The organism is Kitasatospora terrestris (genome assembly GCF_039542905.1).
In the GTDB taxonomy this organism is placed as follows: domain Bacteria; phylum Actinomycetota; class Actinomycetes; order Streptomycetales; family Streptomycetaceae; genus Kitasatospora; species Kitasatospora terrestris.
The window spans coordinates 5,646,932-5,762,274 of the sequence record NZ_BAABIS010000001.1 but is presented as its reverse complement, the minus strand read 5'-3'; the positions used below and the strand labels follow the sequence as shown (position 1 = coordinate 5,762,274).

95 protein-coding genes, 1 tRNA gene, 3 rRNA genes and 1 pseudogene (2 of these 100 running past the window's edge) are annotated in these 115,343 nt (G+C 73.0%); 57 read left to right on the top strand and 43 right to left on the bottom strand.

Going from position 1 to position 115,343, the window contains the following annotated elements; genetic code table 11:
• Window positions 1–137, top strand: partial view of a peptide-methionine (R)-S-oxide reductase MsrB gene (msrB, locus tag ABEB06_RS26455; protein ID WP_345699387.1) — the end only. Its footprint begins 268 nt before the window's first position; 137 of the gene's 405 nt are visible here — the last part of the coding sequence; its start codon lies beyond the left edge, outside the window; its stop codon occupies window positions 135–137.
• A 51-nt stretch (window positions 138–188) separates the two neighbouring features.
• Window positions 189–2,327, top strand: a complete 2,139-nt coding sequence (locus ABEB06_RS26450) for a restriction endonuclease (protein WP_345699386.1) — start codon at window positions 189–191, stop codon at window positions 2,325–2,327.
• A gap of 322 nt (window positions 2,328–2,649) precedes the next feature.
• Here the strand turns inward: ABEB06_RS26450 and ABEB06_RS26445 are convergent, their stop codons facing one another.
• Window positions 2,650–3,552 (bottom strand): GNAT family N-acetyltransferase, encoded by a 903-nt coding sequence (locus ABEB06_RS26445; protein ID WP_345699385.1) that lies wholly within the window; start codon window positions 3,550–3,552, stop codon window positions 2,650–2,652.
• Window positions 3,553–3,735: 183 nt separating this feature from the next.
• On the opposite strand from ABEB06_RS26445, the pseudogene ABEB06_RS26440 reads away from it, so the two are divergent.
• The 3 genes and pseudogenes from ABEB06_RS26440 (at window position 3,736) to ABEB06_RS26430 (ending at window position 7,009) form a co-directional block, all read left to right on the top strand.
• Window positions 3,736–5,014 (top strand): annotated as a pseudogene (locus tag ABEB06_RS26440) (MbnB/TglH/ChrH family RiPP precursor modification enzyme).
• 101 nt (window positions 5,015–5,115) lie between these two features.
• The gene (locus tag ABEB06_RS26435) at window positions 5,116–6,156 is read left to right on the top strand and encodes a TIGR04222 domain-containing membrane protein (RefSeq protein WP_345699384.1); all 1,041 of its coding nucleotides are present in this window, start codon (window positions 5,116–5,118) and stop codon (window positions 6,154–6,156) included.
• Window positions 6,157–6,235: 79 nt separating this feature from the next.
• The gene (locus tag ABEB06_RS26430) at window positions 6,236–7,009 is read left to right on the top strand and encodes a TIGR04222 domain-containing membrane protein (RefSeq protein ID WP_345699383.1); all 774 of its coding nucleotides are present in this window, start codon (window positions 6,236–6,238) and stop codon (window positions 7,007–7,009) included.
• 59 nt (window positions 7,010–7,068) lie between these two features.
• On the opposite strand, the gene hemQ is transcribed toward ABEB06_RS26430, so the two are convergent.
• Window positions 7,069–7,779 carry a hydrogen peroxide-dependent heme synthase gene (gene hemQ / locus ABEB06_RS26425; protein ID WP_345699382.1) on the bottom strand — a complete coding sequence of 237 codons (711 nt, stop codon included), beginning with the start codon at window positions 7,777–7,779 and terminating at the stop codon, window positions 7,069–7,071.
• Complete coding sequence (gene hemG, locus ABEB06_RS26420) at window positions 7,776–9,185, bottom strand: protoporphyrinogen oxidase (RefSeq protein ID WP_345699381.1); 1,410 nt, start codon at window positions 9,183–9,185, stop codon at window positions 7,776–7,778. Before hemG ends, hemQ begins: the two co-directional genes overlap by 4 nt.
• 193 nt (window positions 9,186–9,378) lie before the next feature.
• Here hemG and ABEB06_RS26415 point away from each other — a divergent pair, with 193 nt between their 5' ends.
• Window positions 9,379–10,374: a DUF4349 domain-containing protein gene (locus ABEB06_RS26415; protein WP_345699380.1), complete on the top strand. Its 996-nt coding sequence runs from the start codon at window positions 9,379–9,381 to the stop codon at window positions 10,372–10,374.
• A gap of 42 nt (window positions 10,375–10,416) precedes the next feature.
• Here the strand turns inward: ABEB06_RS26415 and hemE are convergent, their stop codons facing one another.
• Complete coding sequence (hemE, locus tag ABEB06_RS26410; RefSeq protein ID WP_345699379.1) at window positions 10,417–11,511, bottom strand: uroporphyrinogen decarboxylase; 1,095 nt, start codon at window positions 11,509–11,511, stop codon at window positions 10,417–10,419.
• 155 nt (window positions 11,512–11,666) lie between these two features.
• On the opposite strand from hemE, the gene ABEB06_RS26405 reads away from it, so the two are divergent.
• The 6 genes from ABEB06_RS26405 to ABEB06_RS26380 all read left to right on the top strand — a co-directional run bounded on the left by ABEB06_RS26405 (window position 11,667) and on the right by ABEB06_RS26380 (window position 18,939).
• Window positions 11,667–12,317 (top strand): DUF3000 domain-containing protein, encoded by a 651-nt coding sequence (locus tag ABEB06_RS26405; protein ID WP_345699378.1) that lies wholly within the window; start codon window positions 11,667–11,669, stop codon window positions 12,315–12,317.
• Between the two features lie 327 nt (window positions 12,318–12,644).
• Window positions 12,645–13,361: a LuxR C-terminal-related transcriptional regulator gene (locus tag ABEB06_RS26400; protein WP_345699377.1), complete on the top strand. Its 717-nt coding sequence runs from the start codon at window positions 12,645–12,647 to the stop codon at window positions 13,359–13,361.
• A gap of 176 nt (window positions 13,362–13,537) precedes the next feature.
• Window positions 13,538–14,770 carry an HRDC domain-containing protein gene (locus ABEB06_RS26395; protein WP_345699376.1) on the top strand — a complete coding sequence of 411 codons (1,233 nt, stop codon included), beginning with the start codon at window positions 13,538–13,540 and terminating at the stop codon, window positions 14,768–14,770.
• 150 nt (window positions 14,771–14,920) lie between these two features.
• Entirely contained in the window at window positions 14,921–16,138 is a 1,218-nt protein-coding gene (locus ABEB06_RS26390) for a thiolase family protein (protein WP_345699375.1), read from the top strand.
• Window positions 16,139–16,140: 2 nt separating this feature from the next.
• Entirely contained in the window at window positions 16,141–18,267 is a 2,127-nt protein-coding gene (locus tag ABEB06_RS26385) for a 3-hydroxyacyl-CoA dehydrogenase NAD-binding domain-containing protein (protein ID WP_345699374.1), read from the top strand.
• A gap of 84 nt (window positions 18,268–18,351) precedes the next feature.
• On the top strand, window positions 18,352–18,939 hold the full coding sequence (locus tag ABEB06_RS26380) for a hypothetical protein (protein WP_345699373.1): 588 nt from the start codon (window positions 18,352–18,354) through the stop codon (window positions 18,937–18,939).
• Window positions 18,940–18,945: 6 nt separating this feature from the next.
• Here the strand turns inward: ABEB06_RS26380 and ABEB06_RS26375 are convergent, their stop codons facing one another.
• Window positions 18,946–19,917, bottom strand: coding sequence for an ArsR/SmtB family transcription factor (locus ABEB06_RS26375; RefSeq protein WP_345699372.1), 972 nt, complete (start codon window positions 19,915–19,917; stop codon window positions 18,946–18,948).
• Between the two features lie 59 nt (window positions 19,918–19,976).
• Between ABEB06_RS26375 and ABEB06_RS26370 the strand changes: the two genes are divergently transcribed.
• Entirely contained in the window at window positions 19,977–21,200 is a 1,224-nt protein-coding gene (locus ABEB06_RS26370) for an MFS transporter (RefSeq protein ID WP_345699371.1), read from the top strand.
• Here ABEB06_RS26370 and ABEB06_RS26365 read toward each other — a convergent pair.
• The 7 genes from ABEB06_RS26365 to ABEB06_RS26335 all read right to left on the bottom strand — a co-directional run bounded on the left by ABEB06_RS26365 (window position 21,190) and on the right by ABEB06_RS26335 (window position 29,884).
• A complete protein-coding gene (locus tag ABEB06_RS26365) occupies window positions 21,190–21,534 on the bottom strand; it encodes a hypothetical protein (RefSeq protein WP_345699370.1) in 345 nt (114 codons plus the stop codon). The two genes, ABEB06_RS26370 and ABEB06_RS26365, sit on opposite strands and share 11 nt — an antisense overlap.
• A 26-nt stretch (window positions 21,535–21,560) precedes the next feature.
• Window positions 21,561–23,075: a glycosyltransferase family 39 protein gene (locus tag ABEB06_RS26360; protein WP_345699369.1), complete on the bottom strand. Its 1,515-nt coding sequence runs from the start codon at window positions 23,073–23,075 to the stop codon at window positions 21,561–21,563.
• 152 nt (window positions 23,076–23,227) lie between these two features.
• On the bottom strand, window positions 23,228–25,114 hold the full coding sequence (gene dxs, locus ABEB06_RS26355; RefSeq protein ID WP_345699368.1) for a 1-deoxy-D-xylulose-5-phosphate synthase: 1,887 nt from the start codon (window positions 25,112–25,114) through the stop codon (window positions 23,228–23,230).
• 141 nt (window positions 25,115–25,255) lie between these two features.
• The gene (locus tag ABEB06_RS26350; RefSeq protein WP_345699367.1) at window positions 25,256–26,515 is read right to left on the bottom strand and encodes a sugar ABC transporter permease; all 1,260 of its coding nucleotides are present in this window, start codon (window positions 26,513–26,515) and stop codon (window positions 25,256–25,258) included.
• Window positions 26,512–27,300, bottom strand: a complete 789-nt coding sequence (locus ABEB06_RS26345; protein ID WP_345699366.1) for an ATP-binding cassette domain-containing protein — start codon at window positions 27,298–27,300, stop codon at window positions 26,512–26,514. The genes ABEB06_RS26350 and ABEB06_RS26345 overlap by 4 nt, the downstream gene beginning before the upstream one ends.
• Window positions 27,301–27,445: 145 nt before the next feature.
• Window positions 27,446–28,540: a sugar ABC transporter substrate-binding protein gene (locus ABEB06_RS26340; RefSeq protein ID WP_345699365.1), complete on the bottom strand. Its 1,095-nt coding sequence runs from the start codon at window positions 28,538–28,540 to the stop codon at window positions 27,446–27,448.
• Between the two features lie 156 nt (window positions 28,541–28,696).
• Window positions 28,697–29,884, bottom strand: a complete 1,188-nt coding sequence (locus tag ABEB06_RS26335; protein ID WP_345701995.1) for an ROK family transcriptional regulator — start codon at window positions 29,882–29,884, stop codon at window positions 28,697–28,699.
• A 216-nt stretch (window positions 29,885–30,100) separates the two neighbouring features.
• Here ABEB06_RS26335 and pepN point away from each other — a divergent pair, with 216 nt between their 5' ends.
• The 4 genes from pepN (at window position 30,101) to ABEB06_RS26315 (ending at window position 35,904) form a co-directional block, all read left to right on the top strand.
• Window positions 30,101–32,680, top strand: a complete 2,580-nt coding sequence (gene pepN / locus ABEB06_RS26330; protein WP_345699364.1) for an aminopeptidase N — start codon at window positions 30,101–30,103, stop codon at window positions 32,678–32,680.
• 134 nt (window positions 32,681–32,814) lie between these two features.
• Window positions 32,815–33,987: a S8 family peptidase gene (locus ABEB06_RS26325; RefSeq protein ID WP_345699363.1), complete on the top strand. Its 1,173-nt coding sequence runs from the start codon at window positions 32,815–32,817 to the stop codon at window positions 33,985–33,987.
• 159 nt (window positions 33,988–34,146) lie between these two features.
• Window positions 34,147–35,463 (top strand): ferredoxin reductase family protein, encoded by a 1,317-nt coding sequence (locus ABEB06_RS26320; protein WP_345699362.1) that lies wholly within the window; start codon window positions 34,147–34,149, stop codon window positions 35,461–35,463.
• Between the two features lie 12 nt (window positions 35,464–35,475).
• Window positions 35,476–35,904, top strand: coding sequence for an FMN-binding protein (locus tag ABEB06_RS26315; protein WP_345699361.1), 429 nt, complete (start codon window positions 35,476–35,478; stop codon window positions 35,902–35,904).
• A gap of 116 nt (window positions 35,905–36,020) precedes the next feature.
• Here the strand turns inward: ABEB06_RS26315 and ABEB06_RS26310 are convergent, their stop codons facing one another.
• Complete coding sequence (locus ABEB06_RS26310) at window positions 36,021–36,242, bottom strand: hypothetical protein (RefSeq protein WP_345699360.1); 222 nt, start codon at window positions 36,240–36,242, stop codon at window positions 36,021–36,023.
• A gap of 21 nt (window positions 36,243–36,263) precedes the next feature.
• Window positions 36,264–38,390 (bottom strand): 4-alpha-glucanotransferase, encoded by a 2,127-nt coding sequence (gene malQ, locus ABEB06_RS26305; protein ID WP_425559704.1) that lies wholly within the window; start codon window positions 38,388–38,390, stop codon window positions 36,264–36,266.
• 255 nt (window positions 38,391–38,645) lie between these two features.
• Between malQ and ABEB06_RS26300 the strand changes: the two genes are divergently transcribed.
• Entirely contained in the window at window positions 38,646–42,443 is a 3,798-nt protein-coding gene (locus tag ABEB06_RS26300) for a beta-N-acetylglucosaminidase domain-containing protein (RefSeq protein ID WP_345699359.1), read from the top strand.
• A gap of 19 nt (window positions 42,444–42,462) precedes the next feature.
• Here the strand turns inward: ABEB06_RS26300 and ABEB06_RS26295 are convergent, their stop codons facing one another.
• Window positions 42,463–43,128: an HAD family hydrolase gene (locus tag ABEB06_RS26295; protein ID WP_345699358.1), complete on the bottom strand. Its 666-nt coding sequence runs from the start codon at window positions 43,126–43,128 to the stop codon at window positions 42,463–42,465.
• Window positions 43,129–43,234: 106 nt separating this feature from the next.
• Window positions 43,235–43,855 (bottom strand): HNH endonuclease, encoded by a 621-nt coding sequence (locus ABEB06_RS26290; protein ID WP_345699357.1) that lies wholly within the window; start codon window positions 43,853–43,855, stop codon window positions 43,235–43,237.
• A gap of 292 nt (window positions 43,856–44,147) precedes the next feature.
• On the opposite strand from ABEB06_RS26290, the gene ABEB06_RS26285 reads away from it, so the two are divergent.
• The 10 genes from ABEB06_RS26285 (at window position 44,148) to ABEB06_RS26240 (ending at window position 54,063) form a co-directional block, all read left to right on the top strand.
• Window positions 44,148–45,224 (top strand): mechanosensitive ion channel family protein, encoded by a 1,077-nt coding sequence (locus ABEB06_RS26285; RefSeq protein WP_345699356.1) that lies wholly within the window; start codon window positions 44,148–44,150, stop codon window positions 45,222–45,224.
• A 126-nt stretch (window positions 45,225–45,350) separates the two neighbouring features.
• A complete protein-coding gene (locus ABEB06_RS26280) occupies window positions 45,351–46,544 on the top strand; it encodes an ROK family transcriptional regulator (RefSeq protein ID WP_345699355.1) in 1,194 nt (397 codons plus the stop codon).
• Between the two features lie 103 nt (window positions 46,545–46,647).
• Window positions 46,648–47,994, top strand: coding sequence for an ABC transporter substrate-binding protein (locus ABEB06_RS26275; RefSeq protein WP_345699354.1), 1,347 nt, complete (start codon window positions 46,648–46,650; stop codon window positions 47,992–47,994).
• A gap of 4 nt (window positions 47,995–47,998) precedes the next feature.
• The gene (locus ABEB06_RS26270; RefSeq protein ID WP_345699353.1) at window positions 47,999–48,955 is read left to right on the top strand and encodes a carbohydrate ABC transporter permease; all 957 of its coding nucleotides are present in this window, start codon (window positions 47,999–48,001) and stop codon (window positions 48,953–48,955) included.
• A 5-nt stretch (window positions 48,956–48,960) separates the two neighbouring features.
• A complete protein-coding gene (locus tag ABEB06_RS26265; protein WP_345699352.1) occupies window positions 48,961–49,845 on the top strand; it encodes a carbohydrate ABC transporter permease in 885 nt (294 codons plus the stop codon).
• Between the two features lie 8 nt (window positions 49,846–49,853).
• Entirely contained in the window at window positions 49,854–51,134 is a 1,281-nt protein-coding gene (locus ABEB06_RS26260; protein ID WP_486334168.1) for a 6-phospho-beta-glucosidase, read from the top strand.
• 43 nt (window positions 51,135–51,177) lie between these two features.
• Window positions 51,178–52,194, top strand: coding sequence for an N-acetylglucosamine kinase (locus tag ABEB06_RS26255; RefSeq protein WP_345699350.1), 1,017 nt, complete (start codon window positions 51,178–51,180; stop codon window positions 52,192–52,194).
• Window positions 52,195–52,289: 95 nt separating this feature from the next.
• Window positions 52,290–52,892, top strand: a complete 603-nt coding sequence (locus ABEB06_RS26250; RefSeq protein WP_345699349.1) for a hypothetical protein — start codon at window positions 52,290–52,292, stop codon at window positions 52,890–52,892.
• The gene (locus ABEB06_RS26245) at window positions 52,889–53,482 is read left to right on the top strand and encodes a hypothetical protein (RefSeq protein ID WP_345699348.1); all 594 of its coding nucleotides are present in this window, start codon (window positions 52,889–52,891) and stop codon (window positions 53,480–53,482) included. The genes ABEB06_RS26250 and ABEB06_RS26245 overlap by 4 nt, the downstream gene beginning before the upstream one ends.
• Window positions 53,479–54,063 carry a hypothetical protein gene (locus ABEB06_RS26240; protein ID WP_345699347.1) on the top strand — a complete coding sequence of 195 codons (585 nt, stop codon included), beginning with the start codon at window positions 53,479–53,481 and terminating at the stop codon, window positions 54,061–54,063. Before ABEB06_RS26245 ends, ABEB06_RS26240 begins: the two co-directional genes overlap by 4 nt.
• Here ABEB06_RS26240 and ABEB06_RS26235 read toward each other — a convergent pair.
• Window positions 54,060–55,034 (bottom strand): GlxA family transcriptional regulator, encoded by a 975-nt coding sequence (locus ABEB06_RS26235; protein ID WP_345699346.1) that lies wholly within the window; start codon window positions 55,032–55,034, stop codon window positions 54,060–54,062. The genes ABEB06_RS26240 and ABEB06_RS26235 overlap by 4 nt on opposite strands.
• Window positions 55,035–55,105: 71 nt before the next feature.
• On the opposite strand from ABEB06_RS26235, the gene ABEB06_RS26230 reads away from it, so the two are divergent.
• Window positions 55,106–55,702, top strand: coding sequence for a cysteine hydrolase family protein (locus ABEB06_RS26230; RefSeq protein ID WP_345699345.1), 597 nt, complete (start codon window positions 55,106–55,108; stop codon window positions 55,700–55,702).
• Between the two features lie 126 nt (window positions 55,703–55,828).
• Here ABEB06_RS26230 and ABEB06_RS26225 read toward each other — a convergent pair whose 3' ends face one another.
• Window positions 55,829–56,404, bottom strand: coding sequence for a nucleosidase (locus ABEB06_RS26225; protein ID WP_345699344.1), 576 nt, complete (start codon window positions 56,402–56,404; stop codon window positions 55,829–55,831).
• Between the two features lie 230 nt (window positions 56,405–56,634).
• On the opposite strand from ABEB06_RS26225, the gene ABEB06_RS26220 reads away from it, so the two are divergent.
• The 10 genes from ABEB06_RS26220 (at window position 56,635) to ABEB06_RS26175 (ending at window position 69,355) form a co-directional block, all read left to right on the top strand.
• Entirely contained in the window at window positions 56,635–58,014 is a 1,380-nt protein-coding gene (locus ABEB06_RS26220) for a hypothetical protein (RefSeq protein ID WP_345699343.1), read from the top strand.
• A gap of 14 nt (window positions 58,015–58,028) precedes the next feature.
• Window positions 58,029–58,970, top strand: a complete 942-nt coding sequence (locus ABEB06_RS26215; RefSeq protein ID WP_345699342.1) for a glutamate ABC transporter substrate-binding protein — start codon at window positions 58,029–58,031, stop codon at window positions 58,968–58,970.
• A 138-nt stretch (window positions 58,971–59,108) separates the two neighbouring features.
• A complete protein-coding gene (locus tag ABEB06_RS26210) occupies window positions 59,109–60,425 on the top strand; it encodes a hypothetical protein (RefSeq protein WP_345701993.1) in 1,317 nt (438 codons plus the stop codon).
• A gap of 5 nt (window positions 60,426–60,430) precedes the next feature.
• Entirely contained in the window at window positions 60,431–62,899 is a 2,469-nt protein-coding gene (locus ABEB06_RS26205; RefSeq protein ID WP_345699341.1) for a tetratricopeptide repeat protein, read from the top strand.
• A 3-nt stretch (window positions 62,900–62,902) separates the two neighbouring features.
• Complete coding sequence (locus ABEB06_RS26200; protein WP_345699340.1) at window positions 62,903–64,165, top strand: PP2C family protein-serine/threonine phosphatase; 1,263 nt, start codon at window positions 62,903–62,905, stop codon at window positions 64,163–64,165.
• A 15-nt stretch (window positions 64,166–64,180) separates the two neighbouring features.
• Entirely contained in the window at window positions 64,181–65,536 is a 1,356-nt protein-coding gene (locus ABEB06_RS26195) for a vWA domain-containing protein (protein ID WP_345699339.1), read from the top strand.
• Window positions 65,537–65,585: 49 nt separating this feature from the next.
• Window positions 65,586–66,692: an FHA domain-containing protein gene (locus ABEB06_RS26190; protein ID WP_345699338.1), complete on the top strand. Its 1,107-nt coding sequence runs from the start codon at window positions 65,586–65,588 to the stop codon at window positions 66,690–66,692.
• Between the two features lie 128 nt (window positions 66,693–66,820).
• Window positions 66,821–67,738, top strand: a complete 918-nt coding sequence (locus ABEB06_RS26185) for an ABC transporter ATP-binding protein (RefSeq protein ID WP_345699337.1) — start codon at window positions 66,821–66,823, stop codon at window positions 67,736–67,738.
• Window positions 67,735–68,865: an ABC transporter permease gene (locus ABEB06_RS26180; protein ID WP_345699336.1), complete on the top strand. Its 1,131-nt coding sequence runs from the start codon at window positions 67,735–67,737 to the stop codon at window positions 68,863–68,865. Before ABEB06_RS26185 ends, ABEB06_RS26180 begins: the two co-directional genes overlap by 4 nt.
• Before the next feature lie 88 nt (window positions 68,866–68,953).
• Window positions 68,954–69,355, top strand: a complete 402-nt coding sequence (locus ABEB06_RS26175; protein ID WP_345699335.1) for a globin — start codon at window positions 68,954–68,956, stop codon at window positions 69,353–69,355.
• A 58-nt stretch (window positions 69,356–69,413) separates the two neighbouring features.
• Here ABEB06_RS26175 and ABEB06_RS26170 read toward each other — a convergent pair whose 3' ends face one another.
• From ABEB06_RS26170 to ABEB06_RS26150, 5 genes are all read right to left on the bottom strand, one after another.
• Window positions 69,414–70,103 carry a DUF8185 domain-containing protein gene (locus ABEB06_RS26170; protein WP_345699334.1) on the bottom strand — a complete coding sequence of 230 codons (690 nt, stop codon included), beginning with the start codon at window positions 70,101–70,103 and terminating at the stop codon, window positions 69,414–69,416.
• An 87-nt stretch (window positions 70,104–70,190) separates the two neighbouring features.
• A complete protein-coding gene (locus ABEB06_RS26165; RefSeq protein WP_345699333.1) occupies window positions 70,191–70,634 on the bottom strand; it encodes an acyl-CoA thioesterase in 444 nt (147 codons plus the stop codon).
• 103 nt (window positions 70,635–70,737) lie between these two features.
• Window positions 70,738–72,402, bottom strand: a complete 1,665-nt coding sequence (gene ettA / locus ABEB06_RS26160; protein ID WP_345699332.1) for an energy-dependent translational throttle protein EttA — start codon at window positions 72,400–72,402, stop codon at window positions 70,738–70,740.
• Window positions 72,403–72,638: 236 nt separating this feature from the next.
• Window positions 72,639–74,036 (bottom strand): Cys-Gln thioester bond-forming surface protein, encoded by a 1,398-nt coding sequence (locus ABEB06_RS26155; protein WP_345699331.1) that lies wholly within the window; start codon window positions 74,034–74,036, stop codon window positions 72,639–72,641.
• A gap of 269 nt (window positions 74,037–74,305) precedes the next feature.
• The gene (locus ABEB06_RS26150) at window positions 74,306–74,887 is read right to left on the bottom strand and encodes a single-stranded DNA-binding protein (protein ID WP_345699330.1); all 582 of its coding nucleotides are present in this window, start codon (window positions 74,885–74,887) and stop codon (window positions 74,306–74,308) included.
• A gap of 582 nt (window positions 74,888–75,469) precedes the next feature.
• Here ABEB06_RS26150 and ABEB06_RS26145 point away from each other — a divergent pair.
• Window positions 75,470–75,545 (top strand) — tRNA-Arg (locus ABEB06_RS26145).
• A gap of 54 nt (window positions 75,546–75,599) precedes the next feature.
• On the opposite strand, the gene ABEB06_RS26140 is transcribed toward ABEB06_RS26145, so the two are convergent.
• Window positions 75,600–76,205, bottom strand: a complete 606-nt coding sequence (locus ABEB06_RS26140; RefSeq protein WP_345699329.1) for a TetR/AcrR family transcriptional regulator — start codon at window positions 76,203–76,205, stop codon at window positions 75,600–75,602.
• 63 nt (window positions 76,206–76,268) lie between these two features.
• Between ABEB06_RS26140 and ABEB06_RS26135 the strand changes: the two genes are divergently transcribed.
• The 4 genes from ABEB06_RS26135 to ABEB06_RS26120 all read left to right on the top strand — a co-directional run bounded on the left by ABEB06_RS26135 (window position 76,269) and on the right by ABEB06_RS26120 (window position 78,869).
• A complete protein-coding gene (locus ABEB06_RS26135) occupies window positions 76,269–76,832 on the top strand; it encodes a GNAT family N-acetyltransferase (RefSeq protein WP_345699328.1) in 564 nt (187 codons plus the stop codon).
• A gap of 103 nt (window positions 76,833–76,935) precedes the next feature.
• A complete protein-coding gene (locus tag ABEB06_RS26130) occupies window positions 76,936–77,355 on the top strand; it encodes a RidA family protein (protein ID WP_345699327.1) in 420 nt (139 codons plus the stop codon).
• A 40-nt stretch (window positions 77,356–77,395) separates the two neighbouring features.
• Entirely contained in the window at window positions 77,396–78,169 is a 774-nt protein-coding gene (locus ABEB06_RS26125; RefSeq protein ID WP_425559802.1) for an enoyl-CoA hydratase/isomerase family protein, read from the top strand.
• Window positions 78,170–78,197: 28 nt separating this feature from the next.
• Entirely contained in the window at window positions 78,198–78,869 is a 672-nt protein-coding gene (locus tag ABEB06_RS26120; protein WP_345699326.1) for a phosphatase PAP2 family protein, read from the top strand.
• Between the two features lie 18 nt (window positions 78,870–78,887).
• On the opposite strand, the gene ABEB06_RS26115 is transcribed toward ABEB06_RS26120, so the two are convergent.
• On the bottom strand, window positions 78,888–80,105 hold the full coding sequence (locus tag ABEB06_RS26115; RefSeq protein WP_345699325.1) for an acyl-CoA dehydrogenase family protein: 1,218 nt from the start codon (window positions 80,103–80,105) through the stop codon (window positions 78,888–78,890).
• A 149-nt stretch (window positions 80,106–80,254) separates the two neighbouring features.
• On the opposite strand from ABEB06_RS26115, the gene ABEB06_RS26110 reads away from it, so the two are divergent.
• Together ABEB06_RS26110 and ABEB06_RS26105 are read left to right on the top strand one after the other, a co-directional pair.
• Complete coding sequence (locus ABEB06_RS26110) at window positions 80,255–80,863, top strand: TetR/AcrR family transcriptional regulator (protein ID WP_345699324.1); 609 nt, start codon at window positions 80,255–80,257, stop codon at window positions 80,861–80,863.
• A gap of 82 nt (window positions 80,864–80,945) precedes the next feature.
• A complete protein-coding gene (locus ABEB06_RS26105) occupies window positions 80,946–82,382 on the top strand; it encodes a cellulase family glycosylhydrolase (RefSeq protein WP_345699323.1) in 1,437 nt (478 codons plus the stop codon).
• Window positions 82,383–82,422: 40 nt separating this feature from the next.
• On the opposite strand, the gene ABEB06_RS26100 is transcribed toward ABEB06_RS26105, so the two are convergent.
• A complete protein-coding gene (locus ABEB06_RS26100) occupies window positions 82,423–84,453 on the bottom strand; it encodes a M3 family metallopeptidase (protein WP_345699322.1) in 2,031 nt (676 codons plus the stop codon).
• A 188-nt stretch (window positions 84,454–84,641) separates the two neighbouring features.
• Here ABEB06_RS26100 and ABEB06_RS26095 point away from each other — a divergent pair, with 188 nt between their 5' ends.
• Window positions 84,642–86,330 (top strand): bifunctional 3'-5' exonuclease/DNA polymerase, encoded by a 1,689-nt coding sequence (locus tag ABEB06_RS26095; protein ID WP_345699321.1) that lies wholly within the window; start codon window positions 84,642–84,644, stop codon window positions 86,328–86,330.
• Window positions 86,331–86,372: 42 nt separating this feature from the next.
• On the opposite strand, the gene dhaM is transcribed toward ABEB06_RS26095, so the two are convergent.
• On the bottom strand, window positions 86,373–86,771 hold the full coding sequence (gene dhaM / locus ABEB06_RS26090) for a dihydroxyacetone kinase phosphoryl donor subunit DhaM (protein ID WP_345699320.1): 399 nt from the start codon (window positions 86,769–86,771) through the stop codon (window positions 86,373–86,375).
• A 98-nt stretch (window positions 86,772–86,869) separates the two neighbouring features.
• On the opposite strand from dhaM, the gene dhaK reads away from it, so the two are divergent.
• Window positions 86,870–87,865: a dihydroxyacetone kinase subunit DhaK gene (gene dhaK / locus ABEB06_RS26085; protein ID WP_345699319.1), complete on the top strand. Its 996-nt coding sequence runs from the start codon at window positions 86,870–86,872 to the stop codon at window positions 87,863–87,865.
• Between the two features lie 14 nt (window positions 87,866–87,879).
• Complete coding sequence (gene dhaL / locus ABEB06_RS26080) at window positions 87,880–88,581, top strand: dihydroxyacetone kinase subunit DhaL (protein WP_345699318.1); 702 nt, start codon at window positions 87,880–87,882, stop codon at window positions 88,579–88,581.
• On the opposite strand, the gene ABEB06_RS26075 is transcribed toward dhaL, so the two are convergent.
• On the bottom strand, window positions 88,562–89,731 hold the full coding sequence (locus tag ABEB06_RS26075; RefSeq protein ID WP_345699317.1) for a PP2C family protein-serine/threonine phosphatase: 1,170 nt from the start codon (window positions 89,729–89,731) through the stop codon (window positions 88,562–88,564). The two genes, dhaL and ABEB06_RS26075, sit on opposite strands and share 20 nt — an antisense overlap.
• A 429-nt stretch (window positions 89,732–90,160) precedes the next feature.
• Here ABEB06_RS26075 and ABEB06_RS26070 point away from each other — a divergent pair, with 429 nt between their 5' ends.
• Window positions 90,161–90,418 (top strand): heavy-metal-associated domain-containing protein, encoded by a 258-nt coding sequence (locus tag ABEB06_RS26070; RefSeq protein WP_345699316.1) that lies wholly within the window; start codon window positions 90,161–90,163, stop codon window positions 90,416–90,418.
• An 82-nt stretch (window positions 90,419–90,500) separates the two neighbouring features.
• Complete coding sequence (locus tag ABEB06_RS26065) at window positions 90,501–92,771, top strand: heavy metal translocating P-type ATPase (protein ID WP_345699315.1); 2,271 nt, start codon at window positions 90,501–90,503, stop codon at window positions 92,769–92,771.
• A 4-nt stretch (window positions 92,772–92,775) separates the two neighbouring features.
• Here the strand turns inward: ABEB06_RS26065 and ABEB06_RS26060 are convergent, their stop codons facing one another.
• From ABEB06_RS26060 to recD2, 3 genes are all read right to left on the bottom strand, one after another.
• The gene (locus ABEB06_RS26060) at window positions 92,776–93,495 is read right to left on the bottom strand and encodes an SDR family NAD(P)-dependent oxidoreductase (protein ID WP_345699314.1); all 720 of its coding nucleotides are present in this window, start codon (window positions 93,493–93,495) and stop codon (window positions 92,776–92,778) included.
• 490 nt (window positions 93,496–93,985) lie between these two features.
• On the bottom strand, window positions 93,986–95,275 hold the full coding sequence (locus tag ABEB06_RS26055; protein ID WP_345699313.1) for a citrate synthase: 1,290 nt from the start codon (window positions 95,273–95,275) through the stop codon (window positions 93,986–93,988).
• A 240-nt stretch (window positions 95,276–95,515) separates the two neighbouring features.
• The gene (gene recD2 / locus ABEB06_RS26050; RefSeq protein WP_345699312.1) at window positions 95,516–97,759 is read right to left on the bottom strand and encodes an SF1B family DNA helicase RecD2; all 2,244 of its coding nucleotides are present in this window, start codon (window positions 97,757–97,759) and stop codon (window positions 95,516–95,518) included.
• A gap of 81 nt (window positions 97,760–97,840) precedes the next feature.
• On the opposite strand from recD2, the gene ABEB06_RS26045 reads away from it, so the two are divergent.
• Both ABEB06_RS26045 and ABEB06_RS26040 read left to right on the top strand, forming a co-directional pair.
• The gene (locus tag ABEB06_RS26045; RefSeq protein ID WP_345699311.1) at window positions 97,841–98,302 is read left to right on the top strand and encodes a GNAT family N-acetyltransferase; all 462 of its coding nucleotides are present in this window, start codon (window positions 97,841–97,843) and stop codon (window positions 98,300–98,302) included.
• Between the two features lie 75 nt (window positions 98,303–98,377).
• Window positions 98,378–98,752, top strand: coding sequence for a hypothetical protein (locus tag ABEB06_RS26040; protein ID WP_345699310.1), 375 nt, complete (start codon window positions 98,378–98,380; stop codon window positions 98,750–98,752).
• A gap of 67 nt (window positions 98,753–98,819) precedes the next feature.
• On the opposite strand, the gene rrf is transcribed toward ABEB06_RS26040, so the two are convergent.
• From rrf to ABEB06_RS26010, 6 genes are all read right to left on the bottom strand, one after another.
• Window positions 98,820–98,936, bottom strand: a 5S ribosomal RNA gene (rrf, locus tag ABEB06_RS26035).
• Between the two features lie 66 nt (window positions 98,937–99,002).
• A 23S ribosomal RNA gene (locus ABEB06_RS26030) occupies window positions 99,003–102,108 on the bottom strand.
• A 261-nt stretch (window positions 102,109–102,369) separates the two neighbouring features.
• A 16S ribosomal RNA gene (locus ABEB06_RS26025) occupies window positions 102,370–103,891 on the bottom strand.
• The 16S, 23S and 5S rRNA genes sit together here, the layout of an rRNA operon.
• Window positions 103,892–104,277: 386 nt before the next feature.
• Window positions 104,278–105,072 carry a DUF3710 domain-containing protein gene (locus tag ABEB06_RS26020; protein WP_345699309.1) on the bottom strand — a complete coding sequence of 265 codons (795 nt, stop codon included), beginning with the start codon at window positions 105,070–105,072 and terminating at the stop codon, window positions 104,278–104,280.
• Window positions 105,073–105,200: 128 nt separating this feature from the next.
• On the bottom strand, window positions 105,201–105,662 hold the full coding sequence (gene dut, locus ABEB06_RS26015) for a dUTP diphosphatase (RefSeq protein WP_425559801.1): 462 nt from the start codon (window positions 105,660–105,662) through the stop codon (window positions 105,201–105,203).
• A gap of 2 nt (window positions 105,663–105,664) precedes the next feature.
• Complete coding sequence (locus ABEB06_RS26010; protein ID WP_345699307.1) at window positions 105,665–106,282, bottom strand: PaaI family thioesterase; 618 nt, start codon at window positions 106,280–106,282, stop codon at window positions 105,665–105,667.
• 161 nt (window positions 106,283–106,443) lie between these two features.
• On the opposite strand from ABEB06_RS26010, the gene ABEB06_RS26005 reads away from it, so the two are divergent.
• On the top strand, window positions 106,444–106,896 hold the full coding sequence (locus tag ABEB06_RS26005; RefSeq protein WP_345699306.1) for a DUF3093 domain-containing protein: 453 nt from the start codon (window positions 106,444–106,446) through the stop codon (window positions 106,894–106,896).
• A 207-nt stretch (window positions 106,897–107,103) separates the two neighbouring features.
• On the opposite strand, the gene ABEB06_RS26000 is transcribed toward ABEB06_RS26005, so the two are convergent.
• From ABEB06_RS26000 to ABEB06_RS25985, 4 genes are all read right to left on the bottom strand, one after another.
• Window positions 107,104–107,403 (bottom strand): DUF4193 domain-containing protein, encoded by a 300-nt coding sequence (locus ABEB06_RS26000; RefSeq protein WP_345699305.1) that lies wholly within the window; start codon window positions 107,401–107,403, stop codon window positions 107,104–107,106.
• A gap of 442 nt (window positions 107,404–107,845) precedes the next feature.
• Window positions 107,846–108,820 (bottom strand): acyl-ACP desaturase, encoded by a 975-nt coding sequence (locus ABEB06_RS25995; protein ID WP_345699304.1) that lies wholly within the window; start codon window positions 108,818–108,820, stop codon window positions 107,846–107,848.
• A gap of 175 nt (window positions 108,821–108,995) precedes the next feature.
• On the bottom strand, window positions 108,996–110,330 hold the full coding sequence (locus ABEB06_RS25990; protein WP_345699303.1) for a sensor histidine kinase: 1,335 nt from the start codon (window positions 110,328–110,330) through the stop codon (window positions 108,996–108,998).
• A 31-nt stretch (window positions 110,331–110,361) separates the two neighbouring features.
• Window positions 110,362–111,015, bottom strand: coding sequence for a response regulator transcription factor (locus ABEB06_RS25985; protein ID WP_345699302.1), 654 nt, complete (start codon window positions 111,013–111,015; stop codon window positions 110,362–110,364).
• 347 nt (window positions 111,016–111,362) lie between these two features.
• Between ABEB06_RS25985 and ABEB06_RS25980 the strand changes: the two genes are divergently transcribed.
• The gene (locus ABEB06_RS25980; RefSeq protein ID WP_345699301.1) at window positions 111,363–111,542 is read left to right on the top strand and encodes a hypothetical protein; all 180 of its coding nucleotides are present in this window, start codon (window positions 111,363–111,365) and stop codon (window positions 111,540–111,542) included.
• Between the two features lie 79 nt (window positions 111,543–111,621).
• Here the strand turns inward: ABEB06_RS25980 and ABEB06_RS25975 are convergent, their stop codons facing one another.
• Both ABEB06_RS25975 and ABEB06_RS25970 read right to left on the bottom strand, forming a co-directional pair.
• Complete coding sequence (locus ABEB06_RS25975; RefSeq protein WP_345699300.1) at window positions 111,622–112,413, bottom strand: inositol monophosphatase family protein; 792 nt, start codon at window positions 112,411–112,413, stop codon at window positions 111,622–111,624.
• A 26-nt stretch (window positions 112,414–112,439) separates the two neighbouring features.
• Window positions 112,440–113,576: a ferrochelatase gene (locus tag ABEB06_RS25970; protein ID WP_345699299.1), complete on the bottom strand. Its 1,137-nt coding sequence runs from the start codon at window positions 113,574–113,576 to the stop codon at window positions 112,440–112,442.
• Between the two features lie 124 nt (window positions 113,577–113,700).
• Here ABEB06_RS25970 and ABEB06_RS25965 point away from each other — a divergent pair, with 124 nt between their 5' ends.
• Window positions 113,701–114,948 (top strand): MFS transporter, encoded by a 1,248-nt coding sequence (locus tag ABEB06_RS25965; RefSeq protein WP_345699298.1) that lies wholly within the window; start codon window positions 113,701–113,703, stop codon window positions 114,946–114,948.
• Between the two features lie 95 nt (window positions 114,949–115,043).
• Window positions 115,044–115,343: the 5' end (the start) of a D-arabinono-1,4-lactone oxidase gene (locus ABEB06_RS25960; protein WP_345699297.1), read on the top strand. Its footprint extends 1,017 nt past the window's final position; 300 of the gene's 1,317 nt are visible here — the first part of the coding sequence; the start codon lies at window positions 115,044–115,046; the stop codon falls past the right edge of the window.

Here is a 115,343-nt window from a genome sequence, read left to right as displayed (position 1 = left end):
TGCGACGGGTCGAGGTGCGCTGCGCCACCTGCGGCAGCCACCTCGGGCACGTCTTCGAGGGCGAGGGCTACGGGACGCCCACCGACCAGCGGTACTGCATCAACTCGATCTCGCTCACCCTGAAGCCCGCTCCCTGAACCCCCGACTTCGCCTCATACTGATCATCTGACCGTATGAGGAGGACCGGGGTGGCGCGGCGTCAGGGTTCGGCGGGGTTGCTGGGCATGCTCGCGGAGGCGCAGCGGCAGCAGCACCGGCGCGAGGAGGAACAGCGCCGGGCGGCCGCCGAACAGCGCCGCCAGTACGAGCGGGCCCAGCGCGAGGCGCAGCGCGCCGCCGCGCGCGGCGAGAAGGAGGCGCTGCGGGCGTACCAGCAGGGGCGCGAGGCCGACCTCGCCGCGCGCACCGCCGAGCTGGACGCCCGCGTCGCCGAACTGCGCGGCGTCCTCGCCGCCGGGCTGTCCGGCCCCGCCTTCCGGCTCTCCGAGACCTCCGGACGGGTCGAGGTGCCGCCCTTCGACCCCGGCCCGCTCGGCACGCCCGTCCCGATGCCGGACCAGAACCGGTACCTCGTCCCGCCGCTCACCGGCGCCCAGGCCTACGACCCCGCGGCCCGCCGCTGGTGGGACGAGCAGGCCGCACAGGCCCGGGCCCGCTTCGAGCACGACTGGTACGCGGCCCAGGCCGCCGAGCAGGACCGGCAACGGCGGCTCGCCGAGTACCGGGCCGGCTACGAGGCCTGGGCCGCCGAACGCCGGCAGCTCGCGGCCGGACAGGTCGGGCAGGCCGCGCAACTCGCCGAACAGGTCCGGGCCGGCGCCGCCGAGGCCGTCGTCGAGCTGTTCGAGGCCGCGCTGCGCTGGCGCGACGACTGGCCCGAGGGCTTCCCCGTCGAATGCGAACTGGCCTGGGACGCCGGCGCCCGCCAGCTGGTCGTCGAATGGGAGCTGCCGCCGTACGAGGTGGTGCCGGCCGTCGCCCGCTACCGCTACGTGAAGACCGACGACAGCGAGGCCGAAGTGGCCCGCCCGGCCACCGAACGCAAGGCGCTGTACCGCGCGGTGCTCGCGCAGTGCGCGCTGCGGGTGCTGGACGTGCTGTTCCGGGCCGACGAGACCGGGCTGCTCGACTCCGTCGCCCTCAACGGCGTACTCACCGCGGTCGACCCGGCGACCGGCCGGGAACAGCGGCGCTGCCTGGTGTCGGTCGCCGTGGAGCGGGCCGAGCTGCTCGCCGTCGCGCTGGACCGGGTCGAGCCGGTGGACTGCCTGGTCGACGGGCTCCGCGGGCGGCTCTCCGCCCGCCCCGAGAAGGCCGAGCCGGTCAAGGTCGAACGCTCCACCGCCTCCGTCGGCTCCGTCGCCCCGGCCCCCGCGGCCGCGCCCGCCGGATCCCCCGGCACCGCGGACGGCTCGGACGAGCCGGACCTGTTCACCATGGACCCGATCGCCTTCGAGGAACTGATCGCCGAACTCTTCCGGCGGCGCGGCCTGGTCACCCGCACCACCGCGCGCAGCGGCGACGAGGGCGTCGACGTCCTCGCCGAGGACCCCGACCCGATCACCGGCGGGCGGATCGTCATCCAGGCCAAGCGCTACCGCAAGACCGTGCCGCCGACCGCCGTCCGCGACCTGGACGCGACCATGTCCCGGCAGGGCGCCAACCGCGGCATCCTGGTCACCACCTCGGGCTTCGGACCCGGCTCCCGACGCTGGGTCGACGGCAAGCCGCTCACCCTCGTCGACGGGCCGATGCTGGTCGCCCTGCTGCAGGAACACGGCCTGCGCGGCCGGCTGGGCTCCCCCGTCCCGCCCGCGGAGCGCCGGGCCGAACCGGCCGTCCTCTCCCCCGGCGAGAACGCGCCGCTGCCCGCCGAGGAGGTCGCCGTCGCCTTCCGCACCACCGGCGCGGAGGCCGACCTCACCCTGCTCCTGCTCACCGCCGACGGCGTGGTCCGCGACGACGGCGACTTCGTCTTCTACCACCAGCCGACCGCGGCGGACGGTGCGGTGCGGCTGCGTCCGCTGGACGGCACCGCGAACGTCCGCCTCGGCGACCTCCCGGACGCCGTCCGGCGGGTCGCCGTCTCCGTCAACATGGACACCGACACCGGGCTGACCTGCGCCGACCTCGGCGACGCCGAGCTGGAGATCCAGTCCGGCCCCGCCGCCTGGCGCTTCCGGCCCCCGGCCGACCCTGCGATCTCCGCGATGCTCGTCGCCGAGCTCTACCGGCACAACGGCACCTGGAAGCTCCGCGCCGTCGGCCAGGGCTGGTCCGACGGCCTCGCCGGCCTCGCCCGCACCCACGGCGTGGACGTGGCCTGAGCCTCGCACCGGGCCCACCGAACACCGACCCACCCCCCGCCGAAGGCACCCGGGCCGGCTTCCCGCGAAGGCGTGCAACCCGCCCGCAAGGCAACCGCCATCGGCGCACCTCGGCCGGCCTCCCGCCGAAGGCGCGACGCACCGCCGGAGGCACCTCGGCGACGCGAGCAACGGCCACGGCTCGGCCGGCTTCCCGCCGCAGGCGGGGGAACCGGCCCGCAGGGCAGCCGCCGGAGGTGGGGGAGCTGTTCCCGGGTCTACGGCCAGGTGGGTGCGGCTCGGCGGGGTTCCCGCCGGGGGCGGGGGGGTGGCTCGGCGGGGGCTACAGCTCGCGGGCGTGGCGGCGTTCGCCGGCGCAGATGTGGTAGCCGAGCCAGGCGTTGATGGCGAGCATCGGGGCGTTGGTGGCGTCGTTGGCGGTGTAGGCCGCGGTGAGGCCGGCCGCGCGGGCGCGGTGGAGGGAGTCGGTCTTGGCGATCTTGGCGAGGCCTCGGCCGCGGTGCGACTCGCAGGTGGCGGTGAAGGCGGACCAGTAGCGGCCGCCGTCGGTCTGGGCGGCGCTGAACGCGACCGGTTCGCCGTCGGCGAGGACGACGGTGGTGAGCTCGTGGGAGAGGTCGGGGCGCCGCCAGATGGTGGCGAGCCACTCCTCGTAGGGCTGGTCCCCGGTCTCCAGGTCGCCGGGCTCGGCGCGGGTGCCGTCGATGTCGACCAGGTAGATCGGGTACGGGTCGTCGAGGTAGTCCGCGGCGGTGCGCAGTTCGGTGCCGGCGGGGAGCGCGGGGACGGGCGGCAGCCCGGTGGTGAGGTCGCGCGCGGAGAAGTGGCCCTGCCGGCCGGCCGTGTAGCCGCGGGCGGCGGCGAAGGCGAGGGCGTCGGGTTCGTCGTCGGCCCAGCAGCTGATCCGGGTGGCGCCGGCGGTGGCGAGGAGTTCCTCGCCGGCGGCGACCAGGCGGCCGCCGACGCCGCGGCGGCGGTGCGCGGGGAGCACGGAGACGTTGAGGACGGCCTCGCCGGGGGTGGCGGCTTCGGGCACGAGGGCGTGCCGGGCGGTGCCGACGATCTCGCCGTCGACCTCGGCGACCAGGATGCCGTAGTCGGGCGTGTGGAGGACCTGCCAGGCGACGACCTCGGGGGTGATCACGAGGTAGGGGCGGCCGGCGCTGTAGGCTGCGGCGGCTCCGGCGGCATCTGCGGGGCGGAATTCACGAATCGTCAGAGACATAGGCATGTCACGTTAACCAGCGGCGCACTGAATCGCCTCTGAATTTGGGTTCTCTGCACGGAAAGCTCAAGTTCAGCTCTGAGTTTCGCCGTGACGGCTTGGCACCGGGGCGCCGGGGCGCCACTCTCGGCAACGGGGGGGCAGGAGCGTACGGCGGGGCCCACTGGAGAGGGGGAGTTTCCGATGGACGTACCGCCGGCGTTCCGACTCGGTGTCGGTCTCGGATGGCGAGCCGAGATCGACACCGTGGTCGAGCGGCTGAACGGTGTGGACTGGGTCGAGGTGGTGGCGGAGAACGTCTGCGCCGGCCACCTGCCGGAGTCGCTGGGGCTGTTGCGGGAGCGGGGCGTCACGGTCGTCCCGCACGGGGTCTCGCTCGGTCTCGGCGGCGCCGAGGTGCCGGACGCGGGGCGGCTGGCGCGACTCGCGGAGACCGCGCTGGCGCTGGGGGCGCCGCTGGTCACCGAGCACCTGGCGTTCGTCCGGGCGGGCGGGCTGGAGGCGGGTCACCTGCTGCCGGTGCCGCGGACCCGGGAGTCGCTGGCGGTGGTGGCGGCGAACGTCCGGATCGCGCAGCGTGAGCTGCCGGTGCCGCTGGCGCTGGAGAACATCGCCGCCCACCTGGCCTGGCCGGACGACGAGCTGACCGAGGCCCAGTTCCTCGCCGAGCTGGTCGAGCGGACCGGGGTGAAGCTGCTGGTCGACGTCGCCAACCTGCACACCAACCGGGTCAACCTGGGGGTGGACGTCGCCGCCGAGCTGGACCGGCTGCCGCTGGAGGCGATCGCGTACGTGCACGTGGCGGGCGGGGTGGAGCGGGACGGGGTGTGGCACGACACGCACGCCCACCCGGTGACCGAGCCGGTGCTGGAGGTGCTCGCCGAGCTGTGCCGGCGGACCACCCCGGCCGGGGTGCTGCTGGAGCGGGACGACCGCTTCCCGCCGCCGGCCGAGCTGGCCGGCGAACTGGCCGCCGTCCGACGGGTCTACGAAGGGCAGGGGGTGCCCCAGCATGTCTGATCACATCGCGTCCCAGCACGACGGACGCTTCGAGTACCTGGTGCGCGAGCGGGAGGACGCCGAGCTGCTGCTGGCCCGGGCCTCGCTGGCCCGTCGGCAGACCGAGCTGCTGGCGGCGCTGACCGCCGGCGGCCCGGTGCCGGCCGGCTTCGACGCGGAGCAGGTGCGCGTCCAGACGGAGGGCCTTGCCGCCAAGCGCCGGGACACCGTCGCGCACCTCGCGCCGGAGCTCGCCGCGATCCTGGGCGCGGACTACGGCCCGCTGTTCCTGCGGTACGCGGCGGGCCACCCGCAGACCGGCGGTTACCGGGCCGACGCCCGGGCCTTCGCCGAGTGGGCGCTGGGCACCGACCCGGCCGCCGACCGGCGCCGGGCGCTGCGGCACTGGCTGCGGCCCGGCGGCAGCCGCTGGAACCGGCTGCTGGCCGGCCGCCGTCACTGACCTCGCCGCGCCCGTACCCGGCGGGGCTCCGGAACCGCCGGATACCCGCCTGAACGCACCTACGAGCACTGTGCACCACTGAACGACACGGGGGACTGACGATGTGGCACGTTGAGTTCGCCATCGCCTGCGCGGTGGCGCTGATCGCCCTGGTCGCCGTCGGCGTCACCAGGGCCCGGGCGCTGCGGGCGCCCGCCCCGCAGGGGCTGGTCGGCATCGGGCTGCCGCTCCTGGAGACCGCGTTCCTGGCCGGTGGCCCGGGCCGGGTGGTCGAGGTCGCGCTGGTCCGGATGGAGCGCGAGGGCCGGGTGGTCATCTCGCGCGACCGCAGGGTCACCGTCACCGATCCGGTGCCCCGGGACGCGATCGAGGCGGTGGTGGTCACCGCGGCCGGCCGGGGCAGCCGCGACCTGAACGCGCTGCGCCGCGCCGTGATGCGCGACCCCGAGGTGCAGCGGATCGGCGACCGGCTCGCCGACCGCGGCCTGATGCGCCGCCCGGACCGGCTGCGGGCTGCCGCCTGGGCCCGCCGGCTGATGTGGCTGGCGCTGCTGCTGACGGTCGTGCTCGGGCTGGTGACCATGATCGGCTGGATGGTCCAGCCGATCGCCGAGCGGGACGCCACCACTCCCCCGCTGTTCGTCTTCGGCGCGCTGGTGGTGTTCCTGGCGGTCGTGCTGCGGGTCACCCGGCTGCCCCGCTCGCGGGTCACCCCCGCGGGCGCCCGCCAGCTCGGCATGGTCCGCGACGGCGGCTCGTGGCGGCCGCGCGACGCCGGCCCCGAGGACGCCCTGCTGCTGGGCGCGCTCGCCCTCGGCGGGGTGGCCGTCCTGGAGGACGCCGAACTGCGGGCCGCCCTGCTGCCCCGGCCGCTGGTCGGCGGCACGAACACGGGCGGCGGCTCCGGCTCGTCCTCCGACTCCGGGTACTGGTGCGGCTCCTCGTCGAGCAGCTCCTGCGGGTCGACCACCAGCTGCGGGTCCTCGTCGAGCTGCGGTTCGTCGTCGAGCTCGTGCGGGTCCTCGTCGAGCAGCTCCTGCGGCTCCTCGTCCAGCTCCTGCGGGTCCTCGTCGAGCAGCTCCTGCGGGTCGTCCAGCTCCTGCGGGTCGAGCTGCGGCGGCGGCGGATGCGGCAGTTCGTGACCGCGGCCGGCGGTCACAGTTCGGTATCGCGACCCGGGGTTCCGTTTCCCGGGGAGCCGGACGGGTCTAGAAAAATCCCATGTGGGTGATCCTCCTGATTCCGGCCTGTGCCGCCGCAGTGTTCTCCTGCCTGCGGCTGGTCCGGGTCGCCGCCACGGCAGACTCGCTGTCCGCGATCGGTCCGGCCCGGCCGGAGGAGGCCGTCGGCGTCGGTCTGTTCGAGACCGCCTACCTGGCCGGCGGCCCCACCCGGGTGGTCGACCTCGCCCTCGTCCGGATGGCCGGGCGGGGGCGCCTGCACCTCGCCCACACCGGTTGGACCACCGTCGTCGACCCGCAGGGGCGTAGCCGGCTGGAACGCGCGCTGATCGGCGAGATCGGCCCCGAAGGGCAGTGCCGGACGGCCGCGCTGCGGGCCGCGCTCGCCGCCCACCCCACCGTCCGCGACATCGGCGAGCGGCTGACCATGGCCGGTCTCGCCACTCCGGCGACCGTCCGGGAGAGTGCGCTGCTGGCCATCCGTCAGGTCCGGCACGCGCTGCTGCTGGCCACCGGGCTGCTGGTCGCGGCGCTGGTGCTGGCCGCCCCCGGCAGCGGGCAGGCCGGGGCGACCGTCGCCTGGTTCGCGCTGCCGCTGGTGCTCACCGGCGGGACGCTGCTGATGGCCCGGGTCGACGTGCACGCCTACACCGCGTGGGCCGCCCCCGCCGGCCAGGAGGTGCTGCGGACGGCCCGGATCCCCCGCCAGTACGGGCCGGCGGACGACGCCGAGCGCGAGCTCCTCACCGCCGTCGCGATGGTCGGCCCCGACGCCGTTCCCGACGCGAGGCTGCGCGCCGCGCTCCGCGGCTGAGCGGTCGGGGGCCGCTGCCCCCGACCGTCGGCGCTCCGCGCGCGAGGCCGTGAGGGCCGTTACGCCAGGCCGTTGAGCAGCTCGGCGACCGGCTTGCGGCGGCCGGTGAAGAACGGGACCTCTTCGCGGACGTGCAGGCGGGCCCGGGAGGGGCGCAGGTCGCGCATCAGGTCGACGATCCGGTGCAGCTCGTCCGCCTCGAAGGCGAGCAGCCACTCGTAGTCGCCGAGCGCGAAGGAGGCGACGGTGTTGGCGCGGACGTCCGGGTAGCCGCGGGCCATCATGCCGTGCTCGGCGAGCATCGCCCGGCGCTCCTCGTCCGGCAGCAGGTACCACTCGTAGGAACGCACGAAGGGGTACACGCACACGTAGTCGCGGGCCCGCTCGTCGGCGAGGAACGCGGGGATGTGCGACTTGTTGAACTCGGCGGGGCGGTGCAGCGCCATGTTCGACCAGACCGGCTCCAGCAGGCGGCCGACGGCGGTGCGGCGGAAGCGGTTGTACGCCTCCTGCAGGTCGTCGGAGTTCTCCGCGTGCCACCAGACCATGACGTCCGCGTCGGCGCGCAGGCCGGACACGTCGTAGGTGCCGCGGACGGTGACGTCCTTCGCGGCCAGCTGCTCGAACAGCTCGTCGACCTCGGCGGCCAGGGCGGCGCGGTCCTCGGGGAGGTCACCCTTGAGCTTGAACACCGACCACATGGTGTAGCGGATGACCTGGTTGAGGTCGCGGGCCTTCTTCTTCACGGGCTGCTCAGTGCTATCGGTCATGCGCCCATTGTCCCTTCTGCGACGGGTCCGCCCGCCGTCGGGGTCGACAACCCGTCGACCGCGCGCCGGGCACTGGCGATCACGGCGGGGATGCCCACGCCGTCGTACGCGGCGCCGCAGACGGCCAGTCCGCCGACGCCCGCGACCTGGGCGCGGATCCGCTCGACCCGCTCCAGGTGGCCCACCGGGTACTGCGGCAGCCCGCCGCGCCACCGGGTCACCGCGGTCGCGTACGGGGTGGCCCGCAGGCCGACCGCCGCGCCGAGGTCCGCCAGCGAGCGGGCCACCAGCTCCTCGTCCGGGAGGTCCAGCGCGGCCTCCTCGCGGTGCCGGCCGAGCGAGGTGCGCAGCAGGAAGGCGTCCGGCGCGGAACGCGCCAGCCAGCCCCACTTGTTGGAGGAGAAGGTGGAGGCCTTGATCTGCCGGCCGTCCACCGGCGGGACCAGGAAGCCGCTGCCGGTCAGCGGGCTGTCGGCCAGGTCCGCGCGGCGGAACGCCATCGTCACCAGCGCCATCCCCGCGTACTCGACCTGCCGCAGCTCGGCCGCCGCGCCCGGCAGCTCGGCCTCGACCAGCCGGGCGGCCTGCGGCGCCGGCACCGCCAGCACCACGGCGTCCGCCTCCAGCACCGAGCCGCCGGAGGCCACCCGCCAGCCCGTCGGCGTCCGGCGCAGCTCGTCGACCGGGTGGTCGGTGCGCAGGTCCACCCCGGCCTTGCGCAGATGGGCCTCGGCCGCCTCGGGCAGGGTGCCCAGGCCGCCGCGCAGACCCTGGAAGACCGGGCCGGCCGCCGCCGCCCGGGAGGTCAGCTCACGGACCCCGGCCACCAGCGAGCCGCCCGCGCGGGCGATCGCCAGCAGCTGCGGCACGGCCGCGCGCAGCGACAGCTGGTCGGTCCGGCCCGCGTACACGCCGCCGAGCAGCGGCTCGACCAGCCGCTGCACCACCTCGGGGCCGAGCGCGGCGCCGACGTACGCGCCGAGCGGGACGTCGTCGGCGACCGGTCCGGTCGGGCGCTCGTGCCGGGCCCGCTCCAGGCCCTCCGCCGAGAGCACCCCGGACGCGGCCAGCGCCTCCAGGTCGCCGGGGACACCCATCACCTGGCCGGTGGGGATGGGCCGCAGCCCCCCGCCGGTCCAGATCGCCGCCCTGGCGGTGCTCGGCGGCTCCAGCTCCTCCCCCAGGCCCACCAGCCGGGCGAGCTCCACCGCCTCGGGCCGCCGGGCCAGCACCGACTCGGCCCCGAGGTCCACCCGGACCCCGCCGACCTCCCCGGCCCGCAGCTTCCCGCCGACCCGCCCGGACGCCTCCAGCAGCGTCACCCGGCGGGGCCCCGCGCTCAGGAACACCGCCGCCGCGAGCCCCGCGATCCCGCCACCGACCACCACGACATGAGGTTCTGCCATGCCCGGCAGTCTCTCAGCCTTTACCCGCTTCCCCTGCACCAGCGCGTCGAGCTCGACCACGAGCCCGAGACCGGGGTGTGGCCGGGATGTGATCGAGCCGGTACCGGGCGGGTGGGATCCGGTGCGGGGGTCGGGCCGTCCAAGGGTGGACGGGGTGCGCGAGGGGCGTGCGCCGAGGCGAGGGGGAGAGCGAATGGACGTGCGGGGCCGGAGAGTTGCGGTGGCGGCGGCGGTCGCGGCGGTGGTGCTGGCGGGCGGCTGCAGCGCCGGGGGCGGGACGAGCTCCAGCGACGCCGCGAAGCCCGCGGTGGCGAACGGCGCGGCGGCGCCGCAGGCGGCGGGCGGGGAGAAGGCCGCGGCGAGCGGCGGACCGGCGGCGAAGGACGCCGGGACGGTCGCCCCCGCGGCGCCGCGGGTGATCGCGTACAAGGCGCAGCTGACCGTCCGGGTGGAGAACGTGGCGACGGCGCGCGGCAAGGCGCTGGCGCTGCTGGAGGCGGCGGGCGGCTACGTGTCGGGCGAGAGTTCGAACGGCCGCGGGGACGGCGCGGTGGACGGCACCACGCTGACCCTGAAGGTGCCGTCCGCGGAGCACCGCAGGACGCTGGACGCGCTGGCGGCGCTCGGCGCCACGCTGGACCTGAACAGCCAGGCGGACGACGTCACCCAGCAGGTGGCGGACGTGGAGAGCCGGCTGAAGTCGCAGCGCGCCAGCGTGGACCGGGTGCGGGCGCTGATGGCGGAGGCGAAGTCGCTGGCCGAGGTGGTCTCGCTGGAGGGCGAGCTGACCCGCCGTGAGGCGGACCTGGAGAGCCTGCAGCGGCAGCAGCAGGAGCTGGCGGCGCGGACCTCGCTGTCGACGGTGACGCTGCGGCTGGTGGCGGAGCGCGCGAAGCCGTCGCTGCCGGCGGCCGAGCCCGAGAAGGGCTTCTGGGCATCGGTGGGCGGTGCGCTGTCGGGCGGCTGGGACGCGCTGGTGACCGTGGTGAAGGTGCTGCTGATGGCGCTGGCGGCGATCGCGCCGTTCCTGCTGGTGGCGGCGCCGCTGCTGGGCCTGGTGTGGTGGCTGCGGCGCGGTGCCCGTCGGCGGCCGGCGCTGCCGGCCCAGCGGTCGGAGCACCCGGAGCCGGGGCCGGAGCAGCCGCAGGAGGAGCCGGCCGGGCAGCCGGACGCGGCCGAGCGGCGGTGAGCCGCGCCGGGTGGGGGCCGACGCCCCCGCCCGGCGGCCGGGTCAGCGGGCGCTGGCCTCGTGGACGAAGGCGACCAGGCGGGTCAGCGCGTCCGGGTCCATGCTCGGCATGACGCCGTGGCCGAGGTTGAAGATGTGGCCGCTGTCGCCGATCGCCTGGGCGGCGTGCAGCACCTCGCGGGCCTTGGTCTCCACGACGTGGGTGGGGGCGTAGAGGACGGCGGGGTCGAGGTTGCCCTGCAGGCCCTTGCCGGGGCCGACCCGGTCGGCGGCGACGTTGAGCGGGACCCGCCAGTCGACGCCGACGATGTCGGCGCCGGCCTGGCCCATTAGGCCGAGCAGTTCGCCGGTGTTGACACCGAAGTGGATCTTCGGCACGCCGTACGGGGTGACCGCGTCGAAGACCTTGGTGGAGGCGGGCAGCACCGAGCGGCGGTACTCGTCGGGGGCGAGCGCGCCGGCCCAGGAGTCGAAGAGCTGGACGGCCGAGGCACCGGCCTCGATCTGGATCTTCAGGAAGGCGGCGGTGATCTCCGCCAGCCGGTCGACCAGGGCGGCCCACAGCTCGGGCTCGCCGTACATCATGGCCTTGGTGTTCTCGTACGTCCGCGAGGGCCCGCCCTCGACCAGGTAGCTGGCCAGGGTGAAGGGGGCGCCGGCGAAGCCGATCAGCGGGGTGCTGCCGAGCTCGTCGACGAGCAGGCCGACCGCCTCGGTGATGTACGGCATGTCGTCGGGCTCGAGCGGACGCAGCCGCCGGAGGTCCTCGGCGGTGCGGATCGGGTCGGCGATGACCGGGCCGACACCGGGCTTGATGTCGACGTCGATGCCGACCGCCTTGAGCGGGACGACGATGTCGGAGAAGAAGATCGCGGCGTCCACCTTGTGCCGGCGGACCGGCTGCAGGGTGATCTCCTTGACCAGCTCCGGCCGCATGCAGGACTCGAGCATCGGGATGCCCTCGCGCACCTTCAGGTACTCGGGCAGCGAGCGGCCGGCCTGGCGCATGAACCACACCGGGGTGTGCGGCACCGGCTCGAATCGGGCGGCGCGCAGGAAGACGGAGTCGTGGGCGGCGCCGCGACGCGCGGCGGCCTCGGGCTGCTGACCGGTGGGGGCTGCGGAAGTCTCACTCACGGGCAAATCTTCGCACGCACCGCCCGCCCGTCCCGCTTCGTGCAGGTCGTGGGTTCCTCCAGGGGTTCCTCCGGACCGCTTCCGGACGGCCTTTCGGCACGCCGCGTACACGAAAGTGCTCGGAATGAGCGCTCCGGGCACCTAGGCTTCCGGACATGGCAACGGTCGGCGGGCAATCCGCACAGGGTGGCGGAACGGGCAAGGAGGCGGCGCCGATCGAGTTCCGGGAGGCCGTCGAGGCGTTGGGCTCGGCACGGCTGCGCCCCGAACTGGTGATCGCGCCCGCCCCGGCACCGCGCCGGCTCGCCCCGTACGCCTTCGCGCTGTCGGCGACCGTCGAGGTGGACGGCGAGGAGCTGGCGGACGGCACGCTGGTGCTGCTGCACGACCCGGCCGGGCAGGAGCCCTGGCGGGGGGACTTCCGGGTGGTCACCATGGCCCGGGCCGAACTGGAGCCGGAGATGGCCGGCGACCCGGTGCTCTCCGAGGTCGGCTGGGCCTGGCTGCTGGACGCGCTGCAGGCGCACGGCGCCGGGTACGCCGAGCCGAGCGGCACGGTGACCCGCTGCCACTCGCAGTCCTTCGGGGCGCTGGCGGAGCGCGGCGCGTCCACCGAGATCGAGCTGCGGGCGTCCTGGACACCGTCGGACGGCCGCTTCGAGCGGCACCTGGCGGCCTGGGGCGACCTGCTGTGCACCTGCGCGGGCCTGCCGCCGACCGCCGCCGGCCCGCTGCCGCTGCCCGACGCCGCGTCACTCGGCGGAGTGGTTCCAATGCCGGCCCGTCGCCGGCCGCGCCCCCACTGAGGGACAGCCGCCCACGATCAGCGGCGCGCCACCCGCAGGACTGACGGAGTGTGACTTGTGTCGCACTCCGTGTCAATTCCCTGCCCGATCCTGACCGTCGCGCGTCATGTTCCGATCGAAAACGTACGAATCCCGGGCATGTCGTACCGGTCATCTGCGCGATTTGTCCGTATTGTTACTCACTAGATCGTGATCACCCGCTAAAGGCGGGCACGGTTGATGCCGAAGGTGTCAGTGACCCTTTCCAAATGCGGAACACTCCGAGCGCCCCCAGGCCAGAGGGCGGTGACGAGGAGCTGACGTCCGCCACTCCCTACAGGAGGCCTGGTGTCGGTCCTTCTCGAGCACCCCGCAAATGTGGTGGCCTACCGTCCGACGAAGCCCACCGCCATGGTGGTCATCGCTGATCCCCGCGTCCGGAACACCGTCACCCGGCACCTGTGGGCGCTCGGCGTCCGCGACGTCATCGAGGTCTCCTCGATCGCCGAGGCCCGGCCCCGCGTCGCCACGCCGCGCGACATCTGCATCGCCGACGTCCACCTGCCCGACGGCTCCGGCCTGACCATCCTGGCCGAGACCCGCGCCGCGGGCTGGCCGAACGGCCTGGCGCTGTCCGCCGCCGACGACATCGGCGCGGTCCGCTCGGCCCTGGCCGGCGGGGTCAAGGGCTACGTGGTCACCGGCACCCGCACCAACGTCGCGATGCCGGGCCGTCCGGGCATGCCGCTGGGCGCGGCCGGGCTGGCCGGGCGGATGCGCCGTCCGGGCATGCCGGGCCACCCCGGTGCGCACGGCCAGCCCGGCGCGGCGGGTGCCCCCGGCGCGCCCGGCGCCCAGCCGTCCGCGTACCGGGAGCTGTCCGGCCGTGAGGTCGAGGTCTTGCGGCTGGTGGCGGAGGGCCAGTCCAACAAGGCGATCGGCGTCGCGATGGGGCTGTCCGCGCTCACCGTGAAGAGCCACCTCGCCCGGATCGCCCGGAAGCTCGGAACCGGTGACCGGGCGGGCATGGTGGCGGTCGCCCTGCGAACCGGAATCATCCACTGACGGTTCCGCAACCCCGCTGGTGGCGGCCCGGAGGAACGTTTCCTCCGGGCCGTCGCCGTGTCCGGCCCGGACGCCGGTCCGGACAACAGCCGCAAACAGGGCGTGGCATATGTCGGAACATGGTCCGACCAGTCAGACAACACTCCCGGCCGCGGTGGCCGTCGTACCCTTGGGGAGTGACCGACGCCGTAGCAGCCCCTGAAGAGACAGCCCCGGTCCCGCTCCTCGAGCCGCGGGAGGGGCTGCCACCGGTCGTGGCCGACGACACCGCCCTCGCCGGGACGGTGGCCGCCTTCGCCGCCGGCACCGGCCCGGTCGCGGTCGACGCCGAGCGGGCCTCCGGCTACCGGTACGGTCAGCGGGCCTACCTGATCCAGCTCCGCCGGGCCGGCGCGGGCACCGCGCTGATCGACCCGATCGCCTGCCCCGACCTCTCCGGGCTCGGCGCCGCGCTCGCCGACACCGAGTGGGTGGTGCACGCCGCGACCCAGGACCTGCCCTGCCTCGCCGAGGTCGGCATGCGGCCGGCCCGGCTCTTCGACACCGAGCTGGCCGGCCGGCTCGCCGGCTTCCCCCGGGTGGGCCTCGGCCCGATGACCGAGAGCGTGCTCGGCCTCTCGCTCGCCAAGGAGCACTCGGCGGTCGACTGGTCGACCCGCCCGCTGCCCGAGCCCTGGCTCCGCTACGCCGCCCTGGACGTCGAGGTGCTGGTCGAGCTGCGCGACGCACTCGAGCGGGAGCTGGACGGCCAGGGCAAGCTCCCGTGGGCGCTGGAGGAGTTCGCCGCGCTGGTCGACGCCCCGCGGCCCGGCCCGCGGGTCGACCCCTGGCGGCGCACCTCCCAGCTGCACAAGGTCCGCCGCCGCCGGCAGCTCGCCGCGGTCCGCGAGATGTGGCTGACCCGCGACCGGATCGCCCGCGAGCGGGACGTCTCCCCCGGCCGCGTGCTGCCGGACGCCTCGATCGTCAACGCCGCGCTGGCCATGCCGCTGAACGGGCCGGCGCTGATCGCCGTCCAGGGCTTCGGCCCGCGCACCAACCGGCGCCAGGTCGACCAGTGGCTGGCCGCGCTGCAGCGGGCCCGGGAGATCCCGGAGAACGAGCTGCCGCCGGCCGCCGCGCCGCACGACGGGCCGCCCCCGCCGCGCGCCTGGGCCGACAAGGACCCGGTGGCCGCGGCCCGGCTCTCCGCCGCGCGCGCCGCGGTCACGGCGCTCGCCGAGCAGCACAACCTCCCGGCCGAGAACCTGATCACCCCGGACCTGGTCCGCCGGGTCTCCTGGGAGCCGCCGGCCACCCCGGACGCCGACGCGATCGGGACGGCGCTGCGCGCCCTCGGCGCCCGCCAGTGGCAGGTCGACCTGGTCGCCCCGGTGATGGCGAAGGCCTTCGGCGAGGCCGCCGCCTGACCTTCGGCCGGGCCGCCCGCGGTGTGTGGTCGCCCACACTGGGCAAGTTAGTTACCGGCGGGTAGCATGGGTGGCGTTGCAGCGCCGCTCCCCACCCATGGCCGTGCGGACTGCGCGTCATCGTCATGTCCCCTTGGGAGGAGAGCCCCCGTGCCTCGTACCGCGAGGGACGTCGTCTTCGTCGACGGCGTCCGCACCCCGTTCGGCAAGGCCGGCCCGAAGGGCATCTACGCCGAGACCCGCGCCGACGACCTGGTCGTCAAGTGCATCCGGGAGCTCGTGCGCCGCAACCCGAACCTGCCCGTCGAGCGCATCGACGAGGTCGCCATCGCCGCGACCACGCAGATCGGCGACCAGGGCCTGACCATCGGCCGCACCGCGGGCCTGCTGGCCGGTCTGCCGAAGTCCACCCCGGGCTACGCGATCGACCGCATGTGCGCCGGCGCGATGACCGCCGTCACCACCACCGCGGGCGGCATCGCCTTCGGCGCGTACGACATCGTGGTCGCCGGTGGCGTCGAGCACATGGGCCGCCACCCGATGGGCGAGGGCGTGGACCCGAACCCGCGCTTCGTCTCGGAGAAGCTGGTCGACGAGTCCGCCCTGTTCATGGGCATGACCGCGGAGAACCTGCACGACCGCTTCCCGCACATCACCAAGGAGCGCTGCGACGCGTACGCGGTGCGCTCGCAGGAGAAGGCCGCCAAGGCGTACGCCAACGGCGACATCCAGCCCGACCTGGTGCCGATCGCGGTCCGCAACACCAACCCGGACGCCGGCGAGACGGGCTGGGGCCTGTCCACCACCGACGAGCCGATGCGCCCGGGCACCACCCTGGAGTCGCTGGCCGGTCTGAAGACCCCCTTCCGTCCGCACGGCAACATCACCGCGGGCAACGCGGCGGGCCTCAACGACGGCGCCACCGCCTCGATCCTCGCCGCCGAGGACGTCGCCGAGGAGCTCGGCCTCCCGGTCAAGATGCGCATGGTGAGCTTCGCCTACGTCGGCGTCGAGCCCGAGGTCATGGGCATCGGCCCCGTCCCGGCGACCGAGAAGGCGCTGGCCAAGGCCGGTCTGACCATCGACGACATCCAGGCCTTCGAGATCAACGAGGCCTTCGCCGTCCAGGTGCTGGCCATGCTCGACCACTTCGGCATCGCCGACGACGACGAGCGCGTCAACCCGTACGGCGGCGCGATCGCGTTCGGCCACCCGCTGGCCTCCTCGGGCGTGCGCCTGATGACCCAGCTGGCCCGCCGCTTCGAGCAGCGCCCCGACGTCCGCTACGGCCTGACCTCCATGTGCATCGGCTTCGGCATGGGCGCCACGGTCATCTGGGAGAACCCGCACTTCGAGGGTGGTAAGTGACCATGAGCACCACTGAGCTGCTGAAGCGCGCCGCCGAGCTGTTCCCCGGCGAGGTCGTCACCACCGCGCACGTACGCCACCTGGACCTGCCGCTGCAGGCCGGCAAGCTGGCGCTGATCACCCTGGACAACGGCTTCGACCACACCAAGCCGACCACCTTCGGCCCGGGCTCGCTGGCGAAGCTCTCCGAGGCGCTCGACCAGGTCGAGGCCGAGGCCGCCGAGGGGAAGATCGTCGCCGCCGCCATCACCGGCAAGCCGTTCATCTTCGCGGTCGGCGCCGACCTCAAGGGCGTCGAGGTGCTCAAGGAGCACTCCGACGCGCTGGCCATCGGCAAGGGCGGCCACGACGTCTTCAAGCGGATCGCCGCGCTGCCCGTCCCCACCTTCGCCTTCTACAACGGCGCGGCGATGGGCGGCGGCGTCGAGGTCGGCCTGCACGCCACCTACCGCACCGTCAGCTCCGGCGTCCCGGCGTTCTCGCTGCCCGAGGTCTTCCTCGGCCTCGTCCCCGGCTGGGGCGGCTGCACCATCCTGCCGAACCTGATCGGCCCGGCGAAGGCCGTCAAGGTCATCGTCGAGAACTCGATGGCGCAGAACAAGCAGCTCAAGGGCAAGGAGGTGTTCGAGCTCGGCATCGCGGACGCGATCTTCGAGCCGGCCGACTTCCTGGAGCAGTCGATCCTGTGGGCCGCCAAGGTCCTCAAGGGCGAGGTCGTCGTCGAGCGCGAGGAGATCGACCGCGGCAAGGCCTGGGACGACGCCGTCACCTGGGGCCGCTGGGTCGCCGACGCCAAGGTGCACGGGGCCGCTCCGGCCGCGTACAAGGCGCTCGACATCATCCAGCAGGTCAAGGACCAGGACCTGCAGGCCGGCTTCGACGCCGAGGACGCGGCGCTGGCCGACCTCATCATGACCGGCGAGCTGCGCAGCGGCCTGTACGCCTTCAACCTGGTGCAGCGCCGGGCCAAGCGCCCGTTCGGCGCGCCGGACAAGTCGCTGGCCCGTCCGGTCTCCAAGATCGGCGTCGTCGGCGCGGGCCTGATGGCCTCGCAGCTGGCGCTGCTGTTCGCCCGCCGCCTGGAGGTGCCGGTCGTGCTGACCGACATCGACCAGGAGCGCATCGACAAGGGCGTCGGCTACGTCCACGCCGAGATCGACAAGCTCCTCGCCAAGGGCCGGATCGGCAACGACAAGGCCAACAAGCTCAAGGGCCTGGTGCGCGGCCACCTCGACAAGGCCGTCGCCTTCGGCGACGCGGACTTCGTCATCGAGGCCGTGTTCGAGGAGATGGGCGTCAAGCAGAAGGTGCTGGCCGAGCTGGAGGCGGTGGTCTCGCCGACCACCATCCTGGCCACCAACACCTCCTCGCTGTCCGTCACCGAGATGGCGTCCAAGCTCCAGCACCCGGAGCGCGTGGTCGGCTTCCACTTCTTCAACCCGGTCGCGATCCTCCCGCTGCTGGAGATCGTCCGCGCGGAGAAGACCGACGACGCCTCGCTGGCCACCGCCTTCGCGGTCGCCAAGAAGCTGAAGAAGACCGCCGTCCTGACCAAGGACGCCCCGGCGTTCGTGGTGAACCGGATCCTCACCCGCTTCATGGGCGAGATCCAGAGCGTCATCGACGAGGGCACCCCGTTCGAGACCGTCGAGAACGCCGTCAAGCCGCTCGGCCTGCCGATGTCCCCGATCGCGCTGCTCGAACTGGTCGGCCCGGCGATCGCCCTGCACGTCTCCGAGACCCTGCACGGCGCCTTCCCGGAGCGGTTCTCCGTCTCCGAGAACCTCGGCAAGGTGGTCAAGGCCGGCAAGCGCGGCTTCTACATCTGGCAGGACGGCGCCCAGGTCCTCGACCCCGAGGTGCTGGAGCTGCTGACCTTCGGCGACTCGGTGCTGACCGAGGAGCAGGTGCGCGCCCGTGCCCTGGACGCCGTGGCCCAGGAGATCGGCCTGATGCTCGACGAGGGCGTCGTCGGCGAGGCGCAGGACATCGACCTGTGCATGATCACCGGCGCCGGCTGGCCCTTCCACCTCGGCGGCATCACCCCGTACCTCGACCGCGAGGGCGTCTCCGAGCGCGTCAACGGCAAGAAGTTCCTGGCCCCCGGCCTGGCTTCGGTCCCCGTCTGAGTCCGACGTACGACAGGGCGGTACCCCCGGCACCGGGGGTACCGCCCTTCGTCGTTGTCAGCGGGCTGCCCTAGCGTGCGGGGCATGGGACTTGCTCTGTCGGTCGGGGAGAACGACCACTTCTCCGAGGATCTCGCCGCGCTGTCCGGGGCACTGGCCGCGGTGGGCGTCGAATGGCGCGAGCCGGCCCGGAGCGCGGGCCCGAGCGCCTCGGCCGGGTTCCCCTACGGGTACCTGCACCACCTGCGGCGGGCGTACGTGCTGCACCTGTACGACCGGCCCGTGCCCCCGGCCGGCGGGACCGCCCGGGAGCAGCTCGACCGGGACGCCGAACTGGTGCGGGACGAGACGACGATGCTCTCCTCGCACCTGCTCTGCCACTCCGACTGCGCGGGCTTCTACGTGCCCGTGGACTTCGCCGAGCCGCTGTTCCTGGACGAGCAGGCGGTGGCCGGTGGCGGGATGGTGGGCTCGGCACAGCGGCTGCTGGCCGAGCTGGTGGCGTGCGCGCCCGCGATCGGGATCGCGGTGGCGGCCGACGGCACGGTGGGGCCCGAGCAGGACGCGATACCGGCGGACGACCCGTACGAGGTGGAGAAGTTCACCTGGTACGGGCTGTACCGGGCCTGCCGGGCGAGCATCGCGACGGGGCACGCCCTGGTGTTCTGCTGAGCCGGGTCAGGACGGGCGCTGGGCGGTGACCAGGACGTCGCCCGCGGCGGTGCGGTAGTAGAGCACCGAGCGGCCGGAGCGGCGGCGGGTGACCAGGCCCGCGTCGTGCAGTACCTTGAGGTGGCGGCCGGCCGAGCCGAGCACCTGCCCGGTGAGGGCGGTCAGCTGGGTGGTGGACTTCGGGGTGTCGAGCAGGACCAGGACGGTCGCGCGGCCGGGGCCCAGCAGCCGGGCCAGCGCGTCCGGGGCCGCGGTGCGGTCGGCGTCCGCGAGCGTGCCCGCGCAGGGGTAGGTGAGGGCGAAGCGCTGTCCGCTGTCGTCCCAGGAGACCCAGCCGGCCTTCTGCGTGATCGGCACGAACAGCAGCTGGGCGCCGGAGATCTCGCGCGGCGGATAGGCGTGGTCGTTCACCTGGAGCCGGCCGTCGCCGAGCCAGCGGGTGCCCGGGCGCAGCCCGTCCAGGGCCTGGGCCCAGCCGCCGCGGGTGAGCTGCGCGGTGCGGGCCAGCACGTCGGCCTCGATGATCCGGCGGCGGCGCGGCCAGGACGGCAGCACGGTCTCGGTCCACACCCAGCTCAGCAGCTCGGCGGTGAGCCGCGGGAGGTCCTCGCGGTGGAGGGCGGCCGGGAGCGGCCCGGCCAGGGAGACCGTCAGGTGCTCGCGGGCGGCGGCCGGCGGGGTGTCGCGGACCCGCGCCAGCTCCTGCTCGAACGTCTCCTCCGCCCCCGTGGGCGTGGGGGTGAGGAAGTCGGCGTTCCAGGTGCGGCCGAGTGCGGCCCGGACGGTGAGCGCGGTGACCGGGTCGCCCGCCAACCGGGCCCGGTAGGCGGGCAGGTGGGCGTCGAGCCACGCCCGGCCCCCGGGATCGGCGGCTCGGCCGCCCTGCAGCACCTTCAGGCTCGCGACCGTCTCGGCCAGCGGCGACACCACGAAGCGGCTGCCCGCCAGGGTGTCCGTGCTGATCCGCCACCAGCCCATCTTTCGCCTCCCCGCGAAAGATTAACGCCCTGGCCGGCCGACGACGAAGACTCCGGCGCATGCGTACGTATCAAGAGCTCTTCCGGACGGCGGAGTTCACCCCGTTCTTCCTGACCTCCGCGGTGCAGACCGCCGCCCAGACGGTGGCCGGACCGGCGCTCGGCACCCTGGTGTACCGCGAGACCGGATCGCCGCTGCTGTCCTCCCTGGCGATGTTCGGCCCGGCGCTGGCCCAGGTGGTCGGCGCGGCCACGCTGCTGTCGGCGGCCGACCGGCTGCCGCCGCGCGCCGCGTTGGCCGGCCTGGCGCTCCTGCTCGGCCTCGGCACCGCCGTCCAGGCGCTCCCCGGGCTGCCGGTGGGGGTGGCCTTCGCGGTGCTGCTGGTGGCCGGACTGGTCTCCTCGGTGGGCGGCGGGGTGCGGTACGGGCTGCTCAACGAGGTGCTCGGCAAGGACGGCTACCTGCTCGGCCGGTCGGTGCTCAACATGGCGGTGGGCGCGGTCCAGGTCGGCGGCTTCGCGCTGGGCGGGGTGCTGGTGGCCCTGCTGTCCGCACGCACCACCCTGCTCGTCGCCGCCGGGCTGTACGCGGCGGCCGCCCTCCTCGCCCGGTTCGGGCTGCGCGCCCGCGCGCCGCGTGCGGCGGGCCGCCCGTCGATCGGCGAGACCTGGCGCGGCAACGCGCTGCTGTGGTCCTCCCCCGCCCGTCGGACCGTGTTCCTGGCGCTGTGGGTGCCGAACGGGCTGATCGTCGGCTGCGAGTCGCTGTTCGTGCCGTACGCCCCCGAGCACGCCGGGCTGCTGCTCGCCTGCGCCGCACTCGGCATGCTGGCCGGGGACACCGCGGTCGGCCGGTTCCTGCCGCGGCGTTGGCGGGGGCGGCTGGGTGCGCCGCTGCGGCTGCTGCTGGCCGCGCCGTACCTGCTGTTCGCCCTCGGCCCCGCGCTGCCGCTCGCGCTGACGGCGGTGACGCTCGCCTCGGTCGGGTACGCGGCGAGCCTGCTGCTCCAGGAGCAGCTGATGGAGCTGACACCGGAGGAGCTGGGCGGGCACGCGCTGGGGCTGCACAGCTCCGGGATGCTCACCTTCCAGGGCGTCGGCGCGGCCCTGGCGGGGGCCGTGGCCGGATGGACCTCCCCGGCCACCGCGATGGCCGTCCTGGGGGCCCTTTCGGTCGCGGTGACCTTGGCCCTCGGCCCCGTCGGGGGCGCGCGGCGGTTCTCCCCGGCCTTCGGCCGGGAGGTGCCCCCACGCGCCCCCGACGGGGCGTCGGCTAGTGGATGACCTGGACCGAGAAGGCGCGGTCCGTGGGCATCGAGGCGGTGCGGATCTCGGTGACTCCCGTGGTCGGGTCGTAGCGCCAGCCCGGGCCCTGCGAGTCGCCGGTCTGCCACTGGACGGCGACCGGGACGCCGCCCTCCGGGTTGTCGTCCCAGTACCCGGCGGGGACGTCCACGGTGAGGTCGAAGCGGTCGCAGACGGCGCCGTCCGGGTCCTGGGCGGCGGGCGGGCAGTCGGTGGCGCCGCCGAAGGTGCCCTTGGCGTAGGTGGGGCCGTGCCAGCTGACGTCCTGGTGCCCGGCGTCCAGGACGGCGGTGCGCGGGGTGGCCGCGTGCACCGGGCCGGCGCTCGGGGCGGTGGACGTCAGCGCTTGAGGCGGTAGATCACGGTGTCCCCGGTGACGCCGACCACCTCGTAGTGGGTGTCGAGCAGCGTCTCGATCCGCGGGATCAGCACCGGCTGGTAGGGGGCGGTCCCGGAGTCGTCGACGACGACCTCGGGCAGGCCCTTGGCGGCGAGCTCCTCGTCGAAGGTCTGCCAGGCCTCGGAGACGCTGTACTCCTCGCCGACCTTCTGGCCGTCCTTGCCGCCGCTGTAGTTGGTGAGGAAGCCGGCCGTCAGGTAGCGGGTGGCCGGGCGGCGGTCGGCCAGCCAGTACAGCTCGGGGTGCATGCCCCAGACCAGCACGGTGTCCTTGGGCGTGGTCTGGGCGGCGACCGCGGTGGCCACCTCGGTGGTCTGGGAGAGCTTCTGGCCGGGCCAGAGCACCGCGAGGCCCCAGAAGACCGTGCACGCGGCGGTGGTGTACACCAGGACGGGCTTCCAGCGGACCGCCGAGGTGGCGACCGCTCCGACGCCCAGCAGCACCAGCGGCGGCATCAGCTGCAGGTAGTAGTGGCCGAAGAAGTGGAAGCCGATCGAGACGGCGACCACCGAGGAGCACAGCCACACCCACAGGTCCAGCGAGGAGCCGAAGGAACGGCCGCGCTCGGGCAGCGGGCGGCCGCGCCGGCGCAGCCAGAGGCGGTGCGCCAGCGGGAAGAGGAAGCCGAGGCCGGCGGCCAGCAGGATCGCCGAGTTGCCGAGCGCCCGGCCGAGCATCTGCAGCCAGTTGGAACCGAGCGAGGCGTAGTCGCCGCTGCCGGTGACCACCCAGAACAGGAAGCCCTTCGGCTTGGTGAGGATCACCGCGACCAGGGCTATCGGCAGCGCGAAGCCGGAGCCGATCTTGGCCAGCGCGGGCACCCAGCGCACCCCGCGCTGCCGGGCGTCCTGGAACAGCATCCACAGCACCGGCAGCAGCACCGCGCCGCCGGTCTGCTTGGTCAGCGAGCACATCGCCACCGCGATGCCGGCCGCCAGCCAGCGCCGCCGCTCGGCGTACCGGAACGCGGCGACCATCGCGGGCAGCATGAACACCTCGAAGGTGGCCGCCTGGGTGTCCTCCGGCGAGAGGCCGATGGACAGCAGCAGGTAGAGCACCCCGGCGTACGCCCCGGCCCGGTTGCCCCAGCGGCCGCGCGCGATCGAGGCGAGCAGCACGGCGGTGACCAGGTGGGCGACGATCGCCAGGGTGCGCAGCGGCCACAGCGAGGAGGAACCGAAGATCGCGAAGCAGGCTTCGTACAGCCAGGGCAGCAGCGGGGGCTTGCGGTCCACCACGGTGTCGTAGAGGACGCCGCCGTCGGCCAGCATCCGGGCCTGGGTGGCGAGGTAGCCCTCGTCGGGGCTCCACACCGGGCGCAGGAAGGACGGGAGGTGGGTGACCACCGCGAGGGCCGCGAAGACGGGGACCAGCGTGGTCCAGTAGCCGGTCCGGGCGCGCTGGGCGAGGCGCTCGGCGAGGCCGGTTCGACGGGTCGCGGTGGTGAGTGGCACGGATGACAACCTACCGGGCGCGGGGGCCGCGGGCACCGGCGGTACCGGGGTCGGCCGGGGCCGACCGTTCACGGACCGTTCGACGGTGCGTACCGGAACGGCAGCCTCCGGGTCGGCCGGCACCCTCGCGGCGGGGGTGCCGGCCGGTCCGGTCAGCGGGCCTCGACCCGGGCGCCCACGGTGGCCAGCACCTTGGCGGCGATCGCCGGGGCGGTGAGCCCGATCTCGGCCAGGATCTGGTCGCGCGAGGCGTGGTCCAGGAACTCCTGCGGGATGCCGAAGTCGCGCAGCGGCACGTCCACGTCGGCGTCGCGCAGCGCCTGGGCGACCGCCGAGCCGACACCGCCGGCGCGGCCGTTGTCCTCGATGGTGACCACCAGGCGGTGGCCGGCCGCGAGGCCCGGCAGCGCCGGGTCGACCGGCTTGACCCAGCGCGGGTCGACCACGGTCGCGCTGACGCCCTCGGCGGCCAGCAGCTCGGCGGTCTCCAGCGCGGTCGGGGCCATTGCGCCGACCGAGACGATCAGCACGTCGGCCGGCTCCTCGGCGGAGCCGCGCAGCACGTCCATCCCGCCGACCTTGCCGACGGCCGGGACGGCCGGACCCACGGTGCCCTTGGAGTAGCGGACCACGGTGGGCGCGTCCGCGACCTCGACCGCCTCGCGCAGCTGGGCGCGCAGCTGGTCGGCGTCGCGCGGGGCGGCGAGGCGCAGGCCCGGGACGGTCTGCAGGATCGACATGTCCCACATGCCGTTGTGCGAGGCGCCGTCGGTGCCGGTGACGCCGGCCCGGTCCAGGACGAAGGTGACGCCCAGCTTGTGCAGGGCGACGTCCATCAGGACCTGGTCGTAGGCCCGGTTGAGGAAGGTCGCGTAGACCGCGACCACCGGGTGCAGGCCGTTGGTGGCCAGGCCCGCGGCGGAGACCGCGGCGTGCTGCTCGGCGATGCCGACGTCGAAGATCCGGGACGGGTAGGCCTTGGCGAACGGGGCCAGGCCCACCGGGTGCAGCATCGCCGCGGTGATCGCCACGACGTCCTTGCGCTCCCGGCCGAGGGCGACCATCTCCTCGCCGAAGACCGAGGTCCAGTCCTTGCCGGCCGACTTGATCGGCAGGCCGGTCTCCGGGTGGATCACCGGGACGGCGTGGAAGCGGTCCTCGTCGTTGTTCTCGGCGGCGTGGTAGCCGCGGCCCTTCTCGGTGATGCAGTGCACGATCACCGGGCCGCCGAAGCCGCGCGCCTTGATGAGCGCGGACTCCAGCGCCTGCAGGTCGTGGCCGTCGATCGGGCCGATGTACTTCAGGCCCAGGTCCTCGAACATGCCCTGCGGGGCGATGAAGTCCTTCAGGCCCTTCTTGGCGCCGTGCAGGGTGTCGAACATCGGCTTGCCGACCACCGGGGTGCGCTGCAGCGCCTCCTTGCCCCAGGTCAGGAAGCGCTCGTAGCCCTGGGTGGTGCGCAGCGTGGAGAGGTGGTTGGCGAGGCCGCCGATGGTCGGGGAGTACGACCGCTCGTTGTCGTTGACGACGATGACCAGCGGGCGGTCCTGGGCCTCGGCGATGTTGTTCAGCGCCTCCCAGGCCATGCCGCCGGTGAGCGCGCCGTCGCCGATGACCGCGACGACCGGGCGGTTGCCGTGGCCCTGCAGCTGGTTCGCCTTGGCCAGGCCGTCGGCGTAGCCGAGGACGGTGGAGGCGTGCGAGTTCTCGATCACGTCGTGCTCGGACTCGGTCCGCGACGGGTAGCCGGACAGGCCGCCCTTCATCCGCAGCCGGGAGAAGTCCTGACGGCCGGTGAGCAGCTTGTGGACGTAGCTCTGGTGGCCGGTGTCGAAGAGGATCCGGTCGCGCGGGGAGTCGAAGACCCGGTGCAGCGCGATGGTCAGCTCGACCACGCCGAGGTTCGGGCCGAGGTGCCCGCCGGTCTTGGAGACCTCGCCGACCAGGAAGGTCCGGATCTCCTCTGCCAGCGCCACCAGCTGCGTCGGGGTGAGCCGGTCGAGATCGCGCGGTCCCCGAATGCGGGTCAGCAGGGCCACCCGTTCCTCCTCGTTCACAGTTCCAGGGCCGGTGCGGCCCCGGATGAGTCTAATGTCCGCAACAAGCCGAAGAGCGCGAGGCCCGACCCCCCGGCGGTCGAACCGCCGGTGGATCGGGCCTCGCGCCCGCGTTGTCGCTGATCAGCCGCGTCCGCTGGACTTCTGCGTCTTGCGCGACACGGAGTCGAGGACGACGGCGGCGAGCAGCACCGCGCCGGTGATCATGTACTGGATGGCCTGGTCGACGTGGACCAGGTCGAGGCCGGTGATGATCGACTGGATGACCAGGATGCCGAGCAGCGCCGACCAGGTCTTGCCGCGGCCGCCGAAGAGGCTGGTGCCGCCGATGACGGCCGCCGCGATGGAGTTCATCAGGACGTTGCCGCTGCCGAGCAGCTTGTCGGCGGAGCCCTGCTGGGAGGCGATGAACAGGCCGCCGAGGGCCGCCATGCCGGCGGAGATCATGAAGACCGAGATCCGCACCCAGGCCACGTTGATGCCGGCCCGGCGGGCGGCCTCGACGCCACCGCCGACGGCGAAGATCTGGCGGCCGTAGGCGGTGCGGCGCAGCACGAAGTCGGTGAGGACCACGATCGAGAGGAAGATCACCAGCGGCAGCGGCAGGCCGCTGTCCTGGTTGAGCATGTAGGCGGAGACCAGGCCGATCACCGCGAGCACGCCGGTGCGCAGGGCGATCTCGCTCATCGGGCGGGCGGCCAGGCCGGCCGCGCCGCGGCGGCGGGCGTCGAGCAGCTGGCCGGCACCGAACAGGGCGATGCCCAGGATCGCGAAGGCCCAGGTGAAGAAGACGTCGCCGTCGCCGAGGAAGTAGGTGTCCAGGTTGGCGAGCACACCGTCGTTGATGACGTTGACGGTGCCCTTGTCGCCGAGGACGAACATCTGCAGACCGGACCAGGCCAGCAGGCCGGCCAGGGTGACGACGAAGGCGGGGACGCCGATCTTGGCGAAGAAGAAGCCGTGCAGCGCGCCGATGGCGACCGCGGCGCCGATGGCGATCAGGATCGCCAGCCACTCGTTGAGGCCGGAGCGGACCGAGAGGACCGCGGCGATGGCGGCGGAGACACCGGCCACCGAGCCGAGCGAGAGGTCGATCTCACCGAGCAGCAGCACGAAGACGATGCCGACGGCGATGAGGCCGGGGCCGGCGATCCACTTGGTGATGTTGGTGATGTTGTCGGCGTTCAGGAAGTCGCCGGTGATGCCCTGGAAGATGGCCGCGATCAGGATCAGGCCGATGACGACCGGGACGGAGCCCAGGTCGCCGCTCTTCATCTTCTGCTTGAACTCGGCCAGGTAGCCGGCGAAGCCCGCCTGGCGGACCAGCAGGCGCGGGTCGACCGCCGGGGCCGGGGTGGTGCTGGTGGTCTGGTCGGTGGTCACTTCGCATCCTCCGCGAGACGTGCCTGGCGGCGGGTGACCGCGTTCTCGGTGGCGCCGGTGATGGCGGAGATGATCTCCTCGTGCGAGGTGGTTGCCACCTCGAAGGCGCCGTTGTTGCGGCCCAGGCGCAGCACCGCGACGGTGTCCGCGACGGCCTTGACGTCGGCCATGTTGTGGCTGATCAGGATCACGCCGAGGCCGCGCTCGCGCAGCCGCTCGACCAGGTCGAGCACCTGAGCGGTCTGCTCGACGCCGAGAGCGGCGGTCGGCTCGTCCAGGATGACGATCTTCGGGTCGCCGACCAGGGCGCGGGCGATGGCCACGACCTGGCGCTGGCCGCCGGAGAGCGCGGCGATCGGGATGCGCACGCTCGGGATGCGGATGGACAGGGTGTCGAGGAGTTCGCGCGCGCGCTTCTCCATGCCGACCTCGTCCAGCGTGCCGAACTTCTTCAGCTCGCGGCCGAGGAAGAGGTTGCCGACCACGTCGAGGTTGTCGCAGAGCGCCAGGTCCTGGTAGACGGTGGCGACACCGAGGGCCTGGGCGTCGTGCGGGCGGTTGATGGAGACCGCCCTGCCCTCCCACTCGATGCTGCCCTCGTCGATCGGGTGGACGCCGGCGATGGTCTTCACCAGCGTCGACTTGCCGGCGCCGTTGTCGCCGACCAGGGCGACCACCTCGCCGGCGTGAACCTCCAAGTGCACGTCGGTGAGTGCCTGGACGGCACCGAAGCGCTTGGAGACCCCGCGCAACGCCAGTACGGGTGCGCCTGTCACGTGAACCATCTCCTTAGTCCCGCGCCCGTCCTGACAGTTGCCCGGGCACGGCCTGCCGCGCGCCGGCCCGGGCGCGCGGGGTAGTGCGAGAAGAGAGAAAAGAAGGGTGGGCGGCGCTCCCCGGTGGGGGTCGGGCAGCGCCGCCCGGACGGTGCTACTTCAGACCCGCGGCGGCGCAGGCGGCGGCGTAGTCGCCGGTGCAGATGTCGGCGGCCTTGTAGAGGCCGTCGGCGATCACGGTGTCGTTGATGTTCGCCTTGGTGACGACCTTCGGCTCCAGCAGCTTGGCCGGGATGCCCTTGTCGGTGTCGCTGTCGATGCTGGAGGAGGCGACGGACTTGATGTCCTTGCCCTGCAGCAGGTTGACGGCGAGCTCGGCGGCCGAGTCGGCCAGCGGCTTGTACGCCTTGTAGATGGTGTAGGCCTGGTCGCCGGCGACGATGCGCTGGATGGCGTCGAGGCCCGCGTCCTGGCCGCCGACCGGGACGTTGATGCCCTGGGACTTCAGCTGGGTGATGATCGCGGCGGCCATGCCGTCGTTGGCCGAGTAGACGGCCTGGAAGCCGTCCTTGGTCAGCTGGGTGATCGCGGCGCCCATCTTCTGGCCGGCCACGGTGGGCTTCCACTCACCGGACTGCTCGTAGACGACCTTCTTGACCTTGCTGTCCAGGACCTTGTGGGCACCGGCCTTGAACTTGCCGGCGTTCGGGTCCGCGTCGTCACCGTTGATCATGACGATGTTGGCGTCGGCGGCCTTGGCGCCGAGGGCGTCGACCAGGGCCTGGCCCTGGAGCTCGCCGACCTTCTCGTTGTCGAACGAGACGTAGGCGGAGACCGGGCCGGTGGCCAGGCGGTCGTACGCGATGACCTTGACGCCCTTGTCGGCCGCCTCCTTGACCCAGGCCTGGGTCGACTTGGCGTCGAACGCGTCGAGGATGATCACCTTGACGCCCTGGGCGATCAGGGTGTCGAACTGCTGCTTCTGCTTGGCAGCGGAACCCTCGGCGTTGGAGTACTTGACGGTGCAGTCGCCGCAGAGCGCCTTGACCTTCGCCTCGATGAACGGCTTGTCGAAGGACTCGTAGCGGGTCGAGGACGCGTTCTCCGGAAGCAGCAGGCCGATCGACTTGGTGTCGCCGGAACCCTTGGCGTCCTTCTTGTCGTCGCCGGCCTTGCCACAGGCGGCCATGGTGAGAGCCATCGAGACAGCAGCGGTACCGATGACGGCGCGACGCATCAGAGCGTTCATGGTGGGGGGTGCCTCCCTGACAGAGCCGCAGCGTTGCGGCGAGGTGGGCAGGAGTCAACCCGGTCACCAAGCTTGCCGTCAATAAGTAAAGCCAAGCCCTGAAGGATTCAGACCCTTTCGTTATCTTCCTGAAGACCTGCCCGAGATCAGCCCAGCTCAGGCACCCGCCGCGGCGGTCTGCCGGATCGCCCCGGACTCGCCCATCTCGCTCATCACCAGGGCCAGCGCGCCGAGCACCTCCGCGCGCCCGCCGAGGGTGCCGGGAACGACCGAGAGCTGCCGTGCGGCGCTCGGGATCGCGTACCGCGAGACGGAGTCCCGGATCGGGGAAAGCACCAGCTCACCGGCCTCGGCGAGGTCTCCGCCGAGGATGATCCGGCGGGGGTTGAGCAGGTTGCACAGGGTGGCCGCGCCCATGCCGATCTGGCGGCCCGCGTCGGCGATCACCCGGCGGCAGCCGAGGTCCCCCTGCTGGGCGAGCTGCACCACCTTGGACAGGGTGAGCTCACCCGGGTGGTTGGCGTTCAAGAGGTTGAGCAGGTAGCGGGAGCCGACGAAGGTCTCCAGGCAGCCGCGGTTGCCGCAGCGGCAGACCGGCCCGGCCTCGTCCAGGGTGATGTGCCCGATCTCGCCGGCGGTGCCGCCGGGGCCCCGGTAGATCTGCCCGTTGATCACCAGTCCGGAGCCGACACCGCTGGCCACCTTGATGTACGCGAGGTCGCCCAGGCCCCGGCCGGCGCCCCAGACCAGCTCGCCGAGCGCGCCCAGGTTGGCGTCGTTGTCCACGTGCACCTCCATGCCCAGGCGCTGCGAGAGCTCCTGGCGGGGCATCACGCCGGTCCAGCCCGGCAGGATCGCGGTGGAGCCCAGCGCCCCGGTCTCCACGTCGATCGGGCCGGGTACGCCCAGGCCCACGCCGATCACCTTGTCCGGCCGGAAGCCGGCCTGGCCGAGCAGCCGCTCGACCATCTGCTCGGCCCGGTCGAAGCCCTGCTGGGCGGAGACGTCGGTGTCGATCGGCTCGCTCTCCTCGGCCAGCACCCGGTGCGCCAGGTTGCCGACCGCGACTCTCAGGTGGGTGTGGCCGAAGTCCACGCCCACCACGATGCCCGCGTCCCCGCTGAGCGAGACCGAGCGCGCCCGGCGGCCGCCCGAGGAGGTGTCGGCCACCACCACGGTGCCGCTCTCCTTGAGCTCGCGGACGATGTTGGAGACCGTGGCGGCCGACAGACCGGTCCCCCGCGCGATCTCCGCCTGGGTCAGCGAGCCGGCCATCCGCACCGCCCGCAGGACCCGCTCGAGATTCGCCCGGTGCAGTGACGACTGCGAACCCGGTGTGTCCATCGCCATGTGTTCAACCCTCCTGGGCGCCGCGCCGTTGCGGCTGGTCCACGTTCAGCTTCAACTTGTGAACTCTATGGTCCGTCACCGACGTAAGGGCGCGTCAAGCCGGGACGCCGATTCCTGGGAAACCTGTGGTCCACCCGGTATTGGGCGGGTGTATGCCAGGCCCTGCATGGGAGGATGCCCCGTATTCACACCGACGAAGGAGTCCTGCGAGTGCCTGGCACCAACTTGACCCGTGCGGAGGCCCGTACCCGGGCCGAGCTCCTGAACGTGGAGGCGTACGACGTCGAGCTCGACCTGAGCTCGGCCCGCGAGGGCGGCACGTTCCGGTCCACCACCGTGGTCCGGTTCTCCGCCACCACCCCGGGCGCCTCGAGCTTCATCGACCTGATCGCCCCGGCGGTCACCGAGATCGTGCTGAACGGTGAGGCGCTGCCGCTGAGCGGCTTCGCCGACAGCCGGATCGCCCTGCCCGGCCTGCGCGCCGAGAACGAGCTGCGGGTGGTCGCCGACTGTGCCTACACCAACACCGGCGAGGGCCTGCACCGCTTCGTCGACCCGGTCGACGGCGAGACCTACCTGTACACCCAGTTCGAGGTGCCGGACGCCCGCCGGGTGTTCGCGGTCTTCGAGCAGCCCGACCTGAAGGCGGCCTTCCGCTTCACCGTCACCGCGCCGACCGGGTGGGTGGTGGTCTCCAACTCCCCCACCCCGGAGCCGGTGGGCGAGGGCGACACCCAGGTGTGGTCCTTCGAGCCCACCCCGCGGATGTCCTCGTACATCACCGCGCTGGTGGCCGGCCCGTACGTGGGCGTCTTCGACGAGTACGCGGCCGGCGAGCAGCGGGTGCCGCTGGGCGTCTACTGCCGCCCCTCGCTCAAGGAGTACCTGGACGCCGACGACATCTTCGCGGTGACCAAGCAGGGCTTCGACTACTTCCAGGAGAAGTTCGACTTCGACTACCCGTTCGCCAAGTACGACCAGCTCTTCGTGCCGGAGTTCAACGCCGGCGCGATGGAGAACGCGGGCTGCGTCACCTTCCGTGACCAGTACGTCTTCCGTTCCAAGGTCACCGACGCGGCGTACGAGGCGCGGGCCGCGACGATCCTGCACGAGCTGGCCCACATGTGGTTCGGCGACCTGGTCACCATGGAGTGGTGGAACGACCTCTGGCTGAACGAGTCGTTCGCCACCTTCGCCGAGGTGGTCTGCCAGGCCGAGGCCCCGGGGTCGAAGTGGCCGCACTCCTGGACCACCTTCGCCAACCAGATGAAGACCTGGGCGTACCGGCAGGACCAGCTGCCGTCCACCCACCCGATCATGGCCGAGATCAACGACCTGGAGGACGTCCAGGTCAACTTCGACGGCATCACCTACGCCAAGGGCGCCTCGGTGCTCAAGCAGCTGGTGGCCTACGTCGGCCAGGACGCCTTCTTCGCCGGCGTGCGGGCGTACTTCAAGCGCCACGCCTGGGGCAACACCCGGCTCGCCGACCTGCTGGGCGCCCTGGAGGAGGCCAGCGGCCGCGACCTGAAGACCTGGTCGAAGGCGTGGCTGGAGACCGCCGGGATCAACCTGCTCCGCCCGGAGCTGCGGATCAACACCGACGGCGACATCGAGTCCTTCGCGGTCCTCCAGGAGGCCCCGGCGCTGCCCGCCGGCGCCCGCGGCGAGGCCGTGCTGCGCCCGCACCGGATCGCCGTCGGCCTGTACGAGCTGGTCGACGGCGCGCTGGTGCGCACCGACCGGATCGAGCTGGACGTGGACGGCCCGCGCACCGAGGTGCCCGAGCTGGTCGGCCGGCACCGCCCGGCGGTGCTGCTGCTCAACGACGACGACCTGTCGTACGCCAAGATCCGGCTCGACGAGGACTCGCTGGCCGTGGTCACCGCGCACCTCGGCGACTTCGAGCACTCGCTGCCGCGCGCGCTGTGCTGGGCGGCCACCTGGGACATGACCCGGGACGGCGAGCTGGCCACCCGCGACTACCTGTCGCTGGCGCTCTCCGGGCTGCAGCGGGAGACCGACATCGGCGTGGTCCAGTCGGTGCACCGCCAGGTCAAGCTGGCCCTGGAGCTCTACACCGACCCGGCGTGGCGCGAGCAGGGCCTGCAGCGCTGGGCCGCCGCCTGCGAGGAGAGCCTGCGGGCCGCCGAGCCGGGCAGCGACCACCAGCTCGCCTGGGCCCGCGCGCTGGCCGGCGCCGCCCGCACCGACGGGCAGCTCGCGCTGCTGGCCGGCCTGCTGGACGGCTCCGTCGAGGTGGCCGGCCTGGCGGTCGACACCGAGCTGCGCTGGTCGCTGCTGGCCCGTCTGGCCGCCACCGGGCGCGCCGACGAGGCGGCGATCGAGGCCGAGCTGGCCCGGGACAACACCTCCAGCGGCGCGGAGCGCGCGGCCCACTGCCGGGCCGCCCGGCCGACCGCCGAGGCGAAGGCCGCGGCCTGGGCCTCGGTGGTGGAGTCCGACGAGCTCACCAACTACGTCCAGGAGGCCGTGATCTCCGGCTTCCTGCAGGCCGACCAGCGCGAGCTGCTGGCCGAGTACACCGCGAAGTACTTCGCGGCGGTGAAGGGCGTCTGGGAGTCCCGCAGCCACGAGATCTCGCAGCAGATCATCGGCGGCCTGTACCCGGCGTACCAGGTCTCGCAGGCCACCCTGGACGCCACCGACGCCTGGCTGGCCGAGGCCGACCCGGCGCCGGCGCTGCGCCGCCAGGTGGTCGAGGCGCGGGCGGGCATCGAGCGGGCGCTGAAGGCCCAGGTGGCCGACCGCACGCTCGGCGGCAAGTAGCACGGACCCGTCGGCCGCTCGGAGCAGGAACCGCCCTGCTCCGAGCGGCTGACGCGTTCCCGGCGCTCCTCAAGACCGGGCACGGCCCGGCCGAAGTGATTGTCATACGATCCTTCGTCCCGAGGAGTCCCCGCATGCGCCTGCTCGCCCGCTGCGCGTCCGTCGCCCTGCTGCTCGTCCCGCTGGCCGCCGTCCCCGCGGCCGCCGCGGACCCCGCGCCCGCGCCGCTGCAGCGCTCCGCCCGCCCGGTCTCGGGCCAGTACATCGTCACCCTCGCACCGGGCACCGACCCCGGACAGCTGGCCGCCCGCCTCGGCGTCCGCCCGCTGTACAGCTACCGCGACGCGCTGCACGGCTTCGCCGCCTCGCTCACCCCCGCCCAGCTCGCCGCCGCCCGCCGGCTGCCCGGCGTGACCGCCGTCGAGGAGAACGGCCAGGTCACCCTGGACGAACCGGTCACCGCGCCGACCCCGCTGCGGGCACCGGCCGCCTCCTGGGGCCTGGACCGGATCGACCAGCGCAAGCTCCCGCTGGACGGCGCGTACGCCGCCACCGCCACCGGCAGGGGCGTCACCGCCTACCTGGTGGACACCGGCATCGACTTCGCCAACCCCGAGTTCGGCGACCGGGCCCGGCGCGGCTTCGACGCCATCGGCGACGGGCAGGACGGCCAGGACTGCATGGGCCACGGCACCCACGTGGCCGGCACCGTCGGCGGCGCCACCTACGGCGTGGCGCGCGAGGCCGCCCTGGTCTCCGTCCGGGTCTTCGGCTGCGAGGCCACCGGCACCTGGGCGGCGATCATCGCCGGCTTCGACTGGGTCGCCACCCACGCCGTCCGGCCCGCGGTGCTCAACGCCTCGCTCGGCGGCCCCTACTCCGCCGCGATGAACCGGGCCGCCGACAACGTCGCCGCGCACGGCGTGCTCCCCGTGGTCGCGGCCGGCAACGAGGGCGCCAACGCCTGCTCCACCTCCCCGGCCGGGGCGAGCCGGGCGTTCGCCGTCGGGGCCAGCGACCGGAACGACAAGCAGACCTCCTGGTCCAACCGCGGCCGCTGCATCGGCCTGTACGCCCCCGGCGCGGACATCCTCTCGGCCCGCCTCGGCGGCGGCAGCCTGTCGCTCAGCGGCACCTCGATGGCCTCCCCGCACGCCGCTGGCACGGCCGCCCTCCACCTGGAGGGCCGGCCCACCGACGACGCCGCCGCGGTGGCCCGCTGGCTGACCGACCAGTCCACCCGGAACGTCCTCTCCGGGGTCGGCTCCGGCACCCCCAACCGGCTGCTGTACACCGGCGGCCTGTGAGAAAGCGATGAGAAATCCGCCGCCACCCTACGCCTCTGACCTGCGAAAACGCACGGTCGGACGGTGAGCGGCGGCGGATTCGCGCGATCCCCTCAGCCGGCGGACATCCGCGGCTGACACGGTGTCCTCCTTCCCGCCGTCCGGAAGGAGGACCACCCGATGACGGCTCGTCGCGCACCGTCCCCCGAGACCGTGCCCCGCGCGGTGCTCGCCCTGATCGCCGCCGGCGCCCTGGCCGCGCTGCTCCCCTGGTGGCTGCGGACCACCGCGGTGGCCGGCCCGGCCGGCTGGCTCACCGGCGCCGGCCGGATCACCGGCCTGCTGGCCGGCTACGCCGCACCGGTGCTGCTGCTCCTGATGGCCCGGATCCCGCCGCTGGAGCGCTCCGTGGGCGCCGACCGGCTGGCCCGCTGGCACGCCTACGGCGGGCGCTACCTGGTCGGGCTGGTGACCGTCCACGTGCTCACGATCGTCTGGGGCCACGCGCTGACCGGGGGGAAGGGCGTCGTCGGGGAGGCGGTCGAGATCGTGCTCGACTGGCCCGACATGATCAAGGCCGCGCTGGGGACGCTGCTGCTCCTGGCCACCGGCGCGCTCTCGGCGCGGGCCGCCCGCCGCCGGCTCGGCTACGAGACCTGGTACCACCTGCACCTGGGCGGCTACCTCGCGGTCGCGCTCGGCTTCGCCCACCAGCTCTCCACCGGCGCCGACCTCGGCACCGGCCCCGCCCGGGCCGGCTGGTACGCGCTGTACTTCGGCACCGCGGGGGCCGTCGGCCGGTACCGGCTGCTGCTGCCCTGGCTGCGCGACCGCCGGCACCGGCTGCGCGTCGCCGAGGTGCGCGAGGAGGCCCCCGGGGTGGTCTCGCTCTTCCTCACCGGGCAGCGGCTGGAGTCGCTGCGCGCCGAACCCGGCCAGTTCTTCCGGCTGCAGTTCCAGGCGCCCGGCCTGCGCTGGGCCGCCAACCCGTACTCGCTGTCCGCTCCCCCGCACCCGCGCTTCCTGCGCTTCACCGTGAAGGACCTCGGCGCGCACAGCGCCGCCGTCGCCTCGCTCGCCCCCGGCACCCCGGTCCGCGCGGAGGGCCCGTACGGCGCGTTCACCGCGCGGCGGCAGCGCGGACGCAAGGTGCTGCTGCTGGGCGCGGGCGTCGGGATCACCCCGCTGCGGGCCCTCCTGGAGTCGCTGGAGGGCGAACTGACGCTGGTGCAGCGCGCCCACCGGCCGTCCGACGTGCTGTTCCGCGAGGAGCTGGCGGTGGTCGCCCGGCAGCGCGGGGCCCGGGTGCACGAGCTGCTCGGCCCGCGCGCGGACGTCGGCGACCTGGGCGCGGCGCTCGCCCGGCTGGTCCCCGACCTGCCCGGGCACGAGGTCTACCTCTGCGGGCCGGACGCCTTCGCCGCCGAGGCCGAGCGGGCCCTGCGGGCCGCCGGGGTCCGGCGCTCGCGCATCCACCACGAGTCGTTCGCGTTCTGAGGAGTCACCGGCATGCGCCGAGCCGTCGTCACCACCACCGCCACCGCCGCGGGAGTCGTCCTGCTGCTCTCGCTCAAGCCGCACGACGGCGGCAGCGGCCCCGTCCAGGCGGTCGGCACCGGGCCGGAGAACGGCGGGTCGGCCGCCCCCGCCTCCACCGGACGGTCCGTCACCGGGGACGCGGCGAACACCCGGTACGGGCCTGTCCAGGTGAAGGTCACCCTGGACGGCACCCGGATCACCGGGATCGACGTGGTCCAGTACCCCTCGCACGACCGCAGGGACCAGGAGATCAACAGCTACGCGCTGCCGCTGCTCAACCAGGAGGCGATCGCCGCGCAGAGCGCCGACATCGACGTCGTCTCCGGCGCCACCTACACCAGCGACGGCTACACCGAGTCGCTGCAGAGCGCCCTCGACAAGGCGGGCGCCGGCCGGTGATCCGGGGCCGGGGACCGGCCTCGCCTCGCTCACCCCGGCCGGGGGTACCCGACCAGCAGCCGAGAAGCACGTCAAGGGCCCGGGGCGGCGCCCCGAGCCCTTGACGGGAGCTGGTGCTACTTCTTCTTGAGCGTCGGCAGCATGACCAGGCCGGCGATCACGAAGAAGGAGACGATCGGCAGGACCACGAACAGGCCCAGGGTCTGGGCGACGCTCAGGCCGGTGCCCGGGTCGTCGCCGTCGTCCCGGACCAGCGCCATGGCGGGCGACGACATCAGCATCATCAGCGTGGCCGCTGCGGAGACCGCACCAGCGCGCAAAGCGTTCCTCTTGTCCACGTTTCCCAAGGTACCGGCCGCTTATCGTGCCTCGCGCGCCGGGGTGCGCCTTCCGGCGTGTTGGGCGAGCACCTCCACCAGACGGCGGGTGCCGGGGGCCGCGGCGAGCTGGTCCAGGGTGACCGGCGTGCCGCCGCGGTCGGCGACCGGCAGGCGCCAGTTCGGGTACTGGTCCCAGGTGCCGGGGAGGTTCTGCGGGCGGGGGTCGCCGACGGTGTCGGGCAGCCAGACCCCGACCAGCTCCGCCGGGGTGGCCCGCAGGAAGGCGTACAGCGCCTCGGGGGTGAGCTGCTCGCCGGCGGCCAGCAGGCCGAGCCGGGTCAGCTCGGTGCGCCACTCGGCGAGCTCGGCGGCGGCGTCCGCCTGTTCCTCGCCGAGCGCGCGGGCGAGCAGGCCGAGCCGGTGGCGGAGCTCGACGTGCTCGCCGGAGAGCCGGGCGGCGGTGGACGGCAGGTCGTGGGTGGTCAGGGTGGCCAGGCAGCCGGAGCGCCAGCGCTCGGGCGGCAGGATCTCGCCGCCGTCCTGCCAGTCGCGCTCGAACCAGAGCACCGAGGTGCCGAGCACGCCCCGCTCGGTGAGCTGCTCGCGGACCCCCTTCTCGACCGTGCCGAGGTCCTCGCCGATCACGTACGCGGACGCCCGGTGGGCCTCCAGCGCGAGCACGCCGAGCATCGCCTCCGCGTCGTAGCGGACGTACGCGCCGTGGGTGGGCGGGTTGCCGTCCGGCACCCACCAGAGCCGGAAGAGGCCCATCACGTGGTCGATCCGCAGCGCGCCGGCGTGCCGGGCGGCCGAGCGCAGCAGCTCGGCGTACGGGGCGTAGCCGGCGGCGGCCAGCGCGTCGGGGCGCCACGGCGGCAGGCCCCAGTCCTGGCCGTGCGCGTTGAAGGCGTCCGGCGGGGCGCCGACGCTGATGCCGCGGGCCAGGACGTCCTGCAGGGCCCAGGCATCAGCACCGGCGGGGTGGACGCCGACCGCGAGGTCGTGGATCAGGCCGACCGGCATGCCGGCGTCCTCGGCGGCGTGCTGGGCGCCGCCGAGCTGCTCGTCGACCAGCCAGGCGAGCCAGCGGTGGAACTCCACGCGGTCCGCCGACTCGGCCCGGGCGGCGGCGACGTGGGGGTCGGCGGGGTGCCGCAGGCCCTTCGGCCAGGCGTGCCAGTCGGCGCCGTGCCGCTCGGCGAGCGCGCACCAGGTGGCGTACTGCTCCAGCCAGTCGCCCTCGCGCTCGACGAAGGCGCGGTAGGCGGCCTCCCGGCCGACCCCGCGCGGCACCCGGTGCAGCTCCTCCAGGGCCTCGCGCTTGAGCGCCCAGACCGCGTCCCGGTCGATCAGGCCGTCGTGCTTGAGCACCTCGTCGCGCAACTGGGCGCCGCGGCGGGTCAGTTCGCGGACATCGGCGTAGGCGTACTCGGGGACGGCCTCGACCCGCAGGTGCACCGGGTCGGCGAAGCGGCGGGAGGACGGGCGGTACGGGGACGGGTCCGAGGGGGCGCCCGGCATGCCCGAGTGCAGCGGGTTGATCTGCAGGAAGCCGGCGCCGAGCTCGTTGCCGGCCCAGCTGGCGAGCTCGGCGAGGTCGCCGAGGTCTCCCATGCCCCACGAGCGCTCGGAGAGCACCGAGTAGAGCTGGGCGAGGAAGCCCCAGCTGCGGCCCTCGGGTTCGGGCAGCCGCTGCGGGGCGACGATCAGGGCGGCCCGCGAGGTGCGGCCGCCCACCGCGGCGGTGAGGGTGTGCCGGCCGAGCGGCAGGTCGGCGGGCAGCCAGTGCGAGTGGCTCCTGGGCAGCGTCCACTCGCCGCCCTGCTCCAGCTCGACGCTGACCTGGGCGTCCGCCGGGACGTCGAGGGCGGTGCGCCGGCCGGCCCGGACGACCACGGTGGGCGGCAGCAGGCGGGCCGCGGCCTCGACCCGGTGGCGCTCGAGCTCGGCGCGGACCGCCTCGGGGGTGCTCGCGTCCACGCCGAGCGCGGCGAGCACGGCGACCAGCACCGCGGGTGCGACGGGGACCGGCCCGCTGCCGGGGTCGTAGCTGCTGTCCACGCCGTGGGCGTGGGCCAGCGCCACCAACTCCGGTGGAGCGGGCGGATTGTCCTCCGCCGGCACCTGCTCGCTGCCGGCCTGGTCGGGATCGAGGTATGCGGCCACTGCGCACTCCGTCCAAAGACACCGTGAGACACCTATGTGCGAACAGGCACAGTCCTACCCGCCACCGACCCGCCCGACCCCGACCGACACGGCCGCGTTCGACCGGGATCGGATACCGACATACCGGGCATAGCTGTCACCGGCGTTGACAGTGGACGGGCCACCTGATGGGCTGGGTCGGCCGTGGAGCGAAGTGGGTCGGCAGGGGCCGGCAGGGGCGCCGCTGAGCTCGGCTTTCGGGTGCGAGGAGGCTCCGTGCAGGCTCGGGTGTCGGTGGCTGCCGGTCGGCGGCTCAGGCAGCAGATCGAGCACAGCGCAGCCCTGCGCGACGTGCTCGGCCACCCCGCCGCGCTGGCGGCGCGGCGCACCGCCGCGCGGACCGCCCGGCAGCTTGCCCCGCGCGCGGCGGACCGCTTCATCGCCGACATCAAGGGCACCACCCCGCTGCTGGCCTCGGTGCGCGCCGAGCGCCGCGCCGGACGGCGGTCCACCACCCTGCAGCTGGCGGCGACGCTCTCGGCGGCCGCCGTGGTCGGCGGCCTGCTGGCGAGCACCCCCGGCTACGCGGCGCCCGTCCGGGGCGGCCGCGCGGTGAGCACCGCCCCGGCCGCGGCGGTTCCGCTCGGCACGCTGGCCGACCCGCAGGTCTTCCCCCGCCCGCAGCACCTGCAGCGGGCCGGCCGACCGGTGACCGTACCGCGCACCGTGCAGCTGGTGCTGGCCGACGGCGCGGACGGCCCGGCCGTCGAGGTGGTCCGGGAGCTGCTGGCGGACGCCGGCGCGACCGAGGTGACCGCGGTGCCGGAGGCCCCGGCGCCGACCCCCGGCGCGCTGGTGGTGCACGTGGGCGGCCCGCGCGAGGGCGCCGGCGGCCCCACCGACCGGGCGCTGCGCGAACTGGCCGCCGCGGCGGGCGGCAAGGACTACGCGGCGCCCTCGCTGGACGGCATGCCGCCCGGCGGGTACGTGCTGAGCGCCGGGCAACTCCCGCTCGCGGGCGGCGGCTCGTACGGCGTGGTGGTGCTGGCGGGCACCGACGGCGCGGGCACCTTCTACGCGGCGCAGAGCCTGCGGCAGCTGCTCGCCCCCGTCCCGGCCGGCCAGGGCCAGCTCGCCGAGGCGGGCAAGGGCTTCCCCGGCGTGGCGGTGCGGGACTGGCCGAGCGGCGCCCCGGTGCGCGGCACCGCGGAGACTTTCTACGGCACCCCGTGGACCGTCGAGCAGCGGCTGGAGCTGATCGACTTCCTCGGCCGGACCAAGCAGAACCAGTTCCTGTACGCCCCCGGCGGCGACCCGTACCGGGTGCAGAAGTGGCGCGACGCCTACCCGGCCGCGCAGTTGGACGAGCTGCGCCGGCTGACCGCGCGGGCCCGGGACAACCACGTCACCGCGGCGTACTCGATCGAGCCGGGGCAGTCGTTCTGCTTCACCTCCGGCAAGGACGTGGACGCGCTGGTGGCGAAGCTGGAGTCGCTGCGGCAGGCCGGGTTCCGGGCGTTCCAGCTGCAGTTCCTGGACGTCAGCTACGACGAGTGGCACTGCGGCGCCGACCGCAAGGCGTACGGCACCGGGCCGGCGGCGGCCGCGAAGGCGCAGGCCGCGCTGGTGGCGAAGGTGCAGGAGCGGCTGACGGCCGGGCACCCGGAGCTGGCACCGCTGTCGGTGGTGCCCACCGAGTACCAGAAGCAGGGCGCCTCGCCCTACCGCTCGGCGCTGGCGGCCGCGCTGCCGCAGGGCGTCCAGGTGGTGTGGAGCGGCGGCGGGGTGATCCCCCAGCAGGTGACCGGCGGCCAGATCGCGGACACCGCGGCCCTGTTCGGCCGCTCGCTGGTGACCTGGGACAACTACCCGGTGAACGACTCGGCGCCGGACCGGCTGTTCCTCGGCGGCTACGCCGGGCGGGAGCCGGACGTGGCCAAGCGCTCGGCGGTGCTGCTGACCTCGGCGATGAGCCAGCCGTCGGTGTCGCGGATCCCGCTGGCCACCGCCGCCGACTTCGGCTGGCAGCCCGAGGGCTACCAGCCGCAGGACTCCTGGCGGGCCGCGCTGCGCGCCCTCAGCGCCGACCCGGCCGAGCTGGCCGCGCTCACCGCGCTCGCCGGCAACAGCTCCTCCTCCCCGCTCAACCGCACCGAGTCGGCGTACCTGGCGCCGCTGCTGGAGCGGTTCTGGGGCGCGCTGGAACCCGCCTCCGGCGCCGCGCCCGACCCGGCCCGGCTCAAGGACGCCGCCGCGCCGCTGCGCGAGGCGTTCTCCGCGATGGCCGACGCGCCGCGGGCCCTGGCCGGCACGGCGGTCGCCGCCGAGACCGGCCCGTGGCTGGACCGGCTCTCCGGCTACGGCCTGGCCGGCCGCTCCGCCGTCGACATGCTGCTCGCCCAGCGCGGCGGCGACGGCGCCACCGCCTGGCAGGCCCGGGTCGACGTCCGGCGCCAGCGCGAGCAGTTGGAGCAGGCACCGGTCACCGTCGGGGCCGGCGTGCTGGACCGCTTCCTGGAGCGGGCCCTGCAGGCCGCCGACAGCTGGTCCGGGATCACCGAGGGCGGGATCAGCCCCACCACCACGATGGCCGCCGCGCACGGCCACGGCCCCGCGCTGATGACCGACGGCGCGGCCGGCACCTTCTACTGGACCTCCGCGGCGCCGCAGACCGGCGACGCGATAGGGCTCGACCTCGGTGCGGCCCGCCCGCTCGGCCAGGTCACCGTGCTGATGGGCGCCTGGGGCGACGGCCCCGACGCGGCCGCCGCCGCGGACGACTACCTCCGCGACGGGGTGCTGGAGTACACCACCGGCACCGGCGGCTGGCAGCAGCTCGCCCGGGTGCACGGGCAGAAGAGCGTCAGCGTCGACGCCCCCGCGGGCACCGTCGCCCGGGCCGTCCGGCTGCGCGCCACCGGCGGCCAGAAGACCGCGGTGGCGATCCGCGAGTTCACCGTCGCCGCGCCGCAGGACACCCCCGCCACCGTCAGCGGCCCGCCCGCCGCGCCCGGCTCCTCCGCCGCCGCGGTGCTCGACGGCGACCCCGACACCGCGTACCGGGCCGCCACCGCGCCGGGCGCCGGGGACACCCCGCTCACCGTCGAACTCGGCAACGCCCGCCCGCTGGACCGGGTCACCGTGCTGACCGACCCGACCGTCCGGGCCACCGCCACCGCGCAGGTCCGCCGCGCGGACGGCCACTGGGACCCGATCGGCGAGGTCAAGCCCGGCTGGAACGAGCTGCGCGGCGGCGGCCAGCCCGCCGACGCGATCCGGCTGGTCTGGGCCGCCGGCGGGGAGCCGCCGGTGGTCAACCAGATCATCCCCTGGTACGCCGACGCGCCGGTCGCCCTGCTCACCCTCACCGAGTCCACCGTCGACGTGGTCGCCGGCGCCACCACCCCGGCGCAGACCCGCGCCGTCGTCGACTCCGGCCGCCCCGACCTGCTCACCGGCACGCTGACCGCCCAGGTCCCGGCCGTCGCCGCCGGGCTCACGGTGGCGCCGACCGCCGCCGTCAGCGTGGAACGCGGCGGGCGGTTCGGCGCGCCCGTGCAGATCACCGCGGCCGCCACCACGCCCACCGGCACCTACCGGGTGCCGCTGACCCTGACGGTCGGCTCGGTCGCCGTCCAGCAGGTGCTCCAGGTCCACGTGGTGCCGCCGACCGGCGGCGCCGACCAGGCCCGCGGCGCCACCGTCACCTCCTCCGGCGACGCCGGCCCGTCCACCCCCGCCTCGGCGCTGGTCGACGGCGACCCCAAGACCCGCTGGACCGCTCCCGCCAAGGACGACGCCTGGGTGCAGTTCGAACTGCCCTCGGCGGTCCGGCTGGGCTCGGCGGTGCTGCGCTGGCAGGAGGCGTACGCCTCGGCGTACCGGATCCAGACCTCGACCGACGGCCTCAGCTGGACGACCGTCGCCGCCGTGGACGACGGCCGGGGCGGCGCCGAGACGATCCGCTTCGACGCGCCGAACACCCGCTACCTGCGGATCCAGGGCGTGACCCGGGCGACCGCCTACGGCTACGCGCTGTCCGCCGTCGAGCTGTACGCCGTCACCCCGCGCTGACCCGTGGGGCGCCGGCCCGTCACGGCCGGCCGGCCCCGCCCACCAGGTCGAGGAGGGCCGTCAGGGTGTCGATCGCACCGGCCGCGGCGCCGGTGCGGTCCAGCAGGACGGCCTGCATCCCGGCCGCCCGGGCCGCGTCGACGTCCTCCAGCGGGTGGTCGCCGACGTGCAGCACCGCGCCGACCGGGACGGCCAGCCGCTGCGCGGTCACCCGGTAGATCCCCGGGTCCGGCTTGTGGACGCCGCACTCGGCCCCCCGGGTGACCACGGCGAAGACGTCCTGCAGGCCGAACCAGGCCAGGTCGGCGGTGCCGTTGGTGGTCAGCGCGAGCGGCAGCCGCGCGCCCAGCTCGGCCAGCACCTCGCGGGTCTCCGGGAACAGCCGGGTCGCCTCCGCCCGGACCCCGACGAACTCCTCGTACACCGCATCGCCCAGCCCCGGCGCGCCGCCCGCCCGGCGGACCGTCTCGACGAAGGAGGCCCGGCGGGCCGCCGCGTACCCGGCGCCCGGCATGGCGAGCGTCATCTCCTCGCGCACCGCCTCCAGCTCCGCCGGCGTGCGGGCCACGCCCAGCGCCTCGCGCAGCCGCCGCACGGCGTGCTCCATCGCGGGCCGGAACCCGGAGTCGAAGTCCCACAGGGTGTCGTCGGCGTCGAACGACACGGCGGCGACGGTCAGGGGCACGGGCGCTCCGTTCGGGGATGACGGCGGGCCGCCGGCGTCCCTGCGGCGGGGGCGCCGGCGGCCCATGAGGCGTACCGGACGGAGGTGTCTCGGGCAGGCCCGGGGGTCAGGCGGAGAGCGGTTCGGGTCGCTCGCCGCGGTGGGCGGGGTGCGGGCGGGTGAGCGGGGCCGGGAGGGCTCCGCCGTGGTCGGTATGGTCCCGGTGCTCGAAGTCCCGGAACTGCTCCAGGCCGCCGTACGGCTCCAGGTAGGGCCGCCAGCGCGGGTCCTTGATCCCGGTGCCGATCACCCGCCAGGCCAGCCCCGCGGGGGCCGCGGGCGGGTGCTTCATCCGCCAGCCGAGGTCGGCGAGGTGGCGGTCGGCCTTGGTGTGGTTGCAGCGGCGGCAGGCGGCGACGACGTTGTCCCACCGGTGCTGGCCGCCCCTGCTGCGCGGGATGACGTGGTCGACGCTGGTGGCGGCGGCCCCGCAGTACACGCACCGCCCGTGGTCACGGGCGAACAGGGCGCGGCGGGTGAGCGGGACGGGCCCGCGGTAGGGGACCCGGACGAAGCGGGTCAGGCGGACGACGGACGGCGCCGAGACGGCGCTGGTGGCGCTGTGCAGAGTGATCTCGGAGTCCTCGAGGCTGACCGCCTTGTGGTTGAGGACCAGGATGAGAGCGCGACGCATCGAGACCACCCCGAGTGGCTCGTAGGACGCGTTGAGGACCAGGACATGCGGCACGGTGGCCTCCTTGGACGCCTGCGACGCGTGGCTCGCGCCGGGACGAGCGGGTGGACCACGCCCTGGCGGCGTGATCTCCCCCAGTGTCGCCTTACGCCGTCGTAGGACGCCACCATTTCTCCGTGAACGGACTGCGCGGCCCGGCGGCCCGGGTGTGCGTTCCGTCATAGGCGTTATTCCCTGCGGACGCGCGGCTTGCACCCGGAGCCGCTGGTGGGAGCCCCTTCCGGCGGTGCCGGAGGGCCGCTGACGGCGTGTCCGCCGTCCGGCGCCGGGCCGTTAGGCTGGGGCGATGCTCGCCGACTCCACCGCAGACAGCACCCCACCAGCCTTCGAACTGCCCACCAGCGCGGCCGACGTGTCCAGCACGACCAGGCAGGCGGCGAGCTGGCTGGACGACAACTGGCAGAGCTGGCTGGCCAGCGGTCTGCGGATCGTCTTCATCGTGGTGCTGGCCCTGGTGCTGCGCGCCGCGGTGCGCAAGCTGATCGACAAGCTGATCGCGCGGATGGCCCGGCCCGCCGAGGACGAGGCCGAGCTCGGCGTGATCGGCGGGCTGCTGGCCAACAGCGGCGTGGTCAACACCGAGCGGCGCCAGCAGCGCTCCGAGGCGATCGGCTCGGTGCTGCGCAGCGTCTCCAGCTTCACCATCCTGGGCACGGCGGCGCTGATGGTGCTCTCGGCGCTCGGGGTGAACCTGGCTCCGCTGCTGGCCAGCGCCGGTGTGGCGGGTGTGGCGATCGGTTTCGGCGCGCGCAACCTGGTGACCGACTTCCTGTCCGGGGTCTTCATGATCATGGAGGACCAGTACGGCGTCGGCGACGAGATCGACACCGGGGTGGCCACCGGCACGGTGCTGGAGGTGGGCCTGCGGGTCACCAAGCTGCGCGGCGCCGGCGGCGAGATCTGGTACATCCGCAACGGCGAGGTGAAGCGGATCGCCAACATGAGCCAGGGCTGGGGCACCGCGACGGTGGACGTCCAGGTCGGCTACAAGGAGGACCTGGCGCAGGTCGAGGCGCTGATCCTGGAGACCGCCGACCAGCTGTCCAAGGAGACCCCGTACGACGAGCTGGTGTGGGGCCGGGTGAAGGTGCTCGGCGTGGAGTCGGTGGCGGCCGACTCGGTGCTGCTGCGGGTCGAGGCGCGCTGCACGCCGGGCAAGGCGCCGCAGGTGTCGCGGGCGCTGCGGATGCGCCTGAAGGCGGCGTTCGACCAGGCCGGGGTGAAGCTCAAGGAGGAGACCGCCGCGGCGGCGGCCGCTCCCGCCGCTCCCGTCGCGGAGGTGCTGCCGCCCTCGGTGCTGGCCGACCCGACCTCGGCCCGCTCGCTGGCCGCCAAGCCGATACCGGCACAGGCCTCCGAATAACCGCACCGTAACGATGGCCCCGCTCGCACCGAGCGGGGCCGTTCGCGTTCTTGACACCACCACTCCCGGGATTGGAAACTTTCCTAACAGTTGGCCGAACCGGACCGGTGAGAGGAGTATCTGGCCGTGACCGAGAACCGCCGCACCACCCGTCCCCCGCTCGCCGGCACCCCGAGCCTGCTGCGCGCCATCAACGACCGCGCCGCGCTGGAGCTGCTGCTCGCCAACGGGCCGCTCTCCCGCACCCGGATCGGCAGCCTGACCGGCCTGTCCAAGCCCACCGCCTCGCAGCTGCTGGCCCGGCTGGAGGCGGCCGGCCTGGTCGTCCCGGTCGGCACCACGGCCGGCGGCCCCGGGCCGAACGCGCAGCTCTACCAGGTCAACCCGGCGGCCGGGTACGTCGCCGGCCTGGACGTGACCTCCACCCACGTGCGGGTGGCGGTCGCCGACATCACCGGCGCCACCCTGGCCGAGCACCGGGTCGCCACTGCCGGCTGGCCGGTCACCGGCACCGCCGCCGGCATCGCCGAGGCCGTCGCGCACACCGTCCGGCTGGCCGGGCTGCCCGCGGACGCCCTGCACGAGACGGTGATCGGCATCGGCGGCGCGCTCGACCCGACCACCGGCGAGCTCCGGTACGCCTCCCACCTGCCGGGCTGGCAGTCCCCCGACCTGGTCGCCGACCTGGAGGCGGCGCTCGGCGTCCCGGTGTCGATCGAGAACGACGTCAACCTCGCCGCGGTGGCCGAGCAGGCCCTGGGCGCGGCCGCCGACTGCGAGGACTTCGTCCTGCTCTGGGCCGAGGAGGGCATCGGCGCGGCGATCGTGATCGGCGGGCGGCTGCACCGCGGCTTCACCGGCGGCGCCGGCGAGGTCGGCTACATGCCGGTGCCGGGCGCACCGGTCGTCGACGACCTGCGCAAGGACGGCTCCGGCGGCTTCCAGGACCTGGCCGGCGAGCCCGCCGTGCTGGCGCTCGCCGCCGAGCACGGGCTGACCGCCGCCAGCGCCGAGCAGGCCGTCGCCCGGGCGGCCGCGAGCCCGGCCGGCGAGGGCTTCCTGCGCGCGCTGGCCGAACGGCTGGCGGTCGGCCTGGCCGTGATCGTCGCCGTGGTCGACCCCGAACTGCTGGTCCTCTCCGGCTCCACCCCGACCGCCGGCGGCGAGCGCCTGCGCGCCATGGTCGCCGAGGAGCTGGCCCGGATCTCACTGCCCCGGCCGGAGGTGCGCAGCTCCGCCGTGCCCGGTTCACCCGTCCTGCACGGCGCGCTCCAGCGCGCCCTCGCCACCGCCCGGGACGCGCTCTTCTCCACCCACTGACCCGACCGATGCACCACCGGCACCACCGCACCACGCTCCCGTCCCCCGCACACGGGCCGACGGGCCATGCCGCCTGCCCCCGTACTCCCAGGAGAGCCCCCAGATGGCCAGAAACAGCCTTCGCCGCGCGTCCGCCGCCCTCGTCTCCACCACCTGCCTGGCCGTCCTCGCGACCGCCTGCACCGGTACGGACTCCGGTTCCGCCGACGACGGTTCGGCAGCCGGCAAGGACGTCACCGTCACCTTCTGGCACGGCTGGAGCCAGGAGAACGAGGTCAAGGCGATCAACGACAACATCGCCGCGTTCGAGAAGAAGCACCCGAACATCCACGTCAAGGTGGTCGGCAACATCGCCGACGACAAGAGCGAGCAGGCACTGCGCGCCGGCGGCTCGGACGCCCCCGACGTGGTGTCCTCCTTCACCACCGACAACGTCGGCAAGTTCTGCTCCTCCAACGTGTGGACCGACCTGGCGCCGATGCTGAAGAAGGACGGCATCGACCCGGCCGCCACCTTCCCCGCCGCGATGCTCAAGTACAGCCAGTTCAAGGGCAACCAGTGCGCGCTGCCGCTGCTCGGCGACGCGTACGGGCTCTACTACAACAAGACGGCCTTCGCGGCGGCCGGCATCACCGCGCCGCCGAAGACCTTCAGCGAGTTCGAGGCGGCCGCGGTCAAGCTGACCCTCGCCGACGGCGACTCGTTCAAGCAGCTCGGCTTCATGCCGAACTACCACGGCTACGAGACCTCCATCGCGCACTACCTGGGCCAGTTCGGCTCCACGTACTTCGGGGCCGACGGCAAGTCGAACGTGGCCACCGACCCGACCGTCACCGCCGCGCTGACCTGGCAGAAGGCGCTGGTGGAGAAGCTCGGCGGGTTCGAGAAGCTGGAGAAGTTCCGCACCGGCTTCGGCGACGAGTTCAGCGCCAAGAACCCGTTCACCGCCGGGCAGGTGGCGATGGCCCTGGACGGCGAGTGGCGCACCGCCTCGCTCGCCGAGGACAAGCCCGACTTCGAGTGGGCCACCGCGCCCTTCCCGGTGCCGGACGACCAGGCCGCCAGCTACGGCCGCGGCTACCAGACCGGCACCATCATCGGCATCGCCAAGGGCAGCAGGAAGCAGACCGCCGCCTGGGAGCTGGTGAAGTTCCTGACCACCGACACCGACGCGGTGGTCTCCTTCGCCAACGCGATCCACAACGTGCCGTCCACCCTGGCCGCGCTCGACTCGCCGAAGCTGGACACCGACGCCGCCTTCCGCACCTTCGTCGACATCGCCAAGAACCCGAACTCCTCGACCACCCCGGCCTCGGTCAACGGCGGCGCCTACCAGGTCTCGCTGCAGAACCTCAGCTACGAGGTCGAGGCCGGCCGGCAGAGCGACCTGAAGGCGGGCCTGGCGGCCACCGCCAAGGAGATCGACGACGCGATCGACCAGGCGAAGTGACGGCATGGCAGTCCTGAGCTCCTCCCTCCCGCCGGTGCTGCGCCGCAAGCGCCGGCGGGAGCGGGCCCGCACCCTCGCGTTCCTCTCCCCCTGGCTGGTCGGCTTCGGCGTGTTCTTCGCCTACCCGCTGGTCTCCACCGTCTACTTCTCCTTCATGCGGTACGACGGCTTCGCCCCGCCGACCTTCACCGGCCTGAAGAACTGGGACTACGTCCTCACCAAGTACCCGTTCTTCTGGCAGGGGCTCGGCAACACCCTGTGGCTGGTCGCGGTGATGGTCACCCTGCGGGTCGCCTTCGGCCTCGGCATCGGCCTGCTGATCACCAAGGTGAGAACCGGCGCCGGCTTCTTCCGCACCGCCTTCTACCTGCCCTACCTGGCCCCGCCGGTGGCCGCCACGATGGCCTTCGCCTTCCTGCTCAACCCCGGCACCGGCCCGGTCAACCACCTGCTCGGCGAGCTCGGCCTGCCGCAGCCCGGCTGGTTCACCGACCCGGCCTGGTCCAAGCCCGCACTGACCCTGCTGGCGATGTGGGGCGTCGGCGACCTGATGGTGATCTTCATGGCGGCGCTGCTGGACGTCCCGCGCGAGCAGTACGAGGCCGCCGAGCTGGACGGCGCCGGGTCCTGGCAGAAGTTCCGCTACGTGACCTTCCCGAACATCACCCCGATCGTGCTGTTCGCCGTGGTCACCGGCGTGATCCAGACCATGCAGTACTACACCCAGGCGATCGTCGCCGGGAAGGTCGCCAGCGGCGTGATCGGCGGCTCCGGCCAGCAGTTCGAGCCCGGCTACCCGCACGGCTCCACCTGGACCCTGCCGCAGATGGTGTACAGCCTCGGCTTCCAGCGCTTCGACACCGGCTCGGCGTGCGTGGTCGCGGTCATCCTGTTCGCCCTCTCGATGGCCTTCACCTCCCTGCTGCTGCGCCGCCGCGCCGGCTTCCTGAACGAGGAGTGAGCGCGATGACCACCATCACCGCCCCGGCCCGCGCCGCCCGCGCGACCGCCGCCCCCGCGATCCGCCGCCGCGCGCTGCTCAACTGGGTGGCCGTCCACTCGCTGGCCGTCGCCGCCGCGCTGTTCTTCCTGCTGCCCTTCGTCTTCGTGTTCCTGACCTCGGTGATGAGCGACCAGCAGGCGCTCACCTCCGAGCTGTGGCCGCACGAGTGGCGCTGGGGCAACTACGCCCAGGTCTGGCGGACCCCCGGCTTCCTCACCTGGTGGCGCAACACCCTGCTGTACGCCGGGCTGGGCACCCTGCTGGTCGTGGTCTCCAGCGTCCCGGTGGCGTACGCGCTCGCCAAGTTCCGCTTCCGCGGCCGCAACCTCGCCCTGATGGCGGTCATCTCGATGATGATGCTGCCGCCGCAGGTCACCGTCATCCCGATGTACCTGTTCTGGGCCAAGCAGCTGCACCTGACCGGCTCGCTCTGGCCGCTGATCATCCCGATGGCCTTCGGCGACGCGTTCACCGTCTTCCTGCTGCGCCAGTTCCTGCTGACCATCCCCAAGGAGTACGTGGAGGCCGCCCGGATCGACGGCTGCGGCGAACTGCGCACCCTGCTGCGGGTGGTGCTGCCGATGGCCAGGCCGGCGATCGCCGCGGTCGCGCTGTTCCAGTTCTTCTACTGCTGGAACGACTACTTCGGCCCGCAGATCTACTCCAGCGAGAACGAGGGCGCCTGGACGCTCAGTTACGGCCTGGAGTCGTTCAAGGGCGCCCACCACACCAACTGGAACCTCACCATGGCGGCCACCCTGCTGGTGATGGCGCCGGTCATCGTCCTGTTCTTCTTCGCCCAGAAAGCCTTCATCGAAGGCGTCACACTCACAGGAGTCAAAGGCTGATGTCTGCACTGAAGTTGGCCATCGTCGGCGGTGGATCCACCTACACCCCCGAACTGATCGACGGCTTCGCGCGGCTGCGGGACACCCTGCCGATCGGCGAACTCGTCCTGATCGACCCGGCCGCCGACCGGCTGGAGCTGATCGCCGGCCTGGCCCGCCGGATCTTCGCCAAGCAGGGCCACACCGCGACCGTCACCACCTCGGTGGACGTCACCGCCGGCGTCCAGGGCGCCGACGCCGTCCTGCTCCAGCTGCGGGTCGGCGGCCAGGCCGCGCGCAACGAGGACGAGACCTGGCCGCTGGACTGCGGCTGCGTCGGCCAGGAGACCACCGGCGCCGGCGGCCTCGCCAAGGCGCTGCGCACCGTCCCGGTCGTCCTGGACATCGCCGAGCAGGTCCGCCGGGCCAACCCCGACGCCTGGATCGTCGACTTCACCAACCCGGTCGGCATCGTCACCCGCGCCCTGCAGACCGCCGGGCACAAGGCCGTCGGCCTGTGCAACGTGGCGATCGGCTTCCAGCGCAAGTTCGCCGCCCACCTCGGCGTCGACCCCGAGCTGATCCGCCTCGACCACGTCGGCCTCAACCACCTCACCTGGGAGCGCGGGGTCACCCTGCTCGACGCCCCCGGCGCCGCCACCGGCCGCGAGGTGCTGCCCGACCTGCTCGCCGGCCACGGCGAGGAGATCGCCGCCGACCTGCACCTGCCGCTGCCCGTCGTCCGCCGGCTCGGCGTCGTCCCCTCGTACTACCTGCGCTACTTCTACCAGCACGACCAGGTCGTCGCCGAGCTCAAGGAGAAGGGCTCCCGGGCCGCCGAGGTCGCCGCCATCGAGAAGCAGCTGCTGGAGATGTACGCCGACCCCGCCCTCGACACCAAGCCCGAACTCCTCGGCAAGCGCGGCGGCGCCTTCTACTCCGAGGCCGCCGTCCAGCTGATCGCCGCCCTGCTCGGCACCGGCGGGCAGAAGAGCGTCCAGGTGGTCAACACCCGCAACGACGGCATCCTGCCCTTCCTCCCCGACGACGCCGTCGTCGAGGTCCCCGCCGAGGTCGACGCCACCGGCGTCCGCCCGCTCCCGCAGCGCCCCGTCGAACCGCTCTACGCCGGACTGATCGCGAACGTCACCGCGTACGAGCACCTCGCCCTGGAGGCCGCGCTCGAGGGCGGCCGCGACCGGGTCTTCGACGCCCTGCTCGCCCACCCGCTGATCGGCCAGATCGACCTCGCCGACCGGCTCACCGACCGGCTGATCGCCCACAACCGCCAGCACCTCGGCTGGGCGTGACCACCCACATGACCGCCACGCACCACCCTGGGGGGACGCACCGATGACCAGACCGCACCCCGAGCACCTCCCCGGCGTCCTCGCCATCGACGCCGGCAACAGCAAGACCGACGTGGCCCTCGTCTCCACCGACGGGCGGGTCCTCGGCACCGCCCGCGGCGGCGGCTTCCAGCCGCAGGCCAACGGCGTCGAAGCGACCGTCGGCGCACTCGCCCCGCTCGTCCGCGCCGCCGCCGCCCAGGCCGGCCTGCCGGCCGACGGCCCCGTCGCCGCCCACGTCAGCGCCTGCCTCGCCAACGCCGACCTGCCCGTCGAGGAGCAGCGCCTGCACGCCGAGATCGCCGCCCGCGGCTGGGCCCCCAGCACCGCCGTCGCCAACGACACCTTCGGCCTGCTGCGGGCCGGCACCGACGGTCCGTACGGCGTCGCCGTGGTCTGCGGCGCCGGGATCAACTGCGTCGGCCTGCGGCCGGACGGGCGGACCGCCCGCTGGCCCGCGCTCGGCACGCTGACCGGTGACTGGGGCGGCGGCGGCGGACTCGCCTCCGAGGCCATGTGGCACGCCACCCGCGCCGAGGACGGCCGCGGCGGGCCCACCCTGCTCTCCACCATGATCGGCGCGCACTTCGGCCTGCCCGGCGCCGTCGCCGTCGCCGAGGCCATGCACCTCGGCGACCTCGACCCGGGCCGGCTGCACGAGGTCTCCCGGGTGCTCTTCGCCGCCGGCGAGGCCGGCGACCCGACCGCGCTGCAACTGATCGACCGCCAGGCCGACGAGATCACCCGCTTCGTGACCGTCGCCCTCACCCGGCTCGACCTGATCGGCGAACCCGTCCCGGTCGTCCTCGGCGGCGGCGTCCTGGCGTCCCGTCAGCCCCTGCTGATGGACAACCTGCTGGCCCGGCTCGCCGCCGCGGCCCCGCTCGCCGAACCCCGCGTCGTCGTCGCCCCGCCCGTGCTCGGCGCCGCCCTCCTCGGCCTCGACCACCTCGGCGCCGGGGCCGCCGCCCAGCACCGCCTCCGCGACGCCTACCCCAGCGTCCACCCGGTAGCCGCCTGACGCCGACCCCCGATCCCCCGCCGCCGCGCGTCCGCACCGGGTCCGCACACCCGACCGGCCGCGCGGCGGCGGGCCCACATAGTAGAGTCCCCGGAATGATCACCCGGGGGAAGTGGATGACCAAGCGGCAGCGCCGCCAACTGGCTTGGAGCCTGCGGGGGGTGGCGCTGCTGGCCGTGCTGGCCTACCTGCCGGGCGGGCGGGCCGCGTCGGACGGCGGACGCGTCCGGGTCGAGGCCTGGTTCAACCATCCGCTACTGCTGGTCGGCGGCGCGACAGCGCTGGTCGTGGTCTCGCTGGTGGTCGAACTGGAGTTCCGCACCAAGTGGTCCCAGATCGGCTGCGCGGCGCTCCTGGCCCCCCTGGTCCTCGCGGGCGCACTGGTGGTCTTCCTGGCGCTCGCCCTGTCCGGCGGCACCGACCAGCTGGAGCGGCTCACCTCCCCGGCGCGCCCCGACCGGCTGGTGACCGTCACCAACATCGACTTCATCGACCCCGTCTACCAGATCGAACTCCGGGCCGGCACCGGCTGGTCCGAACGCCACTGGGACCTGGGCGTGTTCGCCGGTTACGGCTACAGCCGCACCGAGTGGACCGGCCCCAACGAGATCACCGTCGTCCGCGAGGATTCCCGCACCGTCTACACCCTCGACCCGGCCACCGGCCGCCCCGACGAGGGACGGAAGGTGTCGCGGTGACCGTGACGACGGCCGAACGACGCCGCCGGCTCCCCTGGGTCCTCCAGGGTGCGGCGCTGCTGTCGCTCCTGCTCCTGCTGGTGGGCGCCCTGGCCTGCCGTCAGGGCGGCCTGGACCTGGTGAAGCTCCTGTTCTTCCACCCGGTGGTCCTGCCCTCGGTCGCGATGGCGGCCGCCATCGCCGCGCTCTCGGTGGGGGCGAAGGACCGGACCACGCGGGCGACCGTCCCGGCGGGGATCCTGGCGACCCTCTGCGGCCTGGCCCTGCCCGCCGCCCTGGTGCTGGCGTTCTTCGTCCGCGACGGGGATCCCCTCGGCCGGGAGAGCGCCCCCGGCCGGAACGACCGGGGGGTGGAGGTGGGCAACGTCGGCCTCACCCCCGACCCGAAGCACCACATCGTGCTCCACACCGGTGCCGGGTGGTCATCCCGGCACTGGGACCTCGGCGTCTGGCACGACGACCTGGGCTTCGAGAGCGCCGCCTGGACCGGCCCCGACGAGCTCACGCTGACCTTCTACGACTTCCTGCTGGTCTACACCCTGGACCCGGCCACCGGCCGCCCGGACGAGGGCCGGAAGGTGCGGCGGTGACCGGGCGTCGCGGCACGTGGCTCGTCCGGGCGCTCGGAGGGCTGGCACTGGTTCCGGTGCTCGCCTACGGGGCGGGGCTGCTGGCCTGCGCCGACGGCGGGCTGGTGCGGGTCGATGCCTGGTTCCACCATGCGGCCGTGCTGATGGCGGCACCGGTGGTGGCGGCCGCCGCGATGTTGCTGGAAGTGCGTCGTCGGCCCGGCTGGGGGTTCGAGCAGGGCTCGATCGTCGTCTCGGTCGCCGTCGCCTCGACGGTCACGCTCTGGGGCCTGACCCTGCTGATCGGCGGCCACCGGGCGCCCGTCGAGCAGCACTCCGCCGCCGACCGCTCCGGCCGGACGGTGACCGTGACGGACGTCTCCCACGTCCTCGGCCCGCGGTACCTGGTGGAGGTGCGGACCGGCGACGGCTGGTCCGCCCGGCACTGGGCCCTGGGCACCGAGTGGGACGAGGAGGCCCTGGAGGGTGTGGCCTGGACCGGTCCGAACGAGGTCACGGTCACCGGTTGGCGGTCGCTCCTCGTCTACCCCCTGGACCCGGCCACGGGGCGGCCCGGGGAGCCGCGACGGGTGCCTCGTTAGGCGGTGCCCATGTCGGGGGTGCGGCCGCGGAAGGTGCGGCGGTACTCGCGGGGGGCGACGCCGACCCGGCGGGTGAAGACGGGGCGGAGGGAGACGGCGGAGCCGAAACCGCAGCGGACGGCGATCGCGTCGACCGGCAGGTCGGTCTCCTCCAGGAGCCGCTGGGCGGCGAGGACGCGCTGTTCGAGGAGCCAGCGCAGCGGCGGGGTGCCGGTGGCCTCGGCGAAGCGGCGCGCGAAGGTGCGTTCGGACATGACGGCCTCGCGGGCCATCCGGCCGACGGTCCACGGGCTGTCGAGCGCGGCCAGGACGGCGCCGCGGACGGCGGTCAGCGGGTCGTCGCGCTCGGCGGCGGCGGGGACGGGCGAGGGGATGAACTGGGCCTGCCCGCCGGTGCGGAAGGGCGCGGTGACCATGGAGCGGGCGATCTCCGCGGCGGCCTGCTGCCCGTGCGCGGTGCGCACCAGGTGCAGGCACAGGTCGATGCCGGCGGCGACCCCGGCCGAGGTCCAGATCCGGCCGTCGCCGGTGAACAGGACCTGCGGGTCGACGTGGACGGCGGGGTGGCGTTCGGCGAGCCGGTCGGCGAGCCACCAGTGGGTGGTGGCGGTGCGGCCGTCGAGCAGTCCGGCGCCGGCGAGCAGGAAGGCGCCGGCGCACAGCGAGGCGATCTGCGCGCCGGCCGCGTGGGCGGCGCGGACGGCGTCGAGCAGGGCGGGGTCGAACGGGGCCAGCGGGTCGGCCATGCCGGGGACGACGACCAGGTCGCAGCGGGTGAGCGCGTCGAGCCCGGCGTCGGGGACGCGTTCCAGGCCGCCGGTGAGCGCGACCCGGGCGCCGGGCGGTCCGCAGACCAGCAGGTCGAAGCCGGGCAGGCCGGGCCGGGCGGCCCGGTTCGCCCAGACCTCGGTGATGACGGCGTAGTCGAAGGCGCGGACGCCGTCGAAGATCAGGCAGCCAACGGTGCGCATGGCAGGAATGTATCGATGGTGGGCTCTTCCGCCTCTCACCGGCCCCGGCCGCGGGCTCGCAGGATGGAGCCATGACGAACACCAGCGCATTCGACGCCCCGCTCCAGCTCGCCGCCGACGCCGTCCTGATCATGATCGACGTCCAGCAGGGCTTCGAGGACGCCGCCTTCTGGGGCGAGCGCGACAACCCGCAGGCCGAGGCGAACATGGCCGCGCTGCTGGACGCCTGGGCGGCGACCGGCCGGCCGGTCGTCACCGTCCAGCACGGCTCTCCGGGCGGCCCGCTCCAGCCGGGCACCCCGGGGTACGAGCTGAAGCCGGTGGTGGCCGGGGCCGCGGCGGACCTGCACATCACCAAGACCGTCAACAGCGCGTTCTACGGCACCCCGGACCTGCACGCGTGGCTGCAGGCCCGGGGTGCCACCCAGCTGGTGGTGGCCGGGATCATGACCAACGTCTGCAACGAGACCACCGCCCGGATGGGCGGCAACCTCGGCTACGACGTGGTCTTCCCGACCGACGCGATGCACACCTTCGCGATGGCCGGGCCGGACGGCGTGCCGATCCCGGCCGAACAGCTGGCCCGGGCGACCGCGGCCGTCCTGCACCGGATGAGGTTCGCCAAGGTGGTGACCACCGGGGACGTGCTGAAGGCCGCTCAGGCCTGAGCCCCCGCCCCGGCGGCGGACCCGGTGGCGGACCCGGTGGATTCCGGGCCGCCGCCGCCGGCTTTCGATCGAGGCGTCCTCGACCGCCGTTCCCGGGGCCCCGTGCAGGTGGTCGCGGACCCAGGCTCAGTGCAGGTGGTCGCGGACCCAGGCGGCGAGGACCTTCGCACAGCCGTCGACCGACTCCCGCCAGGTCAGGTCGGCGCCCTCGCCGGCCTCGTCGCTGACGTGCTTGACCAGCCGGACCGGCACCTCGGCGCGGCGCGCGACGGTGGCGATCGCGTAGCCCTCCATGTCGACCAGGTCGGCGCTGAGCGCGAGCCGGTCGCGGGCGGCCGGGTCGGAGACGAACAGGTCGCCGGTGGCGAGGGTCGGCCCGCCGCCGGCCCCGAGGTCGATCGGCGCGCCGTAGGTGCGGCCGGTGAGCGCCTTCAGGACCGGGGTGTCGAGGTCGTGCTGGAGCACGTTCGCCACCTCGTGGGTGCCCTCCCAGCCGGGCTTGAGCGCACCGGCGGTGCCCAGGTTGACGACCTGGGACGGCAGTTCGCCGCAGGCCAGCACGGTGGCCAGGGCGGCGGTGGCGTTGATCTTCCCGATGCCGGTGAGCAGCACGGGCAGCCGCTCGTCCAGATGGGCCGCCTCCTCGCGGACGGCGACGACGAGCAGCGGGCGGTCCGGTGAGACGGTTCCGATGAGGCGCATGCCGCCATGCTACAAATCCGTCCGGCGCCCGCCGCGGTCGGAACCGGACGCCGTCGACGGGCGTCGCCGCTCTCGGAACGCCTGCGGAACATCGCGGAACGCCGACACGGAACAACGCTGAACAACCTCAAGTCCGGCACAACTCACGTGTGATCGTCAGCGCCCGCCGCCATACTGCTGCTGCGGGCCGAGGCCCGCTCCGAGGGGCGGGCCACAGGGGAGGGTGGGCGGTGGGAACACCGGTAATCACGCAGAAGCAGGGGGCCGTTGCGGGGCTTCCCGCGCAGGCGGGGCGGCAGCCCGTGCCGCGCGGGCCGCGCGGCGCGCTGGGCCGGCTGCGGTCGCAGGCGCAGACCCCGCCGGGCCGGCTGCGGCTGGCGGGCGGGGTGCTGGCCGCGCTGGTGCTGCTGTTCGGCACGGTCGCGGCCTGGCAGGTGGCCGACCGGGCGGTGGTGGCCTCGCAGGTGGTGTCGCACAGCCAGCCGCTGAGCCAGGACGCGGCGGAGATCTACCGCTCGCTGGCGGACGCGGACACCACCGCCGCGGGCGGCTTCCTGCTGGCCGGGGCGGAGCCGCCGGAGATCCGCAAGCGCTACCAGGACGACCTGGCGACCGCGGCCCGGTTGCTGGCGCAGGCCGCGGCGCGCACCGGGTCGTCCCCCGAGGCGCAGCGCTCGGTCGCCGAGCTCAACCAGCAACTTCCGCGGTACGCGGGCCTGGTGGAGACCGCCCGGGCGAACGACCGGCAGGGCCTGCCGCTCGGCGGCGCCTACCTGCGGTACGCCTCGAAGCTGATGCAGCAGACCATGCTGCCGAACGCGCAGAAGCTGGTCGACGCGGAGGCGGAGCAGCTGGACCGGGACCAGGAGACGGCGAGCGCCTACCCGCTGGTGGCGCTGCTGCTGGGGCTGCTGGCGCTCGGGGCGCTGGCCCGCTACCAGGTGGTGCTGTTCCGGCGGACCAACCGGGTGTTCAACGTGGGTCTGGTGGGCGCGAGCGCCGCGGTGCTGGTCGCCGTGGTGTGGCTGGCCGCCGGGTCCGCGGCCGCCGGGTCGGCGCTGGCGGACAGCCGGCAGACCGGCTCGCGGCCGCTGGCCGAGCTCAACCGGGTCCGGATCTCGGCCCTCCAGGCGCACGCGGCGGAGAACCTCAACCTGGTCGACCGGGGTTCCTCGGACACCTACTCCAAGGCCTGGAAGACCCTCGCCGACCCGCTGAACGGTCCGTCCCGCCAGCCCGGTTCGGTGGCGTGGGCGTCCGAGGTGGCGCCGAGCGGGGCGAATGCCGCGATGACCGAGGCCGGCAAGCAGTTCGCCGCCTGGCAGAAGCGCCACCAGGCAGCGGCCGACCAGCAGGCGTCGGGCGACTACGACGCGGCGCTGAGGGCGACGCTGAGCGCCACCGGCGGGGACACCTCGGACGCGGCGTTCAAGGCGATGGACGAGCAGTTCGGCAAGGCGGCGGCGGTCGAGCAGGGCCGCTTCGAGGCGGCGGCGTCCGGGGTGGGGGGCTCGCTGGAGCTGCTGGCCGTGGGCGCGGCGGTGCTGGCGGTGGGCGCCGCGATCGGCGTGGTCCGGGGCGTGGGCCGCCGGCTGGCGGAGTACCGGTGAGGGGGACGGGAACGATGAGGCGTACGAGGATGCGGACGGTCGGGGCCCGCGCGCTGGTCGCGGCCGCGGTGCTGGGGGCCGGGGTGCTGGGCGCCGGCACCTCGCAGGGTGCCGGGGGCACGCGGCCCGCCGCCGTGGTGGAGCAGGCCGCCGAGGGGGCGCTGCAGGCCGACGACAACTGCGACCTGGCGGCCAGCCTGCCGCCGGCCAAGAACGTCGGCGCGAAGATCCGCAAGATCCGCGAACGCGGGTCGCTGGTCGTCGGCGTGGACCAGAACAGCTTCAACTGGGGCTTCCGCGACCCGCAGTCCGGCCGGATCGAGGGCTTCGACATCGACCTGGCGAGGGCGATCGCCAAGTCGGTCCTGGGCGACCCGAACAAGGTGACGCTCAAGGCCCTGCCGACCGCGCGGCGGATCGACGCGATCAAGGCGGGCGAGGTCGACATGGTGGTGCGCACCATGACGATCACCTGCGACCGGAAGAAGGAGATCTCCTTCTCGGTGCCGTACTTCCGGACCTCGCAGCAGCTCGCCGTGCCCGGCTCGTCCACCGCGAAGTCCTTCACCGAGGCGCTGCGCGGCAAGCGGGTCTGCGCGGCCGAGAACTCCTCCACCCACCTGGAGCTCAAGCGCGACAGCCGGGGCGCCAGCGAGATCAGGACCACCGACAACCAGCTCGACTGCCTGGTGCTGATGCAGCTCGGCGAGGTGGACGCGACCTTCACCGACAGCGCGCTGGCCGCCTCCCAGCTCGCCCAGGACCGCACCATGCGACTGATCCCGGAGACCGTGCTGCCGAGCTACATGGGCATCGGCATGAACCAGGCCGACACCGACCTGGTCGCGTGGGTCAACCAGGTGGTGGCCGAGTGGCGGGCCGACGGCGGCTGGCGGGCCTCCTACGACCACTGGCTCGCCTCCACCATGGGGTCACCGGACGGCTACCTGCCGTAGCGGGCCGGTACCGGCGTCACGTCCCACTCCACCATCCGGGAGACTCTGAGCCGACAGGCCGACAGGCCGACCATCCGTCAGTACCGCACGGACCGAGAGAGGGAGGGACCCGCGTTGGCAGGAACGGCCGGCCCGGTGATGAACCGGGAGGAGGTGGACCGCGCCCTGGCCCGCCTGGGCGCGGAGCGCGACGCCGTGGAGGCGGCGCTGCTCGCCCTGCAGGACCACCCCGGCCGGCGGCTGCTGGAGGGCGCCGCGCTGTCCGGGCGGACCCAGGAGCGCTGGGCGGTCGCCGAGCAGGGCCTCGGGCTGCTGTGGTCCCTGTTCGACCGGTACTCGGAGGCGCTGGCCTCGGCCCGCGCGGTCCGGGCCCGGCGCGGGCGTCCCGGCAGCGCCGAGCTGGCCGAGCTGAGCGAGCTGCTCACCGGCGCCTCGGTGACCGTCTCCGGCGGCCAACTGCCGGACGCGGCGGGCCGGCTGGGCGCCGGACCGGCCCGGCTGGTCGAGCGGGTCGGCCTGGACGAGCTGATGGAGCGGATGAACGGCTGGTACGCCGTGGTGCTGGAGGTGGTCAACGCCGTCGACGCGGTGTGGTCCGCGCTGCCCGCCCGGATCGACCTGCTGCTCGCCGAACTGGGCCGGGTCCAGATGCTGGCGCTGTCGGTCGGGGTGCGGCCCGGCAGCCACCCGCTGGCCGACGACCTCGCCGGGCTGGCCTCGGAGTTGACCGCGCTGCGCGCCGAGGTGCTGGCCGATCCGCTGGCGCTGTGGCGGCCCAGCCGGGTGCCCGCCCAGCGCGGCACCGCCCCGGAGGCGCCCGCCCCGGCCTCGCCGACCGGCGCGGTGGACACCACCGGCTTCGACCGGGCCGGGCGGCAGCTCGACGACGTCCGGGTCGAGCTGGAGGGGTTGCTGCGGCTGCGGGACGAGTCCCACGAGCGGCTGCAGCAGGTCGGCGACCTGCTGCAGCGGGCCGACGCCACGCTCGCCGAGGCCCGGCGGGCCCGCGGCGAGGTGCTGGCGAAGATCGCCTCGACCGAGGTGCCGGCCGTGCCCGGGCCCGCCTCGGCGCTGCGCGAACGGATCGTGCAGGCGGTGGAGTTCCAGCAGACCGGCCAGTGGCACCGGCTCGGGCCGCTGCTGGACACCCTGGAGGACTCGGCCGCCAAGGAGCTGGCCCGGGCTCGGCACTCGCTGACCGAGGTGGCCCAGCCGCTGGCGGTCCGCGCGGAACTGCGCGGCCGGCTGGAGGCGTACAAGGCGATGGCCGCCCGGCGCGGCCTCGCCGAGGACCCGGTGGTGGTGGAACGGTTCGAGAAGGCCCGCTGGCTGCTGTGGAGCGCACCGTGCGACCTGCGGGCGGCGGCGGAGGCGGTGGCCCGCTTCCAGCAGGCCCTGCGCGCGCCCGAGCGGCACCCCGGGCAGCAGGACATCCAGGACGGACAGGGGGAGTGAATCCGATGGCTCAGGCGTGCACCAGGCCGGACTGCACCGGTCAGGGGGAGATCGACGAGGACGGGTACTGCACCGAGTGCGGCCTGGCGCCGCTGCCGGTGTCCACCGTCGCGGGGGGCACGACGGGCAGCGTCGCGAGCAGCGCGACAGGCAGCGTCGCGAGCAGCGCGACAGGCAGTGGCACGGGCGTCCCGGAGGGGGCGGGCGGGCCGTGCGTCCACTGCGGGGGGACGATCGACGGGGACGGCTACTGCGAGGAGTGCGGGCTGGCCGCCGCGCCCGCCGCGGCGGTGCCCGCGGCCCGCCGCTCGCCCGACTCGGCCCGGGTCTCCGGGACGTCCGGTTCGGTGCGGTCCTCGTCCGTGCGCTCCGGCGCCAACCGCTCCACCCGCACCGGCAGCGGCCGTTCGGTCTCGGTGCGCAACTCCCGCGGCGGCACCGGCACCACCCGCCGGGGCAACCTCGGCGCCGGGCTGGTGACCGTCCCGCCGGTGCCGACGCTGGACCCGGCGAAGGCCGTCCTGGCCGACCCGGAGGTGCCGGAGCGCAAGCGGTTCTGCTCCAAGTGCGACAGCGAGGTCGGCCGCGGCAAGAACGGCGCCCCGGGCCGCCCGGAGGGCTTCTGCACCAAGTGCGGGACGCCGTACTCCTTCTCGCCGAAGCTGAGCCGCGGCGACCTGGTCGGCGGCCAGTACGAGGTGATGGGCTGCATCGCGCACGGCGGCCTGGGCTGGATCTACCTGGCGGCCGACCGCCGGGTGAACGACAAGTGGGTCGTCCTCAAGGGCCTGCTGGACACCGGTGACGAGGACGCGCTGGCCGCCGCGGTGGCCGAGCGGCGCTTCCTGGCCGAGGTGGACCACCCCAACATCGTCCGGATCATCAACTTCGCCGAGCATCCGGACCCGCGCACCGGCACGGCCGACGGCTACATCGTGATGGAGTACGTCGGCGGCAAGTCGCTCAAGGACATCGCCAACGAGCGCCGCACCCCCGACGGCCGGCGCGACCCGCTGCCGGTCGAGCAGGCCATCGCGTACGCGCTGGAGGCGCTGCCGGCGCTCGGGTACCTGCACAGCCGGGGCCTGGTGTACTGCGACTTCAAGATCGACAACGTGATCCAGAGCGACGACTCGCTCAAGATCATCGACATGGGCGCGGTCCGCCACCTCGACGACGACGGCCCGATCTACGGCACCCACGGCTACCAGGCCCCGGAGATCGCCACCGACGGACCGTCCGCCGCCTCCGACCTCTACACGGTCGCCCGCACCCTCGCCGTCCTCACCTTCGACTTCCCGGACTACGCCACCGCCCGGCGCCACCAGCTGCCCGGGCCGGACGAGGTCCCGCTGCTGGCCCAGTACGAGTCCTACTACCGGTTGCTGGTCCGGGCCACCGACCCCGACCCGGCCCGCCGCTTCTCCTCCGCCGAGGAGATGGCCGACCAGCTCACCGGCGTGCTGCGCGAGGTGCTGGCCCTCCAGGACGGCCGGCCCCGGCCTGCCGCCTCCACCCTCTTCGGACCGGAACTGCGGGTGGTCGACACCGAACTGGCCGTCGAACCGCTCGACCCGGTGGCCACCGCGCTGGCCCTGCCGGTCCCGCGCGTCGACCAGGGCGACCCGAACGCCGGCTTCCTCGCCGCGCTGCTCGCCACCGCGCCCGCCGACGCCCTGGCCGCACTGGCCGCCGCCCCCGCCGACTCCCTCGAACTGCGGCTGCGCCGCCTGCGCGCCCAGCTCGAACTCGGCGACGCCGAGGCGGTCGAACTGACCCTCGCCGCACTCGAGACCGACCACCCCGGCGACTGGCGGGTGGTGTGGAGCCGCGGCCTGTGCGCCCTCGCCGACGGCCGCGCCGACGAGGCCGCCGACTCCTTCGACGCGCTCTACGACGCCTTCCCCGGCGAGGCCGCCCCCAAGCTGGCACTCGCCGTCTGCGCCGAACTGCTCGGCCAGCACGAGGACGCCACCGCCTTCTACCGGCTGGTCTCCAGCACCGACCCGACCTACGTCAGCGCCGCCTTCGGCCTGGCCCGGGTCCGCCTGGCGGTCGGCGACCGCCCCGGCGCGGTGGCCGCCCTGGAGGGCGTCCCGGAGGTCTCCGCCCACTTCACCGCCGCCCGGATCGGCACCGTCCGCGCCCGGCTGCGCGGCCGCACCGCCGAGGAGCCGCTGGGCCCCGAACTCACCCGCTGCTCCGACCAGCTGACCGCGCTCGCGCTGGACGACCGGCGGCGCGAGGAGCTCTCCGTCGAGGTGCTGGACTCCGCGCTCGGCTGGGTGCTGGCCGGCACCCCCGGCGACCCGTCCGCCACGCGCACCGTCCTCGGACATCCCGCGGCGGAGCGGGAACTGCGCCTCGCCCTGGAACACTCCTATCGAGTGTTGGCGCGGTTGTCCGACCGGGCCGAATCCAGGATCGAGATGGTGGAGCGGGCGAACCGGGCCCGCCCGCGAACGTGGGTGTGAGCGATGCCGCAAGTGACCGAGTGCCCGAACTGTGCCGAACCGCTGGACCCGGAGGACGCTTTCTGCGGGGCCTGCGGGGCCGACCTCAACAGCCCTCCGAGCGGGCCGCCCAGCGGACCGCCGACGGTCGAGGCCACCCTGGCCGCCGAGCTGCCGAGCGTCCGTGACGACGCGTCGGCCGCTCCGGCCGGGCCCGGTGCCGGGGTCGGGGTCGGGGTCGGCCAGGACGGATCCGCCGCGCCGTCGGGCGCAGCGGTGTGCGCGCACTGCGGGGCCGACCAGGTCGCCGCGGACGGCTACTGCGAGGCGTGCGGCCAGTCCCAGCCCAAGCCCCGCGACCACCAGGAGCGTTCGCTCACCGGCGTGGCCGGGGTCAGCGACCGGGGCCTGCGGCACCACCGCAACGAGGACGCCTTCACCATCGCCGGCACCTCGCTCCCGGACGGCGAGCAGGCCGTGATCGCGGTCGTCTGCGACGGCGTCTCCTCCTCGGCCCGCCCCGACGAGGCCTCCGCCACCGCCGTGGACGCCGCCTCCGAGTCACTGCTGACCGCGCTCGAGCAGGGCACCGACCCGGTGGCCGCCATGCGCACCGCGATCGGCACCGCCGCCCGGGCGGTCACCGACCTGGCGTACGACGGACGGACCCCCGCCAACGAGTCCGGCCGGCTGAACGCCCCCGCCTGCACCTACGTCAGCGCCGTCGCCGCGGCCGGCCTGGTCACCATCGGCTGGGTCGGCGACACCCGGGCGTACTGGATCCCGGACGACCGGGAGACCGCCGAGCCGTACCGGCTGACCGAGGACGACTCCTGGGCCGCCCGGATGGTCGCGGCCGGCTACCTGAGCGAGGCCGAGGCGTACGCGGACCCCCGCGCCCACGCCATCACCGGCTGGCTCGGCGCCGACGCCGAGGAGCTGGTCCCGCACACCGTCAGCTTCACGCCGCACGTCCCGGGCGTCCTGCTGATCTGCACCGACGGCCTGTGGAACTACGCCGAGGCCGCCACCGACCTGGCGTTCTTCGTCCGGGCCGACGCCCGCACCCAGCCGCTGGCCGCCGCCCGCGCGCTGGTCGACTTCGCGGTCGCCGCCGGCGGCCACGACAACATCACCGTCGCGGTGCTGCCGATCACCCCGCGCACCGAGCCGCAGTCCCACGAAGCCACCCTGCTGGACCTGCCGGTCCAGCAGCCCCGGCACGACGGCCACGCCGCCACCCTGCCGGACCGCCCCGCCTACGCACCCGGATCCTCCACCCACTGACAGGAGCTCTTCCGCATGGCCTCGCTGTCCCGGCCCGACCGTCCCCGGTTCGACGTCGACGTCTTCCAGAATGAGTACCTCGCCGAGGGATCGCGGGAGGTCAACGCGATCGTCACGGTCACCGCCACCGGCGGCGGCACCACCGGGGGCCGCCCGATCGGCCGCCCGGCCGGCCCGCTCGACGGGGCGGCCGGGGCCGACGCCGCCGTGGTCATCATGATCGACTGCTCCGGCTCGATGGACTACCCGGCCAGCAAGATGCGCAACGCCCGGGAGGCCACCGCGGTCGCCGTCGACACGCTGCGCGACGGCGTCGCCTTCGCGGTGGTCGCCGGCACCCACGAGGCGGTCGAGATCTACCCCGGGCAGGGCCGTCTGGCGATAGCCGACGCCGCCACCCGCGCCCAGGCCAAGGAGGCGCTGCGCAAGCTCAAGCCGAACGGCGGCACCGCGATCGGCACCTGGCTCAGCAAGGCCCAGCAGTTGTTCTCCTCGATGCCCGCCGCCGGAATCCGGCACGGCATCCTGCTCACCGACGGCAAGAACGAGCACGAGAAGGCCACCGACTTCCAGGCCGCCCTCGACCGGGTCACCGGCGTGTTCACCGCCGACTGCCGCGGCGTCGGCACCGACTGGGAGGTCGCCCAGCTGCGGCAGATCTCCTCCGCGCTGCTCGGCACCGTGGACATCGTCGCCGAGCCCGCCGACCTGGCGGACGACTTCCGCGCGATGATGGCCGGCGCGATGAGCAAGCAGATCGCCGACGTCGCGCTCAAGGTGTGGACGCCGGCCAACGCCTCGGTCAAGTACGTCAAGCAGGTCGCGCCCTCGGTCGAGGACCTCACCGCCCGGCGGACCGAGGCCGGCCCGCGCGCCGGGTTCTACCCGACCGGGCACTGGGGCGACGAGAGCCGCGACTACCACGTCAGCGTGGAGGTGCCGGCCGCCGCGGTCGGCAACGAGATGCTCGCCGCCCGGATCAGCCTGGTGCTGCCGCAGCCCGACGGCACCGAGGAGGTGCTCGGGCAGGGCCTGGTCCGCGCCGTGTGGACCGACGACCTGGCCAGCTCCACCCGGATCAACGCCCAGGTCGCCCACTACACCGGGCAGGCCGAGCTCGCCTCCTCGATCCAGGACGGTCTCGCCGCCCACCGGGCCGGCGACGTGGACACCGCCACCGCCCTGCTCGGCCGGGCCGTCCGGCTCGCCCACGCGGGCGGGAACGACGGGACGCTCAAGCTCCTGCAGAAGGTGGTCGACGTGGTCGACGCGAAGGAAGGTACGGTTCGGTTCCGGAGGAACGTGAACGAGGCCGACTCGATGGCGCTCGACTCGCGCTCCACCGTGACCGTACGCGTGAAGAAGAAGTGACCCGGAGACCCTCCGGGGAGCCCGGACCTGCTGGAAAGTGGGGGACCTGATGCCGATCTGCCCTAGGGGCCATGAGTCGCAGGCCGAGGACTGGTGCGACTTCTGCGGCTTCCCGATGACTCCGCCGCCCGGCCTCCACGTCCCGGGCACCCCTCCCCCGCCGCCCGCGCCGCCGGGGCCGCCGCCGACCGCGCCGTCGCTCTCGGTGCCGGACCTCACCGCCGGCCTGGTCACCTGCCCGATCTGCCGGACCCCGCAGACCGGGCGGTACTGCGAGGAGTGCGGGTACGACTACGCCCTCGCCCCCTCGCCGCCGCCGTCCGTCCAGCCGCACCCGCCGGCCCCGGTCCCGCCCGCACCGGCGCCGCAGCCCGGACCGATGCAGCAGCACCAGCCGCCGCAGCACCAGGCACCGCAGCCGCCGCACGCGCACCAGGCACCGCAGCAGCACCAGCAGCACCAGCCGCCGCAGTCGCCGTACGGGTTCGAGAAGCCCGGTTTCGAGTCCGGCCCGCCGACCGGTGCGCCCGCGCCGAGCGCCCCGTCGCACGGCGGTTACCCGGGGACGGGCGGCTTCCCGCCGTCCGGCGGCTTCCCGGAGACCGGTGGTTTCCCGGACGGTGACGGCTACGAGCGGACCGGCCCGGTCTACGCCCAGCCCGGCGAGGAGTTCGGCACCTCTTTCCGGCTGGCGCCGCCCGGCGCTCAGACGCCCGCGCCGCCCGCGCCGCCCGCCCCTCCGGTCCGCACCAACTGGATCGCCGTGGTGACCGCCGACCGCGACTACTTCACCGAGATGATGTCGCGCAGCGGTCCGGAGGCGGCCGCGCTGTTCTTCCCGCCGTACTGCCCGGAGCGGCGGATCCCGCTCACCGGGCGCGGCGAGCTCCAGATCGGCCGGCGCAGCCAGAACCGCGGCACCGTGCCGGACATCGACCTCTCCGTGCCGCCGGAGGACCCGGGCGCCTCCCACGAGCACGCCGTCCTGGTCGAGCAGGGCGACGGCAGCTGGGTGCTGGTCGACCGCGGCTCCACCAACGGCACCTGCCTCAACGGCAGCCCGGACTCGGTGCGGCCGCACACCGCGATCCCGCTGAACGACGGCGACCGGATCCACGTCGGCGCCTGGACCACCATCACCCTGCACCGGGCCTGACCCACCGTCACACCCCGGTCACCGTCGGCCGCCCGGACCACCGTCCGGGCGGCCGCCTTGATCTCGGTTGCTCAAAATTCGCACAAGCGACCTGCACCGATTCCACCCGAACCCCTACTGTCATCCGCATGACTGAAGCAATATCCGCTGACGGAATCCGGAAGCGGTACGGGGATGTCCAGGCCGTCGACGGGGTGTCACTCTCCGTCCGGACTGGCGAGTTCTACGGGATCCTGGGGCCCAACGGCGCCGGCAAGACCACCACGCTGGAGATCCTGGAGGGGATCAGGGAGCCCGACGAGGGCCGCGTCGAGCTGCTCGGCATGAAGCCCTGGCCGCGCAACAAGGCGCTGCTGCCGCGGATCGGCGTCCAGTTCCAGGCGTCCGCCTTCTTCAACAAGCTGACGGCCCGCGAGACGATCCGCACCTTCGCCTCCTTCTACGGCGTCGGCCCCAAGCGGGCGGACGCGATGCTGGAGCGGGTCGGCCTGACCGAGTCCTCCGCCGTCCTGACCGACAAGATGTCCGGCGGCCAGGCCCAGCGCCTGTCCATCGCCTGCGCGCTGGTGCACGACCCGGAGCTGGTCTTCCTGGACGAGCCCACCACCGGTCTGGACCCGCAGGCCCGCCGCAACCTCTGGGACCTGCTGCGGGACATCAACGCCGAGGGCCGCACGGTGGTCCTGACCACCCACTACCTGGACGAGGCCGAGGTGCTCTGCGAGCGCGTCTCGGTGATGGACCACGGGAAGGTGCTGAAGACCGGCGCGCCCGCCGCGCTGGTCCGCGAGATCGACGACACCGTCCGGGTCAGCGTCGAGTCGGGGCTGCTCACCGCCGCCCGGGCCCGCGACCTGTTCACCGAGGCCGGCGCCGAGGTCGCCAACCTGGAGGACAACGGCGTCACCCTCGCACTGTCCACCCGCGTCCCCGCGCCCGTCCTGTCGGTGCTGGCCGAGCAGAACGCGCTGCGCGGCCTCGAGGTGCGCGGCGCCACCCTGGAGGACGTCTTCCTCCAGCTGACCGGACGGGAGTACCGGGCATGACCACCACCTCCGCCCCCTCCCGCCCCGCCGTCACGCCGCCCGAGCGGCCCGGCGGGGAGCGGGGCAACGCGTTCACCGGGCTGTCCCGGGTGATGCTGCTGGGCTTCGTCCGCGACCGCGGCGCGCTCTTCTTCACGATGATCATGCCGCTGATGTTCCTGCTGCTCTTCGGGGCGCTGTACAAGAGCGGCGGCACCTCGCACCTCAAGATCGCCGAGGTCGGCCAGGTGCAGCTGCTGGACGCGGTCAAGGGCCAGCAGGACGGGCCGCTCGCCGCGCTGGAGATCACCCAGTACTCGGACGAGTCCGCGGCCCTGGAGAAGGTCCGCAAGGGCGAGCTGGACGGCGTCGTCAAGCAGGGCCAGGACGGCCGGATCGCGGTCCGCTACAGCCAGGCCGACCAGGTCAAGGCGGGCACCGTCCAGGGGATCATGAACGGCCTGGTGCAGGCCGCCAACCAGGAGGCCTCCGGCGTCAAGCCGGCCTTCGCCCTCGACCTGGAGCAGGTCGAGGACAAGTCCCTCAAGCCGATCCAGTACCTCACCCCGGGCCTGCTCGGCTACGCGGTGGCGATGGGCGCGGTGTACGGCGCCTCCTTCACCCTGGTCAGCTGGCGCAAGAAGCGGGTGCTGCGGCGCCTGCGGCTGGCTCCGGTGTCGCCGGGCATGGTGGTCGGCGCCCGGGTCGGGGTGAGCGTCCTGGTGGCGCTGGCCCAGACCGGCCTGTTCCTGGCGGTCGCCACCCTGCCGTTCTTCGGGCTGAAGCTGACCGGCCACTGGTGGCTGGTGCTGCCGCTGGTGCTCTGCGCGACCATCGCCTTCATGTCGATCGGCCTGGTCACCGGCGCCGTGTCGAAGAGCGAGGAGGCCGCCAACGGCCTCAACCAGATGATCATCCTGCCGATGTCGTTCCTGGGCGGCGCCTTCATCCCGCTGGACTTCGCCCCGGGCTGGCTGCAGACGGTCTCGCACGCGATGCCGCTGCGCTACCTGACGGTCTCCGCCAAGTCGGTGCTGAGCCAGGGCGGCGGCCTGGTGGACGTCCTGCCGGCCATGGGCGGCCTGCTGGTCTTCGCCGCCGTGATGTCGCTGATCGCCTGGCGCTTCTTCAACTGGGACGACGCGTAACCGTCGCCCCGCCGCGGTGCGGACGCGGTGCGGTCGTACGCCGAAGGTCTCGGTGTACGACCGCACCGGCGTCTGCGACCATGGACGGGTGACTGATTCCGGGCGGCAGACGCTTCAAGAGGAGACCTTCTTCGACCAGGTCGGCGGCGAGCCGACCTTCCGCAAGCTGGTGCACCGCTTCTACCAGGGCGTCGCCCAGGACGAGCTGCTGCGCCCGATGTACCCGGAGGAGGACCTCGGCCCGGCCGAGGAGCGCTTCGCACTGTTCCTGATGCAGTACTGGGGCGGCCCGCGCACCTACAGCGAGGAGCGCGGCCACCCGCGGCTGCGGATGCGGCACGCGCCGTTCCGGGTCGACCGCGCCGCGCACGACGCCTGGCTCAAGCACATGCGGGTGGCGCTGGACGAGCTGGAGCTGCCCGAGGCCGACGAGCGCCAGCTGTGGGAGTACCTCACCTACGCCGCCGCCTCGATGATCAACAGCGCCTGAGCGAGCCCGCGGCACCGCCGGGGCGGGGAACGGCACGGCCCCGTACGGCCAGACCCGCTCAGCCGAGCGCGCTGAGCCCGAGCCCCGCGCCGGGAGCCGCAGTGGCCCGGACCGCCACCGAGCCGAGCGGCGTGCTGAGCCGCAGCCAGCCGCCCTTGCGGTGCACGGTCAGCGGCGCGCCGGGCGGCAGGAATCCCATCACCTGGGCCGCGTGCGCGGCCCGCAGCGGCAGCGCCGGCACCGCCGTGACCGGCCGGGACCAGATCTCGTCGGCGAGCGCGTCCAGCACCTGACGGCTGCGGTGGTGCTCCGGGACGGCTTCGCTGCGATCCTTGAACTCGCCGATGGCCGTGGCCAGTTCGGTCCGCACTTCGGCGGTGGGCGGCTCGGCGAGCAGCTCCCAGCCGCTGCGCGGCGGGAGCAGGCCGGCCCAGGCGGGGCCGGTGACCGGCGCCGGGAGGCCGAGCGCGCCGGCCTTCTCGTCGACGGACTCCAGCAGCTGTCCGGCCGACACCGTCCGGTCGACGGCCCCGACCGGCCCGGCGAGGCCGGCCGTGCGGATCGCCAGGGCGCCGGAGCCGCCGAGCGGCAGCCGCCCGAACAGCGCCAGCACTCCCCCGTCCGCGCCGCGCGGCACGGCCTGCAGCCGCACCGCGGCCGCCCGGTCGAAGCGCAGCAGTCGCGTCAGGAAGGCGGCCAGGACGGTGGCCTCGCCCGGGTCGGCGAGGCGGAGGCTGGTGGCGGTCACGGGGGTTCAGCTCACTCGGGTCGGCGCGGTGGGCCCTGCGGGCGCCACGGGCGCGCGGCAGGGCCGCGGAGAACGGGGACGGCGGCCTCAGGCCGCGACGGCGGCCGGCACCTCGTCCATGAACCGGCTGAGGAACTCCTTCTCCACCGGGCTGATCCGCCGCGGCCGGCCCTCGGCCAGGTCGTAGGGGACCACCACGGTCGAGGCCCGGACGTAGACCGTCTCGGTGCCGTCCTCCGCGGTGTCCTTGATCTCGTAGGAGACGGTCAGCGAGGCGCCGCCGATCTTGGTGACCCAGGTCTCGACGGTCACCGGCTCGGGCCGGTGGACCAGCGGACGCTTGTAGTCGATCTCGTGGCGCGCCACCACCGAGCCGCCCGCGAACTCCCCCGCACCGGCCTCGGCGGCCTGGGTGAACATGAAGTCGATCCGGGCCTCCTCCAGGTAGCGCAGGAAGACCACGTTGTTGACGTGGCCGAAGGCGTCCATGTCGGACCACCGGAGGGGGCAGGCGTAGATGTGGCGGGCCACGGGTGTTCTCCTCAAACCTTGATTACCCGCAAGTAGCTTACGGGCGGCGGCCCGGCAGGCCGGCCGCGGGGCCAGTCTGCCGGGCCGCTGTTGCGCCCGGGTGTCAGTCGCGGGTCAGCTTCTTGTAGGTGGCCCGGTGCGGACGGGCCGCGTCGGCGCCGAGCCGCTCGATCTTGTTCTTCTCGTAGGACTCGAAGTTGCCCTCGAACCAGAACCACTTGCTGTCGCCCTCGTAGGCGAGGATGTGGGTGGCCACTCGGTCCAGGAACCAGCGGTCGTGGGAGATGACCACGGCGCAGCCCGGGAACTCGAGCAGGGCGTTCTCCAGCGAGGAGAGCGTCTCGACGTCGAGGTCGTTGGTGGGCTCGTCGAGGAGCAGCAGGTTGCCGCCCTGCTTGAGGGTGAGCGCCAGGTTGAGGCGGTTGCGCTCACCACCGGAGAGGACGCCGGCCGGCTTCTGCTGGTCCGGGCCCTTGAAGCCGAACGCCGAGACGTAGGCGCGCGAGGGCATCTCGACCTGGCCGACGTTGATCCAGTCGAGACCGTCCGAGACGACCTCCCACAGGGTCTTCTTCGGGTCGATGTTGGCGCGCGACTGGTCGACGTAGCTGATCTTGACGGTCTCGCCGACCTTGACGCTGCCGGAGTCCGGGGTCTCCATGTCCTGCAGCATCTTGAACAGCGTGGTCTTGCCGGCGCCGTTCGGGCCGATCACGCCGACGATGCCGTTGCGCGGCAGGGTGAAGGAGAGGTCGTCGATCAGGATCTTCTCGCCGAAGGCCTTGGAGAGCTTGTCCACCTCGATGACGATGCTGCCCAGGCGCGGGCCCGGCGGGATCTGGATCTCCTCGAAGTCCAGCTTCCGCATCTTGTCGGCCTCGGCCGCCATCTCCTCGTACCGGGCGAGGCGGGCCTTGGACTTGGCCTGGCGGCCCTTGGCGTTGGAGCGGACCCACTCCAGCTCTTCCTTGAGCCGCTTGGCGCGCTTGGCGTCCTTCTGGCCCTCGACCTTGAGACGGGACTGCTTGGTCTCCAGGTAGGTGGAGTAGTTGCCCTCGTACGGGTAGGCGCGGCCGCGGTCGAGCTCCAGGATCCACTGGGCGACGTTGTCCAGGAAGTACCGGTCGTGGGTGACGGCGACGACGGTGCCGGGGTACTTCTCCAGGTGCTGCTCCAGCCAGTTCACCGACTCGGCGTCCAGGTGGTTGGTGGGCTCGTCGAGCAGCAGCAGGTCGGGCTGCTCGAGCAGCAGCTTGCAGAGCGCGACGCGGCGGCGCTCGCCACCGGAGAGCTTGGTGACCGGCCAGTCGCCGGGCGGGCAGCCGAGGGCGTCCATGGCCTGCTCGAGCTGGACGTCGAGGTCCCAGGCGTTGGCGTGGTCCAGGTCCTCCTGGAGCTTGCCCATCTCCTCGAGCAGCGCGTCCGAGTAGTCGGTCGCCATCAGCTCGGCGATCTCGTTGAACCGGTCGAGCTTGCCCTTGATCTCCTTGACGCCGTCCTGGACGTTCTCCAGGACCGTCTTGGTCTCGTCGAGCGGGGGCTCCTGCTGGAGCATGCCGACGGTGAACCCGGGGCTCAGGAAGGCGTCACCGTTGGACGGCTGGTCGAGACCGGCCATCATCCGCAGCACGGTCGACTTACCGGCGCCGTTGGGGCCGACGACGCCGATCTTCGCCCCGGGGAGGAAGCTGAGCGTCACGTCGTCAAGGATGACCTTGTCGCCGTGTGCCTTGCGCACCTTGCGCATGGTGTAGATGTATTCCGCCACGTGAGATCGCTCCGGCGTCGTCGTGAGTAATCGGCTTGCAGCCTTCCATTGTGCCGTAAGCGGCCCGCGCTCCCGAACGGCCCGGGTGGGCCGCCGCGGGCGGACGCGGCGTTCCCCGGCTGCCCGGGAACGGACCGGCCCCGCCGCTCGCCGAGTGCGAGTGACGGGGCCGACGGCGTCCCCGACCGGTCACCGGTCACCGGGACCGGTCGGGGGAAGTGCGTCGATCAGGCTGTTCAGGCGCGGCTGTGGCGGCCGCGGCGGCGCAGGGCGTAGACGGCGGCACCGCCGCCGATCACCAGCGCACCGGCGATGCCGGCCATGATGCCGGTGCCGGCGCCACCACCGGTGGTGGCCAGCTGCGGGCCGGTCGGGCTGGGCGAGGGCTTCACCGACGGGGTGGGCGTGGCCACCTTGCAGTCGAGGACGCCCTTGAACTCCTTGACGAACTTGTTGGGCCCGGTGACGGTGATGTCGTAGGCCTTGTCCTCACCGACCGGGACGAGGACGGTCTCGGTCTTGCCGGGCTGGACGACGACCGACTTGCCGGGCTTGATCTCGATCGTGCCCTCCTGGTCGCCGGTGTTGCCGACGGTCACCTTGACGGCGTTGTCGACGCACGAGACCTCGGCGGTGGCGGACGGCAGGGCGCCCTTGGGCTGCCAGGAGGCCTTGACCTTCACCGGGACGGTGGTCCGGTCCGAACCGGCCAGGATCATCGTCTGCTGGTGGTCCTTCTCGGTGTAGCCCTCGCTGAGGAAGACCCGGCCGGTCGGGACGGCGGTGTTCACCGAGGCGGTCATCGACACCGAGCCCGCCGCGGTGCCGGCCGGCACGTCGAAGAAGAGCTGGGTGTCCTTGGCGATCGGGCCGTTGAGCGCCGCGCCGACGGCCTTGCCGTCCTTGCCGACCAGCTTGACCTTGCCGCCCGAGGTGTCGTCGGAGAGGGCGAAGTTGACCTTGTCGGCGCTGCTGTTGAGCGTGAACGGGCCGACCTTGGTACCGCTCAGGCCGGGCAGCGAGTCCGGGGTGAGGGAGAGCGAAGCGGTGGGCTCGTTCTTGATGCCCACGTTCGCCGGGCCGACCAGGTAGTTGCGCAGCGCCGCGGCCTCGTCGTCCTTCGGCGTGGCCTTCAGGTGGTCGGAGAAGTTCCAGATCGCGGCCTGGGTGCCGGCCGCGGCGTCCTCGGCGGTGAACTTGGCGGCATCGGCGATGCCGGCCTTCGCCGCGAGCGCCTTCAGGTCGGACTGCTTCGGGTAGGAGTTCTCGAGGATCCAGAGGATCTTGGCGGCGTCGCCCTCGCGGCCCTTGGCGCCGAGCGGGCTCGCGGCCCACGGCGACTCCCTGTACTTGGCCTCCGACTTGATGTCGATGCCGTGGCCGAAGTCGATGCAGTACGTGCGGATGGTCGCCTGGTCCGAGGTGACCATCGTGAAGAGGCCGCCGTCGCGCTCGCCGATGCCCTCGATGTCGATCTTTCCGCTGAGCAGCGTCGGCTGCACCGTGGCGGTGACGCCCCCGGTCGAACCGCCGTTGTCCGCCGCAGCCGTGGCGACGGAGCCGCCGACCACCAGACCGGACGCGGCCATGACAGCAGCTATGCGGGAGACGGCCCGCCCCTTGGTGTGGAACATGTGGGATCCCTTCGGGCCGGGCCATGCCGCCGGCGACCCGTCCCTGCAAAGCGGCGCCCCCTGTGACGCCACTGCACGTGTGTGGACCAGACGCATCTTATTGACATGGCGAATGCCGAAGCAGGCCGTAGCAAATCAGGACAGTACCGTGGCTATTTCGTTATCAAAGGTCGGGTCGGCCCATCATGTTGATGAGTCGACATGAAGTCACGATCCGTCAGAATCGGCTCCCGCTTTGCGCCCCGGACCCCAGGGGCGCCGCGAACCGGTCACTTCACCGCCTCGACCACTACAGCGTCATCACCCGCCCCTTCCGTCACACCTTCCGCGGAACTCGTCGCGACGGCCTCGCGCCGGGCCGCGACGGCGGCCACGATCCACTCCGGCACGGCGTCCTCGAGCAGCACCACCGGCCCGCCGGCGCCGCCCGCCGGCGCCTCGCCGCCCCGCCCGTCACCGGGCGAACTGCCGCGCACGGCAGCGGACCTGGCCTCCACCGCCCAGCGGAACGCGGAGGTGCCTCGGGCGAGGTCGTGGCCCACGGAGCGGGCGTCGATCTCCACCACCGCGCGCCGCTCGCCCTCCTCGCCCCACTCGCGCACCCGCAGCCGGCCGCTCACCACCACCGGGTCACCCTTGTTGACCGAGCTGACCACGTTGGCGGCGAGCCAGCGCCAGGCGATGACGGTGACCCAGGTCGTGTCGCCGTCCACCCAGTCGCCCCGGCCGCGGTCGTACCGCCGCTCGGTGGCGGCCATCCGGAAGTTGGCGACCGGCACTCCGGCGGGCGTCTCCCGGTACGTCACGGTCGAGGCGACATTGCCGACCATCGTCACCAGTGTCTCGTTCACCGAAATCCTCCTCGGGCGGGTAAATGTCCATCGGCACGGCACCGCCGGAATGCCCGGCCGGAATTCCGTCGCGAAGCGATGGTGCATTGCCGTCCGATTCACCGGCCACCGCCTCCGAATACCTGTGGAAAAACCCGCCCTGTGGACGGCCGGGGTAACTCCGAAGGGTGAACGGACAGCGGATGATGTCATTCCGAGCACGGCTTGACGTCGAGTCCATGACAACAAATCCCGGACTCGGACACTCCGCCGGTCCCCGAACGAGTGGCCGCCACCTCGGCCGGTCCATGTCATCCGACCGATGGAACCCGGGCCGCCCGCCAAATCGCCCCCACCGGGCTGCGGGGCCGGAGGTTTCTCCGCACCGAATCCATAACGGGTGGGGCGGCAGCCCCGTAACGAGTGCACAACGTCCGGCTCCCGGACGCCTCAGATCGCTGCACGCCCGGCAGTCACCTGCGATTATCGGACCGCTCCGCCGCAGCCGACACACCCCGACGGATCCGTGAACGCCGGGTGGAGTAACTCCACACCCGTATCCTGTCCCGGAACACCCGGCCGGCCAGGGCAAGGGTCCAGCGGGCCCCCATAGCTCAGCGGATAGAGCACCCGCCTTCTAAGCGGTAGGTCGCAGGTTCGAATCCTGCTGGGGGCACCACCACGCGCACCACGCGGCGCACTCGCACATCACCCGGCCCGCCCCGAGCGCGGCTCAGCGCGCCCGCGCGTCCGCCAGGTACGCGTCCAGCAGCGCCGTCTGCCGCTGGGCCGGGAACTCTGCCGGCGCGAACAGCGCCTGCACCACCAGCCCCAGCACGAAGCTCTGCGCCGCCGCCGCGACGTCCGCCGCGGGCCGGTCGGCGGGCAGCTCGCCCAGCTCCTGCGCCTCGGCCACCAGTGCGGTCATCCGCTCCCGGCCGCGCCGGTAGCGCGCGGCGTGCTCGGCGGCCAGCTCCGGGTCGGCGAGCGCCACGTCCCAGGAGCCGACCCAGATCCGGTTGCCCGCCGCGCTGTCCGCGTCCAGCGGCAGGATGTCCAGCAGCACCGCCCGCAGCCGGGGCAGCCCGCGCGCCTCGGCGGCCTGCTCCTCGGCCGGCCGGGGCCGCCCGGCGGAACGCTGGTCGAGGACGTCGAGGGCGTGCTTGAGCAGCGCCCGCTTGCTCGGGAAGTAGTGCGTCAGCAGCCCGGTCGAGGCGCCCATCTCGGCGGCCACGGCGCGCAGCGTGAGCCCTTCGAAGCCGCGGGCGGCGAGCACCCGCCACACCGCCCGGGACACCTCGGTGCGACGGGCGTCATGGTCTCCACGGGCTGGCGTCATGCACGCTATGGTACCTACCAAACGTTTGTTATGTATCAGTGCCGCCCAGGGGAGGAACCGCCCGTGTACGCCGTCCCGCTCACCGCGCCCGACGCCGCCGAGAGTGCCGAACTGTGCCCGCTGGAGCCGTGGCAGGCCGAGGAGTTCCTCGCCCACATGGACCGGGCCCGGGCCAACACCGACCCGTGGATCCCGTGGGCCTCGCGCTCCACCGACCTCGACTCCGCCCGGGCCACCCTGCAGGGCTACGCCGACCGGCAGGCCGCCGACACCGGCCGGATCTTCGGCATCCGGCTGGACGGCGTGCTGGTCGGCGGCGTGATGTTCGTGCACTTCGACACCCGGATGGGCACCTGCGAGATCGGCTGCTGGCTGGAGCCGGCGGGCGAGGGCCGCGGCCTGGTCACGGCGGCCGCCCGGCACCTGCTGGACTACGCGCTGGTCGAGCGCGGCCTGCACCGCGCCGAGTGGTGGAACTCCAGCACCAACCTCCGCTCGCGCGCGGTGGCGCAGCGCCTGGGCATGACCCAGGAGGCGACGCTGCGCGAGTACTACCCGCACAACGGGATCCGGCACGACAAGGAGATCTGGGCGGTGCTCGCCCCCGAGTGGAAGGCCTCGCGCTGACCCCGCGGCCGGCCGCCGTGAAAACCGGGTGACAGCGGGGCTCCGTCGGCCGGAGGATCGACGGTCGGCGCCGCCGCCGGGGCGGTCGAGCGAGGAGCGATCCATGGTCGAGCGCAGCACCGTCCCCACCCTCTTCCCGCCGCCCGGCTACGCGCACACCGCCGTGGTGGAGGCCGGCGCCCGGCTGGCGTTCCTGGCGGGCGCCGTCCCGCTGGCCGCCGACGGCGCCCTGGTCGGCCCGGGCGACCACGTGGCGCAGACCCACCAGGTGCTGGCCAACCTGGTGGAGGCGCTCGGCCACGTCGGCAGCGACCTGTCGCTGGTGGTCGCCTCGACCGTGTACGTGGTCGCCGACGGCCCCGGTCCGCTCTCCGAGGTGTGGGACGTGGTGAACGCGTCCGGGCTGAACACCGGGCCGCACACCTCCACCCTGCTGGGCGTCCCGACGCTCGGCTACACCGGGCAGTTGGTGGAGATCACAGTGACGGCCGTGGTGCCCGAACGGGCCGCTGTGGAAGGCTGAGCCGGTTCGACCACGGGCGTTCGGAGGGCTGGCTGTGAAGGTGATCGAGACCGGAGTGGCGGGTCTGCGGGCCGAGTTCGACGGCGCGGTGGCCACGCTGGTGCTGGACCGGCCCGAGCGGCGGAACGCGATGACCCTGGCGATGTGGCACGGCCTGCCCGCCGTCCTCGACCTGCTGGCCGCGCTGCCGGGGATCCGGGCGCTGCTGGTGACCGGCGCCGCCGGGACCTTCTCGGCGGGCGCGGACATCGCCGAACTCTCCGAGGTGTACGGCGATCCGGCCCGCGCCGACGCGTACCACGCGGTCAACGTGGCGGCCGAGGAGGCGCTGGCGGCGTTCCCGCACCCGACGATCGCGGTGGTGCACGGCGCGTGCGTGGGCGGCGGTTGCCAGCTGGCGGTCGCCTGCGACCTGCGCTTCGGTTCGGAGCAGGCGCGGTTCGGCATCACCCCGGCCAAGCTGGGCGTGGTGTACCCGGCCGGGCCGACCACCCGGCTGGCCCGGCTGGTCGGTCCGGCCCGGGCGAAGTACCTGCTGTTCTCGGGGGAGTTGGTGGACGCGGCCCGGGCCGAGCGGTTCGGCCTGCTGGACGAGGTCCTGCCGGACGGGGAACTGGACGCCCGGGCACGGGAGTTCGCGGGGCTGCTGGCGCGCCGCTCACCGCAGACGATCGGCGCGGTGAAGGCGGCGCTGGCCGGCCCGCCGGAGCTCGCCGCGGCCGCGGTGGAGCCGTGGGAGCGCCGCTCGCGGGTGGCGCCGGACGTCCGGGAGGGGCTGGCGGCGTTCCTGGAACGGCGTGAGCCAAAATTCTGATCGTCACACCTCAGACGATCGGAGCACCATGACCACCGCCGGCGCGTCCACCGCCGACACCCCCGAGGCCACCACCGGCGCGTCCACCGCCGACGCCCCCGCCCCCGGAGCCGCCGCGGCGCCTTCGGCCTCCGCCGTCTGGGCCCGCCGGGTCACCGACGGGGTGGAGCCCAAGAACGTCATCCTGGCGTTCCTGCCACTGATCGGCGTGGCCCGCTACGGCTGGACGGGCCTGGCCTGGGCGGCGTTCGCCGCGCTGTTCGCGGCGGTCGTCCCGACCCTGTTCATCCGGGCCGGGATCCGGCGCGGCAGCCTGGAGGACCGGCACGTCGGCCGGCGCAAGCGCCGGCTGGTGGTGATCCCGTTCATCATGGCGTCGGTGCTGTTCAGCTTCGCGGTGATGGTGCTGGCCGACGCCCCCGCCGACATGACCGCGATGGTGGCGGCGATGTTCGCCGCGCTGGTGCCGATCATGGTGATCACGGTGTGGTGGAAGGTCTCCATCCACACCGCGGTGGCCGCTGGCGCGGTGGTCTGCACGGCGGTCGCGCTCGGCCCGTGGTGGCTCCTGCTGCTCGCCGCGGTGCCGGTGATCGGCTGGTCCCGGGTGGTGCTGCGGGACCACACCCCGGCCCAGACCGTGGTCGGCGCGCTGGTCGGCGCCGCCACGGCCGGGCTCACCTTCTGGGCGGCCCGCTGACTTCCGGGGGGCCGGCGCCTAGCGGATCGGCATCCCCGAGATCGCCCGGGCGATGACCAGCCGCTGGATCTCGCTGGTCCCCTCGAAGACGGTGTAGATCGCGCTGTCCCGGTGCATCCGCTCGACCGGGTACTCGCGGGTGAAGCCGTTCCCGCCGAGGATCTGCATCGCCTGCGAGGTCACGTACTTGGCGGTCTCGCCGGCGTAGAGCTTGGACATCGAGCCCTCGGCGCTGGTGAACGGCTGGTTGTTGACCGCCATCCAGGACGCCCGCCACACCAGCAGCCGGGCCGCGTCGATCCGGGTCTTCATGTCGGCGAGCTGGAAGGCCACGCCCTGGTTGTCGATGATCGGGCGGCCGAACTGCACCCGGGTCTTCGCGTAGTCGAGCGCGACCTCGTACGCGGCCCGGGCGATGCCGATCGCCTGCGCGCCGACCGCCGGGCGGGACGCCTCGAAGGTGGCCATCGCCGCGTTCTTGCCGCCCTTGCGGACGCCCTCGCGGGCCCTGGCGAGCCGCTCGTCGAGCTTCTCCTTGCCGCCGAGCAGGCAGTGGCCGGGGACGCGGACGCCGTCCAGCACGACCTCGGCGGTGTGCGAGGCGCGGATGCCGTGCTTCTTGAACTTCTGCCCCTGGGCGAGACCGGGGGTGCCGGGCGGCACGATGAAGGAGGCCTGACCGCGCGCCCCGAGCTCGGGGTCGACGGTGGCGACCACCACGTGGACGTGGGCGATGCCGCCGTTGGTGGCCCAGGTCTTGGTGCCGTTCAGCACCCACTCGTCCTTGGCCTCGTCGTAGACGGCGCGGGTGCGCAGCGCGGAGACGTCGGAGCCGGCGTCCGGCTCGGAGGAGCAGAACGCGGCGACCTTGACGTCCTCCGGGGTGCCGAACATCTGCGGCGCCCAGGTGCCGATCTGCTCGTCGGTGCCGTTGGCCAGCACCGCGACGGCGGCCAGCGTGGTGCCGGTGATCGCCAGGCCGATGCCCGCGTCGCCCCAGAACAGCTCCTCCATGGCGATCGGGATGCCGACGCCGGACGGGTCGAAGAACTGCTGGGCGTAGAACTCCAGCGAGTAGATGCCGAGCTTGGCCGCCTCCTGGATGATCGGCCAGGGGGTCTCCTCGCGCTCGTCCCACTCGGCCGCGGCGGGCCGGATCACGTCGGCGGCGAAGCCGTGCAGCCAGTCGCGGACCGCGAGCTGGTCCGGCCCCGGGTCAAGCGAGAAGGTGCTCATGGACGAATGCCTCCGGTGGGAAGGGGCGGGCGGAGAAGGCGGGCCGATTCGGTGTCGTCCCACGCCACTGCGGTGTTACCTCGGGTAACATCGACGGAGTCTGCTACCCAGTGGTAAGTCCTGTCAACGCCCGCCGCGAGGAGTGGCCCATGTCGTCCGAGCCCCGACGCGAGCAACTGCTCAACGCCGCCGACCGGGTCATCCAGCGCGAGGGCCCCGGCGCCAGCATGAACGCCATCGCCGCCGAGGCGGGCATCACCAAGCCGATCCTCTACCGGCACTTCGGCGACCGGAACGGGCTGATCCGCTCGCTGACCGACCGCCACACCGCGGGCCTGCTGACCGCGGTGCGGGCCGCGCTCGCCGAACCGCTGGAGCGCCGCGACCGGGTCGAGCACGTGCTGGACACCTACCTCGCCGCGATCGAGTCCCGCCCGCAGGTGTACCGGCTGCTCACCCACCCCGAGCCGGGCGACCCGACCGGGGCCGGCAACGCACTGGCGCCCGCGCTGCGGCAGATCGCCGACGAGATCACCAAGGCCATCCAGGGCGAGGTCGACCTCGGCGCGGAGAGCCCGCTGCTCTCGGAGACCTGGGGCCGCTCGATCACCGGCATGGTGCTGGCCGCCGGCGACTGGTGGCTGGAGCAGCGGCCCTGCCCGCGGGCCCGGATGGTGCAGGCCCTCGCCGACCTGCTGTGGGGCCGGCTCGCGGCCGCCGGGACGCTGCCCCCAGCCGTCAACCACCTGGAAACATGAGTAGTGCTCACCTCTTGTGCGGTGCGGGTACGTGCGGCAGGATCGGCGCACACCCCCTCCCCCACACCGCCCGAGGTGTCCCGTGCGCGTCCGCCGTACCGCCGCCGCCCTAGCCCTGGCCACCGCGACCGTGCTCGGCGCGACCTGCGCACCGCCCGCCCTCGCCGCCGACCGGCAGGCCCAAGGGGCCCTGCAGCGCGCCGAGTTCCCGACCGGGACGCGCACCCTCGCCGACGGGCGCACGCTGTTCACCGCCGCCGACGGCCGGGTCCTGCAGCTGCGCGGCTTCAACGTCGACAAGTACGGCGAGACCACCGAGGCGGACCTGCGGGAGATCGCCGCGAGTGGCTTCACCCTGGTCCGGGTCGCCGTCTCGTGGACCAGGCTGGAGCCCGCCCGCGGCCACTACGACCAAACCGAACTCGCCGAGCTGCACCGGGTCCTGGACTGGGCCGAGAAGTACGGGCTGCTCGCCGTGGTCGACTTCCACCAGGACGTCTACGGGCCGAGGTTCGGCGGCGGCACCAACGGCATCCCCGAGTGGGCCACCCGGGACGACGGGCTGCCGTTCGTCCCCGACCCGGACGACTGGTTCGCCGGCTACTTCCAGCCCGCCGTGCAGGCCGCCTTCCGGCACCTCTACGACGATGCCGACCTGCGCCGGTGGCAGAGCGACTTCTACACCACCATCGCCCGCGAACTGCGCGGCCACCGGGCCCTGCTGGGCTACGACCTGTTCAACGAGCCGTTCGGCCCGGTCGACGGCGACCCGAGCGACCCGGCCGTGCTGGCCGCCGCCTCCGCCGCCCTCGAACAGGGCCGCCTCGCCGACATGTACCGCCGCCTGATCGCCGCGGTCCGCCGCGTCGACTCCCGTTCGTGGCTGTTCGTCGAACCCACCGTCCTGGTCGGCCAGGGCGTTCCCACCCAGCTGCCCGGATTCGCCGACCCCCGGCCCGGCGGGGACCGGATCGGCTACGCCCCGCACTTCTACGACACCGCGGTCGAGGCCGGCCGGGACTGGGACCCGGCCGGCGGCTTCGTCGAGGCCTACACCGCCGCGATCACCGCCTACCCGCAGGCCCACCGGCTGCCCGTGCTGGTCGGCGAGTGGGGGCCGCCGGACTCCCGCACCCCCGGCAACACCGAGCTGGTCCGGCGGCAGACCGCCGCCATGACGACCTTCGCCGCCGGCTGGACCATGTGGTACTGGTGCCACGGCAACGGCGGCTACTGCGCCGTCACCCCCGACGGCCGCCCGGCGCCCGGCAGCGAACCCGCCTTCGCCCCGTACGCCACCGCCCTCGCCGGCACCCCGGTCTCCGAGAGCTACCACGACGGCGTCTGGACCCTGGTCTTCGCCCCCGACCGCGCCCCGGGCCGGACCGCGGTCGCCGTCCCCGACGGCGTCCCGCTCACCGTCACCGGCGCCCGGTCGGTCGTCCACCGCGCCGCGGGCCGGGCCTGGATCCTGCTCACCGGGAACCCGGCGACGGTGGTGGTCACCGCCGGGCGCTGACGCCCTGCGGGGAGCGGCGCCGGGCGCCGCTCCCCCTCCGTCACGGCCGGTCCAGGCCGCGCCGCGCGAGCAGCGGGCCGACCTCGGGCTCGCGCCCGAGCACCGCCCGCACGCACTCCATCGCCTCCCGGCTGCCGCCGCGCGACAGCAGCTCGGCGCGGAAGCGCTCGCCGCTCGCCCGCACGTCCAGCCCGTTGCCGGCGAACCACTCGACGGTGTCCGCGTCCAGCACCTCGGACCAGATGTACGCGTAGTACCCGGCGCTGTAGCCGCCGGAGAACACGTGGTTGAAGTACGCCGTCCGGTAGCGCGGCGGGATCGCCGCCACCGCCAGGCCGGCCCGGTCGAGCGCCGCGGCCTCGAACTCCTCGGCGTCGCCGATCTCCTGCCCGGCGGGCACGGTGTGCCACGCCCAGTCCAGCAGCGCCGCCGCCAGGTACTCCACCGTCCGGAAGCCCTGCCCGAAGTTCTCCGCGGCGGCCATCCGCTCCACCAGCTCGGCGGGCAGCGGCTCCCCGGTCACGTGGTGGCGCGCGTAGTTGGCCAGCACCTCCGGCCGGACCATCCACATCTCGTTGACCTGCGAGGGGAACTCCACGAAGTCGCGCGGCACCTCGGTGCCCGCGAAGCGCGGGTAGGTGACGTCCGAGAACAGCCCGTGCAGGGCGTGCCCGAACTCGTGGAACAGCGTCCGCACCTCGTCCCAGGTGAGCAGCGCGGGCTCCCCGGCGGCCGGCTTGGCGATGTTGAGGTTGTTGACCACCACCGGGCGCTTGTCCAGCAGCCGGGACTGCGAGACGAGTTCGTTCATCCAGGCGCCGCCGCGCTTGGACTCCCGGGCGAAGAAGTCGCCGACGAACAGGCCGAGCGGGCTGCCGTCCGCCTCGAACACCTCGAAGACCCGGGCGTCCGGGTGGTAGGCCACCAGGTCGGGCCGCTCGGTGAAGGTCAGCCCGTAGACCAGGCCCGCCGCGTGGAAGACGCCGTCGTGCAGCACCCGCTCCAGCTCGAAGTACGGGCGCAGCGCCGCCGTGTCCAGGTCGTACTTGGCGGCCCGGACCTTCTCGGCGTAGAACGCCCAGTCGTGGGCGGCCAGTTCGGCGATCCCGTCGGCCGCGGCGGCCGCCGCGAGCTCGGCCGCCTCGCGCTCCGCGTTGGCGACCGCCGGGCCGACCAGGCGCGCCAGCAGTCCGTCCACCGCCGCCGTCGTGCCCGCGGTCTCGTCCGCGACCACGTACGCGGCGTGGGTGTCGTAACCGAGCAGCGCGGCGCGTTCGGCGCGCAGCGCGGCCATCCGGGCCGCCAGCGGGCCGTTGGTGTCGCGGGCCCGGCCGAGCGAGGCGGCGAGCAACCGCTCGCGCACCGACCGGTCGGTGAGCCGGGCGAGCTCCGACTGGTTGGAGAAGTTCTTCAGGCTGAGCACGTACTTGCCGCCGTGGCCGAGCGCCTCGGCGTTCGCGCCGGCCGCGGCGACCGCGTCGGCGGACAGGCCGTCCAACTCCTCGGCGGTGTCCAGCACCAGGGCCCGGGCCAGGGTGTCGGTGTGCACGTTCTTGCGGAACGCGGCCGAGTCGGCGGCCAGCTGGGCGTTGATCTCGCGCAGCCGCTGCTGCTGGGCCTCGTCCAGCCGGGCGCCGGCCCGGACGAACGCGGTGTGCCGGCGCTCCAGCAGGCGCAGCGACTCGGCGTCCAGGCCCAGCCCGGCGCGGTCGCGGTGCAGCGCGTCGACCCGGGCGAACAGCGCCGGGTCCAGGTCGATCGCGTCGTCGTGCGCGGCCAGCAACGGGCTGATCCCGGCGTCGAGTTCCTGCACGCCGGGGGTGGTGTCGGAGGCGTCCTGGTTCTCGAAGACGACCTTGACGCGGCGCAGCAGCGCGCCGGAGCGCTCGAGCGCCACCACGGTGTTGGCGAAGGTGGGCGGCTCCGGGTCGGCGGCGATGGCCGCGACCTCGGCGAGCTGCTCGGCCATGCCCCGTTCGAAGGCCGGCCGGTAGTGCTCCTCGCGGATCCCGGCGAACGGCGGTAGCTCGTAGGCCAGGGTGCTGGGCGAGAAGAAGGGATTGTCGCTCATTTCGCCGACCCTACGCGCTGCGCCCGGCCCTGCCTACAGGCCCCCGGCGGACCGTCAGTCGGCGGCCGCGGCCGCTCCCGGCCGCGCGGGAGGAACCGCCCCGGCGCGGCGCCGCCGGACCGTTGTCGGTGGGGCGCGCTAGCGTCGAGGTGTCCGAACTCCCGTCCGCCCGGAGAGGAGCCGCCGCCGTGCCGCCGCGCTACGCCCTGGTGCCCGACCCGCACGGTCCGGCCGGCCGGCTCCAGCCGCTCGACGAGGCCGGCACCCCGACCGGCCCGCCCGAGCACACCCCCCGTCTCGCCGACGCGGTCGCCGCCCGCGAGGCCGCCGAGCAGCCCCGCTGGGTCTGGGCGTCCGCCGACAGCGCGTACGCGCCGCTGCTCCCGTCGCGCCTGGCCCGCTGCCACGACGTCCGGCTGACCGAGGCGCTGCTGCTGGGCCACGAGGGCCGCTGGGGCGCGCCGCGCTCGCTCGGCGCCGCGTGGTCCCGGCTGCGCGGCCTGCCGGTCCCCGCCGACCTGCCGGAGGCGGCGAGTGCCGACGAGCAGGCCGGCCTGTTCGCCCCGGACAGGCTGCAGCTCCCGTCCGGCGCCGATCCGCTGGAGGCGCTGGTCGCCGTCCACGCCGACCAGCAGCGCCGGGTGCAGGCGATCGCCGATCCGGCGGCCCGGGCCCGGTTCCGCCTGCTGGTGGCGGCGGAGTCGGCCGGCGCCCTGCTGGCCGCCGAGATGGCGTTCGACGGCCTGCCCTGGCGGACGGACGTGCACGACGCCCTGCTCACCGAGCTGCTCGGCCCCCGCCCGGCCATTCCCGGCACCCAGCCCCGGCTCCTCGCCGAGCTGGGCGCCGAGCTGCAGCGGGCCCTGGGCACCCGCCCGTTCAACCCGGACTCGCACAGCCAGGTGCTGAAGGCCTTCGCCGACCAGGGCGTCCACCTCGGCTCGACCCGGAGCTGGGAGCTGCGCGCCGTCGACCACCCCGCGGCCGCCCTGATGATCCGGTACAAGGAGCTGTCCCGCCTGCACGCCGCGCACGGCTGGGCGTGGCAGGCGGCGTGGGCGCGCGGCGGCCGGTTCCGCCCGGAGTACGTGGTGGGCGGTGTGGTGTCGGGCCGGTGGGCGAGTCGCGGCGGCGGGGCGCTGCAGATCCCGCGGATCCTGCGCCGGGCGGTGACGGCCGATCCGGGCTGGCTGCTGGTGGTCGCCGACGCGGCCCAGCTGGAGCCGCGGGTGCTGGCGGCGCTGTCGCAGGACGCGGGCCTGGCCCGGACGGCCGCCGGCGGCGACCTGTACGAGGCACTCGCCGCGTCCGCCTTCCACGGCGACCGGGACAAGGCGAAGCTCGGCCTGCTCGGCGCGATGTACGGCCAGACCAGCGGCGACATCGGCCCGCTGCTGGCGACGCTGCGCCGCCGCTACCCGGCGGCGATGGGCTTCGTCGAGGCGGCGGCGCGGACCGGCGAGGACGGCGGGGTGGTCCACTCGCGGCTCGGCCGGGCGTGCCCGCCGCCGTCCGCCGACTTCCTGGACCTGACGGAGGCGGCCGAGCCCGGGGAGGCGGGCGGCCGTTCGGCGCGGGCCCGCGGCCGGTTCACCCGCAACTTCGTGATCCAGGCCAGCGGCGCGGACTGGGCACTCGCCCTGCTCGCCGCGCTGCGCCGCCGGCTCGCCGGGATGGAGTCCGGTACCGACCGCCCCCGGCTGGTGTTCTTCCAGCACGACGAGGTGGTGGTGCACACCCCGGCCGACCTGGCGGACGAGGTGGCGGCCGCCGTCGCCGCCGCGGGCGAGGAGGCCAGCCGGCTGGTGTTCGGCGAGACCCCGGTCCGCTTCCCGCTGACCACCGCGATCGTGGAGTCCTACGCCGACGCCAAGTGACGGGCCCGCCCCACCCGGCCGATCGGCCCGGCCCCGCCCGGTTCAGAACTTCCGGAAGTCCCGCGCCTGCTCGGCCGCCGCGACCGCCTCGGCGAGCGCCGCGCCCGCCGAGGCGGCGACCGCGGCCGCCACCGCGCCCTCCACGAACGGCGCGTCCACCAGCACCGCCGGCACCGCCGCCCCGGTCCGCTCCGCCAGCACCGCCCGGGTGGTCAGCACCGAGCTGCCCAGGTCCGCCAGCACCACCACGCCGGCACCCCGGTCCGCCTCGGCCAGGGCCCGTTCCACCAGGTCGGGGCTGGTTCCGAGCCCGCCGTCCGCCCGCCCGCCCGCGAGCGCCACCGGCACCGAGCCGCCGCCGAGTTCGCCGAGCAGCTCGCCCAGCCCCGCGGCCAGCGCCGCACTGTGCGACACCAGCACCACACCCACCGGATCCGCCATGCGGCCGACCATAACGCGGCCCCGCCCTCCCGGGAGTGCGACGCCACCTGACGTACCGTCGATCACCGGGGGACGCACCGAGCGAGAGCGGGACCGCCGTGAAGAAGCTGATCAACTCGCCGGAGACCGTCCTGCCGGACGCACTCGCCGGGTTCGCCGCCGCCCACCCCGAGCTGACCGTCGACCTCGGGGCCCGGGTGGTCCGCCGCACCGCCGCGCCGTCCGCGCCCAAGACCGCCCTGGTCTCCGGCGGCGGCTCCGGCCACGAACCGCTGCACGCCGGGTTCGTCGGCCCGGGGATGCTGGACGCCGCCTGCCCCGGCGAGGTGTTCACCTCCCCGGTCCCCGACCAGATCCTCACCGCCGCGCAGGCCGTGCACAGCGGCGCCGGGGTGCTGTTCGTGGTGAAGAACTACACCGGTGACGTGATGAACTTCCGGCTCGCCGCCGAACTCGCCGCCGAGGCGGGCATCGAGGTGCGCAGCGTCCTGGTCGACGACGACGTCGCCGTCGAGGACTCCACCTGGACCGCCGGCCGGCGCGGCACCGGCGCGACCGTCGCGGTCGAGAAGCTCGCCGGCGCCCTCGCCGAACGCGGCGCTCCGCTGGACGCGGTCGCCGCGCTCGCCGAACGGGTCGACGCCGCCTCCCGTTCCTTCGCCGTCGCCCTCACCGCCGCCACCACCCCCGCCGCCGGGCGCCCCGGCTTCGACCTCCCCGAGGACGAGATCGAGGTCGGCGTCGGCATCCACGGCGAGCCCGGCCGCCGCCGCGCCCCGCTGCGCCCGGCCCGCGAGCTGGTCGCGGAGGTGGTGGACACCGTCCTCGCCGACCACCGCCTGACCTCCGGCGACCAGGTGATCGCCCTGGTCAACGGTCTCGGCGCCACGCCCCTGCTGGAGCTGTACCTGGTCTTCGGCGAGGTCCACGCCCGGCTCGCCGAGCGCGGCATCCGGATCGCCCGCAACCTGGTCGGCAACTACGTCACCAGCCTCGACATGGCCGGCTTCTCGCTGACCCTCACCAAGGCCGACCCGGAGCTGCTCGACCTCTGGGACGCCCCCGTCTCCACCCCCGCCCTCACCTGGTCCTGAAGGAGCCCGCCGCGATGGACGCCGACCCCGGGGCCGACCCGGCAGCCACCCCGGGAACCCTCCTGGACACCGCCCTCGCCACCGCCTGGCTGCGCGCCGCCGCCGCGGCCGTCGAGGCGCACCGCGAGGAGCTCACCGCCCTGGACACCGCGATCGGGGACGGCGACCACGGCGCCAACCTGAGCCGCGGCTTCACCGCCGTCACCACCGCCCTCGGCGCCGCGCCGGGCCGACCCGGCGGCGCCCCCGGCAGCTCCCCGGGCACGGTCCTGAAGGCCGCCGGCACCACCCTGCTCTCCACGGTCGGCGGCGCCTCCGGTCCGCTGTACGGCAGCACCCTCCGCGCGATCGGCGCCGCCCTGCCGGGCCCGGCGGCCGACACCGGGCAGGTGGCCGACGCGCTCGCCGCCGGGCTGGCCGCCGTGCAGGCGCTCGGCGGCGCCGTGCCGGGTGACAAGACGATCGTCGACGCCTACGCGCCCGCCGTGGACGCCTTCCGCGCCGCCGCCGGGCGGGGCCTGCCGGCCGCCTGTCGGGCCGCCGCCGAGGCCGCCGAGCGCGGCGCCGCCGACACCGCCCCGCTGCAGGCCCGCAAGGGCCGCGCCTCCTACCTCGGCCCCCGCAGCGTCGGCCACCGGGATCCGGGCGCGACCTCCACCGCCCTGCTCCTGCGGGCCCTGGCGGACTGCGCGGCGGTCAGTGGTCGGTCCGGGTGATCAGCAGCAGCAGCGCGTCGTCCCCCAGCTCCCCGCCGGTGTGGACCAGCAGGTCCGCGTAGATCCGCCCGACCGCGCTCTCCAGCTCCGCCAGCGACCGGGCCGCGCCGCGGACCAGCGGGCCGACCCGTTCGGCCAGCGGGTAGAAGTCCCCGCTGCGGTGGTGCCGCGCCTCGACCACGCCGTCCGTGCACAGCACCAGCACGTCGTCCGTCCCGAACGGCACCGGGATCACGGTCGGTTCCCCCGCCGCGAGCTGCCCGAGCCCGATCGGGACCCACGGCTCCGGCGCCTCCAGCACCTCGGCCGTGCCGTCCCGCCCCACCTTGATCGGCGGCACATGCCCGAAGTGCAGCAGCTCGACCACGCCCGGCCGGTCGAACCCGGCGAACAGCGCCGTCGTGAACTCGCCGTCCGGTACGTGCCGCTCGACGCTCGCCTCGATCCGTTCGGCGACCGAGGTGAGCTTCTCCTCGTCGTACGCGGCCTCGCGGAACGCGCCGAGCACCACCGCCGCGGTCTGCACCGCGCCCAGCCCCTTGCCCCGGACGTCGCCGACCAGCACCCGCACCCCGTGCGGGGTGTCGAGCACCGAGTACAGGTCCCCGCCGATCCGCGCCGCGTCGGCCGCCGAGACGTACCGGACGGCGAGGCGCAGCGGCCCGACCGTGGGCGGCGGCTGGCGCAGCAGCGCCCGCTGGGCGGCCTCCGCGACCGAGCTGACGGCGGCGAAGGCCGCCGCTCTTCGCATCCGGACCTCGGCCACCCAGGCGCTGAAGACGGTCAGCAGCACGTAGCTGACCATCGCGCCGAACAGGAAGCGGCCGTCGTTGAGGCTGGTCACCTGGTCGTGGTTGCTCAGGCCGAGCAGGGCCAGGAACCCGAGGAAGCTGACGGCGAGGAGTTCCAGCGGCTTCAGCGTGAGGCCCGCGATCGAGGGGACCACCACCATCAGCGGGGCGAGGTACCGGTCCTGGCCGGAGAAGAAGTCCGCCAAGGAGACGATCAGCACCGCCAGCAGGGCGGGGGTGGCCCGGCGCAGGAAGGAGAGGTCCTGCAGGTCGGTGGCGAGCAGCGCGCTCCTGCGCCGGGCTGCCGGCAGGGCGCCCGCCCGGGGGGCCGTCGTCCGTCCACGGCGATTCAGGGGCACCTTCCGAACATATCGGACATGCCACTGCCCCGCGCCGCGCTGCGGGACGGCATGAGCGGCATCGCGGTCCGGCCGGTCGCCCGGACCACGGCCGGCGACTTCCAGGGGCAGCTCTCCGCGCTCGGCCGCATGCCCGACCCGACCGGGCAGCAGGTGCACCTCCACACCACGTACGACACGCCGGGGTCTGGCCCTCGTCCCGCTCGGCGGCCCGCCCTGGCCGCGGACGCCGGCCTGGCACGACCGGGCCGCCGGCGCCGCCACCGACTGACGCCGCGCGTCCGGGTCACGGACACACCCCGACGGAGCACCGAATCGGGCGAATCCTCCCGCTCCGGCTACTGTCTGCTCGCGGCCGGCCGCCATGCTGCGTTCCGGAGCACCGGTCCGCACCCGCCCCACCCACCGACGGGAATACCCTAGGGGGGTATGGTGTTGGAAGAAGTACAGAGCCCCCGGGAGGTCACCATGTCGAGCACCGTCACCTACACCGTCAGCGGGATGAGCTGCGGCCACTGCGAGAAGTCGATCAGCGAGGAGGTCTCCGGCCTGGCCGGCGTGACCGCCGTGGCCGCCGACGCCAAGGCCGGCACCGTCACCGTCTCCTCCGAGGCCCCGCTCGACGAGGACGAGGTGCGCGCCGCGATCGACGAGGCCGGCTACGAGCTGACCGGCCGCGCCGCCTGACCCCGCGGGGGCGGCTCCGGTCCCGCCCCCGCCCCGCCGCCCGGCCGCGCACCATGGAGAGCAGCACCGTGAGGAGCAGCGCATGAGCACCACCACGCCCGGCACGACCGCCGAGCCGTTCCGCGACAGCGTCGAGCTGTCCATCGGCGGCATGACCTGTGCCTCGTGCGCCGCGCGGATCGAGAAGAAGCTCAACCGGATGGACGGCGTCCAGGCGACGGTCAACTTCGCCACCGAGAAGGCGAAGGTCTCCTTCGCCACCGAGGTGAGCGTCGAGGACCTGATCGCCACCGTCGAGCGGACCGGCTACACCGCCGAACTCCCCCCGCCGCCCGCCCCGGCCGCCGAGCCCGAGCAGCCGCCCGCCGCCGAGCCCGACCCGCTGCGCGAGCGGCTGCTGGTCTCGGCCGCCCTCTCGCTGCCCGTCGTGCTGCTCTCCATGGTCCCGGCCCTGCAGTTCGACAACTGGCAGTGGCTGGCCTTCGCGCTGACCGGCCCGGTCGTGGTCTACGGCGGGTGGCCGTTCCACCGGGCCGCCTGGACCAACCTGCGGCACGGCGCCGCGACGATGGACACCCTGGTCTCGCTCGGCACCCTGGCCGCCTTCGGCTGGTCGGTGTGGGCGCTGTTCTGGGGCGACGCCGGGATGCCCGGGATGCGGCACGGCTTCACGCTCGCCGTCGGCGGCGGCGACGCCGCCTCCACGCTCTACCTGGAGACCGCCGCGGCGGTCACCACGCTGATCCTGCTCGGCCGCTGGCTGGAGGCCCGTTCCAAGCGTCGCGCGGGCGCCGCGCTGCATGCGCTGCTCGACCTCGGCGCCAAGGACGTCGCGGTGCTGCGGGGCGGACGCGAGGTGCGCGTCCCGGTCGCCGAACTCGCCGTGGGCGACAGCTTCGTGGTCCGGCCCGGCGAGAAGATCGCCACCGACGGGGTGGTGGTCGAGGGCACCTCCGCGGTGGACGCCTCGATGCTCACCGGGGAGTCCGTCCCGGTCGAGGTCGGGCCCGGCGCCACCGTCACCGGCGCCACCGTCAACGCCGGCGGCCGCCTGGTCGTCGAGGCCACCCGGGTCGGCGCCGACACCCAGCTCGCCCGGATGGCCGGGCTCGTCGAGGACGCGCAGAACGGCAAGGCCGCCGCCCAGCGCCTCGCCGACCGGATCTCCGCCGTCTTCGTCCCCGTGGTGATCCTGATCGCCCTCGGCACCCTGGTCGCCTGGCTGCTGGTCTCGGACAGCCCCACCGAGGCTTTCACCGCCGCCGTGGCGGTGCTGATCATCGCCTGCCCGTGCGCCCTGGGCCTGGCCACCCCGACCGCCCTCATGGTCGGCACCGGCCGCGGCGCCCAGCTCGGCATCCTGATCAAGGGCCCGCAGGTCCTGGAGAACACCCGCAGGGCCGACACCGTCGTCCTGGACAAGACCGGCACCGTCACCACCGGCCGGATGACCCTGCTCGCCGTCCACACCGCCCAGGACACCGACGAGACCCAGGTACTGCGCCTGGCCGGCGCCCTGGAACACGCCTCCGAACACCCGATCGCCCGCGCCGTCGCCACCGCCGCCACCGACAGGCTCGCCGCCCTGCCCGCCGTCGACGACTTCCAGAACGTCCCCGGCCTCGGCGTCCGGGGCACCGTGGACGGACACACCGTCCTCGCCGGCCGCGAGGCGCTGCTCGCCGACCGGGCCCAGCACCTGCCGCCCGAGCTGGCCGCGGCCAAGACCGCGGCCGAACGCGCCGGCCGCACCGCCGTCGCGGTCGGCTGGGACGGCCGGGCCCGCGCCGTCCTGGAGGTCGCCGACGCGGTCAAGGACACCAGCGCCGAAGCCGTCGCCCGGCTGCGCGCACTCGGCCTGACCCCCATCCTGCTCACCGGCGACAACCGGCTCGTCGCCGAGGCCGTCGCCGCCGAGGTCGGCATCGCCCCCGAACAGGTGATCGCCGAGGTCCTGCCCCAGGACAAGGTCGCCGCCGTGCAACGCCTCCAGGACCAGGGCCGGGTCGTGGCCATGGTCGGCGACGGGGTCAACGACGCCGCCGCCCTCGCCCAGGCCGACCTGGGCCTGGCGATGGGCACCGGCACCGACGCCGCGATCGAGGCGGCCGACCTCACCCTGGTCCGCGGCGACCTGCGCGCCGCCGCCGACGCGATCCGCCTCGCCCGCCGCACCCTGGCCACCATCAAGGGCAACCTGTTCTGGGCCTTCGCCTACAACATCGCCGCCCTGCCGCTCGCCGCCGCCGGCCTGCTCAACCCGATGATCGCCGGCGCCGCAATGGCCTTCTCCTCGGTCTTCGTGGTGACCAACAGCCTGCGGCTGCGCAAGTTCCGGGCGGCGGCGGTCTGAGCGGTCAGCGCCCGAGCAGCTCGCCGCCGTTGCAGTGCAGGATCTCGCCGGTGATGAACCCGGCCTCCGGCGAGGCCAGGAAGTAGACGGCGGCGGCGACCTCGCCGGACTCGCCGATCCGTCCGAGCAGCGTCCGGGCGGCCCGGCGGGCCACCTCCGCGTCGTCCAGCCGGGGGCCGAAGAACTCCGTCCCCGACACCGTGCCGGGCGCCACGATGTTCGCGGTGATGCCGGACGGGCCGAGCTGGGCGGCCAGGAAGTGGTTCCAGGCGTGCAGCGAGGCCTTGGCCGCGCCGTAGGAGCCGGCGCCGCGCAGCGCGGCGATCGAGGAGACGGTGACCACCCGGCCGGAGCCCGGGGTGAGCCGGTCCCGGATGGACTCGGTGAGCAGCACCGCGGTCAGCACGTTGCGCTCGAAGTCGCCGCGCCAGCGGGCCAGCGCCGCGTGCGGACCGGCCCCGATCACGGTCTCCCGGCTGCCCGCGTTGTTGACCAGGACGTCGATCTCTCCGGGCAGCTCGGCCAGCGCCGCCTCGACGGCGTCCGGGTCGGCGAGGTCGCAGACCAGCGGGGTGGCTCTGGGACCGAGTTCGGCGGCGGCGCTCTCCAGCACGGCCCGGCGGCGGCCGACGATCACGACCTGCTCGCCGGCCCGGGTGAACCGGCGGGCCACCTCCAAGCCGATGCCGGTGCCACCACCGGTGACGACGACGTTCCTGGCCATCCGCGCACTCCCTCCCTGACCCGTTCACCGCTCCGGGACGAACGCCGGGCGGTCCGTACCGGATTGGGACGATTCCTATCACGCTGGGTTGCGATGACAGTGGGGAGGGTGACGCAGCGCGTCCGGCGGCACATGTGATATGGACCGCCCCCGCGCACCCCACCCGGAAGACACCCGCGTGGTACGCGGCCGCACACGGAGCGTGGAGAGAGGCAACTCACACCCCCCAGCCGTAACTTTGCGCCCCCCATTACGTCTTACCTTTTGTAGAGCGGGGCTCCGGCGGGCCCCGGACGGCTGCCGATCCCTCGGCGGCCATCGCGCACGGCGCCGGGGCGGACCCGGATCAGGAACGCTTTGAGCGGCCGTTTCTGCCTCGGACACCCGCCCCGGGCGTCGTGCGCCGCACTCTGCACAGCAATGCCGAAGGGCCCGGCCACTCCCCGTGGGGAGCGGCCGGGCCCTTCGTGCGCACCGGGGTGCGCGGGTGTCAGCGGGCGCCGAGCTCGACGTAGTCGCGGATCTCGACCCCGGTGTAGATCTGCCGCGGACGGCCGATCCGGCTGGTCGGGTCGTTGATCATCTCGTGCCAGTGGGCGATCCAGCCGGGCAGCCGGCCGAGCGCGAACAGCACGGTGAACATGCTGGTCGGGAAGCCCATGGCGCGGTAGATCAGGCCGGTGTAGAAGTCCACGTTCGGGTAGAGCTTGCGCGAGACGAAGAAGTCGTCCTTCAGCGCGTGCTCCTCCAGCTTGAGCGCGATGTCCAGCAGCTCGTCGGACTTGCCGAGCTGGCCGAGGACCTCGTGCGCCAGCAGCTTCACCTGCGCGGCGCGCGGGTCGAAGGCCTTGTACACGCGGTGGCCGAAGCCCATCAGCTTGACGCCGTCCTCGCGGTTCTTCACCTTGCGGATGAACGCGTCGACGTCGCCGCCGTCCTTCTGGATCTGCTCCAGCATCTCCAGCACCGCCTGGTTGGCGCCGCCGTGCAGCGGGCCCCAGAGCGCCGAGATGCCGGCCGAGATCGAGGCGAACAGGTTGGCGTGGCTGGAACCGACCAGGCGCACGGTCGAGGTCGAGCAGTTCTGCTCGTGGTCCGCGTGCAGGATCAGCAGCTTGTCCAGCGCGTTCACGACGACCGGGTTGATCTCGAAGTCCTCGGCGGGGACCGCGAAGGTCATCCGGAGGAAGTTCTCGACGTAGCTCAGGTCGTTGCGCGGGTAGACGAAGGGCTGGCCCATCGCCTTCTTGTACGCGTACGCGGCGATGGTGGGGAGCTTCGCCAGCAGGCGGACCGTCGACAGGTGGCGCTGCGCCGCGTCGAACGGGTTGTGGCTCTCCGGGTAGAACGTCGCCAGGCCGCCGACCACCGAGGACAGCATCGCCATCGGGTGCGCGTCCCGCGGGAAGCCCTGGTAGAAGCGCTTGACGTCCTCGTGCAGCAGGGTGTGGTTGGTGATCTCGGCGTTGAAGGCCGAGAGCTGGTCGGCGGTCGGGAGCTCGCCGTTGATCAGCAGGTAGGCGGTCTCGATGAAGTCGCCCTTGGCTGCCAGCTGCTCGATCGGGTAGCCGCGGTAGCGCAGGATGCCGTTGTCGCCGTCCACGAAGGTGATCGCGGACTTGTACGCGGCGGTGTTGCCGAAGCCGTTGTCCAGGGTGACCAGGCCGGTCTGCGGGAGCAGCTTCGAGATGTCGAAGCCGGCGTTGCCCGCAGTGCTCTCGACGACGGGGTACTCGTACTCGCCGTCCTGGTACCGCAGTACTACCGATTTGTCGCTCACGTCTTCCTCACCGACGAAATGAATGCTCATCCGAGTGCCCTGACCGTTCCTACGATCCCCCATCCGAGGGACGGTCGCGCACCCGGGTGGGCCGAGTGGGCCCGGTCCCGACAAGAACCAGGGTGTCCAAAAGCCACGGCCGCTGCCGGTGGGATCCGGACAAGATCGGCACCTGACCAGGTTCCGCCCTAAATCTCTTCACGTCAAGACAACCTCTGAACGTACACCACCCCTGGACGATCATCCACTTGCCAACCTGTGGTCCAACGCGGAGTGCCTGCGACCTGCGCTGACGGCCCGTACGGCCTGCGCGATCGCCCGCCGCGAACCCACCAGGACCACCAGCTTCCTGGCCCTCGTCACCGCCGTGTAGAGCAGGTTCCGCTGCAGCATCGTCCACGCCGACGTAGTGACCGGAATCACCACCGCCGGATACTCACTACCCTGCGAACGATGGATCGTCACCGCGTACGCGTGCGCCAACTCGTCCAGCTCGTCGAAGTCGTACGGCACCTCCTCGTCCTCGTCGGTCAGGACCGTCAGCCGCTGGTCGTCCACGCTCAGTGACGTCACCACGCCCACGGTGCCGTTGAAGACCCCGCTCTGCCCCTTCTCGTAGTTGTTCCGGACCTGCGTCACCTTGTCGCCCACCCGGAACGTCCGCCCGCCGAACCGACGCTCCGCCAGACCGTCCCTCGCCGGAGTGACCGCCGCCTGGAGCAGCGTGTTCAACGCCCCCGCCCCCGCCGGCCCCCGGTGCATCGGCGCCAGCACCTGCACGTCCCGCCGCGGGTCCAGACCGAACCGCTGCGGGATCCGCCGCGCCACCACGTCCACCGTCAGACCCGCCGCCCGCTCCGCGTCCTCCTCCGCGAACAGGAAGAAGTCCGGCAGTCCCTCCGTCACCGGCGGCAGGCCCTCGTTGATCCGGTGCGCGTTCACCACCACCCCGGACTGCTGCGCCTGCCGGAAGATCCGCGTCAGCCGCACCGACGGCACCGGGCTCCCCGGCGCCAGAAGGTCCCGCAGCACCTCGCCCGCCCCCACCGACGGCAACTGGTCCACGTCCCCCACGAACAGCAGGTGCGCCCCCGGCGCCACCGCCTTCACCAGCTTGTTCGCCAGGATCAGATCAAGCATCGACGCCTCGTCCACCACCACCAGATCCGCGTCCAACGGCCGGTCCCGGTCGTAGGCCGCGTCCCCGCCCGGCTTCAGCTCCAGCAACCGGTGCACCGTGGACGCCTGCACCCCCGTCAACTCCGACAGGCGCTTCGCCGCCCGGCCCGTCGGAGCCGCCAGCAGCACCTTCGCCCGCTTCGCCAACGCCAACGTCACGATCGACTTCACCGTGAACGACTTGCCGCACCCCGGCCCGCCCGTCAGCACCGCCACCTTCTCGGTCAGCGCCAGCCGCACCGACTCCCGCTGCTCCGCCGCCAGCTCCGCCCCCGTCCGCCGCGCCAGCCAGCCCAGCGCCGCGTCCCAGTCCACCCCCGCGAACGCCGGCATCCGGTCCACGTCCGCCCGCAGCAGCCGCAGCACCTGGTTCGACAGCGAGACCTCCGCCCGGTGGAACGGCACCAGGTACACCGCGCTCACCGACTCCCCGCCCTCACCCGGCACCTGCTCGCGCACCACCCCCTCCGCCGCCACCAGCTCCGCCAGGCAGTCGATCACCAACCCCACGTCCACCTGCAGCAGCTTCACCCCGTCCGCGATCAGCCGCTCCTCCGGCAGGAAGCAGTGCCCCTGATCGCTGCTCTGCGACAGCGCGTACTGCAACCCCGCCTTCACCCGCTCCGGGGAGTCGTGCGGGATCCCCACCGCCTGCGCGATCCGATCCGCCGTCAGGAAACCGATGCCCCACACGTCCGACGCCAACTGGTACGGCCGCTCCTTCACCACCTCGATGGAGCCGTCCCCGTACTTCTTGAAGATCCGCACCGCCAGCGACGTCGACACCCCGACCGTCTGCAGGAAGACCATCACCTCCTTGATGGCCTTCTGCTCCTCCCACGCCGCCGCGATCTTCTTCGTCCGCTTCGGCCCCAGCCCCGGCACCTCGATCAGCCGGCCCGGCTCGTTCTCGATCACCTCGAGCGTGTCGACCCCGAACCGCTCCACGATCCGCTCCGCGAACCGCGGACCGATCCCCTTGATCAGCCCCGACCCCAGGTACCGCTGGATCCCCTGCACCGTCGCCGGCAGCACCGTCGTGTAGTTCTCCACCATGAACTGCCGCCCGTACTGGGGATGCGACCCCCAGCGGCCGAACAGCCGCAGCGACTCCCCCGGCTGCGCCCCCAGCAGCGCCCCGACCACCGTCAGCAGATCGTTCGCCCCGCGCCCCGTGTCCACCCTCGCGACCGTGTAACCGGTCTCCTCGTTGGCGTACGTGATCCGCTCCAGCACGCCCTCCACCTGGGCGAGCTGACGCGGCACCGCCTGCTTGGCCGAATCGGCCTGCTGCTCCGCACGCACGGGGCCCCCTCTCGGTACCGGTGACCGTCCGCACGCACCGTACCTCCTGGCACCGACACACCACCCAGTATGGTCGCGATCATGACCGACACGAGCGACCTGCTGATCCGGCCCGCCACCGCGGACGATCTCCCCGCCATCGTCACGATGCTCGCCGACGACCCCCTCGGCGCCACCCGCGAATCCCCCGACGACCTCACCCCCTACCGGGCCGCCTACGCCACCATCGCCGCCGACCCGCACCAGCACCTGGTCGTCGCCGAACGCGCCGGCCGGGTCGTCGGCACCCTCCAGCTCACCGTTGTCCCCGGCCTCTCCCGCCGCGGCGCCACCCGCACCATCATCGAGGCCGTCCGCATCCACGCCGACGAACGCGGCGCCGGCCTCGGCACCGACCTCGTCGAATGGGCCGTCACCACGTCCCGGGGCCTCGGCGCCACCCTGGTCCAGCTCACCTCCGACGCCAGCCGGACCGACGCCCACCGCTTCTACGAGCGCCTCGGCTTCACCGCCTCCCACCTGGGCTTCAAACTCGCCCTCTGAGCCGCTTGAGCCACTCCCGGGCCGCCGGGCCGCCCCTCCCCCGACTGTCAGTACCCGCTGATAGACCAACCGGCCATGGCGACGTTCATGGTGTTCATCGACGGTGGCCCGACCGACGGCCCGGCCGAGGATCCGGCCCGCGGGCGGGTCATCCGGGCAGCACTCGCACCCACCGTCCACGCCCACCGCCGGGACGCCGAGCCCTCCCCCGGCCGCGGCTGGCTGCTCCCGACCCCCGACGGCCCCGGCGAGGTCCACCTCTCCGAGGACGGCACCACCCTGTACCTCGACGTCCCGTGGCACGACGCCGTGCGACTGGCCGTCGCATTCCGCCGGCTCGTCCCCGCCGGGCTCGACGTGGTGTTCTGCGACGAGGGCTACACCCTCGCCGCCAGGCTCCCGTCCGACGCCACCGACGCCGAACTGATTGCGCTGATGACCGCCGCCTGAATTCCACCCGGGGGTGAACGCGAGAAAGCCCCTCCCGGGTCCCGGGAGGGGCTTTCTCTGAAAGATTGTTCGGCGGCGTCCTACTCTCCCACAGGGTCCCCCCTGCAGTACCATCGGCGCTGTGAGGCTTAGCTTCCGGGTTCGGAATGTAACCGGGCGTTTCCCTCACGCTATGACCACCGAAACACGGTGAAACTCTCCGCCGGAGCGGGTCGTGGTTTCAGAACCAACACAGTGGACGCGAGCAACTGAGGACAAGCCCTCGGCCTATTAGTACCGGTCAACTCCACCCCTCACGGGGCTTCCATATCCGGCCTATCAACCCAGTCGTCTACTGGGAGCCTTACCCTCTCAAGGAGGTGGGAGTGCTCATCTCGAAGCAGGCTTCCCGCTTAGATGCTTTCAGCGGTTATCCCTCCCGAACGTAGCCAACCAGCCATGCCCTTGGCAGGACAACTGGCACACCAGAGGTTCGTCCGTCCCGGTCCTCTCGTACTAGGGACAGCCCTTCTCAACACTCCTACGCGCACAGCGGATAGGGACCGAACTGTCTCACGACGTTCTAAACCCAGCTCGCGTACCGCTTTAATGGGCGAACAGCCCAACCCTTGGGACCTACTCCAGCCCCAGGATGCGACGAGCCGACATCGAGGTGCCAAACCATCCCGTCGATATGGACTCTTGGGGAAGATCAGCCTGTTATCCCCGGGGTACCTTTTATCCGTTGAGCGACGGCGCTTCCACAAGCCACCGCCGGATCACTAGTCCCTACTTTCGTACCTGCTCGACCCGTCGGTCTCACAGTCAAGCTCCCTTGTGCACTTACACTCAACACCTGATTGCCAACCAGGCTGAGGGAACCTTTGGGCGCCTCCGTTACCCTTTAGGAGGCAACCGCCCCAGTTAAACTACCCACCAGACACTGTCCCTGATCCGGATCACGGACCCAGGTTAGACATCCAGCACGACCAGAGTGGTATTTCAACGACGACTCCACCATGACTGGCGTCACGGATTCACAGTCTCCCACCTATCCTACACAAGCCGAACCGAACACCAATATCAAGCTATAGTAAAGGTCCCGGGGTCTTTCCGTCCTGCTGCGCGAAACGAGCATCTTTACTCGTAATGCAATTTCACCGGGCCTGTGGTTGAGACAGTCGAGAAGTCGTTACGCCATTCGTGCAGGTCGGAACTTACCCGACAAGGAATTTCGCTACCTTAGGATGGTTATAGTTACCACCGCCGTTTACTGGCGCTTAAGTTCTCAGCTTCGCCCGACCGAAATCGGACTAACCGGTCCCCTTAACGTTCCAGCACCGGGCAGGCGTCAGTCCGTATACATCGCCTTACGGCTTCGCACGGACCTGTGTTTTTAGTAAACAGTCGCTTCTCGCTGGTCTCTGCGGCCACCACCAGCTCAGGGAGCACGTCCCCTCACCAGCCGTGGCCCCCCTTCTCCCGAAGTTACGGGGGCATTTTGCCGAGTTCCTTAACCACAGTTCACCCGAACGCCTCGGTATTCTCTACCTGACCACCTGAGTCGGTTTGGGGTACGGGCCGCCATGAAACTCGCTAGAGGCTTTTCTCGACAGCATAGGATCATCCACTTCACCACAATCGGCTCGGCATCAGGTCTCAGGCTACGTGTTGTGCGGATTTGCCTGCACAACGCCCTACACCCTTACCCCGGGACTACCACCGCCCGGGCTGGACTACCTTCCTGCGTCACCCCATCGCTCACCTACTACAGACTTGGACCGGCGGCTCCACCACGTCCCATCGTCCGAAGACTCCGGGCCGGCTTCACGGCCTTAGCATCACCTGGTTCGACGTTGGCGCTTCAAAGCGGGTACGGGAATATCAACCCGTTGTCCATCGACTACGCCTGTCGGCCTCGCCTTAGGTCCCGACTTACCCTGGGCAGATCAGCTTGACCCAGGAACCCTTGGTCAATCGGCGCAAGAGTTTCCCACTCTTGTATCGCTACTCATGCCTGCATTCTCACTCGTGAACCGTCCACAACTGGATTCCTCCGCTGCTTCACCCGGCACACGACGCTCCCCTACCCATCACAGCAGGCGTTGGCCCTCTTGCTGCAATGACACGACTTCGGTGGTGTACTTGAGCCCCGCTACATTGTCGGCGCGGAATCACTTGACCAGTGAGCTATTACGCACTCTTTCAAGGGTGGCTGCTTCTAAGCCAACCTCCTGGTTGTCTCTGCGACTCCACATCCTTTCCCACTTAGCACACGCTTAGGGACCTTAGTCGGTGTTCTGGGCTGTTTCCCTCTCGACCATGGAGCTTATCCCCCACAGTCTCACTGCCGCGCTCTCACTTACCGGCATTCGGAGTTTGGCTAAGGTCAGTAACCCGGTGAGGCCCATCGCCTATCCAGTGCTCTACCTCCGGCAAGAAACACGCGACGCTGCACCTAAATGCATTTCGGGGAGAACCAGCTATCACGGAGTTTGATTGGCCTTTCACCCCTAACCACAGGTCATCCCCCAGGTTTTCAACCCTGGTGGGTTCGGTCCTCCACGCGGTCTTACCCGCGCTTCAACCTGCCCATGGCTAGATCACTCCGCTTCGGGTCTTGGGCATGCAACTGTATCGCCCTGTTCGGACTCGCTTTCGCTACGGCTACCCCACACGGGTTAACCTCGCTACACACCGCAAACTCGCAGGCTCATTCTTCAAAAGGCACGCAGTCACAGCCCGAAGGCTGCCCCCACGGCTTGTAGGCACACGGTTTCAGGTACTATTTCACTCCGCTCCCGCGGTACTTTTCACCATTCCCTCACGGTACTATCCGCTATCGGTCACCAGGGAATATTTAGGCTTAGCGGGTGGTCCCGCCAGATTCACACGGGATTTCTCGGGCCCCGTGCTACTTGGGTGTTCTTCAAGCGAGCCGTACAGATTTCGCCTACGGGGGTCTTACCCTCTACGCCGGACCTTTCGCATGTCCTTCGACTATCCATACGGTTTCTGACTCGCCGACCGGCCGGCAGACCGATCCAGAAAAAACCCACGACCCCGTCACGGCAACCCCTGCCGGGTCTCACACCATGACGGTTTAGCCTCATCCGGTTTCGCTCGCCACTACTCCCGGAATCACGGTTGTTTTCTCTTCCTGCGGGTACTGAGATGTTTCACTTCCCCGCGTTCCCTCCACATACCCTATGTGTTCAGGTATGGGTGACAGCCCATGACGACTGCCGGGTTTCCCCATTCGGACACCCCCGGATCAAAGCTCGGTTGACAGCTCCCCGGGGCCTATCGCGGCCTCCCACGTCCTTCATCGGTTCCTGGTGCCAAGGCATCCACCGTGCGCCCTTAAAAACTTGGCCACAGATGCTCGCGTCCACTGTGCAGTTCTCAAACAACGACCAGACACCCACCTCACCAAGCATGGGACCGGCAGCACTGAAGCAACGACCATGACGGCCGTTCCCTCAGGACCCAACAACGTGCCCGACACACCAAGCGGTGACCCACGTTCCACGCCGAAGCAGTACTAGTGATCCCTACCGTGTGTGCCGAATAGTCAACGTTCCACCCATGAGCAACCGTGCGAGACATTCGCTCGCAACCGGCCATGTGCTCCTTAGAAAGGAGGTGATCCAGCCGCACCTTCCGGTACGGCTACCTTGTTACGACTTCGTCCCAATCGCTGGTCCCACCTTCGACGGCTCCCTCCCAAGGGTTAGGCCACCGGCTTCGGGTGTTACCGACTTTCGTGACGTGACGGGCGGTGTGTACAAGGCCCGGGAACGTATTCACCGCAGCATGCTGATCTGCGATTACTAGCAACTCCAACTTCATGGGGTCGAGTTGCAGACCCCAATCCGAACTGAGGCCGGCTTTTTGGGATTCGCTCCGCCTCGCGGCATCGCAGCCCTTTGTACCGACCATTGTAGCACGTGTGCAGCCCAAGACATAAGGGGCATGATGATTTGACGTCGTCCCCACCTTCCTCCGAGTTGACCCCGGCAGTCTCCTGTGAGTCCCCATCACCCCGAAAGGCATGCTGGCAACACAGAACAAGGGTTGCGCTCGTTGCGGGACTTAACCCAACATCTCACGACACGAGCTGACGACAACCATGCACCACCTGTACACCGACCACAAGGGGGCGCCCATCTCTGGACGTTTCCGGCGTATGTCAAGCCTTGGTAAGGTTCTTCGCGTTGCGTCGAATTAAGCCACATGCTCCGCTGCTTGTGCGGGCCCCCGTCAATTCCTTTGAGTTTTAGCCTTGCGGCCGTACTCCCCAGGCGGGGAACTTAATGCGTTAGCTGCGGCACCGACGACGTGGAATGTCGCCAACACCTAGTTCCCAACGTTTACGGCGTGGACTACCAGGGTATCTAATCCTGTTCGCTCCCCACGCTTTCGCTCCTCAGCGTCAGTAATGGCCCAGAGATCCGCCTTCGCCACCGGTGTTCCTCCTGATATCTGCGCATTTCACCGCTACACCAGGAATTCCGATCTCCCCTACCACACTCTAGCCTGCCCGTATCGAATGCAGACCCGGGGTTAAGCCCCGGGCTTTCACATCCGACGCGACAGGCCGCCTACGAGCTCTTTACGCCCAATAATTCCGGACAACGCTCGCACCCTACGTATTACCGCGGCTGCTGGCACGTAGTTAGCCGGTGCTTCTTCTGCAGGTACCGTCACTTGCGCTTCTTCCCTGCTGAAAGAGGTTTACAACCCGAAGGCCGTCATCCCTCACGCGGCGTCGCTGCATCAGGCTTTCGCCCATTGTGCAATATTCCCCACTGCTGCCTCCCGTAGGAGTCTGGGCCGTGTCTCAGTCCCAGTGTGGCCGGTCGCCCTCTCAGGCCGGCTACCCGTCGTCGCCTTGGTAGGCCATTACCCCACCAACAAGCTGATAGGCCGCGGGATCATCCTGCACCGCCGGAGCTTTCCACCAACCCCCATGCAGAGGAAGGTCATATCCGGTATTAGACCTCGTTTCCAAGGCTTGTCCCGGAGTGCAGGGCAGATTTCCCACGTGTTACTCACCCGTTCGCCACTGATCCACCCCGAAGGGCTTCACCGTTCGACTTGCATGTGTTAAGCACGCCGCCAGCGTTCGTCCTGAGCCAGGATCAAACTCTCCGTGAATGCTTTCACGAAAGAGCGGCACGGCAACCACCGGAATAAGGCGGCCCCGCGCACTGCGTCCTCGCTAGTGTTACTTCAAAAGGAATCTCCAACCCCAGAACGATCCGGGGCCGGGGATGTCAACATATCTGGCGTTGACTTTTGGCACGCTGTTGAGTTCTCAAGGAACGGACACTTCCTTCGGACCGCCTTCCAGCGGGCCCTCCGGGCGCTTCGTTCGTTTCTCCAGCTTATCAGAGAATTTCAGCTCCGTTTCACCGGCGCTTTCCCTCTGACTCGCTTTCGTTCGCCCCTCTCGGCGCGACTCCGGAACTGTACGGGGACGGGAGCCCCACAAGCAAATCCGCCCCCGCCCGGTGTTCGGGCAGGGGCGGAAGGGCGCTGCGTCAGCGGACCTCGGTGATCTCCGGGCCGCGGGCGAACGGGTCGAGGTTGCCGCCGGCGTAGGGGCTGTCGCCCTCGCCGGAGGTGGCGGAGCCGCCGTCGGCGACCATCTGGGCGTCCTCGGGGAGCTTGAGCACGATCGGGTCGCGCGGAGCCATCGGGGTCTCGCCGCGGACGACCACGGTCTGGCGGAAGACCTGCTCGAGGATGCCGGCCATCTCGGGCTGGACGGCGGCCTGGCCGGAGATGACACCGCGCAGGAACCAGCGCGGGCCGTCGCAGCCGACGAACCGGACCAGCTGGACGCCCTGGGTGCCGTCCGGGAGCTGGACGGGGACCTGGGCGCGGAGGTGCCAGCCGAGCTCGCCCTCCTCCTCCTCGACGATGCCGCCCTGGCTGCTGATGCCGTTGGCGATCTCGTCACGGACCTCGCCCCAGATGCCCTCGGACTTGGGGGCGGCGAACGCCTGGAGCTGGATCGCACTGTTGCCGAGCACCAGGGTCGCGGCGACGATCGCGTCACCGGCCACCTCCACCCGGAGCTCCATGCCCTCGACACCGGGGACCAGCAGGCCACCCAGGTCGACGCGGCCCTCCTCGGGGTTCTCGAGCTCGGCGATGTCCCACGGACCGTCCGGGCGGGGGGCCGGCGGCAGGCCGACCCGGTCCGACGGGTCCAGCTCGGTGTCGTTCTCGCTCTCGGCGGAACCCTCGACGTCATCGGCCGTCTCGTCGGCGCTGATGGCGTCCTCGGCGAGCTGCTCGACAGCGTCCTCGCTCTTGCGACGACGGAACACGGTCACTGTCCTTCCCGGTCCAAGACCGAATCCAAGACCGAAGCGAATACCTGCGAAGCGGTGTGGTGCGTGTGCTGCTGCTTGTACCAGCCCGGTACCGGCCCGGCTACTGCGAGACCGCGGGAATGCTAGACCGCGGCGTGGCCGCCGGTCGACCCGAACCCGCCTTCGGCACGTGCCGAACCGGGCAGCTCGGCCACCTCGTGGAAGCTCGCCTTCTCGACCTGCTGGATGACCAGCTGGGCGATCCGGTCGCCTCGACGGAAGACGACTGCCTCGCGCGGATCCAAGTTGACGACGATCACCTTGATCTCACCACGGTACCCGGCATCGACCGTCCCCGGGGCGTTCACCAGTGCAACTCCGCAGCGGGCTGCGAGTCCGGACCGGGGGTGCACGAACGCGGCGTAACCGTCCGGAAGCGCAATGGCGATGCCGGTCGGCAGGACGGCCCGCTCGCCCGGCTTCAGCTCGGCCTCGACGGTGGTGCGCAGGTCGGCGCCGGCGTCGCCGGGGTGCTCGTAGGCCGGCAGCGGCAGCTCGGGGTCGAGCCGTCGGATCAGGACGTCGACCGGCGGGCGGGGGGTCAGGCTCACGGGTTCACCTCAAAGGCTCGGGCGCGCTTCATCAGGTCCGAGTCGTCCAGGACCTTCTTGATGTCCTCGGGACGACCGTGCGTGGTGAAGTGTTCCAGCTTCACCTGGATGAAGAGGGCCTGGGCCCGGATGGCGAGCGGCCCGTCCGGCCCGCCGATCCGGCCCTCGGCCGCGCTGTAGATCTTGCGGCCGTGCACGCCGGTGATCCAGGCGTGGATGTGCAGCACGCTGTCGACCGGGACCGGGCAGACGAAGTCGGTCTCCAGCCGGCCGGTGACGGCGGGGGCGTGCAGCAGCCAGTTCAGCGAGCCGAGGGTCTCGTCCATGGCGGTGGTCAGCAGGCCGCCGTGGGCCAGCCCGGGGCCGCCCTGGTGGCAGTCCTGGACGGTGAACTCGGCGAAGACCTCCAGGCCCTCGCCCGCGGTGGTGGTCATCCGCAGGCCCTGCGGGTGCTGCGGGCCGCAGCCGAAGCACTGGTCGTAGTGCGAGCCGAGCGGCGAGCCGGGGGCGGGCGCCTCGGGGGCGCGCGGCGGCAGGACGGCGTCGGCCGGCGGCGTGGTCGGCGTCAGGAACCCGGCGGAGGGCGTGGGGGGCGAGGCGATCGGTCCGTTCACACGCGCGACCTTACCTGTCAGTAGCAAAGCCGAGGAGGGGCGGCTCCGGCACCCGCGGCGCACCGCGGCGGGCGCGGGGACGGGCACGGAGGCGGGCCCGTGACGGCCGCAGCGGCGGGGTCGACGGCGGACCCGGCCGTGCGGCCGCCCACAATGGGGGGATGTACGACGAACGTCTCACCGTCCCCCGCTCCTGGTGGCTGCTGCCGATCGCGGTCGGGGTCTCGCTCGCCCTGATCCTGCTGCGCTTCAGCGGGGTGGCCGCGCTGGCCGGCCTGGTCGTCGGGGTGGTCGCGGGCGCGGCCGCGCTGAGCAGCTACGGCTCGGCCCGGATCCGGGTGGTCCAGGGGTCGCTGGTGGCCGGGCAGGCCCGGATCCCGGTGTCGGCGCTCGGCGCGGCCGAGGTGCTCGACCCGGCGGAGGCGGTGGCGTGGCGCGGGGTGAAGGCGAATCCGCGGGCCTTCATGCTGCTGCGCAGCTACGTGCCGACGGCGCTGAAGGTGGAGGTGACCGATCCGGCCGATCCGACGCCGTACCTCTACCTGTCGACGCGCTCCCCCCAGCGGCTGGCGGACGCCCTCGGGCAGGCGGCCCGGGGAGGGCGCGCCCAGTAGCGCCCGCAAGGGGCCCCAGGAGGCCCCTGAACGCGAAGGAGGGACGGTTCCGCAGGTCTGCGGGACCGTCCCTTCCCCGTTCTTGTGGGTGCGGCCGCTCGGGGCGGCCGCTGCTGCTGCCTCCGGCCTCGCTGCTCAAGGCCGGTCGGGGCGGCTCACCGGGTGGGCGGAGGGGTCTCGCCCGCCCGGACCACGGCCGCTCCGTGGTCAGGCCCCGCAGTCCCGGCAGATCGGCTGGCCGTTCTTCTCGCTGTACAGCTGGCTGCGGTGGTGGACGAGGAAGCACTTGAAGCAAGTGAACTCGTCGGCCTGGCGGGGCAGCACTCGGACCGACAGCTCCTCGTTGGAGAGGTCGGCTCCGGGGAGCTCAAGGCCTTCGGCGGCGTCGTACTCGTCGACGTCGACCGAACCGGAGGACTTCTCGTTCCGGCGGGCCTTCAGCTCCTCGATGCTGTCCTCGTTGAGGTCGTCATCGGTCTTGCGTGGGGTGTCGTAATCGGTTGCCATGTGTCGCTCTCCCCCTTTGGGTGTGTGCGGTGTGCGGTATCTCCAGCGCACGTAACGCATGGGAGGTCGGTCTTGTGCCCGACCCGAGGCGGAGATTGTGCCTTACTTCAAGCCCCGTTACTCAATCGACACCCAGCCGGAAGCCCGCCGGAGCGATCGAACAGGTTCCGAACGCATTCACCCGGGGGCGCTAATCCGCCGCTGCCGCGCGACCGCCCCGGCTACCGAGGGTGCCCGGCGGACGGGGCGGAGGCCGCCAACTGACCTGCTTGCCAAGAGAGCTGACGGCAGATCACCCGATCACTGGGCGCGGACGTCCGGTCACGCCAGGTAACCGGCTCGCCCGAACGGGTGATCACCCGAGAGGGTCACCCGGGCTCACCCGAGGGGCGGATGTGAGCTTCGCCACAGGCGGAACTTTTCTCCCGAAATTCGGGCAATCTCACTTCCGGGCGGCAGCTGCGGCCCGGCGGGCCAGCATCGCGGCCTGGCGCTCGTCGAACTTGGTGGCCTGGGCGTCCAGGCCCTCCAGGAAGACGCCGAGCTCCTGCTGGGCGCGGGCGCCCTCGGGGCCGAGGCCGTCGATCTCCATCACCTTGAGGTTGCGCAGCACGGGCTGCAGCACGTCGTCGTGGTGGATGCGCAGGTTGTACACGTTGCCGACGGCGATCTGGACGGCGGAGCGCTCGAAGCCGGGCATGCCGTGGCCGGGCATCCGGAAGTCGGTGACCACGTCCGCGATGGCGCGCATGGCCTGGTCGGGGGCGATCTCCAGGGCGGCCTTCAGCAGGTTCCGGTAGAAGACCATGTGCAGGTTCTCGTCGTTGGCGATCTTGGCCAGCAGCTGGTCGCAGAGCGGGTCGCCGGAGTGGTGGCCGGTGTTGCGGTGGGCGATCCGGGTGGCGAGCTCCTGGAAGGCCACGTACGCCACGGAGTGCAGCATGCTGTGCGAGTTGTCGGACTCGAAGCCCTCGGACATGTGCGCCATCCGGGCCCGCTCCAGCTCCACCGGGTCGACGGCCCGGGTGGCGAGCAGGTAGTCGCGGATGGCTATGCCGTGCCGGCCCTCCTCGGCGGTCCAGCGGTGCACCCAGGTGCCCCAGGCGCCCTCGCGGCCGAACATGGTCGCGATCTCGTGGTGGTAGCTCGGCAGGTTGTCCTCGGTGAGCAGGTTGACCACCAGCGAGATCCGGGCCAGCGGGGTCACCTGGGACTGCTCGACCGACCACGCCTCGCCGCCGAGCACGCCGTCGAAGTCGCGGCCCCGGCTCCACGGCACGTACTCGTGCGGCATCCACTCCTTGGCGACCTTCAGGTGCCGGTTGAGCTCGGTCTCGACGACCTGTTCGAGTTCGAGGATCAGCCGGGCGTCGGTCCAACCGGAGGTGGCGGTGCGCTGCACGGGTGCGATGGTCACGGCGGTACTCCTGAGGGGGTAACCGGGGCGTGCCCCGGTCAGGCTCGTCTCACCTACGGCTGCGTAGGTTACGACACCGTAAGTTGACCGGGGCGCAAATGACAAGCCGCCCCTGTCCAGCGCTTATGTCGTTCTGACACGGCTGGGCGGGGGCGGCCGGCGGGGCGCGGCGCGGCTAGGGCACGCGGACCTGGATCCGCAGGCCGCCGCCGGGGCGGGGGACGGCCTCGATGGTGCCGCCGTGGGCACGGACGACCGAGCGCACGATGGACAGCCCGAGGCCCACGCCCTTGTCGCTGCGGGTGCGGTCGGCGCCCTTGATCCGGCGGAACGGCTCGAAGATGTGCTCCAGCTCGTACCCGGGCACCACCGGGCCGGTGTTGGAGACCACCAGCTCACCGCCGCCGCCGGGGACAGACCTGGTGGTGATCTCCACCCAGCCGTCCGGGCTGTTGTAGCGCACGCCGTTCTGCAGCAGGTTGAGCGCGACCCGCTCCAGCAGCACGCCGTTGCCGGTCACCGGGGCCGCCTGCAGGTCGGTGCGCAGGGTGACCTCGCGGCCGGTGGCCTCCGGCTTGACCTGTTCGACGGCGCGCAGCGCGACCTCGGACATCTCCACCGGGCGGCGCTCGGTGATCTCGTTCTCGCTGCGGGCGAGCAGCAGCAGGCCCTCGACCAGCTGCTCGCTGCGCTCGTTGGTGGCCAGCAGGGTCTTGCCGAGCTGCTGCAGGTCGGGCGAGGCCTCGGGGTCCGAGAGCTGGACCTCCAGCAGGGTGCGGTTGATCGCCAGCGGGGTGCGCAGCTCGTGCGAGGCGTTCGAGACGAACCTGCGCTGCGAGTCGAAGGCGCGGTCGAGCCGCTCCAGCATGTCGTCGAAGGTGTCGGCGAGCTCCTTGAGCTCGTCGTCCGGCCCGTCCAGCTCGATCCGCCGGTGCAGGTCGGAACCGGCCACCTCGCGGGCGGTGCGGGTGATCCGGCCGAGCGGGTGCAGCACCCGGCCGGCCATCGCGTAGCCGGCCGCGAAGGCGATCACGGCCAGGCAGACCAGCGCGGTCAGGGCCTGGCGCAGCAGGGTGTTGAGCGCCGCGTTGGACTGCACGGTCTGGTAGTTGGCCAGCCAGCGGTCCAGGGTGGCCTGGTTGGTGATCTGCAGGCCGTCCGGCGTCTCGACGGTGATGTTCTGGCCCTTGAGCACCAGGTGCGGCAGGGCGGCGTCCTGGAGCGACTGGCGGACGAAGTAGTACATCAGCAGCAGCAGGACGACGCCGGCCATCAGGAACATCCCGCCGTACAGCAGGGTGAGCCTGATCCGGATGGTGGGGCGCAGCGACAGCCAGGCGAACAGGCCGTCGCCGGGGTGGTAGCGCTCCTCCGCCCGGTGCTCGGTGCGGCGGCCCGGTCGGTGCGCGGTGAGCGCCGGGTGCGGGGGGTGGGGCGGGCGCGGCGGTACCGGCCCCGGGCCGCCGGCGGGCGCGCCGGGGGCCCCGCCGGCGGGTGGCGGGGTGGTCATGGCCAGTCCTCTCGGGTTCTCCTGGGTGGGGTCAGATCCGGTAGCCGGAGCCGGGCACGGTGATGATCACCGGCGGGTCCCCGAGCTTGCGGCGCAGGGTCATCACGGTGACCCGGACGACGTTGGTGAAGGGGTCGGTGTGCTCGTCCCAGGCCTTCTCCAGCAGCTGCTCGGCGGAGACCACGGCGCCGCCGGCCCGCATCAGGACCTCCAGGACGGCGAACTCCTTGGGGGCCAGCTGGACGGTGCGGCCGTCCCGGATCACCTCGCGGCGGCCCGGGTCCAGACTGATGCCGGCCCGCTCCAGGACGGGCGGCAGCGGGACGGTGGCGCGGCGGCCGAGCGCCCGGACCCGGGCGACCAGCTCGCTGAAGGCGAAGGGCTTGGGCAGGTAGTCGTCGGCGCCGATCTCCAGGCCCTCGACCCGGTCGGAGATGTCACCGGAGGCGGTGAGCATGATCACGCGGGTGGCCAGGCCCTGCTCCACCACCCGGCGGCAGACGTCGTCGCCGTGCACCAGCGGCAGGTCGCGGTCGAGGACGACCACGTCGTAGTCGTTGACGGCGATCCGCTGCAGGGCCGCCTCTCCGTCGTAGACCACGTCGACGGCCATCGCCTCGCGGCGCAGACCGGTCGCGACGGCCTCGGCGAGCAGCTGCTCGTCCTCGACGACGAGAACCCGCACGGTGGTTGTCCCTTCTCCTGGTTCGGCCCCCGACACAGGGGTCCGACGGTGCCTCCATCCTGCCTGGTCCGCTGGTAAAGCAGCGATAAGACCAGCGGGGACGGCCGAAGCGGAGGCGGGGACGGCCGATTGGACCGTGACCCGGGCAACTTTCTTCCGTCAGCAGGTTTCCCCGGCCCGGGGGCGGGGAGGACAAGCTGCACACCAGTGATGCCGCCGTTCGGCGGATCGCACACCCACCCGCCGTGTCGTCCCATCCGCACCGGCCCGGGGAATCGCCAGATCTCCTTCCTCTTCGCCGGGGGGACGCACGGGCCGCGCCCGTCCGACACAGTTAGGGGGCCCGTATGGACGCCTTCACCGACGGAATCCTGCAGCGGATAAAGAACGCCGAGCAGGATCTGCACCGTGCCCTGGAGTCCGGGGACGAGTTCCTGGCCGAGGTCGAGCAGTCCGAGCTGGAGGACCTGCAGCGCCTGGCCGCCGAGTACGGGGTCGACCCCGTCCAGATGCGTCACGCCGCCTGACCCTTCGCAGGCAGGCACCGAAAGACCGAGCCCTGGCACGAACACCGTGCCAGGGCCCTTCGCTGTCCGGGGGCGGTCCTCAGGCGCCGAGCTCGGTCAGCCGCTCCCGCAGGCGCTCGAAGGTGCCGGCGGGGGCGGCGAGGGTCAGGCCGGTGTGCTCGCCCCGGGCGGGGCCCTGCGCGAGCAGTCCGGCCTCGCGGACCACCAGCAGGCCGGCCGCCCGGTCCCAGGGCGCTAGGCCGCGCTCGTAGTAGCCGTCCAGCCGGCCCGCGGCCAGGTCGCACAGGTCGAGGGCGGCCGAGCCGCCCCGCCGGACGTCCCGGGCCTCGGGCATCAGCTCGGCCAGCACCCGCGCCTGCCGGACGCGGGTCTCCTGGACGTACGCGAAGCCGGTGGCCAGCAGCGCCCGGCCCCACTCGGGGGCGGGCCGGCCGGCGATCGGACGGCCGTCCAGGTAGGCCCCGCCGCCGCGCACCGCGTGGAACAGCTCGCCGCGCACCGGCGCGAACACCACGCCGACCACCGCCTCGCCGTCCACCTCGGCGGCCACGCTGACCGCCCAGTTGGGCAGCCCGTACAGGTAGTTGACCGTGCCGTCGAGCGGGTCGACGACCCAGCGGACGCCGCTGGTGCCGGGCCGGTCGGCGCCCTCCTCGCCGAGGTAGCCGTCGGCGGGGCGCCGGCCGGAGATCAGTTCCAGGACGAGCTTCTCGGAGGCCAGGTCCATCTCGGTGACCACGTCGACCGGGCTGCTCTTGGTCGCCGCGACGCCGAGGTCGGCGGGGCGGCCGTCGCGCAGCAGGGCGCCGGCCGCGGTGGCGGCCTCGGTGGCCAGGGCGAGCAGTTCGTCCAGCAGGTCGGGGCTGGGCACGGGGTTCCTCCGGGTGGTCGGCGGGGTCAGCGCTGGGCGGCGGCGGGGCGGGGGGCGCGCGGGTTGGGGCAGCAGGCGACGGCGCACACGTCGTGGCTCGCGCCGAGCGCGCCGAGCGCACAGCGCGCGACGGGCTCGCCGCGCTCGCCGGCGGCGCGCTCCAGCACCAGCTCGCGCACCGCGGCGGTGAACCGCGGGTCGGTGCCGACGGTGGCGGCCCGGGCGGCGGGCAGGCCGAGCTCGGCGGCCTTGGCCAGCGCCTCGGTGTCGAGGTCGTACTTGACCTCCATGTGGTCCGAGACGAAGCCGATCGGGACCATCACCACGGCCGGGGCGCCGTCGGCGTGCTGCGCCTCCAGGTGGTCGCAGATGTCCGGCTCCAGCCAGGGGATGTGCGGGGCGCCGCTGCGGGACTGGTAGACCAGCTCCCACGGGCGGTCGGCGACGCCGGTGGCCTCGGCGACGGCCTCGGCGACCAGCCGGGCGACGTCCAGGTGCTGGGCGACGTAGGCGCCGCCGGGCAGCTCGCGGGCCGGGTCCTCCGGGTCTCCGGAGGTGTCCGCCATGGCGGTCGGGATCGAGTGCGTGGTGAAGGCGATCCGGGCGCCGTCGCGCACGCCGGCGGGCAGCTCGGCGAGGGCCGCCAGGGTGGCGTCGACCATCGGCCGCACGAAGCCCGGGTGGTTGTAGAAGTGCCGCAGCTTGTCGACGGCCAGCTCGGGCGCGCCCTCGGCGGCCAGCTGCGCGAGCGCGTCGGCCAGGTTCTCCCGGTACTGGCGGCAGCCCGAGTAGCCGGCGTACGCGCTGGTGGCGAGCACCAGGATCCGGCGGTGGCCGTCGGCCGCGATCTCGCGCAGGGTGTCGACCAGGTAGGGCGCCCAGTTGCGGTTGCCCCAGTAGACCGGCAGGCCGAGGCCGTGTTCGGCGAAGTCCTTGCGCAGCGCGGCCAGCAGCTCGCGGTTCTGCGCGTTGATCGGGCTGACCCCGCCGAACAGGAAGTAGTGCTTGCCGACCTCGGTCAGCCGCTCCTTGGGGATGCCCCGGCCGCGGGTGACGTTCTCCAGGAACGGGACCACGTCCTCGGGGGCCTCCGGGCCGCCGAAGGAGAGCAGCAGCAGCGCGTCGTAGGGCGCGTGGTCGGTGAGGGTGCGCGAGTCGGACATGCCACCGATCCTGCCACCCGGGGACCGGTCGGTTGCGGCAGACCGCCGGTGTGCGGTCGCGCCGTGATGATTCGTAAGCTGTCTACGCGAGTCGTGTGCCTTACCCCCATCCCGTGGAGCCAGCGTGCTGTCCAGCTACCGCCAGATCTTCGCCGCACCCGGCACGCTGGCCTTCTCCGCCAGCGGCCTGGTGGCCCGGCTGCCGATCTCGATGACCGGCATCGGCATCGTGACCATGCTGGCCCAGACCCGCGGCTCCTTCGGCCTCGGCGGCGCGCTCTCCGCGGTGCTCGCGGTCTCCGCCGCCGTCCTCGGCCCCCGGGTCTCCTGGATGGTCGACCGGTACGGGCAGCGCCGGGTCGCGCTCCCCGCGATGGCGCTCACCATCGCCTCCGCGAGCGCCCTGCTCGCGAGCGCCCGGCTCGGCGCCCCGGACTGGACGCTGTTCCTCTTCGCCGTCGGCATGGGCGCCATGCCGAGCACCGGGTCGATGGTCCGGGCCCGCTGGGCGAACCTCTACAGCTCCCAGCCGCCCAGGCTGCACACCGCGTACTCCTTCGAGGCGGTGGTGGACGAGCTGTGCTTCATCGTCGGGCCGATCCTCGCCGTCTGGCTGGCCACCGCCTTCTTCCCCGAGGCCGGCCTGGCCCTGGCCGGGGTGTTCCTGCTGGTGGGCGTGGTGCTGTTCACCGCGCAGCGGTCCACCGAGCCGCCGGTCCACCCCTCCGCGCACCACTCCGGCGAGTCGGCGATCCGCTCCGCCGGCCTCCAGGTGCTGGTCGCGACCTTCGTCGCGGTCGGCGCGATCTTCGGCTCGGTCGAGGTCGTCACCGTGGCCTTCGCCAAGGCCCAGGGCGACACCGCCTCCTCCGGCCCCGTCCTCGCGGTCTACGCGGCCGGCTCCTGCCTCGCCGGGGCGGTCTTCGGAACGCTGCGGCTCACCGGGTCGATGGCGGTGCGGTTCCTGGTCGGCGTCACCGCGATGGCCGCCTCCATGGTGCCGCTGGTGATCGCAGCCCGGATGCACGGCACCGGCGGCCTGGTCGCCGTCGGCGTCGCCCTGTTCGTCGCCGGGCTCGCCATCTCCCCGACCCTGATCACCGCGATGGCGCTGGTCGAACGGCTCGTCCCGGCCGCGAAGCTCACCGAGGGCATGACCTGGACCACCACCGGCCTCGCCCTGGGCGTCGCCCTCGGCTCCTCGGCCGGCGGCCTGGTGGTCGACGCCGCGGGCGCCCGCGCCGGTTACTGGGTGGCCCTGGGGGCGGCCCTCTTCGGCGCCCTGGTCGCCTACGCCGGGCTCCCGCGCCTGCGCGGCGGGCTGGACCGCGCCGAGGAGGAGGCCGAGGAGCTCACCGAAGCCCTCGGGTGATCACCCGTGGACCTGCGGCGGAACTGTGACTACGCTCCCTCTACCCACCGGTAGTTCGTGTCGTGGCTCACCTGACCGCAGCAGGAGGCACCCGCATGCCGCACCGCCCCACCACCGACGGCTGGCGCAACTGGGCCGGCAACCAGAGCGCCCGGCCCGGCCAGGTGCTCTCGCCGGCCGGCGCGGCGGAACTCGGCGAGGTGATCCGCGCGGCCGCGGAGGCGGGCCGGACGGTGAAGGCGGTCGGCTCCGGGCACTCGTTCACCGCCATCGCCTCCGCCGGGGACGGCGTGCTGATCCGCCCCGACCGGCTCACCGCCGTCCGCGAGATCGACCGCGGGGCGGGCACCGTCACCGTCGAGTCCGGGCTGCCGCTGCACCGGCTCAACCGCCTG

Excerpts from the sequence above, each read along its gene's own strand:
- ABEB06_RS26375 (WP_345699372.1), bottom strand. The coding sequence starts at position 19,917 with ATGGGCTGGTGGCGGATCAGCACGGACACCCTGGCGGGCAGCCGCTTC.
- ABEB06_RS26320 (WP_345699362.1), top strand. The coding sequence starts at position 34,147 with ATGACGGCTCGTCGCGCACCGTCCCCCGAGACCGTGCCCCGCGCGGTG.
- ABEB06_RS26430 (WP_345699383.1), top strand. The coding sequence starts at position 6,236 with ATGTGGGTGATCCTCCTGATTCCGGCCTGTGCCGCCGCAGTGTTCTCC.
- dhaM (WP_345699320.1), bottom strand. The coding sequence starts at position 86,771 with ATGGCGGATCCGGTGGGTGTGGTGCTGGTGTCGCACAGTGCGGCGCTG.
- ABEB06_RS26315 (WP_345699361.1), top strand. The coding sequence starts at position 35,476 with ATGCGCCGAGCCGTCGTCACCACCACCGCCACCGCCGCGGGAGTCGTC.
- ABEB06_RS26045 (WP_345699311.1), top strand. The coding sequence starts at position 97,841 with ATGACCGACACGAGCGACCTGCTGATCCGGCCCGCCACCGCGGACGAT.
- ABEB06_RS26230 (WP_345699345.1), top strand. The coding sequence starts at position 55,106 with ATGACGAACACCAGCGCATTCGACGCCCCGCTCCAGCTCGCCGCCGAC.
- ABEB06_RS26065 (WP_345699315.1), top strand. The coding sequence starts at position 90,501 with ATGAGCACCACCACGCCCGGCACGACCGCCGAGCCGTTCCGCGACAGC.
- ABEB06_RS26345 (WP_345699366.1), bottom strand. The coding sequence starts at position 27,300 with ATGGTTCACGTGACAGGCGCACCCGTACTGGCGTTGCGCGGGGTCTCC.
- ABEB06_RS26275 (WP_345699354.1), top strand. The coding sequence starts at position 46,648 with ATGGCCAGAAACAGCCTTCGCCGCGCGTCCGCCGCCCTCGTCTCCACC.
- ABEB06_RS26005 (WP_345699306.1), top strand. The coding sequence starts at position 106,444 with ATGTACGACGAACGTCTCACCGTCCCCCGCTCCTGGTGGCTGCTGCCG.
- ABEB06_RS26235 (WP_345699346.1), bottom strand. The coding sequence starts at position 55,034 with ATGCGCACCGTTGGCTGCCTGATCTTCGACGGCGTCCGCGCCTTCGAC.
- ABEB06_RS26100 (WP_345699322.1), bottom strand. The coding sequence starts at position 84,453 with ATGAGCGACAATCCCTTCTTCTCGCCCAGCACCCTGGCCTACGAGCTA.
- ABEB06_RS26415 (WP_345699380.1), top strand. The coding sequence starts at position 9,379 with ATGGACGTGCGGGGCCGGAGAGTTGCGGTGGCGGCGGCGGTCGCGGCG.
- hemG (WP_345699381.1), bottom strand. The coding sequence starts at position 9,185 with ATGGCAGAACCTCATGTCGTGGTGGTCGGTGGCGGGATCGCGGGGCTC.
- ABEB06_RS26370 (WP_345699371.1), top strand. The coding sequence starts at position 19,977 with ATGCGTACGTATCAAGAGCTCTTCCGGACGGCGGAGTTCACCCCGTTC.
- ABEB06_RS26225 (WP_345699344.1), bottom strand. The coding sequence starts at position 56,404 with ATGCGCCTCATCGGAACCGTCTCACCGGACCGCCCGCTGCTCGTCGTC.
- ABEB06_RS26445 (WP_345699385.1), bottom strand. The coding sequence starts at position 3,552 with ATGTCTCTGACGATTCGTGAATTCCGCCCCGCAGATGCCGCCGGAGCC.
- ABEB06_RS26380 (WP_345699373.1), top strand. The coding sequence starts at position 18,352 with ATGGGACTTGCTCTGTCGGTCGGGGAGAACGACCACTTCTCCGAGGAT.
- ABEB06_RS26335 (WP_345701995.1), bottom strand. The coding sequence starts at position 29,884 with ATGGACACACCGGGTTCGCAGTCGTCACTGCACCGGGCGAATCTCGAG.
- ABEB06_RS26435 (WP_345699384.1), top strand. The coding sequence starts at position 5,116 with ATGTGGCACGTTGAGTTCGCCATCGCCTGCGCGGTGGCGCTGATCGCC.
- ABEB06_RS26205 (WP_345699341.1), top strand. The coding sequence starts at position 60,431 with ATGGCTCAGGCGTGCACCAGGCCGGACTGCACCGGTCAGGGGGAGATC.
- ABEB06_RS26385 (WP_345699374.1), top strand. The coding sequence starts at position 16,141 with ATGAGCACCACTGAGCTGCTGAAGCGCGCCGCCGAGCTGTTCCCCGGC.
- ABEB06_RS26285 (WP_345699356.1), top strand. The coding sequence starts at position 44,148 with ATGCTCGCCGACTCCACCGCAGACAGCACCCCACCAGCCTTCGAACTG.
- ABEB06_RS26340 (WP_345699365.1), bottom strand. The coding sequence starts at position 28,540 with ATGAACGCTCTGATGCGTCGCGCCGTCATCGGTACCGCTGCTGTCTCG.
- ABEB06_RS25980 (WP_345699301.1), top strand. The coding sequence starts at position 111,363 with ATGGACGCCTTCACCGACGGAATCCTGCAGCGGATAAAGAACGCCGAG.
- ABEB06_RS26200 (WP_345699340.1), top strand. The coding sequence starts at position 62,903 with ATGCCGCAAGTGACCGAGTGCCCGAACTGTGCCGAACCGCTGGACCCG.
- ABEB06_RS26270 (WP_345699353.1), top strand. The coding sequence starts at position 47,999 with ATGGCAGTCCTGAGCTCCTCCCTCCCGCCGGTGCTGCGCCGCAAGCGC.
- ABEB06_RS26255 (WP_345699350.1), top strand. The coding sequence starts at position 51,178 with ATGACCAGACCGCACCCCGAGCACCTCCCCGGCGTCCTCGCCATCGAC.
- ABEB06_RS26000 (WP_345699305.1), bottom strand. The coding sequence starts at position 107,403 with ATGGCAACCGATTACGACACCCCACGCAAGACCGATGACGACCTCAAC.
- dhaL (WP_345699318.1), top strand. The coding sequence starts at position 87,880 with ATGGACGCCGACCCCGGGGCCGACCCGGCAGCCACCCCGGGAACCCTC.
- ABEB06_RS26140 (WP_345699329.1), bottom strand. The coding sequence starts at position 76,205 with ATGACGCCAGCCCGTGGAGACCATGACGCCCGTCGCACCGAGGTGTCC.
- ABEB06_RS26120 (WP_345699326.1), top strand. The coding sequence starts at position 78,198 with ATGACCACCGCCGGCGCGTCCACCGCCGACACCCCCGAGGCCACCACC.
- ABEB06_RS26325 (WP_345699363.1), top strand. The coding sequence starts at position 32,815 with ATGCGCCTGCTCGCCCGCTGCGCGTCCGTCGCCCTGCTGCTCGTCCCG.
- ABEB06_RS26190 (WP_345699338.1), top strand. The coding sequence starts at position 65,586 with ATGCCGATCTGCCCTAGGGGCCATGAGTCGCAGGCCGAGGACTGGTGC.
- ABEB06_RS26130 (WP_345699327.1), top strand. The coding sequence starts at position 76,936 with ATGGTCGAGCGCAGCACCGTCCCCACCCTCTTCCCGCCGCCCGGCTAC.
- hemQ (WP_345699382.1), bottom strand. The coding sequence starts at position 7,779 with ATGACCGATAGCACTGAGCAGCCCGTGAAGAAGAAGGCCCGCGACCTC.
- ABEB06_RS26040 (WP_345699310.1), top strand. The coding sequence starts at position 98,378 with ATGGCGACGTTCATGGTGTTCATCGACGGTGGCCCGACCGACGGCCCG.
- ABEB06_RS26250 (WP_345699349.1), top strand. The coding sequence starts at position 52,290 with ATGATCACCCGGGGGAAGTGGATGACCAAGCGGCAGCGCCGCCAACTG.
- ABEB06_RS25970 (WP_345699299.1), bottom strand. The coding sequence starts at position 113,576 with ATGTCCGACTCGCGCACCCTCACCGACCACGCGCCCTACGACGCGCTG.
- ABEB06_RS26180 (WP_345699336.1), top strand. The coding sequence starts at position 67,735 with ATGACCACCACCTCCGCCCCCTCCCGCCCCGCCGTCACGCCGCCCGAG.
- ABEB06_RS26060 (WP_345699314.1), bottom strand. The coding sequence starts at position 93,495 with ATGGCCAGGAACGTCGTCGTCACCGGTGGTGGCACCGGCATCGGCTTG.
- ABEB06_RS26185 (WP_345699337.1), top strand. The coding sequence starts at position 66,821 with ATGACTGAAGCAATATCCGCTGACGGAATCCGGAAGCGGTACGGGGAT.
- ABEB06_RS26405 (WP_345699378.1), top strand. The coding sequence starts at position 11,667 with ATGGCAACGGTCGGCGGGCAATCCGCACAGGGTGGCGGAACGGGCAAG.
- ABEB06_RS26210 (WP_345701993.1), top strand. The coding sequence starts at position 59,109 with ATGAACCGGGAGGAGGTGGACCGCGCCCTGGCCCGCCTGGGCGCGGAG.
- ABEB06_RS26070 (WP_345699316.1), top strand. The coding sequence starts at position 90,161 with ATGGTGTTGGAAGAAGTACAGAGCCCCCGGGAGGTCACCATGTCGAGC.
- ABEB06_RS26215 (WP_345699342.1), top strand. The coding sequence starts at position 58,029 with ATGAGGCGTACGAGGATGCGGACGGTCGGGGCCCGCGCGCTGGTCGCG.
- ABEB06_RS26195 (WP_345699339.1), top strand. The coding sequence starts at position 64,181 with ATGGCCTCGCTGTCCCGGCCCGACCGTCCCCGGTTCGACGTCGACGTC.
- ABEB06_RS26265 (WP_345699352.1), top strand. The coding sequence starts at position 48,961 with ATGACCACCATCACCGCCCCGGCCCGCGCCGCCCGCGCGACCGCCGCC.
- ABEB06_RS26110 (WP_345699324.1), top strand. The coding sequence starts at position 80,255 with ATGTCGTCCGAGCCCCGACGCGAGCAACTGCTCAACGCCGCCGACCGG.
- ABEB06_RS26155 (WP_345699331.1), bottom strand. The coding sequence starts at position 74,036 with ATGTTCCACACCAAGGGGCGGGCCGTCTCCCGCATAGCTGCTGTCATG.
- ABEB06_RS25990 (WP_345699303.1), bottom strand. The coding sequence starts at position 110,330 with ATGACCACCCCGCCACCCGCCGGCGGGGCCCCCGGCGCGCCCGCCGGC.
- ABEB06_RS26115 (WP_345699325.1), bottom strand. The coding sequence starts at position 80,105 with ATGAGCACCTTCTCGCTTGACCCGGGGCCGGACCAGCTCGCGGTCCGC.